At 60.9% G+C, this 115,343-nt stretch carries 90 protein-coding genes (2 of these 90 only partly in view); 49 read left to right on the forward strand and 41 right to left on the reverse strand.

Annotated features, from left to right (window positions below; translation table 11 throughout):
- The 5 genes from glgX to BJ917_RS02800 form a co-directional block, all read left to right on the forward strand.
- Nucleotides 1–74: the final stretch of a glycogen debranching protein GlgX gene (gene glgX, locus BJ917_RS02780; protein WP_096511169.1), read on the forward strand. Its footprint begins 2,083 nt before the window's first position; only the last 74 of its 2,157 coding nucleotides appear in the window; the start codon falls outside the window, past its left edge; the stop codon is at nt 72–74.
- A gap of 248 nt (nt 75–322) precedes the next feature.
- Nucleotides 323–1,081: a PIG-L deacetylase family protein gene (locus BJ917_RS02785; RefSeq protein ID WP_121101689.1), complete on the forward strand. Its 759-nt coding sequence runs from the start codon at nt 323–325 to the stop codon at nt 1,079–1,081.
- A gap of 237 nt (nt 1,082–1,318) precedes the next feature.
- On the forward strand, nt 1,319–2,119 hold the full coding sequence (locus BJ917_RS02790) for an endonuclease/exonuclease/phosphatase family protein (protein WP_096511165.1): 801 nt from the start codon (nt 1,319–1,321) through the stop codon (nt 2,117–2,119).
- A gap of 284 nt (nt 2,120–2,403) precedes the next feature.
- Nucleotides 2,404–4,965, forward strand: a complete 2,562-nt coding sequence (locus BJ917_RS02795) for an autotransporter outer membrane beta-barrel domain-containing protein (RefSeq protein WP_121101692.1) — start codon at nt 2,404–2,406, stop codon at nt 4,963–4,965.
- Nucleotides 4,966–5,279: 314 nt separating this feature from the next.
- Complete coding sequence (locus BJ917_RS02800; RefSeq protein ID WP_096511161.1) at nt 5,280–6,347, forward strand: autotransporter outer membrane beta-barrel domain-containing protein; 1,068 nt, start codon at nt 5,280–5,282, stop codon at nt 6,345–6,347.
- A gap of 122 nt (nt 6,348–6,469) precedes the next feature.
- On the opposite strand, the gene glgB is transcribed toward BJ917_RS02800, so the two are convergent.
- The 3 genes from glgB to BJ917_RS02815 form a co-directional block, all read right to left on the reverse strand.
- Nucleotides 6,470–8,704 carry a 1,4-alpha-glucan branching protein GlgB gene (gene glgB / locus BJ917_RS02805; RefSeq protein WP_121101695.1) on the reverse strand — a complete coding sequence of 745 codons (2,235 nt, stop codon included), beginning with the start codon at nt 8,702–8,704 and terminating at the stop codon, nt 6,470–6,472.
- Nucleotides 8,705–8,706: 2 nt separating this feature from the next.
- On the reverse strand, nt 8,707–12,048 hold the full coding sequence (treS, locus tag BJ917_RS02810) for a maltose alpha-D-glucosyltransferase (protein WP_096511157.1): 3,342 nt from the start codon (nt 12,046–12,048) through the stop codon (nt 8,707–8,709).
- Nucleotides 12,049–12,195: 147 nt separating this feature from the next.
- Entirely contained in the window at nt 12,196–14,190 is a 1,995-nt protein-coding gene (locus tag BJ917_RS02815; RefSeq protein WP_121101698.1) for an alpha-1,4-glucan--maltose-1-phosphate maltosyltransferase, read from the reverse strand.
- Between the two features lie 206 nt (nt 14,191–14,396).
- On the opposite strand from BJ917_RS02815, the gene BJ917_RS31955 reads away from it, so the two are divergent.
- On the forward strand, nt 14,397–14,561 hold the full coding sequence (locus tag BJ917_RS31955; RefSeq protein WP_172901600.1) for a hypothetical protein: 165 nt from the start codon (nt 14,397–14,399) through the stop codon (nt 14,559–14,561).
- A 151-nt stretch (nt 14,562–14,712) separates the two neighbouring features.
- Here BJ917_RS31955 and BJ917_RS02820 read toward each other — a convergent pair whose 3' ends face one another.
- Nucleotides 14,713–15,216, reverse strand: coding sequence for an MgtC/SapB family protein (locus tag BJ917_RS02820; protein WP_121101702.1), 504 nt, complete (start codon nt 15,214–15,216; stop codon nt 14,713–14,715).
- 119 nt (nt 15,217–15,335) lie between these two features.
- Between BJ917_RS02820 and BJ917_RS02825 the strand changes: the two genes are divergently transcribed.
- The 3 genes from BJ917_RS02825 to mapR all read left to right on the forward strand — a co-directional run bounded on the left by BJ917_RS02825 (nt 15,336) and on the right by mapR (nt 18,722).
- Entirely contained in the window at nt 15,336–15,569 is a 234-nt protein-coding gene (locus BJ917_RS02825) for a DUF3203 family protein (RefSeq protein WP_096511151.1), read from the forward strand.
- Between the two features lie 195 nt (nt 15,570–15,764).
- Nucleotides 15,765–17,180 carry a cytochrome c oxidase accessory protein CcoG gene (gene ccoG, locus BJ917_RS02830; protein ID WP_096511149.1) on the forward strand — a complete coding sequence of 472 codons (1,416 nt, stop codon included), beginning with the start codon at nt 15,765–15,767 and terminating at the stop codon, nt 17,178–17,180.
- Between the two features lie 132 nt (nt 17,181–17,312).
- Nucleotides 17,313–18,722 (forward strand): GntR family transcriptional regulator MpaR, encoded by a 1,410-nt coding sequence (mapR, locus tag BJ917_RS02835; protein ID WP_096511147.1) that lies wholly within the window; start codon nt 17,313–17,315, stop codon nt 18,720–18,722.
- A gap of 123 nt (nt 18,723–18,845) precedes the next feature.
- Here the strand turns inward: mapR and BJ917_RS02845 are convergent, their stop codons facing one another.
- The 8 genes from BJ917_RS02845 to BJ917_RS02880 all read right to left on the reverse strand — a co-directional run bounded on the left by BJ917_RS02845 (nt 18,846) and on the right by BJ917_RS02880 (nt 32,638).
- Complete coding sequence (locus BJ917_RS02845; RefSeq protein ID WP_096511145.1) at nt 18,846–19,592, reverse strand: SDR family oxidoreductase; 747 nt, start codon at nt 19,590–19,592, stop codon at nt 18,846–18,848.
- Nucleotides 19,593–19,814: 222 nt separating this feature from the next.
- The gene (locus BJ917_RS02850; protein WP_121101705.1) at nt 19,815–21,896 is read right to left on the reverse strand and encodes a bifunctional diguanylate cyclase/phosphodiesterase; all 2,082 of its coding nucleotides are present in this window, start codon (nt 21,894–21,896) and stop codon (nt 19,815–19,817) included.
- A 269-nt stretch (nt 21,897–22,165) separates the two neighbouring features.
- On the reverse strand, nt 22,166–23,656 hold the full coding sequence (locus BJ917_RS02855) for an efflux transporter outer membrane subunit (RefSeq protein ID WP_096511141.1): 1,491 nt from the start codon (nt 23,654–23,656) through the stop codon (nt 22,166–22,168).
- Nucleotides 23,653–26,760, reverse strand: coding sequence for an efflux RND transporter permease subunit (locus BJ917_RS02860; RefSeq protein ID WP_121101708.1), 3,108 nt, complete (start codon nt 26,758–26,760; stop codon nt 23,653–23,655). The genes BJ917_RS02855 and BJ917_RS02860 overlap by 4 nt, the downstream gene beginning before the upstream one ends.
- 136 nt (nt 26,761–26,896) lie before the next feature.
- Nucleotides 26,897–29,992 (reverse strand): MdtB/MuxB family multidrug efflux RND transporter permease subunit, encoded by a 3,096-nt coding sequence (locus tag BJ917_RS02865; protein WP_096511137.1) that lies wholly within the window; start codon nt 29,990–29,992, stop codon nt 26,897–26,899.
- Nucleotides 29,989–31,305, reverse strand: coding sequence for an MdtA/MuxA family multidrug efflux RND transporter periplasmic adaptor subunit (locus BJ917_RS02870; RefSeq protein ID WP_096511136.1), 1,317 nt, complete (start codon nt 31,303–31,305; stop codon nt 29,989–29,991). The genes BJ917_RS02865 and BJ917_RS02870 overlap by 4 nt, the downstream gene beginning before the upstream one ends.
- 178 nt (nt 31,306–31,483) lie before the next feature.
- Nucleotides 31,484–31,984 (reverse strand): thiol peroxidase, encoded by a 501-nt coding sequence (tpx, locus tag BJ917_RS02875; RefSeq protein ID WP_096511134.1) that lies wholly within the window; start codon nt 31,982–31,984, stop codon nt 31,484–31,486.
- A 210-nt stretch (nt 31,985–32,194) separates the two neighbouring features.
- Nucleotides 32,195–32,638, reverse strand: a complete 444-nt coding sequence (locus BJ917_RS02880; protein WP_121101711.1) for a polyketide cyclase — start codon at nt 32,636–32,638, stop codon at nt 32,195–32,197.
- 245 nt (nt 32,639–32,883) lie between these two features.
- Between BJ917_RS02880 and BJ917_RS02885 the strand changes: the two genes are divergently transcribed.
- From BJ917_RS02885 to BJ917_RS02945, 13 genes are all read left to right on the forward strand, one after another.
- A complete protein-coding gene (locus tag BJ917_RS02885) occupies nt 32,884–33,309 on the forward strand; it encodes a YciI family protein (protein ID WP_121101714.1) in 426 nt (141 codons plus the stop codon).
- Nucleotides 33,310–33,691: 382 nt separating this feature from the next.
- Nucleotides 33,692–34,483: a hypothetical protein gene (locus BJ917_RS02890; protein WP_121101717.1), complete on the forward strand. Its 792-nt coding sequence runs from the start codon at nt 33,692–33,694 to the stop codon at nt 34,481–34,483.
- A 10-nt stretch (nt 34,484–34,493) separates the two neighbouring features.
- On the forward strand, nt 34,494–35,897 hold the full coding sequence (locus BJ917_RS02895; RefSeq protein WP_096511126.1) for a DUF1254 domain-containing protein: 1,404 nt from the start codon (nt 34,494–34,496) through the stop codon (nt 35,895–35,897).
- Nucleotides 35,898–35,982: 85 nt separating this feature from the next.
- Entirely contained in the window at nt 35,983–36,963 is a 981-nt protein-coding gene (locus BJ917_RS02900) for a MoxR family ATPase (RefSeq protein WP_096511124.1), read from the forward strand.
- Nucleotides 36,960–37,895: a DUF58 domain-containing protein gene (locus tag BJ917_RS02905; RefSeq protein WP_121101720.1), complete on the forward strand. Its 936-nt coding sequence runs from the start codon at nt 36,960–36,962 to the stop codon at nt 37,893–37,895. The genes BJ917_RS02900 and BJ917_RS02905 overlap by 4 nt, the downstream gene beginning before the upstream one ends.
- Nucleotides 37,892–38,473, forward strand: a complete 582-nt coding sequence (locus BJ917_RS02910; RefSeq protein WP_121101723.1) for a DUF4381 domain-containing protein — start codon at nt 37,892–37,894, stop codon at nt 38,471–38,473. Before BJ917_RS02905 ends, BJ917_RS02910 begins: the two co-directional genes overlap by 4 nt.
- Complete coding sequence (locus tag BJ917_RS02915; RefSeq protein ID WP_096511119.1) at nt 38,460–39,452, forward strand: VWA domain-containing protein; 993 nt, start codon at nt 38,460–38,462, stop codon at nt 39,450–39,452. Before BJ917_RS02910 ends, BJ917_RS02915 begins: the two co-directional genes overlap by 14 nt.
- Nucleotide 39,453: 1 nt before the next feature.
- On the forward strand, nt 39,454–41,034 hold the full coding sequence (locus BJ917_RS02920; RefSeq protein ID WP_121101727.1) for a VWA domain-containing protein: 1,581 nt from the start codon (nt 39,454–39,456) through the stop codon (nt 41,032–41,034).
- A complete protein-coding gene (locus BJ917_RS02925; RefSeq protein WP_096511115.1) occupies nt 41,031–42,458 on the forward strand; it encodes a BatD family protein in 1,428 nt (475 codons plus the stop codon). The genes BJ917_RS02920 and BJ917_RS02925 overlap by 4 nt, the downstream gene beginning before the upstream one ends.
- Nucleotides 42,455–43,483 carry an HAD family phosphatase gene (locus tag BJ917_RS02930; protein ID WP_096511113.1) on the forward strand — a complete coding sequence of 343 codons (1,029 nt, stop codon included), beginning with the start codon at nt 42,455–42,457 and terminating at the stop codon, nt 43,481–43,483. The genes BJ917_RS02925 and BJ917_RS02930 overlap by 4 nt, the downstream gene beginning before the upstream one ends.
- Nucleotides 43,484–43,553: 70 nt before the next feature.
- Nucleotides 43,554–45,140, forward strand: coding sequence for an arylsulfatase (locus tag BJ917_RS02935; protein ID WP_096511111.1), 1,587 nt, complete (start codon nt 43,554–43,556; stop codon nt 45,138–45,140).
- Nucleotides 45,141–45,280: 140 nt separating this feature from the next.
- Nucleotides 45,281–47,794: a fused MFS/spermidine synthase gene (locus tag BJ917_RS02940; protein ID WP_121101730.1), complete on the forward strand. Its 2,514-nt coding sequence runs from the start codon at nt 45,281–45,283 to the stop codon at nt 47,792–47,794.
- Between the two features lie 210 nt (nt 47,795–48,004).
- Nucleotides 48,005–50,389, forward strand: a complete 2,385-nt coding sequence (locus BJ917_RS02945; protein ID WP_121101734.1) for a tetratricopeptide repeat protein — start codon at nt 48,005–48,007, stop codon at nt 50,387–50,389.
- A gap of 228 nt (nt 50,390–50,617) precedes the next feature.
- Here BJ917_RS02945 and BJ917_RS02950 read toward each other — a convergent pair whose 3' ends face one another.
- A complete protein-coding gene (locus tag BJ917_RS02950) occupies nt 50,618–51,097 on the reverse strand; it encodes a DUF934 domain-containing protein (protein WP_096511105.1) in 480 nt (159 codons plus the stop codon).
- Nucleotides 51,094–52,767, reverse strand: a complete 1,674-nt coding sequence (locus BJ917_RS02955; protein ID WP_096511103.1) for a nitrite/sulfite reductase — start codon at nt 52,765–52,767, stop codon at nt 51,094–51,096. Before BJ917_RS02955 ends, BJ917_RS02950 begins: the two co-directional genes overlap by 4 nt.
- Nucleotides 52,768–53,140: 373 nt before the next feature.
- Between BJ917_RS02955 and ccoN the strand changes: the two genes are divergently transcribed.
- Entirely contained in the window at nt 53,141–54,568 is a 1,428-nt protein-coding gene (gene ccoN / locus BJ917_RS02970) for a cytochrome-c oxidase, cbb3-type subunit I (RefSeq protein ID WP_121101742.1), read from the forward strand.
- On the forward strand, nt 54,568–54,789 hold the full coding sequence (locus BJ917_RS02975; RefSeq protein WP_121101745.1) for a cbb3-type cytochrome c oxidase subunit 3: 222 nt from the start codon (nt 54,568–54,570) through the stop codon (nt 54,787–54,789). The genes ccoN and BJ917_RS02975 overlap by 1 nt, the downstream gene beginning before the upstream one ends.
- Nucleotides 54,790–54,919: 130 nt before the next feature.
- Here the strand turns inward: BJ917_RS02975 and BJ917_RS02985 are convergent, their stop codons facing one another.
- From BJ917_RS02985 to BJ917_RS03000, 4 genes are all read right to left on the reverse strand, one after another.
- Nucleotides 54,920–55,414 (reverse strand): hypothetical protein, encoded by a 495-nt coding sequence (locus BJ917_RS02985; RefSeq protein ID WP_121101748.1) that lies wholly within the window; start codon nt 55,412–55,414, stop codon nt 54,920–54,922.
- A gap of 70 nt (nt 55,415–55,484) precedes the next feature.
- The gene (locus tag BJ917_RS02990; RefSeq protein ID WP_096511093.1) at nt 55,485–56,018 is read right to left on the reverse strand and encodes a GNAT family N-acetyltransferase; all 534 of its coding nucleotides are present in this window, start codon (nt 56,016–56,018) and stop codon (nt 55,485–55,487) included.
- Nucleotides 56,019–56,200: 182 nt separating this feature from the next.
- On the reverse strand, nt 56,201–57,181 hold the full coding sequence (locus BJ917_RS02995; RefSeq protein ID WP_121101751.1) for a LysR family transcriptional regulator: 981 nt from the start codon (nt 57,179–57,181) through the stop codon (nt 56,201–56,203).
- Nucleotides 57,182–57,254: 73 nt separating this feature from the next.
- On the reverse strand, nt 57,255–57,695 hold the full coding sequence (locus tag BJ917_RS03000; RefSeq protein ID WP_121101753.1) for a carboxymuconolactone decarboxylase family protein: 441 nt from the start codon (nt 57,693–57,695) through the stop codon (nt 57,255–57,257).
- A 205-nt stretch (nt 57,696–57,900) separates the two neighbouring features.
- On the opposite strand from BJ917_RS03000, the gene BJ917_RS03005 reads away from it, so the two are divergent.
- The 4 genes from BJ917_RS03005 to BJ917_RS03020 all read left to right on the forward strand — a co-directional run bounded on the left by BJ917_RS03005 (nt 57,901) and on the right by BJ917_RS03020 (nt 61,401).
- Nucleotides 57,901–59,334, forward strand: coding sequence for a PLP-dependent aminotransferase family protein (locus BJ917_RS03005; RefSeq protein ID WP_096511087.1), 1,434 nt, complete (start codon nt 57,901–57,903; stop codon nt 59,332–59,334).
- Nucleotides 59,335–59,458: 124 nt separating this feature from the next.
- Nucleotides 59,459–59,752, forward strand: a complete 294-nt coding sequence (locus BJ917_RS03010) for an antibiotic biosynthesis monooxygenase family protein (protein ID WP_096511085.1) — start codon at nt 59,459–59,461, stop codon at nt 59,750–59,752.
- A gap of 299 nt (nt 59,753–60,051) precedes the next feature.
- Nucleotides 60,052–60,462 (forward strand): cupin domain-containing protein, encoded by a 411-nt coding sequence (locus BJ917_RS03015; protein ID WP_121101756.1) that lies wholly within the window; start codon nt 60,052–60,054, stop codon nt 60,460–60,462.
- A gap of 228 nt (nt 60,463–60,690) precedes the next feature.
- Nucleotides 60,691–61,401: an ATPase gene (locus BJ917_RS03020; RefSeq protein ID WP_121101759.1), complete on the forward strand. Its 711-nt coding sequence runs from the start codon at nt 60,691–60,693 to the stop codon at nt 61,399–61,401.
- Nucleotides 61,402–61,572: 171 nt separating this feature from the next.
- Here BJ917_RS03020 and BJ917_RS03030 read toward each other — a convergent pair whose 3' ends face one another.
- Nucleotides 61,573–66,468, reverse strand: coding sequence for an NAD-glutamate dehydrogenase (locus tag BJ917_RS03030; protein WP_121101765.1), 4,896 nt, complete (start codon nt 66,466–66,468; stop codon nt 61,573–61,575).
- A 523-nt stretch (nt 66,469–66,991) separates the two neighbouring features.
- Here BJ917_RS03030 and BJ917_RS03035 point away from each other — a divergent pair.
- The 10 genes from BJ917_RS03035 to BJ917_RS03080 all read left to right on the forward strand — a co-directional run bounded on the left by BJ917_RS03035 (nt 66,992) and on the right by BJ917_RS03080 (nt 80,161).
- Nucleotides 66,992–67,345, forward strand: coding sequence for a hypothetical protein (locus BJ917_RS03035; RefSeq protein ID WP_121101768.1), 354 nt, complete (start codon nt 66,992–66,994; stop codon nt 67,343–67,345).
- Between the two features lie 289 nt (nt 67,346–67,634).
- On the forward strand, nt 67,635–68,594 hold the full coding sequence (locus tag BJ917_RS03040) for a MoxR family ATPase (protein WP_096511076.1): 960 nt from the start codon (nt 67,635–67,637) through the stop codon (nt 68,592–68,594).
- A gap of 5 nt (nt 68,595–68,599) precedes the next feature.
- On the forward strand, nt 68,600–69,544 hold the full coding sequence (locus BJ917_RS03045; protein ID WP_096511075.1) for a DUF58 domain-containing protein: 945 nt from the start codon (nt 68,600–68,602) through the stop codon (nt 69,542–69,544).
- Nucleotides 69,541–70,035, forward strand: coding sequence for a DUF4381 domain-containing protein (locus BJ917_RS03050; RefSeq protein WP_096511072.1), 495 nt, complete (start codon nt 69,541–69,543; stop codon nt 70,033–70,035). Before BJ917_RS03045 ends, BJ917_RS03050 begins: the two co-directional genes overlap by 4 nt.
- On the forward strand, nt 70,028–71,107 hold the full coding sequence (locus BJ917_RS03055; protein ID WP_121101771.1) for a VWA domain-containing protein: 1,080 nt from the start codon (nt 70,028–70,030) through the stop codon (nt 71,105–71,107). The genes BJ917_RS03050 and BJ917_RS03055 overlap by 8 nt, the downstream gene beginning before the upstream one ends.
- Nucleotides 71,104–72,843 (forward strand): tetratricopeptide repeat protein, encoded by a 1,740-nt coding sequence (locus BJ917_RS03060; RefSeq protein ID WP_121101774.1) that lies wholly within the window; start codon nt 71,104–71,106, stop codon nt 72,841–72,843. Before BJ917_RS03055 ends, BJ917_RS03060 begins: the two co-directional genes overlap by 4 nt.
- Nucleotides 72,840–74,480: a BatD family protein gene (locus BJ917_RS03065; protein WP_096511066.1), complete on the forward strand. Its 1,641-nt coding sequence runs from the start codon at nt 72,840–72,842 to the stop codon at nt 74,478–74,480. The genes BJ917_RS03060 and BJ917_RS03065 overlap by 4 nt, the downstream gene beginning before the upstream one ends.
- 205 nt (nt 74,481–74,685) lie before the next feature.
- The gene (locus BJ917_RS03070) at nt 74,686–75,930 is read left to right on the forward strand and encodes an exonuclease SbcCD subunit D C-terminal domain-containing protein (protein ID WP_121101777.1); all 1,245 of its coding nucleotides are present in this window, start codon (nt 74,686–74,688) and stop codon (nt 75,928–75,930) included.
- Nucleotides 75,927–79,568, forward strand: coding sequence for an AAA family ATPase (locus BJ917_RS03075; protein ID WP_121101780.1), 3,642 nt, complete (start codon nt 75,927–75,929; stop codon nt 79,566–79,568). The genes BJ917_RS03070 and BJ917_RS03075 overlap by 4 nt, the downstream gene beginning before the upstream one ends.
- Nucleotides 79,565–80,161 carry a glutathione S-transferase gene (locus tag BJ917_RS03080; protein ID WP_121101783.1) on the forward strand — a complete coding sequence of 199 codons (597 nt, stop codon included), beginning with the start codon at nt 79,565–79,567 and terminating at the stop codon, nt 80,159–80,161. The genes BJ917_RS03075 and BJ917_RS03080 overlap by 4 nt, the downstream gene beginning before the upstream one ends.
- A 119-nt stretch (nt 80,162–80,280) precedes the next feature.
- On the opposite strand, the gene BJ917_RS03085 is transcribed toward BJ917_RS03080, so the two are convergent.
- The 6 genes from BJ917_RS03085 to BJ917_RS03105 form a co-directional block, all read right to left on the reverse strand.
- Nucleotides 80,281–80,538: a hypothetical protein gene (locus tag BJ917_RS03085; protein WP_096511060.1), complete on the reverse strand. Its 258-nt coding sequence runs from the start codon at nt 80,536–80,538 to the stop codon at nt 80,281–80,283.
- On the reverse strand, nt 80,535–80,747 hold the full coding sequence (locus tag BJ917_RS03090) for a hypothetical protein (RefSeq protein WP_121101786.1): 213 nt from the start codon (nt 80,745–80,747) through the stop codon (nt 80,535–80,537). Before BJ917_RS03090 ends, BJ917_RS03085 begins: the two co-directional genes overlap by 4 nt.
- A gap of 115 nt (nt 80,748–80,862) precedes the next feature.
- Nucleotides 80,863–80,988 carry a hypothetical protein gene (locus BJ917_RS32170; RefSeq protein ID WP_256658491.1) on the reverse strand — a complete coding sequence of 42 codons (126 nt, stop codon included), beginning with the start codon at nt 80,986–80,988 and terminating at the stop codon, nt 80,863–80,865.
- 208 nt (nt 80,989–81,196) lie between these two features.
- Nucleotides 81,197–81,376 carry a hypothetical protein gene (locus BJ917_RS03095; protein WP_121101788.1) on the reverse strand — a complete coding sequence of 60 codons (180 nt, stop codon included), beginning with the start codon at nt 81,374–81,376 and terminating at the stop codon, nt 81,197–81,199.
- 155 nt (nt 81,377–81,531) lie between these two features.
- On the reverse strand, nt 81,532–82,701 hold the full coding sequence (locus BJ917_RS03100; protein ID WP_121101792.1) for a lactonase family protein: 1,170 nt from the start codon (nt 82,699–82,701) through the stop codon (nt 81,532–81,534).
- Complete coding sequence (locus BJ917_RS03105) at nt 82,694–83,032, reverse strand: DUF5629 family protein (protein WP_121101794.1); 339 nt, start codon at nt 83,030–83,032, stop codon at nt 82,694–82,696. The genes BJ917_RS03100 and BJ917_RS03105 overlap by 8 nt, the downstream gene beginning before the upstream one ends.
- 189 nt (nt 83,033–83,221) lie before the next feature.
- On the opposite strand from BJ917_RS03105, the gene BJ917_RS03110 reads away from it, so the two are divergent.
- Nucleotides 83,222–83,941, forward strand: coding sequence for a FadR/GntR family transcriptional regulator (locus BJ917_RS03110; protein WP_158602463.1), 720 nt, complete (start codon nt 83,222–83,224; stop codon nt 83,939–83,941).
- Between the two features lie 173 nt (nt 83,942–84,114).
- Here BJ917_RS03110 and BJ917_RS03115 read toward each other — a convergent pair whose 3' ends face one another.
- From BJ917_RS03115 to BJ917_RS03155, 8 genes are all read right to left on the reverse strand, one after another.
- Entirely contained in the window at nt 84,115–86,499 is a 2,385-nt protein-coding gene (locus BJ917_RS03115) for an RND family transporter (protein ID WP_121101800.1), read from the reverse strand.
- 28 nt (nt 86,500–86,527) lie between these two features.
- The gene (locus tag BJ917_RS03120; protein WP_096511050.1) at nt 86,528–87,580 is read right to left on the reverse strand and encodes a YCF48-related protein; all 1,053 of its coding nucleotides are present in this window, start codon (nt 87,578–87,580) and stop codon (nt 86,528–86,530) included.
- Nucleotides 87,581–89,071: 1,491 nt separating this feature from the next.
- On the reverse strand, nt 89,072–91,729 hold the full coding sequence (pepN, locus tag BJ917_RS03130) for an aminopeptidase N (protein ID WP_121101806.1): 2,658 nt from the start codon (nt 91,727–91,729) through the stop codon (nt 89,072–89,074).
- A 10-nt stretch (nt 91,730–91,739) separates the two neighbouring features.
- Nucleotides 91,740–92,570 (reverse strand): DUF2797 domain-containing protein, encoded by an 831-nt coding sequence (locus tag BJ917_RS03135; protein ID WP_121101809.1) that lies wholly within the window; start codon nt 92,568–92,570, stop codon nt 91,740–91,742.
- Nucleotides 92,567–92,827, reverse strand: coding sequence for a YeaC family protein (locus BJ917_RS03140; protein WP_019579318.1), 261 nt, complete (start codon nt 92,825–92,827; stop codon nt 92,567–92,569). The genes BJ917_RS03135 and BJ917_RS03140 overlap by 4 nt, the downstream gene beginning before the upstream one ends.
- A 34-nt stretch (nt 92,828–92,861) precedes the next feature.
- A complete protein-coding gene (locus BJ917_RS03145; protein WP_096511042.1) occupies nt 92,862–93,731 on the reverse strand; it encodes a rhomboid family intramembrane serine protease in 870 nt (289 codons plus the stop codon).
- Between the two features lie 13 nt (nt 93,732–93,744).
- A complete protein-coding gene (locus BJ917_RS03150) occupies nt 93,745–94,719 on the reverse strand; it encodes a metallophosphoesterase (protein WP_372237701.1) in 975 nt (324 codons plus the stop codon).
- Nucleotides 94,716–95,606 carry an NAD(+) kinase gene (locus BJ917_RS03155; RefSeq protein WP_011333623.1) on the reverse strand — a complete coding sequence of 297 codons (891 nt, stop codon included), beginning with the start codon at nt 95,604–95,606 and terminating at the stop codon, nt 94,716–94,718. The genes BJ917_RS03150 and BJ917_RS03155 overlap by 4 nt, the downstream gene beginning before the upstream one ends.
- 124 nt (nt 95,607–95,730) lie before the next feature.
- On the opposite strand from BJ917_RS03155, the gene BJ917_RS03160 reads away from it, so the two are divergent.
- Complete coding sequence (locus BJ917_RS03160) at nt 95,731–96,681, forward strand: DUF1853 family protein (protein ID WP_096511039.1); 951 nt, start codon at nt 95,731–95,733, stop codon at nt 96,679–96,681.
- 105 nt (nt 96,682–96,786) lie between these two features.
- Here BJ917_RS03160 and BJ917_RS03165 read toward each other — a convergent pair whose 3' ends face one another.
- On the reverse strand, nt 96,787–98,070 hold the full coding sequence (locus BJ917_RS03165; RefSeq protein ID WP_096511037.1) for an arsenic transporter: 1,284 nt from the start codon (nt 98,068–98,070) through the stop codon (nt 96,787–96,789).
- 68 nt (nt 98,071–98,138) lie between these two features.
- A complete protein-coding gene (locus BJ917_RS03170; RefSeq protein WP_121101812.1) occupies nt 98,139–99,242 on the reverse strand; it encodes a DUF2855 family protein in 1,104 nt (367 codons plus the stop codon).
- 55 nt (nt 99,243–99,297) lie between these two features.
- Between BJ917_RS03170 and BJ917_RS03175 the strand changes: the two genes are divergently transcribed.
- Nucleotides 99,298–99,954, forward strand: coding sequence for a TetR/AcrR family transcriptional regulator (locus BJ917_RS03175; RefSeq protein WP_121101815.1), 657 nt, complete (start codon nt 99,298–99,300; stop codon nt 99,952–99,954).
- Between the two features lie 114 nt (nt 99,955–100,068).
- Here BJ917_RS03175 and BJ917_RS03180 read toward each other — a convergent pair whose 3' ends face one another.
- Nucleotides 100,069–100,629 carry an NADPH-dependent FMN reductase gene (locus BJ917_RS03180; RefSeq protein WP_096511032.1) on the reverse strand — a complete coding sequence of 187 codons (561 nt, stop codon included), beginning with the start codon at nt 100,627–100,629 and terminating at the stop codon, nt 100,069–100,071.
- Nucleotides 100,630–100,811: 182 nt separating this feature from the next.
- Between BJ917_RS03180 and BJ917_RS03185 the strand changes: the two genes are divergently transcribed.
- Entirely contained in the window at nt 100,812–101,036 is a 225-nt protein-coding gene (locus BJ917_RS03185; RefSeq protein WP_096511030.1) for a hypothetical protein, read from the forward strand.
- A gap of 88 nt (nt 101,037–101,124) precedes the next feature.
- Complete coding sequence (locus BJ917_RS03190; RefSeq protein WP_121101818.1) at nt 101,125–102,018, forward strand: LysR substrate-binding domain-containing protein; 894 nt, start codon at nt 101,125–101,127, stop codon at nt 102,016–102,018.
- Here the strand turns inward: BJ917_RS03190 and BJ917_RS03195 are convergent.
- From BJ917_RS03195 to BJ917_RS03215, 5 genes are all read right to left on the reverse strand, one after another.
- Nucleotides 101,984–102,598: a GNAT family N-acetyltransferase gene (locus BJ917_RS03195; protein ID WP_096511026.1), complete on the reverse strand. Its 615-nt coding sequence runs from the start codon at nt 102,596–102,598 to the stop codon at nt 101,984–101,986. The genes BJ917_RS03190 and BJ917_RS03195 overlap by 35 nt on opposite strands.
- A gap of 14 nt (nt 102,599–102,612) precedes the next feature.
- A complete protein-coding gene (locus tag BJ917_RS03200; protein ID WP_121101821.1) occupies nt 102,613–104,868 on the reverse strand; it encodes an Orn/Lys/Arg decarboxylase N-terminal domain-containing protein in 2,256 nt (751 codons plus the stop codon).
- Between the two features lie 215 nt (nt 104,869–105,083).
- On the reverse strand, nt 105,084–105,842 hold the full coding sequence (gene dnaQ, locus BJ917_RS03205) for a DNA polymerase III subunit epsilon (protein ID WP_121101824.1): 759 nt from the start codon (nt 105,840–105,842) through the stop codon (nt 105,084–105,086).
- Between the two features lie 182 nt (nt 105,843–106,024).
- Nucleotides 106,025–106,477: a ribonuclease HI gene (gene rnhA / locus BJ917_RS03210; RefSeq protein ID WP_121101827.1), complete on the reverse strand. Its 453-nt coding sequence runs from the start codon at nt 106,475–106,477 to the stop codon at nt 106,025–106,027.
- Between the two features lie 95 nt (nt 106,478–106,572).
- Entirely contained in the window at nt 106,573–107,331 is a 759-nt protein-coding gene (locus tag BJ917_RS03215; protein ID WP_096511019.1) for a class I SAM-dependent methyltransferase, read from the reverse strand.
- A gap of 65 nt (nt 107,332–107,396) precedes the next feature.
- On the opposite strand from BJ917_RS03215, the gene gloB reads away from it, so the two are divergent.
- The 6 genes from gloB to BJ917_RS03245 all read left to right on the forward strand — a co-directional run.
- Nucleotides 107,397–108,164, forward strand: coding sequence for a hydroxyacylglutathione hydrolase (gloB, locus tag BJ917_RS03220; RefSeq protein ID WP_096511017.1), 768 nt, complete (start codon nt 107,397–107,399; stop codon nt 108,162–108,164).
- A gap of 99 nt (nt 108,165–108,263) precedes the next feature.
- Nucleotides 108,264–109,712: a LysM peptidoglycan-binding domain-containing protein gene (locus BJ917_RS03225; protein WP_096511015.1), complete on the forward strand. Its 1,449-nt coding sequence runs from the start codon at nt 108,264–108,266 to the stop codon at nt 109,710–109,712.
- 259 nt (nt 109,713–109,971) lie between these two features.
- Entirely contained in the window at nt 109,972–111,780 is a 1,809-nt protein-coding gene (locus BJ917_RS03230) for an extracellular solute-binding protein (protein ID WP_372237702.1), read from the forward strand.
- Nucleotides 111,777–113,618, forward strand: a complete 1,842-nt coding sequence (locus BJ917_RS03235; RefSeq protein ID WP_096511012.1) for an extracellular solute-binding protein — start codon at nt 111,777–111,779, stop codon at nt 113,616–113,618. Before BJ917_RS03230 ends, BJ917_RS03235 begins: the two co-directional genes overlap by 4 nt.
- A 4-nt stretch (nt 113,619–113,622) precedes the next feature.
- Nucleotides 113,623–114,696, forward strand: a complete 1,074-nt coding sequence (locus BJ917_RS03240; protein ID WP_096511011.1) for a microcin C ABC transporter permease YejB — start codon at nt 113,623–113,625, stop codon at nt 114,694–114,696.
- 1 nt (nt 114,697) lies between these two features.
- Nucleotides 114,698–115,343 carry the 5' portion of an ABC transporter permease gene (locus tag BJ917_RS03245; protein ID WP_096511009.1) on the forward strand. It continues 374 nt past the right edge of the window, so the window shows 646 of its 1,020 coding nt (coding positions 1–646); its start codon is at nt 114,698–114,700; its stop codon lies beyond the right edge, outside the window.

Here is a 115,343-nt window from a genome sequence, read left to right on the forward strand (position 1 = left end):
AGTTCGGCCACGAGTATTCGGTCACCGGTCGTTCGCTGCTGTTGTTCGAACTGCAACATGAGGAAGAAGAGTGAGCAGCGCCCCCCCTGTAGGAGCGAGCCTGCTCGCGAAAAACGCCTGGACACCACTGGCATTCAGACAACCCGCGTCATCGTTGACGCCCATCGCGAGCTAGCTCGCTCCTACAGAGGAGTACGAAAAAAAAATGTACCGCCTGGAACATCGAGGCGACGAATAGCATTACATGAGCAATACTCTGTGCGCGGCGATTCCAGGGTTCGGAACGCGGCACAATGCTATCAACGAGAACAAGGACGTAGCCATGAAACCGGTCTCTCTGCTCGAAAACAGCCTGCCGGCACAGATCTGGAACAGTGCCCCGCAATTGGACAACGTCCCGGTCATCAACACCCAATCCCTGGTCCGGCCTGGTGCGCGCGCCGTGGTAATTGCCCCGCATCCTGGCGATGAAGTGGTGACCTGCGGCGGCCTGCTGCAGTTGCTCAGCGCCATGGGCCATCCCTTGCAACTGATCTCAGTGACTGACGGCAGCGCCAGTCATCCGGGCTCGCAGCAGTGGTCGGAGAAACGCCTCAGCGTATTCCGCTCCCAGGAAAGCGTCGAAGCCTTGCGCCGGCTCGGGTTGCCGATGCACAGCCTGAAGTGGATTCGCGGCGGCTTCACCGACAATGCCCTGGCCGAACATGAGCAGCAAATGACCCGGTTCATAGCCCGTTATTTGCGGCCGGGCGACGTGGTGTTCAGTACCTGGTCCGAAGACGGCAACAGCGACCATGATGCCGTTGGCCGAGCCAGTGCCAATGCCGCGACCATTGCCGGCGCCGATTTTAACGAAGTGCCGGTCTGGGCCTGGCACTGGCCAACGCGTGATCGGGGCCTGATCCCGTGGCATCGTGCCCGCAAGGTACGCCTGGACACCTGGACGGTGGCGCGAAAAAGTCATGCGACCCATGCATACGCCAGCCAACTGGACGGTGAACCCGCCATCGGCATCGCCCCGCTGCTGCCACGGGTGCTGCTGGAGCGGATGCGGTTGCCTTATGAAATCATCTTCGTCTGAACTGCAGAAATTCAACTGTGGGAGATTTATTGGCTGAGGGCGACCCAGATCCACTGTGTGAGCGAGCCTGCTCGCGAAGGGACCCTCACATCCAACATCCATGTTTGACTGGCCCACCGCTTTCGCGAGCAGGCTCGCTCCTACAGGGAATCAGATATATCCGAGAAAATCCGGATGGAACCGCCCGCCCCCACATCAGTCGCATGCATAAGCCAGCCTTGATTCAGAGGAGTGAAAGTGACCAGTACATCCAAGCCGCAGACGATCGAGTCGGAGCCGCGGGACAAATCACCGGCCATTCATCGACTGCGAGTGCTGACCGTCAACACTCACAAGGGATTTACCGCCCTCAATCGTCGTTTCATCCTGCCGGAACTGCGTGAAGCCGTGCGCAGTACCTCAGCGGACCTGGTGTTTTTGCAGGAGGTGGTCGGCGAACACGATCGCCACTCTTCGCGTTACAACGATTGGCCATCGACCTCGCAATACGAGTTTTTGGCGGACAGCATGTGGAGCGATTTCGCCTATGGCCGCAATGCGGTCTACCCCGACGGTCATCATGGCAACGCGCTGCTGTCCAAATACCCGATCCGCGAGTACCGCAACCTCGACGTTTCGATCACCGGCCCCGAGCGTCGCGGTTTATTGCATTGCGTACTGGACGTGCCGGGCCATGCGGAGGTGCATGCGATTTGCGTGCACCTGAGCCTGCTGGAAAGCCATCGTCAACTCCAGTTGCAGTTGCTCTGTCAGCTGCTTGAGTCCCTGCCCGACGAGGCACCGGTGATCATCGCCGGCGACTTCAACGACTGGCAGCTGCAAGGCAACGCGGCCCTCGCCCGTCGCGATGATCTGCACGAAGCCTTCGAACGCCATCACGGCCGTCCGGCAAAAACCTACCCGGCGCGATTTCCGTTGCTACGCCTGGATCGCATTTATCTGCGCAATGCCAGCAGTCATGAGCCGACAATTCTCGGGACCCGACCCTGGACGCATTTGTCGGACCATTTACCCTTGGCCGTTGAAGTACATCTCTGAGCCCTTGGCCGGGCTTGTCGAAAACGGTTCATGCCCGGTTGATTAATCGTTTCACCTGTTACTTTTGACAGTAGATATGTAAAAAAACGACTGCTACGTTGCTCTCGTCCATGGACTGTATGTATGGACATGCGACTCATAGTGGCCGTCGTTGCCGAAGGATTTCGATTACGGGAGATTGCCTTCCCGATGCTGTCTCGCAACTCGCGCTGCCGAGGGTGATTGAAGCATTGCCATTTTTGACACGTGGCAACTCAGTCGCCGATCAACATGCGGAGACGAGCATGAAGTTTTCCAGCGATCTGCCCAAGTACCGTTACAGTGCCTGCATCCTTTTATTGCTGTTAGGCGTAGGCGGATCCCACCCCGCCCACGCAGCCTGTACGCTCACCCCCACCGCCGGTAACGATAATTTCGTCTGTGACAGCGCCAGCAATGGACCGCTGACTGACCTGGCGGGCAATAACACCTTGACCTTTCCCGCCAGCGGCACCGGTACGATCAATGGCAATGCCACGTTCGGCGCCGGCGCCGATACGGTGGTCATGAACTCCGGCCGCATCGTCGGCGCGCTCAATCAGGGGGATGGCACCAATATCCTCACCATCAACGCCGGGCAGATTACCGGGGCCGTTAACCAGGGCAGCGGCATCGATAACTTCACCATGAACGGCGGCTCTATCCAGTCCCTGGCCCAGGGCGACAGTCGCGATTTTTTCCTGATGACCGGTGGCACCATCGTCGGTGCCTTCGAGGACGGCGATACCGCAAAAATGACCGGGGGCACCATCGGCCGGGTTGACATGAAACTCGACAACAACCTGTTCGACATGTCCGGCGGCAATATCCTGGGCAATCTGGTGACGGGCTTCGGACGAGACACCATCATCGTCTCCGGGGGCAAGATTGGCGGCAACATCAGCGTCAGCGGTGGTAACGACAGCATCACGGTGACCGGTGGCGAGGTCGTCGGCGAGATCCGCACCAGCGCAGGCAATGACACCTTTGTCTGGGATGGCGGCGGCCTCCTCCATTCGGCAATCCTGATGGAAGACGGCAATGACAGCGCGACCGTGCGCAATCTCAGTGAAGGCACCCTCGCCCAGACCCCGAGCCTCAACGGTGGCAGCGGCAACGATGTGCTGACCTTCGATCACAGCACGACCACGGGTGCCGGTCGTTACGTCAATTGGGAAACGGTCAACCTGAACAACAGCTCACGGCTCGATCTCGCCGATAACTTCGTCCTGGGTGACAACGCCAGCGGCACCGGCGTTTTCAATATTGACGGCAGCAGCACCCTGACCTCGACGCAAGGCAGCATCACGCCCTTCACCGCCGGCCAGCGTGCCACGTTGAACAATGCCGGGATCATCGACCTGAGCAGCGGCAATACCCGCACAAGCGACACGTTGACGGTCCAGGGCAATTACACCGGCAGCGGCGGTCAGTTAAGGGTGCAAAGCGTGCTCGGCGATGACAGCTCGCCCAGTGACAAACTGGTGGTCAATAACGGGACTTTGACCGGTACCACTGCCATCTCGGTCACCAATCTGGGTGGCACGGGTGCGGCCACCTTGCAAAACGGTATTCAGGAGGTTCAGGCCCAAGGCACCGCAACCAGCGATGCCGGCGCCTTCTCGCTCAAGACCCCATTGTCGGCCGGCGCCTTCGAGTACCGCCTGTTCAAGGGCGGCGTCACCCCTGGCAGCGAAAACAGCTGGTACCTGCGTTCGTCCGTCGTGGCGCCGCCGCTGGTTCCGGTAACCGTGGCCAACGCCGACCCGGCCCTGCCGCCGGTGGTGGTGTTGGTGCCGCTGGTGGCGACACCCGTGGCCGCTCCCGGAAGCCCGCCATTGAGCACGCCCGCACCCGGTGCCGCGCCGATTGCGCTGTACCGTCAGGAGGTGCCTGCCTGGACGGTATTGCCCCCCGCCGCAGCGCAACTGACCCTGTCCGCCCTCGGTACTTTCCATGATCGCCAGGGCGATCAGCGCCTGTTGACGGAAACCGGCTCCTTCGGTGCCGGCTGGGGGCGGGTCTACGGCAAGAACGTCGACCAGACCTGGGCCGGCACCGTCACGCCACGGCTCGACGGCTCGATCAAGGGGTTTCAGGTGGGCAACGACCTGTACGGTTCACAGACTTCCGGAGGACAAACGCAACGCACAGGCTTCTTCGTCGGCCATAGTCGGCTGGACGGTGATGTCGATGGCTTCAATCAGGGCTATCAAGGCAAGCGCGCCGGTAAAGTCGAGCTCGAGGGTGACAGCGTTGGCCTGTATTGGACCCTTGCGGCCCCCGGTGGCTGGTATTTCGATACGGTAGCGATGTACACCTGGCTGCGCGGCGACAGCCATTCCGACCGTGGCCTCAAACTCGACAATAACGGTCACGGGCTGACCCTCTCAGTAGAGACCGGTTATCCCTTCGCGCTGGCGAACAATTGGGTGATCGAACCCCAGGCGCAAATCATCCGCCAGAAGATAAACCTCGACAGTCAGGACGACGGCATTTCCAGGGTGTCTTTCGATTCCGACCCCGCCTGGACCGGACGTCTGGGTGCACGTCTCAAAGGGCGCTATAACGTCGGGGGCCTGCCACTGGAGCCTTGGTTGCGCGCAAACCTTTGGCAGACGCTTACCGGCACCGACACAGTCACTTTTGCCGGTACTACCGATATCGACACCGAGCAGAAATCTTCGTGGGCCGATGTCGGTATCGGCGCCAACCTGTCCCTGGCCACCAGCGTCAGCGTGTACGCCAATGTCGATTACAGCCGCAATATAGACAGCAATCAGCAGCGTGGAGTGGCCGGCAATCTGGGAATAAGAGTGAGCTGGTAATACCGAGCAATCGCTCTAGCACGCACTTTTTTTGACGATTTTTCCAATAAACAAGAACTTAGGGATGCGCCGTAAATCAGTCACTTATAAGACCCGAAATACCCATACCACTTATCGGCCATTTTCTTGACGCAACGTCAGGGGTCTTCTTGACTTCACCGTACTACCCCCGGAAACACTATCAGGGGCAAGCCCCCCAAGACACCCGCGAACACGGGCGGCCCCCGGCTTGCCTCCATACATTCGGTCGCCCCTCGCTCGGGGTAGGAGAGACGCCAAGGCAAGTACGGCACGCGATGCAAGGTAGCCACGCCATGAAAACCTCATTCACCCAACAAGAGATCAAAATCACTTTTTGCACTGTCTCGAGCTCACTCCTGTTGTGCTCCTCCATGGAAGTGCAGGCCTCACCGGTCGAAGAAGATACAGCCCCCTGGTATCGCCAGGACATCCCGGTGCTCGCCCTGCCCGCAATCGCGACCACGTACCCCGGCCGTTTCGGCCCTGCGCCTGATATGCGAAGTAGCCAACTCACCACCGAAGACGCGACACCCTATGCCTGGGATCAGGTCTATGGGCAGGCCTCCCGCCAGGCGCAAACCGACGCCACGGACCAGGGCTTTACCAATCCCGGCTCAGGCGAAATCAAGGGTCCGGCGATCCTCACCCTGCAAAGCGGTAGCGGCCATACCCAGCAGGTCGGCCTGATTGGCGGCACCAACCAGATTCAGGGCAACAGCAATGGCCTGCTGACCAATCGCGGCATGTCTGACCCGAGCACCGACACCCTTAACCTGCAAGGCCAAAGCCTGGGCGCCTACTACAGCCTGACCGGGCCACAAGGCTGGCACGTCGACCTGACGGCCAGCGGTGGCCGCGTCAACGGTTTCAGCCGCAACGACCAGGGCCTCCGGCAAGCCACCGAAGGCAGCGCGATGACACTGTCGGTTGAAGGTGGCTTTCCGATTGGCATCAGCGAAAACTGGGTGGTTGAACCCCAGGCGCAATTGATCAACCAGCGAATTACCCTCGACACTCCCTATGCGGGCTCGGGCAACACTTCTTCCTCCGACCTGACCTCATGGAGCGGCCGTGTAGGTGCGAAATTGAAAGGCAGTTATGCCATCGACGGCCTGCCTGTCGAACCTTATGTTCGGACCAACTTGTGGCACACGGTGTACACCGGCAATACCGTGACGCTGGACCAGGTGGACAAGATCACCAGCAGTCGCAACTCTTCGACGGTCGAACTGGGTTTGGGTCTGGTCGCCAGAATGACACCGACCGTCAGCCTGTATGTCAGCGCCGACTACAGCAGCGATGTGCTCAACAGCGACTTCAACGGGTTGATTGGCAGCCTGGGGGTGCGGATGCGGTGGTGAAGGTCTGGACTCAAGATATGTGTTGTTTGCAATGACGCCATCGCGAGCAGGCTCGCTCCCACAAGGATTGCGCATATCCTGTGGGGCGAGCCTGCTCGCGATGGCGTCGATGCGGTTTCGGATCAGCCCTCGGGACTGAGCATCAACACCGCCAACGGCGGCAAGTTCAGTACCAGCGACAACGCCTGGCCATGGCTCGGCGCTTGCTCGGTAGACACCCCGCCACTGTTGCCGTAATTGGACCCGGCATAGATCGACGAATCGCTGTTGAACAGCTCGGTCCACTGCCCGGCGAACGGTACGCCAACGCGATACGCCTCACGAGGCACCGGAGTGAAGTTGGCCACCACCAGCACCGGCCGACCTTCCTTGCTCCAGCGTAGCCAGGCATAAACACTGTTCATGGCATCGTCGCCAATCAGCCACTGGAAGCCCTGGGGTACGTCATCCTGCTCGTGCAGCGCCGGCTCTTGGCGGTACAGGCGATTGAGGTCGCCCACCAGTTTCTGCACACCCTTGTGTTCCGGATATTGCAGCAGGTACCAATCGAGTTGCTGATCGTGGTTCCACTCGCGCCACTGGCCGAACTCGCAGCCCATGAACAACAGTTTCTTGCCCGGATGCGCCCACATGAAGCTCAGATAGGCCCGCAGGTTGGCGAATTTCTGCCAGCGGTCGCCGGGCATCTTGTCGATCAGCGAATGCTTGCCGTGCACCACTTCGTCATGGGAGATCGGCAGGATGAAACGCTCGGACCAGGCGTACACCAGGCCGAAACTCAGTTCGTTGTGGTGATGGGCGCGGTACACCGGGTCCTGCTGGATGTAATGCAGCGAATCGTGCATCCAGCCCATGTTCCATTTGTAGGCAAAGCCCAGACCGCCCTGTTGGGTACTTTGACTGACCCCCGGCCAGGCCGTGGACTCTTCGGCGATCACCAGCGCACCCGGCGCTTCCAGCGCGACCACGTCGTTCAGGTGACGCAGGAAGTCGATGGCCTCGAGGTTCTCCCGTCCGCCGTGGCGATTCGGCACCCATTCGCCGGCCTTGCGCGAATAATCGCGGTACAGCATCGACGCCACCGCATCGACCCGCAGGCCGTCGACGTGGAAGTGCTTGAGCCAATGCAGCGCCGAAGCCAGCATGTAACCATGCACCTCGGTGCGCCCCAAGTTGTAGATCAGCGTGTCCCAGTCCTGATGAAAGCCTTCCTGCGGATTGCCGTATTCGTACAGTGCGGTGCCGTCGAACTGGGCCAACCCGTGAACATCGGTCGGGAAATGCGCCGGTACCCAGTCGAGGATCACGCCGATTTGCGCCTGGTGGCAGGCGTTGACGAAGGCTGCGAACTCATCGCCGCTACCGTATCGGGCACTGGTGGCGAATTGCGAGAGCAATTGATAACCCCACGAACCACCGAACGGGTGCTCCATGATCGGCATCAGCTCGATGTGGGTGAACCCGAGGTCTTTGACATAGGGAATCAGTCGCTCGGCCAATTCCGGCCAGGTGTATTGGCGGGCGACTTCGCCAAGATCGTCCAGTTCGCATTGCCAGGAACCGGCGTGCAACTCGTAAATCGACAACGGCGCCGTAGGACGATGACGCTCGCCACGGGACTGCATCCAGTCCTGATCCTGCCAGTCGACTTGCAGCGGGGACGCTACTTTCGAGGCGGTGTCCGGCGGCAGGCTCGTGGCCAGCGCCATGGGGTCGGCTTTCAGCGGCAGAATGCCTTGTTTGCCGAGAATTTCGTATTTATAGGCCTCCCCCGCCTGCAGGCGCGGGACGAACACTTCCCAGACCCCGGTGGGGTGACGCAGGCGCATCGGGTGACGGCGGCCGTCCCAGTTGTTGAAGTCGCCGACCACCGACACGCGTCTGGCATTCGGCGCCCACACGGCAAACCTGACGCCCTCGACGCCCTCTACGGTCTTGAGCTGCGCACCGAGGCAACTGCTCAAGTCGCGGTGATTGCCTTCGGCGAACAAGTACAAATCCATTTCGCCGAGCAACGGGCCGAAGCTATAAGGGTCTTCCGAGATCTGCTCGCCACCGGCCCAGCGGGTTCGCAGCAGATAGGGTTGCGCCCGGTCGAAGTGCCCGACAAACAGTCCGGGGGTCTGGGTCGCTTCAAGGCTGCCCAGCTCCTCGCCTGAGTCCCTGGCCAGCACTTGCACGCTCAACGCGTCCGGCAGATACGCCCGGATGTACTGCCCGCCGGCACCATCGCCATGGGGGCCGAGAATTGCAAAGGGGTCGTGATGCTCGGCGCGTACCAGGGCATCGATATCCCGTGCCTTGGGCAACAGCGCTTCGTTGTGATGATGACCCTGTTCCTTGTTCGAGAAACTCATGACTACTCTCCACCAAGATCGGAAAAGGGTTTGAGCCCACTCAATAACCCGTACAAACCATGCAACGGCACGGTGAGCCAGGTGGGGCGATTCTCTGCCTCATAGGCCACTTCATACGCTGCCTTCTCCAGGCCGAACAACGCCAGCGCGGCGTCCTCGCCCTCAGGATCTTGCCATGCATGGCCAAGCGTAGCTGCCGATTGCCGATAAGCGACCACAAATGCATGTTTTGCTTCATTTAAATAGCGATCGGCAACGCGCTGGCGCGCGGCTTGCACGCCCTCGGTGTTGTCGACGTTGTGCACGTTGATCGCCATCGCTGCCGCATAGTCGAACGAGCGCAACACGCCGCTGACATCCTTGTACGGACTGTGCTTGCCCCGTCGCTCATGCAAGGGTCGCGCCGGCTCGCCTTCGAAGTCGATCAGATAGGCATCGCCCTTGATCACCAGCACCTGCCCCAGATGCAAATCGCCATGCACGCGTATGCGCAAACCGCCTGCCGTCTGTTTCGCCAATGCCTGCACATGGCTGAGGATGGCTTTTTTGTTGTCCAGTATTTTGCTGACCAGCTTTTTGTCCGCCGGGTTCAGTTCGGTTTGATGCTGTTTAAGCAGCTTCAACGCGTGCTCGATTTGCGCCGCCACATCCTTGGCCACCCCAAGCGCATCCTTTTGCGTGGTGACGTGCGGATCGAAGTCCGGATTGTCGCTCGGTGCCGCCAGCACCTGATGCATTTCCCCCAGGCGCTGGCCGAGCATGCCAGCGAAATCTTTCAATTCGCCCAGTGCGTTGTAATGCTGCTCCTGCTCCGACATGGCGTCCGCCAATTCATCGCGCAACGCCCGTTCCAGGTTGTTCTGCGTCCATTCCCAGGCATCGCCCTGATTGCTCAGGTAGCCTTGGGCGATCATCAGCAGGTTGTCTTCGCCGGCCGCATCGCGGCGAACCACCGAACCCAGCAGTGGTGAAATATGGCGGAAACCGGCGTTGGTGAGGTACGCGCTCATCTCCAGCTCAGGGTGAACGCCCGACGCAACCTTGCGGATCAGCTTCAGCACCAGGCTGTTACCGACCACCACCGAGCTATTGGATTGTTCGGCCGACAGATAACGCACCTCCGACTCCGCCGTCAGGCCCAGCCGGGCCAGCTCGGCGGTCGGTTCGAAACGGATCTCGCCGCCATCGGAAGGCAATACCGTGCTGTTGTGCATACCCTGCAACACCGCTCGGATAAAATTTTCCAGGCTGAAGGCATCGGTGATCAAACCGACCTGCGGCCCGCGACGCACCCTTGAAAGGGCAAGCTGTTGCGGCAGAGCGGTGCCGACCTGGTCTTCGGCAATGAAGCCGAACGGCAACTGGTAACGGCTGGTCTGGCCGGCGCTGGTGACTTCGATTTCACTCAACAACACCGGGTGTTGTGCATCACCGAAACGCACACCGTAGGCCAGGTTGACCTGTTCGATGGCCGCGTCCTTGCCGGCGAACCAGCGGCGGTTTTGCAGCCAGTTCGGCAAGATGTCCTGCTCCAGCGTGTGGCGTGACGGCACTTCGAGCAACTCTTCCATGCGTTTTTTCAGCACCAGCGTGGTGAAGTCCGGCAGGCTTTGCGCCGGCTCCACGTGCCAGCTCGGCATCTGGTTCTCGGCGGCAAGACCGAACCAATAGAACCCATAAGGCGCCAGGGTCAGCAGGAAACTCAACTGGCCGATGGGCGGGAAGGCGTTACCGCCGAGCATCTCCACCGGCACCATGCCGACATACGCCGCCAGGTCCAGCTCTACGGCTTGCGCACTGCGCGAGACGTTGGCCACGCACAGAATGATTTCGTGTTTGCCATCCGCTGCGGTGTACTCGCGGGTATACGCCAACACCCGGCGATTGGTCGGCGAGAGCATTTTCAAGGTGCCACGGCCAAACGCCTTGGATTGCTTGCGCACCGCGAGCATGCGCCGCGTCCAGTTGAGCAGCGAATGCGGGTCGCCGGCCTGGGTCTCGACGTTGACCGACAGGTAGCCGTATTGCGGGTCCATGATCGGCGGCAGCACCAGGCTGGCCGGATCGGCGCGGGAGAAGCCGCCGTTGCGGTCGATGGACCATTGCATCGGCGTACGCACGCCATCGCGGTCGCCGAGGTAAATGTTGTCGCCCATGCCGATTTCATCGCCGTAATACAGGGTCGGCGTGCCCGGCATCGACAGCAACAGGCTGTTGAGCAGTTCCACGCGACGTCGGTCGCGCTCCATCAACGGCGCCAGGCGCCGGCGAATCCCCAGGTTGATCCGCGCCCGACGGTCGGCTGCGTAGTAATTCCAAAGGTAATCGCGCTCCTTGTCGGTGACCATTTCCAGGGTCAGTTCATCGTGGTTGCGCAGGAAAATCGCCCACTGGCAATTGGCCGGGATCTCCGGGGTCTGACGTAAAATGTCGGTGATCGGAAAGCGATCTTCCTGGGCCAACGCCATGTACATGCGCGGCATCAGCGGGAAGTGGAACGCCATGTGGCACTCGTCGCCGTTGAGGCCCTTCTTGTCGGTATCACCGAAATACAATTGCGTGTCTTCCGGCCATTGATTGGCCTCGGCCAGCAGCATGCGGTCCGGGTAATTCGCATCGATCTCGGCGCGGATCTGCTTGAGGACGTCGTGGGTCTCCGGCAGGTTTTCGTTATTGGTGCCGTCGCGCTCGATCAGGTAGGGAATGGCGTCCAGGCGCAAGCCGTCGATACCCATGTCGAGCCAATAGCGCATCACCGACAGCACGGCCTTCATGACCTGCGGGTTATCGAAATTCAGGTCCGGCTGGTGCGAATAGAAGCGGTGCCAGAAGTACTGGCCGGCCACCGGGTCCCAGGTCCAGTTGGACTTTTCGGTGTCGAGGAAAATGATCCGGGTGCCGTCGTATTTTTGATCGTCATCCGACCACACGTAGAAATCCCGGGCCGCCGAGCCTTTCTTGGCCTTGCGCGCACGCTGGAACCAGGCGTGCTGGTCGGAGGTGTGGTTGATGACCAGCTCGGTGATTACCCGCAAACCACGCTTGTGCGCCTCGGCGATGAAGCGCTTGGCATCGGCCATGGTGCCGTAGTCGCTGTGAACGCCACGGTATTCGGCAATGTCGTAGCCGTCGTCGCGGCGTGGCGAGGGATAGAACGGCAGGAGCCAGATGGTGTTGACGCCGAGGTCGGCAATGTAATCGAGTTTGGCGATCAGGCCTGGAAAATCGCCGATACCGTCATTGTTGGAGTCGAAATAGGATTTGACGTGGACTTGATAAATGACCGCGTCCTTGTACCAGAGCGGGTCCTTGATGAAAGTGGCTGCCTTGGGTTTCTTCGCCATTTGAAACTCCTGCTCAATTCGAAAATGCCGCTGAACCGGTGCCCCCTGTGGGAGCGAGCCTGCTCGCGAAGAGGGAGTGTCAGTCACCGCTGATGTTGACTGTCCTGCCCCCTTCGCGAGCAGGCTCGCTCCCACAGGGTTTTGCGCTTATGGGGTAATGCGCCAAATCCCGAACGGCTGATACGCCGGGTCGATCCGCATGAATTGGTACTTGCCGTGCCAGGTCCAGCGATGGCCGTTCATCAGGTCCTCACCGTGGGTGCTGGCGTCATCGGGCAGACCCAATTCCCACAGCGGCAATTCGAAATTCGCTTCCTGCGGGTTATGCGGGTCCAGGCTGATCGCCACCAGAATGAAGTTGCTGCCATCGGTACTGCGCTTGCCGAAGTACAGGATGTTGTCATTCCAGGCGTTGTAGATTTTCAGCCCCAGGTGCGTGTGCAGGGCCGGGTTCTGCCGGCGGATGCGGTTGAGCTGGGCGATCTCGGCAATGATGTTGCCCGGCGTGGTGAAGTCCCGCGGGCGGATCTCGTACTTCTCCGAATTGAGGTACTCCTCCTTGCCCGGCACCGGTGCCGACTCGCACAGCTCGAAGCCCGAATACATGCCCCACAAGCCGGAGCCCATGGTCGCCAGCGCCGCGCGAATGAGAAAGCCGGGGCGACCGGACTCATGCAGGAAGGCCGGGTTGATGTCCGGCGTATTGACGAAGAAGTTGGGTCGGTAGCACTCGCGCCACGGCGATTCGTTGAGCTCGGCGAAATACGTCGCCAACTCGTGCTTGGTGTTGCGCCAGGTGAAGTAGGTGTAGCTCTGGGAGTAACCGACCTTGCCCAGCCGCGCCATCATCGCCGGCGTGGTGAAGGCCTCGGCGAGAAAGATCACGTCGGGGTACAGCGCCCGCACATCGGCGATCAGCCATTGCCAGAACGGCAGCGGTTTGGTGTGCGGGTTGTCGACGCGAAACAGCTTCACACCCTCCAGCACCCAACCAACGACGATGTCACGCAATTCGACCCACAGGCTGGGTATCGCCTCGACCGCATAGAAGTCGACATTGACGATGTCCTGGTATTTCTTCGGCGGGTTTTCCGCGTATTTGATCGTGCCGTCCGGACGCCAGTTGAACCAGCCCGGATGCTGCTGCAACCAGGGGTGGTCCTGGGAGCACTGAATGGCAAAATCGAGAGCAATTTCCAGGCCGTGATCCGCTGCCGCCGCCACCAGTCGACGAAAGTCTTCGCGGCTACCCAGCTCCGAATGAATCGCCTCGTGCCCGCCTTCGGCGCTGCCGATGGCATAGGGGCTGCCGGGATCGTCCGGCCCCGCCGTCAGGGAGTTGTTCGGGCCCTTGCGATAGCTGCGGCCAATGGGGTGGATCGGCGGAAAGTACAGGACGTCGAAGCCCATGTCCTGAATCATCGCCAGGCGCGAATGCACATCATTGAACGTGCCGTGCCGTGCAGGATCGTCGGTGATCGATCGCGGAAACAACTCATACCAGCTGGCGAACTGCGCGAGTTTACGCTCGACATCCACCGGGTATTCGGGACTCAGGCTCAGGTAAGCATGATGGTCGGCCTGGGCCATCAATTCGGCGCTGCGTTGGTGCAAAAACAGGGCGACCTGCTCGGTTTCCAGCAGGCTGGACAGTTCATGGTGCAGCGCGGCCAGTTGTTCGCTCAATGGCCCTTCCGCCCTTTCGGCGGCTTGTTGAACCTGAAGGCGACCTTCCTGCAGCTCCAGGCTGACGGGCACGCCGGCCAGGTGCTTCTTTTCCAGCTCGTATTGAAAGCTGGCGAACAGGTCGATCCAGGCTTCGAGGCAGAACACATAGCGGCCCTGCTGCTCGACGCGGAACGCACCTTGCCAGCCGTTATTGCCCAGATCGGCCATGACTTCGCTGTGCCAGACCTCCTCGCCCTCGGGACGCCAGCGCACGCGAACCGCGAGTTTGTCGTGACCGTCGGCAAACACCTTGCTGGTCACCACCACATCCTGGCCCACCACGGCCTTGACCGCGAACTGCCCGCCTTCAAGGGTCGGCATCGTGTTTTCGATCACGATGCGCGGCAGCAGCAACGCCTGCGACAGCGGAATGTGCGGGTTGTAGCTCAACTCAGTCGGTTTTTCAGCCGTCATCGAGCATCTCTCCTTCACGCCCCAAGGACGCTCTTGTGTCTGATAGTCATCCACATCGGTAGATCCCTCGCCGAATGAACTCACTTAGGTTCCGAGCGACACCCGCCGGCAAAAGTTCATCGCCAATTGACCGGAATCAAATCCTTTGCAAAGGGGTCAACCAAATTAAGCACGACTCACGCCATGTGCCACTGGAGACTTGAACAATGACCAATCCATTCCCGGCCGAAACACCCGACCCGAACATCGACAGCCCCGTAATCCCGCCGACCGACCCGCAACCGGTGCCCGAGCAGGACCCACCCGGCACCCAGCCACCACCAAGGGAAGAACCACCGACGACCATGCCGCCGGTCATCGTAAATCCCTGACCCAACATATTCCCTGTAGGAGCTGGCTTGCCAGTGAAAGACCCAAACTCCGCCCCTGTGGGAGCGAGCCTGCTCGCGATGGACGTCAACGATAACGCGCCCATTCTGAATGACCGCGTTACCCGAAGGTTTTTCGCTGGCAAGCCAGCTCCTACGAGGGGTCGTGGTCTTTTTCGAGTATTTTTACGATTTTTGGCATGACGCTGAAAATCGCCAACGCCAGAAACGCACTGAACACCGCCGTCGCCTCCCTGCCCAACCCGGCGGATACGCCGATGGCGGCGGTCATCCACAGGCCGGCGGCGGTGGTCAGGCCTTTGACGTGGCCTTCGTCGCCCTCGTGGTTTTTCAGAATGGTGCCGGCCCCCAGAAAACCGATCCCGGCGATCACGCCCTGCACCACCCGGCTCATGGCATCGGCCTGGGAACCGGACATTTGCGGTACCAGCACAAACAGCGCCGCGCCCAGCGCGACCAGCATGTGGGTACGAACCCCTGCGGCCTTGCCCTGGTGTTCGCGTTCGAAACCGAGAATGCCGCCCAGCACCGCCGCCATCAGCAGGCGCACGGTGATGCGGGTCAGTTGCGAGGCATCACCGATATCGGCGAACTCCGCTTGCAGGGTCTCCCAGACTTCATGCCACCAGGCGTTCATGGTGCTGTCCTTGTGAAGGGCCATGGAGGATGGACCCCGCCGACCATTAATCGGTTGCACAGAACGATAGCCAGTGCTGCTCCCCTAATGTTTAACCCGTCGCAAAAAAGGCTCACGTCATGCCCGTACGCATCGAGAACCAGACATGCTTCTTTATCACCGCAAATGGCGAGGAAATTCGCCTGTGCCCCGATGTGACCATCATCACTGACGAGACCAAGGCCATGTCAGCGGTGGACCTCAATGGCCAGCGCATCTACATCACCGAAGCAGAGGCCGACGCATTGACCGTAGCAGGCGCGGTGGACGGTCGCCGGCACTTGAAGGCCTCGAGCAGTGATTCGGTGATTTGACTGATCCGGATCAACAACGCCCGCAAGCGCCTGAGATAGGCATTTGCGTCCCGCCGGGACAGGTGCTTCAACTTGTCGCATGCCGGGCCGCAACAGCCATCTGATCCGGTTTTTATTGCAATACCTGAGTCTGTTATGCAATCAGATCGGCGCTCATAGTGCTCATGCCTGATGGAGGCTGATGAGCGAAAGACCATGAGCGAGAGAATCCCCGTCCGAACCGTAGAAACCTTTGAACCTTCACGCCCGAAGAAGATGAAGGTCAAAACCAGCGACAACCTGATCCACACCCGCAGCTTTACCGGCCTGTTTCGTACCCTGCGCATCAGCGGCGCCGGCTTCCTGTTCCTGTTGTTCTTCGGCACCGTGTGGTTGAACTGGGGCGGCCGCCAGGCGGTGCTCTGGGACCTCTCCGAAAGCAAATTCCACATCTTTGGCGCGACTTTCTGGCCACAGGATTTCATCCTGCTCTCGGCATTGCTGATCATCGCCGCGTTCGGTCTGTTCGCGATCACTGTGTTCGCGGGACGCGTGTGGTGCGGCTACACCTGCCCGCAGAGTTCCTGGACCTGGATCTTCATGTGGTGCGAGAAAATCACTGAGGGCGAACGCAATCAGCGCATCAAGTTGCAAGCCGCCCCCTGGGGCCTGAACAAGCTGATGCGCCGCTCGGCCAAGCACACCTTGTGGCTGGCGATCAGCCTGCTGACCGGCCTGACCTTCGTCGGTTACTTCACGCCGATCCGCCCGCTGGCCGAAGAACTGCTGACCTTGCAGATGAGTGGCATCAGTCTGTTCTGGGTGCTGTTTTTCACCGGTGCCACCTACATCAATGCCGGCTGGCTGCGCGAAGCGGTGTGCATGCACATGTGCCCCTATGCGCGGTTCCAGAGCGTGATGTTCGATAAAGACACCCTCACCATTTCCTACGATGTAGCGCGGGGCGAAAACCGTGGCCCGCGCAAGCGCGAAGTCAAACCAGCCGAAGCCGGACTGGGCGATTGCATCGACTGCCAGCTGTGCGTGCAGGTCTGCCCCACCGGTATCGACATCCGCGACGGCCTGCAGATGGAATGCATCGGTTGTGCGGCATGTATCGACGCCTGTGATTCGATCATGGACAAGATGGGCTACGAGCGCGGGCTGATCAGCTACACCTCGGAGCACCAGTTGCAGGGCGGCAAGACGCGCCTGTTGCGGCCACGCCTGATCGGCTACACCGCCGTGCTGCTAGTAATGATCGCCGCGCTGGTGGTTGCGCTGATGCAGCGGCCGATGGTGTCGCTGGACGTGAGCAAGGACCGTGGCCTGTTCCGCGAGAACAGCCAGGGGCAGATCGAAAACATCTACAGCTTGAAGGTCATCAACAAAACCCAGCAACGCCAGGACTACCGCCTGACCCTGGTCGACGGCGACGGCTTCCAGTTGCAAGGCAGGACCGAGTTGAGCCTGGCGCCGGGCGAGATTGTCGACGTGCCGGTGTCGGTGGCGATGACCACGGATCGGCCGGCCAGTAGCTCGCAGGGCATCAGTTTCAAGATCGTCGACAGCGATGAGCCGGGCGTTTTCAGCGTCGCGAAGAGCCGGTTTGTTGCGCCGATGAATCGTTGATCCCTTAGACTGCGGTGCTGCCATTCGCGAGCAGGCTCGCTCCCACAGGAAATGCGCTGCCCTTGTGGGAGCGAGCCTGCTCGCGAATGAAGGCAACTCGGTCTTCCAGAATGAAATCAATCCGGACCAAAGATGAAACGCTACGAAAAATTCGCCGACGACATCGCTGAACTGATCCGCTCCGGCGTCCTCGGCCCCGGCCAGCGCGTGCCGTCGGTGCGCTATGCCAGCCAGACCTACGGGGTCAGCCCGTCCACGGTGTTCCAGGCCTATTACCTGCTCGAACGCCGTGGCCTGATCCGCGCCCGCCCGCGCTCCGGTTACTTCGTCAACGCCCATGCACCACGGCCGTTTTCCGAGCCGGTGATCAGCAGCCAGGTCAATGAATCGACCGAGGTCGACGTCAGCGAACTGGTGTTCTCGGTTCTCGACTCGATCAAGGACCCGAACACCGTGCCCTTCGGCTCGGCGTTCCCCAGCCCTACCCTGTTTCCGCTGCAACGGCTGTCGCGCTCACTGGCCAGCGCCAGCCGCGAAATGGACCCGCGCATGGTGGTTACCGACATGTCGCCGGGCAACCCGCAACTGCGCCGGCAAATTGCCCTGCGCTACATGGTCGGCGGGCTCATGCTGCCAATGGAAGAACTGCTGATCACCAACGGCGCCCTGGAAGCGCTGAACCTGTGTTTGCAAGCCGTGACCCAACCCGGCGACCTGGTGGCCATCGAAGCCCCGGCGTTCTATGCCTGCCTGCAAATTCTGGAGCGGCTGAAGCTCAAGGCCGTGGAAATCCCGGTGCACCCGCGTGACGGCATCGACCTCGGTGTCCTGGCGCAAACCCTTGAACGCCATCCGATCAAGGCCTGCTGGTGCATGACCAGTTTCCAGAACCCCATGGGCGCGACCATGCCCGAGGCCAAGAAGCAGGAGCTTGTCGAGCTGTTGCGCCGTCATCAGGTGCCGCTGATCGAGGACGATGTCTACGCCGAACTCTATTACGGCCAACAGGCGCCGAAGCCGGCCAAGGCATTCGATACCGAAGGGCTGGTGATGCACTGCGGCTCTTTCGCCAAGAGCCTGGCCCCTGGCTACCGCGTCGGCTGGGTTGCCGCCGGGCGCTATGCGCAGAAAATCGAACGTTTGAAGCTTATGACGTCGCTGTGCGCGTCCATGCCGGCCCAGGCCGCCATCGCCGATTACTTGCAACACGGCGGCTATGATCGGCACCTGCGCAAGCTGCGCTATGCCCTGGAAGAACAGCAAAGTGCCATGCTGTCGGCCATCGCCCGATATTTCCCGGCGGACACCCGCGTCAGCCAACCGGCCGGCGGTTACTTCCTGTGGCTGGAGCTGCCGGCGCAGATGGATTCGTTGAAGTTGTTCCAGATGGCACTGGCGCAAGGCATCAGCATCGCACCCGGGCCGATTTTCTCACCGACCCGACGCTTCAGGAATTGCATCCGGTTGAATTACGGCAGCCCATGGGACGAAGCGGCGGAAAAGGCGATGGAGACGTTGGGGCGGATTGTGCGGTCGTTCTGAGGGTTCTTTGTCGCTTGATAGATCGCAATCGCGAGCAGGCTCGCTCCCACAGGGGCAAGCGGTCAACTGTGGGAGCGAGCCTGCTCGCGAATAGGCCAGATGCAGCCATGCAAACCTGGAGTCCTACCGCCCGCCCCCGAGATCAACAAAAGTCCCGGTCGCATAGGACGCCTTGTCCGATAACAACCACACAATCGCCTCGGCCACTTCATCCGGTCGCCCGCCACGGGCCATGGGGATTGCCGATTCCAGCTTGCTGACCCGATCCGGATCGCCGCTCAGCGCATGGAAGTCGGTGTAGATGTAACCCGGACGCACCGCATTGACGCGAATCCCCTCGCCCGCCACTTCCTTGGACAAGCCAATGGTGAAGGTGTCGAGCGCGCCCTTGGAGGCGGCGTAGTCGACATACTCATTGGGCGAACCCAGGCGCGCGGCGACCGAGGAAACGTTGACGATGCTGCCACCCTGCCCGCCGTGCTTGGGCGACATGCGCAGGATCGCGTGCTTGGCGCAGAGTACCGGCGCCAGCACGTTGGTCTTGAGGATTTTCAGAATGCGGAATTCGGACATTTCGTCGACCCGGGACTTGTGCCCCACGGTGCCGGCGTTATTCACCAGCGCCGTGACCCGGCCCAGTTCGGTGTCCACCCGGTTGAACAGCGCGATCACCTCGTCTTCGATGCTGACATCGGCGCGCACCGCAATGGCTTGCGCACCCAGGGCACGGACTTGCTCCAGCACCCGTTGCGCCGCCTCTTCATCAGACTGGTAGTTGATGCAGATCCGATAACCAAGTTCTGCGGCCAACAGGGCTGTGGCGGCACCGATGCCGCGACTGCCGCCGGTGATGACGATGACTTTTTCCATGCAGGCTTTCCCCGTTTCAAGCGTAAGCGGTCGGGGGGAAGAATAACCGGGCTTTTTGGTTTTTGCATGAAGCGGTGGTGACTTTGCCGACGCCTTCCCTGTAGGAGCGAGCTAGCTCGCGATGGACGTGAACGATAATGCGTAAAACCAGATGCCCAGCGGCGCCCTCGGGTTTTTCGCGAGCAAGCTCGCTCCTACAGCGATGAACGATAACGCGGTCTGTCAGGCCAGCGCCAACTGCTCCGAACGGTGAATTTCCACCATGAAACGGTCAGCCGGCAAGGGATGCCCGAGCAGGTAGCCCTGCAACGAGTTGCAACCGAGCTGGGTCAGGAAGTCCTGCTGGACATCGGTTTCCACACCTTCAGCGACGATCCGCAGGCCCAGCGCCTGGCCCAGGGCAACAATGGCGGAAACGATGGCGGCATCATCGCTGTCACGTTCCAGGTCACGCACGAAGCCACGGTCGATTTTCAGTTCGTTGGCCGGCAGGCGCTTGAGGTACATCAGGCTCGAATAGCCGGTACCGAAGTCATCGATGGACAGGTCGACGCCCATTTCCGACAGTTCCTGCAGGACCGTCATACTGGCATCGGCATCGCTCATGGCGGTGGTCTCGGTGATTTCCAGGGTCAGGCTGTTGGCCGGCAGCTTGTGCGTGGCCAGCGCCTTGGCGACGCTCTGCACCAGACCGACATGGCAGAACTGCAACGCCGAAAGGTTCACCGCGATCCGCCAGTCGGTGTAGCCCAACACGTACCATTCACGCATCTGCCGGCAGGCTTCGTTGAGCACCCAGTCACCGATCGGAATGATCAGCCCGGACTTCTCCGCCAGCTCAATGAACTTGTCCGGCAGCAGCATGCCCTGGGTCGGGTGTTCCCAGCGCAACAAGGCTTCGGCGCCGACGGGTTGACCGTTGTTGGCGTCGAACTTGGGCTGGTAATACAGACTGAACTGCTGTTGTTCAACGGCGTTGCGCAGGTCTTGCAGCAGTTGCAGCTGCTTGCGTGCGTTACCGTTCATCGAGGCATCGAAGAAGCTGTAGCCGTTCTTGCCCCCGCCCTTGGCGTGATACATCGCGGCGTCGGCGTTCATCAGCAGTTCATGGGCGGTCTGGCCGTTTCCAGGGTAGAGCGCAATGCCGACACTGGCGGAGATTTGCAAATCGTGTTCGGCGACGCGGAACGAACGCGCAATCAACCCGACCTGCCGCGCCGCCAGGTTCATCGCGTCATTCTGCTCGCTCAGTTGCACCAGCAGCACGAACTCATCGCCGCCGATACGCGCCAAGGTGTCCTGGCTGCGCAGTTCCTCGCGCAGACGCAGGCTGACTTCACGCAACAGCTGATCGCCCATGTGGTGCCCGAACGCATCATTGACCGGCTTGAAGCCATCCAGATCGATGAACATCAACGCAAAACAACCACCCTCGGCGTCCACTCTGGACATCGCCTGATCGATGCGGTCGGCCAGCAGCACGCGATTGGGCAGGCCGGTCAGCGTGTCGTGCAAGGCCAGTTGGGTCAATTCGCGGTTAGCCTCGGTCAGTGACAAGGCCAGGCTGGCGGTGCGGGCTTCGAGCCGCGCATCGAGGATCGAGGTCAGCAAGGCGATGCTCAGCACGGCCAGGGTGGTGATCAACACCAGGTTGTCCAGGCCGTTGCCGTTCAGACCGTTGCTGGCCGCGCCACAAAAACTGCCATCGGGAAAGCGTGCCGCCGCCATGCCGGTGTAGTGCATGCCGACGATGGCAATGCCCATGATCACCGCCGCACCGCCGCGGATCAGCCGTACATGGGGCGTGTGCTGACGCAGATGGAACGCGATCCATAGCGCCGCCCCGGACGCGCCGACCGCAATGAGCAACGAAGCGCTGAAGAGCGTGGGGTCGTAATCGATACCGGGTTGCATGCGCATGGCTGCCATGCCGGTGTAATGCATGGCGCTGATTCCCGCGCCCATGGCCAGTGCCCCGAACGCCAGCTGAAAGGCCGGCAATTGCGGCTGGCTGACCAGCCACAGGGCGAAGCCGCAGGACAGGATACCGATCAACAGCGACAGCAGCGTAAGGGAGACATCGTAGCCAAGGTCGATCGGCAGTTTGAACGCGAGCATGCCGATAAAATGCATCGACCATACGCCGACGCCCATGGCGAAAGCACCGCCCGCCGTCCATAGATGCACGGCACGCCCCTTGGCGGTGGCAATGCGCCCGGTCAGGTCGAGCGCAGTGTATGAAGCGAGTATCGCTACACACAGCGAGATAATTACCAGCGTGGGGGAATAACTACCGATGAGCATAAGACGTCTCGCCACCGCCCCCCGTACTGCTTCCTTTCTCGGTGGGGCAAATCGGGCGATTGTACTGATTCCGCCATTGAACGCACTGAAAAAGTAATCATTTAGCCATCAGGCCGATGAAACGCTTGTTTGATTGACCGTAGACGCTCTATCGCGGCACCTAACTCCTGTGGGAGCAAAGCTTGCTCGCGATGACGGACTGACATTCAACATTGATGCTGACTGTTATACCGCAATCGCGAGCAAGCTTTGCTCCTACGGGGTCGGGGTCAGTCGCTTTCGTGTTCGAGGTGCCCATCCCACCCGCCACCCAGCGCCGCAATCAACTGCACGCTGGCGATCAAACGGCTCTGCAACAGATCCAGCGCACTGCGCTCGTTGTTCAATGCCGCCGCTTGAACCACCACCACATCCAGATAGGCAATCACCCCGGCCTTGTACTGGTTCTGGGTCAGGCGCAACGATTCACGGGCCGCATCCAGCGCCTGTTGCCTCACGACGGCTTCGTTCTCCAGCACCTTGAGCTGCACCAGAAAGTTTTCCACTTCACGGAAACCGTCGAGCACGGTCTGGCGGTATTTGGCGACGGTTTCGTCATAGGCCGCTTCGCTGCGATCAACCTCCGCCGAGCGCTGCCCGCCGTCGAACACGGTCATGGCCAGTTGCGGGCCCACCGACCAGAAGCGGTTGGGCAAGCTGAACAGGTCCTTCGACGTACTGCTGCTGTAACCGCCGTTCAGACTCAGGGTCAGGTCCGGATAATAGGCGGCCTTGGCCACGCCGATGTTGGCATTGGCGGCGATCACCGAACGCTCCGCCGAGGCAATGTCCGGTCGCCGTTCCAGCAGTTGCGAAGGCAGGCTCAGCGGCACCTCCGGCAGGGGCGGAATTTCGTCGGTTTCAGCCAGCTTGAACTCGGCCGGCGCCAGACCGATCAGCACGGCGATGGCATTTTCGAACTGGGCCCGTTGCCAGATCAGATCGACCAGGTCCGCCTCAGTGCTCTTGAGCTGAGTCTGCGCCTGGGCCACGGCATCCTTGCCGGAAACGCCGGCGCGGTACTGGTTTTCGGTCATTTTCAGCGAACGCTGGTAGGCCTCGACAGTCGCTTCCAGCAACCGCTTCTGCTCATCGATGACCCGCAATTGCAGGTAGTTCTGCACCAGTTCCGACTGCTGGCTCAGACGTATCGCCGCCAGATCGGCGTAGCTGGCCTCGGCATTGGCCGTGTCGGCTTCGAGGCCACGGCGCAATTTGCCCCAGACATCAGCCTCCCAACTCACGCCGGCCTGCGCCGTGTAGGTGTTGCGGATGCCGCTCGAAGAACTGCTCAGGCTTGAACTGCTGCTGCCGGTGCCCTTGCCGGAACGGGTTTTCCCGGCGGTCAGGTCCACCGTCGGGAAAAACGCGCCCCGGGCACTTTTGACCAGGGCCTGGGCCTGGCGGTATTGCGCCTCGGTCTGGGCAACCGTCTGGTTAGCGCTATTGAGCTTTTCGATCAGGCCATTGAGTTGCCGGTCGCCATACAGCTCCCACCAGGCACCGCGGGCCAGGGAATCGCTCGGATTGGCCTGGCGCCAGCCGGCCGCTTCCTTGTACTGCGCCGGCTCCGCGGTTTGCGGACGCTGATAATCCGGGCCGATGGCGCAGGCACTGAGCATCGCCGCGCACAGCGACAGGCTCAGCAACCGCGAGCCTCGGGCCTTAATCAACGATGCGGCCAGCGGTGTAGCCAGGTTGAACAGCGAACGGTCAGTCATAGCGGAGTTTCCAGAGCAGCATCGGTACGCACCCCACGCCAGTGGTTGAAGCGATGGCGCAGTTTGTCGAGATAGAGGTAAACCACCGGGGTGGTGTAGAGGGTCAGCACCTGGCTGAAGATCAGCCCGCCAATGATGGTCAGGCCCAGCGGCTGGCGCATTTCCGCCCCTTCGGCGCGGCTCAGCAGCAGCGGCAAGGCACCGAGGATCGCCGCCAGGGTGGTCATCAGGATCGGCCGCAACCGTTGCAGGCAGGCGTTGCGGATAGACTCCAGCGGTGCCATGCCTTGCTGGCGCTCAAGCTGCAAGGCCAGGTCGATCATCAGGATGGCGTTCTTCTTCACCACGCCGATCAGCAGGAACAGCCCAAGCAACGAAATCAGGCTGAACTCGCCGCCCAGGGCATAAATCGACAGCAACGCGCCGACCCCCGCCGACGGCAAGGTCGAGAGAATGGTCAGCGGATGAATGTAGCTTTCATACAGCACACCGAGCACCAGATAGACCGCCACCAACGCCCCCAGAATCATCCATGGCTGGCTTTTCTGGGTCGCGGCGAAGGCATCGGCGGTGCCGGCCATTTTCACGATCACGTCTTCCGGCATCCCGAGTCTGGCAATCGCCCGCTCGATGGCCGCCGTGCCCTGCTCCACCGTGACGCCTTCGGCCATGTCGAAGGAGATACTTTCGGAGGCGAACTGGCCTTCGTGGCTGACCCGGTCGTCTTCCAGGCTGTTTTCGTAGTGAGCGATGGTCGACAGTGGAATCCGTGCACCGGCGGCAGTAATCACCTGAACCTGCTTGAGGGTGATCGGGTCCTGGGCGTATTTCGGATTGACCTCCATCACCACCTGATACTGGTTGAGGCTGTCGTAAATGGTCGAAATCTGCCGCTGGCTGTACGCATTGTTCAGCACCGCCGTGACCATGCTCATGTCCACCCCCAGGCGCTTGGCCTGGTCACGATCGACAATCAACGTGACTTGTTGGGCGCCGCGGCCTTCACGGGCATCAATGGCCGTCAACTCCGGCAAGGCCTTCAGTGCAGCGACGACTTTCGGATACCACTCTCGCAGCTCGCCAAGATCGGCGCTTTGCAGGATGTAGGAATACTGCGACGTGGTCTGTTCGCGACCACCACCGAATTGCAGGTCCTGATCCGCCATCAGCATCAGCTGCGCGCCCGCGACCTTGGGCATTTCCTTGCGCAGGCGTTCGATGACCTTTTGCGCGGAAATATTGCGTTCCTTGATCGGCTTGAGACGCACCAGCATGAAAGCGTTATTGGTGCCGTTGGTGCCACCGATGAAGCCGGCAACGCTTTCCACGGCGTCATCCTTGAGCACGGCACGGCGAAAGGTTTCCATTTTCGGTTGCATCACGCTGAACGACAGGCCGTCGTCGCCGCGCACGAAGCCGATCAGTTGCCCGGTATCCTGCTGAGGTAAAAATGTCTTAGGAACAACGACATACAGCGCAATGTTGACGCCGACAGTCACGATCAGGCTCAGCAAGGTCAGTCGTCGATGGCGCAGCACCCAGTCGAGGCTGGTCGCATATTTTCCGACCATCCACTCGTTGGCGCGCCGGCTCCAGCGTTGCAGGCGATTTTCCTGGCCTGGCGTATGCGGCTTGAGCCAGCGGGCGCAGAGCATCGGGGTCAGTGTCAGCGAGACCACCAGCGACACCACGATGGCCGCCGCCAGGGTGATGGAAAACTCGCGGAACAGGCTCTCGATGATCCCGCCCATAAACAGGATCGACAGGAACACCGCCACCAGCGACACGTTCATCGACAGCAAGGTGAAACCCACCTCCTGGGCACCGAGATAGGCCGCCTTCATCGGCTTGATACCTTCGTCGATGTGCCGCGAGATGTTCTCCAGCACCACGATGGCGTCATCCACCACCAGCCCGGTGGCGAGGATCAACGCCATCAGCGACAGGTTGTTCAGCGAAAAACCGTAGAGGTACATCACCGCAAAGGTGCCCACCAGCGACACTGGCACCGCCAGGGTCGGGATCAACGAGGCGCGGAAATTACCGAGGAACAGGAACACCACCAGGATCACCAGGGCTACGGCGATCAACAAGGTCATTTCCGCTTCGTGCAACGTCGCTTTGATCACCGGCGAACGGTCCATGGCCAGGTTCAGTTTGACGCTGGCCGGCAGCACCGCCTGCAACGCCGGCAACTGCGCCTTGATCTCGTTGACCGTCTCGATGATGTTGGCGCCCGCCTGCCGGTTGATCACCAGCAGCACCGCCGAATCGTCGTTGAAAAAGCCGCTGTTGTAACGGTCCTCGACGCCATCGCTGACCTTGGCCACGTCCTTCAGGCGCAGGGCTGCGCCATCCGCGTAGTGGATGATCAGCGACTCGTAATCCTTGGCCTTTTCCAGTTGATCGTTGGCTTGCACCTGCCACAGCCGCTGGCCATCTTCCACCGAACCCTTGGGCCGGCGCACGTTGGCATTGGCAATGGTATTGCGTACATCGTCCAGCGCCACGCCGTACTGGTTGAGCGCCTGGGGTTCGAGCTCGATGCGCACCGCCGGCAATGAGCTACCGCCGATCTGCACTTCACCCACGCCCTGCACTTGCGACAGGCTCTGGGACAGGATGGTCGAGGCCAGGTCATAGAGCTGGCCTTTTTCCAGCACATCCGAGGTCAGCGACAGCACCATGATCGGCGCCTGGGACGGGTTGACCTTCTTGTAGGTCGGCATGCTGCGCATCCCGCTGGGCAGCAGGTTGCGCGAGGCATTGATCGCCGCCTGCACTTCCCGCGCCGCGCCATTGATGTCGCGGTCCAGGTCGAACTGCAGAATCACCCGGGTCGAGCCCTGGCTGGAGCGACTGCTCATGGTGTTGACCCCGGCGATGGCGCCGAATGAACGCTCCAGCGGTGTCGCCACCGTGGAGGCCATCACTTCGGGACTCGCTCCGGGCAGACTGGCCTGGACCACGATCACCGGGAAGTCCATTTGCGGCAGCGGCGACACCGGCAGCAGGCCGAAGCTCACGCCACCGAGCAGCATGATCGCCAGGCTCAGTAGCATGGTTGCCACCGGTCGTTTGATGAAAGGACCGGAAAGGTTCATCGCCCCTCCCTCCCTGCACCAATCCCTTTAGGAGCGAGCCTGCTCGCGATGAGGCCTGCACATCCGACATGGATGGAGGCTGATCCACCGCAATCGCGAGCAGGCTCGCTCCCACAGTGTCTACGGTTCAACACTTTCACACCGCCACCTCTTCGGCTTTGGACTTGCCGAAACGGCGACCGAGACGGTCGAAGTACAGGTAAATCACCGGGGTGGTGAACAACGTCAGGATCTGGCTGACCAGCAAGCCGCCGACCATCACCAGACCCAGCGGCTGGCGCAGTTCCGCCCCGGAACCAGTGGCGAGCATCAGCGGCACCGCACCAAACAACGCGGCCAGGGTGGTCATCAGGATCGGCCGGAAGCGCAGCAAAGCGGCCTGATAAATCGCCGTTTGCGGGTCCATGCCCTGATTGCGCTCAGCGTCGAGGGCGAAGTCGATCATCATGATCGCGTTCTTCTTCACGATGCCGATCAGCAGGATGATGCCGATGATGGCAATCATCCCCAGGTCATTGCCGCTGAGAATCAGTGCCAGCAAGGCGCCGACCGCCGCCGAGGGCAAGGTGGATAGAATGGTGATCGGGTGAATGTAGCTCTCGTACAGCACGCCCAGCACGATGTACATGGTCACCACCGCCGCCAGAATCAGCAGCAAGGTGCTCGACAGCGAGGCCTGGAAGGCCTGCGCCGCCCCCTGGAACTGGGTCTGCACGCCAATCGGCATGCCGATGTCCTTCTGCACCTGTTCGATGATCTGCACCGCATGCCCCAGCGCCACGCCGGGCGCCAGGTTGAACGACATCATCACCGCCGGGAACTGGCCGATATGGGTGATCGCCAGTTGCGCCTGGCGTTCTTCGATATGCGCCAGGCTGGACAGGCGCACCTGACCGCCATCGGTGGTCTTGACGTGTATCTGGTCCAGCGCCTGCGGGCCGATCTTCTCGCCGGACTGTGATTGCAGCACCACGCGGTACTGGCTGGCCTGGGTGTAGATGGTGGAGATCTGCCGCTGGCCAAAGGCGTCATACAGCGCATCGGTAATGTTCGACACCGACACCCCGACCCGGGATGCAGCATCGCGGTCGATCACCAGATAGACCTGCAAGCCCTTGTCCTGCAAGTCGCTGGCAACGTCGGTCAGTTCCGGGCGGTCCGCCAGGGCTTCGACCAGACGCCCGCTCCACAGGCTCAACAGCTCCGAATCCGGCGACGACATGCTGAACTGGTACTGCGTGCGGCTGACCCGGTCCTCGATGGTCAGGTCCTGCACCGGCTGCATGAACAGGCGGATGCCCACCAGCTTGTCCAGTTCCGGTTGCAGGCGGGCAATCACTTGCGTTGCGCTCAGGTCGCGGTCGTGGTGCGACTTGAGGTTGATCAGCAATCGACCGCTGTTGAGGGTCGAGTTGTCGCCATCCACGCCAATGTAGGAGGACAGGCTTTCGACGGCGGGGTCGGCCAGAATCACCTTGGCGAGTTCTTGCTGGCGCTCGCTCATGGCGGCGAAGGAAATCGACTGCGGGGCCTCGGAAATGCCCTGGATAACGCCGGTGTCCTGCACCGGGAAGAAGCCCTTGGGCACCACCATGTACAGGAATACCGTCAGCGCCAAAGTGCCAATGGCCACCATCAAGGTCAGCGGCTGGTGCTTGAGTACCCACTGCAACTTGCGCCCGTAGGCGGCGATCATCCAGTCAATGGCCGCGCCGCTGGCGCGGTAGAAACGTCCCTGTTCGCCTTCCTTCGGTTCGCGCTTGAGCAGCCGCGCGCACATCATCGGCGTCAGGGTCAGGGACACCACCAGGGAAATCAGGATCGCCACTGCCAGGGTGATGGCAAATTCGCGGAACAACCGCCCGACCACATCCGCCATGAACAGCAGCGGGATCAGCACCGCAATCAATGACAACGTCAGTGAGATCAGGGTGAACCCGATCTGCTTGGCGCCTTTGAGCGCTGCGTTCAGCGGGCTGTCGCCCTCTTCAATAAACCGGGAAATGTTCTCCAGCATCACGATGGCATCGTCCACCACGAAACCGGTGGCGATGGTCAGGGCCATCAGGGTCAGGTTGTTGACCGAGAAACCGGCGAGGTACATCACGCCGAAGGTACCGATCAGCGACAACGGCACGGCCACCGACGGAATGATCGTGGCACTGGCCCGACGCAGGAACAGGAACGTCACCATCACCACCAGGGCGATGGCGATCAGCAATTCATGCTGCACGTCCTTGACCGAGGCGCGGATGGTCTGGGTGCGGTCAGTCAGTACGACGACGTCGAGACCGGCCGGCAGGTTGTCGGTGATACTCGGCAGCAAGGCCTTGATCCGGTCCACCACTTCGATGACGTTGGCACCCGGTTGACGCTGGATGTTCAGCAGCACCGCCTGGTTTTCATTGGCCCAGGCCGCCAGTCGCTCGTTTTCGGCGCCATCGACGATCTCGGCCACGTCCTTGAGCCGCAGCGGTGCGCCATTGGCGTAGGCCAGGATCAGGTTGGCGTAGTCCGCGGGTGAAGTCAGTTGATCGTTTGCGTCGAGCATCGACACCCGGGTCGGGCCATCGAAGTTGCCCTTGGGCTGGTTGACGTTGGAAGCACCGATCAGGGTGCGCACGTCCGACAGGTTCAGGCCGTTGGCCGCCAGAGCCTCAGGGTTGACCTTGATCCGCACCGCCTGACGCTGGCCGCCGGCAATGCTGACCATGCCGACGCCGCTGATCTGGGCGATTTTCTGCGCCATGCGCGTATCGACCAGATCGTTGAGCTTGGGCAGCAACATGGTCTTGGAAGTAATGGCCAGCGTCAGCACCGGCGTATCGGCCGGGTTGACCTTGTTGTACACCGGTGGCGCCGGCAGGTCCTTGGGCAACAGGTTGGTCGCGGCGTTGATCGCGGCCTGCACCTGCTGCTCGGCAACATCCATGTTGATGTCGAGGCTGAAACGCAGGGTCAGCACCGAGGCGCCGCCGGAACTGGTCGAAGCCATCTGGGTCAGGCCGGGCATCTGCCCGAACTGCCGCTCGAGCGGCGCGGTCACGGCGCTGGTCATCACATCCGGGCTGGCGCCGGGATAGAGGGTCATGACCCGAATGGTCGGGTAATCGACCTGAGGCAATGCCGACACCGGCAGCAATCGATAGGCGATGACGCCGGCCAGAATAATGGCCAGCATGCTCAGGGTGGTCGCTACCGGGCGAAGGATGAACAGCCGCGAGAGATTCATGCGCCGCCCTTTTTCGCCTTGTCGGCAGGCGCCGGCTCAGTGGAATTGGCCGCCGATTTGCCTTGCAGATGCCCGGCGGGGTTTGTCGGCACGTCCTGAGGGTTGTTGACCACCTCCACGTCGCTACCGTCCTTCAGGCGGTCAGTGCCTTCCAGCACCACGCGATCACCGGCAGCAAGGCCTTCAGTGACCACCGTGTTGGTACCATCGCTGGCGCCGATTTTCAGCTGGCGAATCTTGACCTTCTTGTCGCCGTCCAGGGCATAGACGAACGTGCCGTTGGTTCCGAACTGGATCGCGGCGGACGGTGCGAGGACCACGTCCTTGAGGGTGTCGGCCAGCAGGCGCACGTTGACGAACTGGTTGGGGAACAGCGACTGGTCACGGTTGTCGTAACGTGCCTTGAACTTCAGGGTGCCGGTGGTGACGTCGATCTGGTTGTCCAGGCTCTGCAGTACGCCGGTGGCTTGCAGCTTGGTGTCACCGCGGTCCCAGGCCTCGGCAGGCAATCTGGCACCACTGCGATAACGCGCGAGCACCGTGTCGAGGCTGCTTTCCGGCAAGGTGAAGGCCACGCTGATCGGCTGGGTCTGGGTGATGATCGCCAGCGCCGTGGTGTCGTTGGCCGCGACCAGGTTGCCGACGTCGAGCTGGCGCAGGCCAACGCGTCCGGCGATTGGCGCACGGATCTTGGTGAATTCGAGATTGAGCTTGGCGTCATTTACCGCCGCCTGATTGGTCTTGACCGTGCCCTGGAATTGGCCGACCAGCGCGATGGCGGTGTCCAGGGTCTGTTTGGCGATGCTGTCTTCCTTGTAGAGCCCGGTATATCGCTCCACATCCACCTGGGCGTTTTTCAACTGCGCCTGATTCTGCAGCAAGGTGCCTTCGGCCTGGAGCAAGGCGTTCTGGTAAGGGCGCGGGTCGATTTCAGCCAGCAGGTCGCCCGCCTTGACCATCTGCCCTTCTTCGAAATAGATCTTCACCAGCTCACCGCCGACACGGCTGCGCACATTGATGGTATTCAACGCTGTGACCGTGCCCAATGCCTTGTAATACAGCGGGAAATCACCCTTGACCGCCGGCGCTACCCGTACCGGAACCGGCCCCGTTGCACCGCCGAACCCCGGACGCATCGCGCCTGACCTGCCAGTGTGCCCGGCCACGGCTTTCGGCTGCGCGCCTTCTTTCGGCGCAGCACCACCGGGCCAGAACTTCCAGCACAGGGCAGCGATGACCAACAGGACAAGCAGGCCAAACAGCCAGCGACGGGGACTACGGGAAGCGGAGGATTGCATTGAGTGATCAACCATTGGGCGCGAGGGCTTCTTTTACATAAGACAGAACGATAAGCACTGGCGGGGTTTAAGCAAAGCGCCTTTACCGGCAATTTACCTTTGGCTTACGTAACAGGAGATTTATCCAAGATACTGAAACACAAATGAAAACGGCCTGGACAGGGCCAGGCCGTTAACAATTGTAAAACTTTACTTATTTCAAGACAGCGAGTGCTGCTTCGTAGTTCGGTTCCTGACCGATTTCACTGACCAGTTCGCTGTGCAGCACCTTGTCGTTCTCGTCCAGAACGACCACGGCACGGGCGGTCAGGCCTTTGAGCGGGCCGTCGGCGATGGCCACGCCGTAGTTCTGGATGAACTCGGCACCGCGCAGGGTCGACAGGTTCTGGACGTTTTCCAGGCCTTCGGCACCGCAGAAGCGAGCCTGGGCGAACGGCAGGTCAGCGGAGATGCACAGCACCACGGTGTTGGCGACATCATTGGCCTGGGCGTTGAACTTGCGCACCGAAGTGGCGCAGGTCGGGGTGTCGATGCTTGGGAAGATGTTCAGCACTTTGCGCTTGCCGGCGAAGTCCTTCAGGGTAACGTCGGACAGATTGCCGGCAACCAGGGAAAAGGCTGGCGCCTTGGAACCGGCTTGAGGCAACTGGCCGTTGACTTGAACCGGGTTGCCTTTAAGAGTCACTTGAGCCATGAACGGAGTCCTTCTGAACGTTGTTGTGGAGAATCTTGAAGAGGCCGAAGTTAACCACGAAATTGATCGGCGACCTACTGCGAATACAAAACTTGCAAGCCCCCCGATCCCCTGTGAGAGCGAGCCTGCTCGCGAAAGCGGTGTGCCAGGCAAGTCATCGGTGAATGTCGAACCGCATTCGCGAGCAGGCTCGCTCCCACAAGGTCTGGTTCAAGCCAACAACCGCAACATATTGCGATGCCGCGCCGCGAAAATCCGTCGCATATAGCCGTTCACCAGCACCGCCTCGCTCAATGCACCGCCAATCGCCGAATACGTCACCCGATCGGTATACAGCGTACCCCCCTCTCCCACCGCCACCCGGTGTTCATGACGAAAGGCACGCATCGGCCCCTTGAGCATTTCATCCACGAAATGACCATCGCCGACCTCGCGGATCACCACCGTCCAATTCGAAGGAATGAAGTTGAACATCCAGTGCCGAAAGCGGAACTGCCGCCCTGCTTCGATGCGCAGATCATTCAGGTCGACCTCGCTCAGCGGTGTGATGCGTTCGGGGAAGATCTTCGGGAAGTTCACGCCTTCCAGGCAGAAGTCGAGGACTTCCCTGGGCGTGCGATGGGGGATAAGCGTGGTGAGTTCCAGAACGGGCATGAATGATGGCATTCCATTGGCCAGGGGCTCACAGACTACCACCCGATGCAGGAGCTGGCTTGTCGGGCCACCGCATCGCAGCGAAGACGGTGTGTCAGTCGGACCGCGTTGCTGCGTTCGCCAGCCAGCCGGCTCCTACAGAAAGCATCACGTAATTTGTTACGACTTTCTGTAACAGCATTGTCGATTCAGCTGTTGATCATTCGACTATAAGTGAGTCATTCAAATCCAATGGAGAAAACACCATGCGCTTCATGATCATCATCAAAGCCAGCCAGGACTCCGAAGCCGGCATCATGCCCAGCACCGATCTGCTGACCGCCATGGGCAACTACAACGAAGAACTGGCCAAGGCCGGCATCCTCCTCGCCGGCGAAGGCCTGCAACCCAGCAGCAAAGGCGCCCGTGTGCGCTTCTCCGGCGACAAACGCACGGTGATCGACGGCCCCTTCGCCGAAACCAAGGAACTGATCGCCGGTTATTGGTTGTGGCAGGTGAAGTCGAAGGAAGAAGCCATCGAATGGGTCAAGCGCTGCCCGAACCCGATGCCGGGCACTGAGGCGGAGATCGAGATTCGCCAGGTGTTCGAGATGGAGGATTTTGGCGCGGAGCTCACACCGGAATTGCGGGAGCAGGAAGAGCGGGCGTTTGGGCAGGGTAAAAAGTGTTGAGTATTTCCCGATATCGACAACCACACCCTGCTGAAACTCGCCTACGGGTGGATAAGCTTGATCCGCCTTAGTCACCGAAGTTTCTTCAGGAATACCGCGCCATCGTTGTTCGCGGGCAAGCCTCGCTCCTACAGGTGATCAGCATCTGTAGGAGCGAGGCTTGCCCGCGAATGCGTCTTTAAACACACCCGCTCAGCCTGCTGTGTACGCATTAACCTTCTAGTACTCAAAAATAAAGAATCAATCCCCTCGGCTGGCTAACCCGGATTTAGCTGCTAGCTTCAAGAGACGTGTCCTACAGCCTTGATAGCAAAGAGATTACGTCTTAACGGCCGCCAAGTGCCGAGTTGTCCAAAATGAGCCACCAGGGAATCGGGGAATCATGTTGAACAAAATGGGGATGCACGCCTGTCTTCTGGCGACTTCATTCGCACCATTCATCAGTGCCTGTGCGGACAACGCCGAGACCGCCAACAAGAGCAACAACCCGCTGAATCTCGATCCGGGGATGAACCTGCAGGATTACTACACCCCGAAGTATCAAGACTCCAATATCCATTCCAATGACCTGTTTGTGCGCGGCACGCTGCCGATTGCGCCCAATGACTTCATCGGTGTGCCGCAGTTGCTGCGCGCCACCGCGCCGATCAGCACGCGTCCCGATCCGGACGGCGGCTACAGCACCGGTGAAGGTGATCTGAACCTGTTCGATATTTTCCTGCTCAAGACCGACGGCGTGCAGTTGGGCATCGGCCCACAGATCACTGTGCCGTTTGCCGACAAGGACGAACTCGGCACGGGCAAGTGGCAGGCCGGATTCGCCGCCGTGGCCATAGACGCCTCGCCTCGCGGCCTGCTGGGCGCATTGGTGCAATACCAGCGTTCGTTCGCCGGCGACAGCGACCGCGAACAGGTTGAAACCGCCACGTTGCAACCTTTCATCATTCAAAACCTGGAACACGGCTGGTACGTGCGATCAACCGGCACCTGGACCTATGACCTGAAAAACGACACCCACTACATCCCACTCGGTTTGGGTGGCGGCAAAGTCTGGAAAGACGGGCCTAATATCCTCAATGCCTTTATCGAACCGCAATGGACTGTCGACCACAAAGGCAAAGGCTTGCCGAGATTCACGCTGTTCGCTGGCCTCAACGTCACCTTTGGAAAATAAGGACACCGCCATGCACATCGCAGTTCGCACAGCTGGCTTCGGCCTGATGACGATGTTTGTCAGTTGCGGCGTAGGGGCCGACTTCACCGCCACCCCGGAAGAAGCCCGGAGCATCGCCAAGGAGGCCTACCTTTACGGCTTTCCGGTGGTGGAGATGTACAAAACCCTCTACGCACAGGCCGTGGACAAGAAAGGCCCGAACTTCAAGGCGCCGCTCAACCAGATCGGCAACACCGCCAAGGCCTTCACCGCCAGGGATACGGCGTTCGTCACGCCCAACGCGGACACGCCTTACTCATTCGTCTGGATGGACCTGCGTGCCGAGCCACTGGTCCTCACATTGCCGCCCATCGAGGAGCACCGTTATTACTCGGTGCAATTGATCGACGCCTACACGCAGAACTTCGCTTACCTGGGGACCCGCAGCACCGGCAACAATGGCGGTCATTTCATGATCGCAGGCCCCCACTGGCAAGGTCAGCAACCCCAGAACATCGACCGGCTGCTGCGCAGTGAAACCGACATCGCCTATGCGCTTTACCGCACACAACTGTTCGATGACAAGGACCTGGCCAAGGTCAAGCAGATCCAGAAAGGCTACAAGGCTGAAACCCTAAGCCACTTCGACAAGCACAAGGCGCCACCGGCCGCCGCGAAAATCGACTGGCCCAAACCCGAGCCGAACATGAGCGACACCCCGGACCTGTTCCGCTACCTGAATTTCATGTTGGCATTCGCACCGGCCCAGGACGTGGAAAAGGATCTGCTCGCCCGTTTCAAGACCATCGGCATCGAAGCGGGTAAACCGTTCAATCTCGTCAAGTTGAGCGCCGATCAGCGCAAGGCCCTCGAAGACGGCATCAGCGACGCCAAGGCGCAATTCGCCGATTTCAAGAAAACCAGGATCGATACCCACGAAGTCACCAGCGGCGACTTCTTCGGCACCCGCGATCACCTCAAGGGCAATTACCTGTACCGCTACGCCGGCGCCAACCTGGGCATCTTCGGCAACTCCGCCGAGGAGGCGAATTACATCAGTTACTTCGTCGACAAGGATGAACAGCCGCTCGACGCCTCAAAACATGACTACACCCTGCATTTCGACAAAGACGCCCTGCCCCCGGCCGAGGCGTTCTGGTCGCTGACCATGTACAACGCCAGGAACAAACTGCTGGTAGCCAACCCGCTCAACCGCTACCTGATCAACTCGCCCATGCTGCCAGACCTCAAGCTCGACGCCGACGGCGGCCTGACCCTCTATCTGCAGAGCAAGGCCCCGGCCAAGGATTTGCAAAGCAACTGGTTGCCGGCACCCAACGGGCCGTTCTACAGCGTGCTGCGCCTGTACCTGCCTAAACCGGAAGTCGCCAGCGGTCAATGGAACATGCCGCTTTTGACCCCTGCAGCCCCGTAAAACCAACAGACGGATTCAGCCATGGCCAGGTCCGAGAGCAACGGTTTCAGCGCCGCCCGACATTGGCGTTTTACCTGGAGACAGCATGACCGCACTCAATGACCTCAACGCCCTGCAAGCCAGCATCGCCGAAGCCGTGCTCGGCCAGGATCAGGTGATTCGGCAAATCCTCCTCGGCCTGTTGGCCAACGGGCACTTGCTGCTGGAGAGTCTGCCGGGGCTGGCCAAGACCCGCACCGTGAAGGCGCTGGCCAAACATCTGGACGCGAAGATGAGCCGCATCCAGTTCACGCCGGACCTGTTGCCGTCCGACATCACTGGCGCCGAGGTGCTGCATCAGGTCGATGGCAAACACGAGATCCGGTTCCAGCCGGGTCCCTTGTTCGGCAACCTGATCCTGGCCGACGAAATCAACCGTGCCCCGGCCAAGGTCCAGGCGGCATTGCTCGAAGCCATGGAAGAACGCCAGATCACCGTGGCCGGCAACAGCCATGCGCTGCCGGAGCTGTTCATCGTGGTCGCCACCCAGAACCCCATCGAGCAGGAAGGCACCTACCCGCTGCCGGAAGCGCAAATGGACCGTTTTCTGATGAAAGTGCTGCTCGATTACCCAAGCGCCGAAAACGAAAGCCAGGTACTGCGACTGTTGCGTGAAGAAGAACAGGCACTCGGTGCCAAGGCTGCTGCGGTACAGGGCTTTGCACTGGTCCAGGATGTGATCTTCGCTGCGCGCCGGGAAGTCAGCGCGGTGCACGTGTCCGCAGCCATCGACCGCTACCTGATCGATCTGATCAACGCCACGCGGCACCCGGCCGATTACGACGCCGACCTCGCTCGCTGGATCGCCATCGGCGCCAGCCCGCGCGGCGGTATCGGCCTGGACCGCTGCGCCCGCGCCGATGCGTGGTTGCAGGGTCAGGATTTCGTCTCGCCGGACAACGTGCGCGCCGTGGTGCACCCGGTGCTGCGCCATCGCCTGCAATTGAGCTACGACGCGGTGGCCGACGGCGTGAGCGCCGATCAGGTGCTCGACCGTTTGCTCGATAAAGTGGCGATTCCTGCATGAATGCCGATGGCCTGGTCTATGTCTCTCTGGCGCAGCTAATGGCCCTGGCGTTCAAGACTCATGACCTGAGTTTTGTCGCCCGTCAGCCCCAGGGCAGCATCCTCGCCGGCAACCATGCCTCACGCCTGCGTGGCCGCGGCTTGAACTTCGATGAGTTGCGCCGCTATCAACCCGGCGACGATTTGCGTCACCTCGATTGGCGCGCGTCGCTGCGCACCGGCAAACCGGTGGTGCGCACCTTCACCGAAGAGCGCGACCGCCCGGCATTGATCCTGGTGGACCAGCGCATGAGCATGTTCTTCGGCTCGCAACGCAGCTTCAAATCCGCCCTCGCCGCCGAACTGGGTGCCCTGGCGGCGTGGATGGTGTTCAACGCCGGGGATCGGGTCGGCGGGCTGGTGTTCAACGACCAGCGCATCGACAGCATCGCACCGCTACGCAGCCGCAAGCGGATCGAAGCGCTGTGCAGCCGCATCGTCCAGCAGAACCAGGCACTGAACGCCGCCAACCCGGATGCCGAAGGTCAGGACCAGCTCGACAAGGTATTGCAGCAATGCCTGGCCCTGGCGGGACACGATCACTTGATCTGTATCGTCAGCGACTTTGCCGGTGCCGGCGAGCGCACCTTGCAGCTGATGCGGCAACTGGCGGCGCACAACGATGTGATCGCCATGCAGGTCTACGATCCTCTAGCGCTGAACCTGCCGAAAAATGGCCGCTTGCTGATCACCCAGGGCCAATTGCAGGTGGAACTGGCGGTGGAGCGTCGGCACGTTCACCAGCCGTTGGGCGACTTTCTCAGTGGTCGGCTCAAGGACGTTGCCACGCTACTGCGGCGCAGCCAGGTGCCGCTGATGATGTTCAGCACCGCCACCGACGCGCACGAACAGTTGCGTGCCGAATTGGGCAAGATGGCTGGGGCGCGGCGATGAATCCCAACATTCCGGGCATCGAGCAACTCAAGGAAATCGCACTGCCCGCACCGGTCAGTTATGCGCCGCAGACCTGGGGTTGGTGGGTGTTGCTGAGTCTGCTGGTATCGACCGCACTCATCACCGCCGCCCGGCGATATTGGCAATGGCGCCGTGATCGTTACCGGCGTGAGGCGTTGGTGCGGTTGGCGCAGTTGCAGCTGCGCAGTGATGACTTGAGTGCGCTGCGCGAACTTCCGGAACTGCTAAAGCGCACCGCCCTCTCCATGCCCAACACCGTACCTGTGGGAGCAAGGCTTGCCCGCGATGCAGACGGTGCGGTCCTTCAGGTAAACCGCGTTATCGTTCATCGCGGGCAAGCCTTGCTCCCACAGGGTCCTGCTGCGCTCGGGAAAGAGGATTGGCAAACTTTCCTGCAGCAACACTGCAAGCAACCCTTACCCACCGATTTCAGCCAACAGCTCGCCCAACTCGCCTACGCCCCGGACGCCACCCTTCAGGCCCTTCCCCCCGAACAACGCCAACAGCTGTTCGACACCTGCAAACACTGGATAGAGCACCATCATGTGGCAGCTTGATTACCCCTGGTTGTTACTGCTGCTGCCGTTGCCGTGGTTCGGCTATCGCTACCTGCCCGACTACCGCGAGGCACGCAGCGCGGTGCGGGTGCCGTTTTTTGCGGCCATGAGTCGCGCGGTCGGCCAGGCGCCGAGTCAGGCCGGCGCACGCAACAACCGTTGGCAGTTGCTGCTGAATCTGTTGGTGTGGCTGCTGTTGCTGCTGGCAGCGGCCCGGCCGGTGTACCTGGAAAAGCCCATCGAGCGCCAGCAACCGGTGCGCGACCTGATGCTGGCCATCGACCTCTCCCAATCCATGCAAACCACCGATTTCACCGACACCAATGGCCGGAAAATCAATCGTCTGGCCGCCGTGAAGGCCGTGGTGCATGGCTTTATCGACAAACGCAAAGAGGACCGCCTCGGCTTGATCGTGTTCGGCAGTGGCGCGTATCCGCAGGCGCCGCTGACCCTCGATCACGCCAGCCTGTCACTGTTGCTGGACGATACCGGTATCGGCATGGCCGGCCCCAACACCGCCATCGGCGATGCCATCGGCTTGAGCCTCAAACTGCTGGAACAGGCCCGCGAGCAGGAAAAAGTCCTGATCCTGCTCACCGATGGCAATGACACCAGCAGCGCCATCACCCCGGATCATGCAGCGGCCATGGCGGCCGCCAAGGGCGTGGTGATTCACACCATCGGCATTGGCGACCCCCATGCCGCCGGTGAAGCCAGGGTCAACCTGACGAGCCTGCAGCAGATTGCCGAAACGACCGGTGGCAGATTCTTCCGCGCCGAAGACCGCACAGCGCTGGATCAGGTCTATAGCACCCTCGACACACTCACCCCACATCAGGTGAAAACCCTCAGCCATCAACCGAAAAAGGATCTGTTCTGGTGGCCATTGGGGGCGGCGATTGCGCTGCTCGCGCTCTATCACCTGGGTGCGTTGCTGCGTCCACGTCTGTCCATGGCCCGCCAGCGGCAGGAGGCCTGAGATGGATATCAATTTCGGCGACTTCCACTTCCTGCGTCCGCCGTGGCTGTTGCTGCTGCCCTTCGCGGTGTTACTGCCACTGCTCTGGCGCCACAGCCGCGACCTGCAACGTCGCCTGCGCAGCAATATTGCCGGGCACTTATTGCCACACCTGCTGATGACCCCACGGGACAGGTACTGGCTACGCCCGGTGCACCTGGTCTGCACATTGCTGGTACTCGGCGCGCTGGCCGCCGCCGGGCCGACCTGGGAGCAGGACCGACCGGACTTTCTGGAAAACCGTGCGCCGCTGATCATCGCCATTGACCTGTCGCCGTCCATGGACGCCACCGATGTGCAACCGACGCGCCTGGAGGCGGCCAAGCACAAGCTGCATGACTTGATCCAGCGTCGCGCCGGCGCGCGCACCGCCCTGATCGCCTACGCCGGCAGCGCACATCTGGTGCTTCCGGCCACCGATGACCCGGCATTGCTCGACACCTTTATCCAGGCCCTGAGCACCGACCTGATCGGCAAATCGGGGAAAAATGTCGGCGCGGTCATCGATCAGGCCAAACGCCTGCTGACCGCCGAAAAATCCCCAGGCACGCTGCTGCTAATGACCGACGGCGCCGACACCTCGGCACTGGACGGCCTCGATAAACAACTGGACGACAGCGCCCTGCAAGTGCTGATCCTCGCCGTCGGCAACGAGGACGGCGCGATCATCCACGATGCCAATGGTCAGCCGCGCACCGATAGCAACGGTCGTCCGGCGCTGGGCAGTTTCGATCAGGCCGCGCTCAGGAAGCTTGGATCAGCGTTGGATGCACCGCTGGGCAGCCTGACGCCCGATAACGACGATCTGGCGTGGGTCGAGTTGCACGTCCAGGCGCATTTTCAGAGCGCCAGCGACGAACAGCGCGAACTCCACTGGAAGGACGCCGGTTACTGGCTGTGCTGGCCATTGTTGCTGATCGCCTTTTTCAGCGTCCGCAAGGGTTGGAGCCTGAACTGGATGGCCGGATGGCTCTTGGCGTTGGGCCTTGGACTGCAACCGGCACCCGCACACGCCAACCCGTTGACCGATGCCTTTTTCACCCGCGACCAGCAAGGGCGCTGGGCCTTCGAACATGAGCACTTTCCCCAGGCCGCGGCACACTTCATCGACCCTTACTGGAAAGGCATCGCCGCCTACAATGCCGCCGATTTCGATCTGGCACTGGCCAGCTTCGCGCGCCTGCAAACGCCCCAGGCGTATTTCTATCTGGGCAACATCTACGTGCGGCGCTTCAAGTTCGACGAAGCCATCGCCGCCTACACCCAGGCGTTGAAGTTGCAGCCGCAATTCCCCGAAGCCATCGCCAACCTCGCCTTGGCCATCGCCTTGCAGAAAGACACCGAAAGCGCCGAACAGAACGCCCCCGAAACCAAACCAGACGACATCAAAATGGACAAGGCACCGGGCAAGGGCCAGAGCAAACCGGTGCAGACCCAACAGGCCGCATCGGATGAACAGTGGTTGCAGAACCTCAGCACCTCGCCGGCGAAGTTCCTGAAGCAGAAATTCAGTTTGCAGGATCAGGTGGGGGCCAACCCATGATCAGTCTGATAGACCGAGTTGCGGCTATCGCGAGCAGGCTCACTCCTACAATGTGTTTGCATGCACCACAAATCCCCTGTAGGAGCGAGCCTGCTCGCGATGGCGCCAGATCAATCGCCACAAAACTCGGCACCTTGCTCCTTTGCCTGATCTCCACCGGCACCCTCGCCGCCGAACCCGAACTGCGCGTCCAGGCAACCCTGCAACCCACCACCCCACCCATGGTCGGCAGCCTGGTCGAATTGCAACTCGATGTCCTCACCGACAGCTGGTTCACCGATGCCCCCACCCTGCCCGACCTGAAACTGCCGGGTGCGCTGGTCATGCCACCGGACGGCCATGCCGAACACCTGAACCAGACGCTCGACGGCAAGTCCTTCAACGGCATGCGCTACAGCTACCGGATCACACCGAATGCGGCCCAGGGTTTCGATATCCCCGCCCTGACCGTGCGCGCCACACCCGGTCAAGCCAGTGCTGAACTGAGCGCGCAGAGCCCGCCGCTGCACTTTGTCGCGACACAACCGCCGGGCTTCAACCCCAGTGAGCCGGTACTGGTCGCCCAGGGGCTGCGCTTCACCCAGAACATCATCCAACCGGCCGCGCCATTGCAGGTCGGTGACAGCCTGACCCGGCAGTTGACCCTGCAAGCCGACGGTGCCCTGGCCATGTCGTTGCCGACACCGACGCTGGACGACGTCGATGGCCTCAGTCGCTACCCGAAAAACCCGCAGGTCAGCACCCTGGACGACGGTCGCGGTCACTTCACCGGCGGCCAACGGATCGACAGCGTGACGTACCGGATCGACCGCGAAGGCCATCACCGCCTGCCCCCCATCGCGTTGAAATGGTGGGACGCCAGCCGCCAACAATCCCGAACTGCTGAAGTCCCCGCCGTGGACTTTGACGCGGTGGCCAATGACGCCTATCGACCCGTGTTTTCGATCGCCGAAGACTTGAAGAAACTCAGTCGGCAAAACCACCTGCACTTCTCGGGATTGACCTTTGGCCTGCTGGCACTGCTTGTGGGCGTGGCGTTGCTGGTGTGGTTGGCGCGTCCGTTCATTCATCGCGCGTACCTCGGCTGGCAGGCCCGGCGCCGCGCCCGTCACGCTGCCTGGCTTGAATCCGCCGACTACGCCTGGCGACAGATCCCGCCGCAGCTCGACGGCAAGCCGCCGCAGTTGAGTGCCCTTTACCTGTGGACGCGCCGCCGTCGCAAAGGCCTGAAATTGACCGCATTCGGCCCGCGGCTCCAAGCGCTGTTACGCGCCTGTTACGGCCGCGAGCCGATCAAAGATCAGGCGTTGCTCCAATTCAGGCAATCCTTGGCTACGCTACAGAGTCGGACCGAACACAACAAAGAATCAGTCGCTGCCGCACTGCGACCACTGAACCCCGTTTACGAGAAGGACTTTCCATGACGAGTTCGATATCGATCCGCCAGCATCACGGCTTCAAGTTCTTGCTGACCCTGGCCTTGAGCCTGCCATTACTGGTCCAGGCAGCCGAGCCACTGCCCTCCTGGAACGACGGCCCGTCGAAAAAGAACATCATCGAATTCGTCCAGGCCGTGACCGATCAGGGCGGAAAGGATTTCGTCAAACCCGAGGACCGTATCGCCGTGTTCGACAACGACGGCACGCTGTGGAGCGAGCAGCCGATGTACTTCGAGTTGCTGTTTGCGCTGGAGGAAGTCAAGCGCAACGCGCCACAACATCCTGAATGGAGCACCACCCAACCGTTCAAGGCCGTGCTGGAAAACGATCACGAGGCCCTGGCGGCGACCGGCATGGAGGGCCTGCTGAAAATCGTCGGCGCCACCCACACAGGGATGACCACCGACGCCTTCGATGACTACGCCAAGACCTGGCTAAGCCAGGCCCGTCATCCGAAAACCGGCAGGCCGTACACCGAAATGATCTTCCAGCCGATGCTGGAGATGCTCGACTACCTGCGCAGGCTGGACTTCAAGACCTACATCGTCTCCGGTGGCGACACCGGGTTCATGCGTGCCTTTGCCGAAAAGGTCTACGGCATCCCACCGGAACAGGTCATCGGCACGACATTCGTCACGGCCTTTTCGTACCAGGACGGCAAGGCATCGATCCTGCGCACACCGAAACTGGCCCACAACGACGATGGGCCAGGCAAACCGGAAAGCATCGACGCCGTAATTGGCCGCCGACCGATCCTGGCCTTCGGCAACTCCGACGGCGACCTGCAAATGCTGCAGTGGACCGCCGCCGGGACGGGCAAACGCTTCATGGGCCTGGTGCATCACACCGACGCCAAACGCGAATGGGCGTACGACCGCCAATCGAAGATCGGTCACCTGGACAAAGCGTTGGACGAAGCCAATGCCCGTGGCTGGACCGTGGTGGACATGGCCGCCGACTGGCGCCGGATCTACCCCTTCGATGCCGCCACTACCGAGCAAGTGCAATAAAAAAGACGTAACGCAGGATCGCAATGAACGTTTGTCGCACCGAGCGACGCAAGCACAAGGAGCAAGTCAGATGACTCGCATACGCAAATGGTTACCGAAGTTGGCCCTGGTGGCGACGTCGGTCATGGCGATCTCGGCGACTGCCGGGGCCGCCGATAAACCCAACATCCTCGTTATCTTCGGCGACGACATCGGCCAGACCAACATCAGTGCTTATTCCATGGGCGTGGTCGGCTACAAGACGCCGAACATCGACCGCATCGCCAAGGAAGGCATGATGTTCACCGATTATTACGCGGAGAACAGTTGCACCGCCGGACGCTCTTCGTTTATCACCGGGCAAACACCGCTGCGTACCGGCCTGTCGAAAGTCGGTGCACCAGGCGCTACCGTGGGCCTGCAAAAACGCGACATCACCATTGCTCAGGCGCTCAAGTCACAGGGCTACGCCACCGGCCAGTTCGGCAAGAACCACCTCGGCGACCGCGATGAATACCTGCCGACCGCTCACGGTTTTGACGAATTTTTCGGCAACCTGTACCACCTCAACGCCGAAGAGGAACCCGAGCGCCCCTACTGGCCCAAGGATGACCCCGCGTTCCTCAAGTCGTATGCCCCGCGAGGCGTAATCCACAGCTTCGCCGACGGCAAGATCGAAGACACCGGTGCGTTGACCACCAAGCGCATGGAAACCATCGATGACGAAACCACCGCTGCGGCGCAGGCGTTCATCGAGAAGCAGGCCAAGGCGGATAAACCGTTCTTCGTCTGGATGAACACCACGCGCATGCACCTGTTCACCCACGTGCGCGACTCGATGAAGGGTCAGAGCGGCATGCCCGGCAACGAGTACGCCGACGGCATGCTGGAACATGACGGTGACGTCGGCAAACTGCTGAAAACCCTCGATGACCTGAAAATCACCGACAACACCATCGTCGTCTACACCACCGATAACGGCCCGAACCAATTCTCCTGGCCGGACGCGGCGACCACGCCGTTCCGCAACGAGAAAAACTCCAACTGGGAAGGCGCCTATCGGGTGCCGGCCATCGTGCGCTGGCCGGGCAAGATCAAGGCTGGCGAAGTCTCCAACGAGATGTTCTCGGGCCTGGACTGGTTCCCGACCCTGCTCGCGGCGGCGGGTGATGCCGATGTGAAAGACAAACTGCTCAAAGGCTGGGCACCGACTTCCGGCGGCAACAACTTCAAGGTGCACCTGGACGGCTACAACCAGTTGCCCTACCTGACCGGCCAGCAGCCTAAAGGCGAACGCAAGGAGTTCTACTACTTCAACGACGACGGCGTGTTGGTGTCGATGCGCTTCGATAACTGGAAAGCGGTGTTCTGCGAACAGCGCGCGCCGGGCGGCTTCAAGGTCTGGAGCGAACCCTTCGTTTGCCTGCGGGTACCGAAGATCTTCAACCTGCGGATGGACCCGTATGAACGCGCCGACGTGGTTTCCGACCAGTATTACGACTGGCAGACCAAAAACGTCTATCTGGCGGCCCAGGCTACCGGCAAGGCAGCGGTGTTCCTCCAGACCTTCATCCAGTACCCGCCAAGCCAGAAACCGGCCAGTTTCAGTGTTGACCAGGTGCGTGCGGCGGTAGACGCAAAAATCGCTGAAGAAATGAAGAAACAACCTGCACAGTAAGACCGCTCGACCGCCGCTCGCCCTCATCGGCGAGCGGCCCTGATTTTCACTGGAGATCATGGCGCCCCCAATCGCGGGCAAGCCCGCGATGAGGCCCGAGCGATCGCAGGTATTCTTGAATTGGAACAAGGCAATCCGCAATGTCCTCACGTGTCGCCAGCAAGTCGTCGGCCATACCCGCCCCTCATGTCGCCTCCCCGGCGCTGTTGATCCCCGCCCTGCTGCTGTTCGTTTCCGGCGCCGCGGCGCTGGTGTATCAGGTGCTGTGGATCAAGCAGCTGTCACTGGTGGTGGGCGTCGAGGTGTATGCCATCACCACCGGGATCAGCGCTTTTTTTGCCGGCCTGGCCTTGGGCGGCCTGCTCTTCGGGCGCTGGGCCGACCGTTTGCAGCAACCGGTCCTGTTGTATGCCGGGCTGGAAGTGCTGGTGGCGGTGCTCGGTGTCGGCGCGACCTTCGCCATGAGCCTGGCGGCCCAGCCGTTTGCCTGGCTCGAACAACAGATCGGGCTACTGGCCTGGGTGTTGCCGTTCGCCCTGGTCGGCCTGCCGGCGATGTTGATGGGCGGCACCCTGCCGGTGCTGGTGCGCTCGCTGGCCAGCGATCCACTCAAGCTGGGCAAGGCTGGCGGCCATCTCTATGCGGCAAACACTGCCGGCGCCATCGCGGGCACCTTGCTCGCCGCGTTCGTGCTGATTGCCACCCTGGGCGTACGCGGCAGTGCCTTGGCCGCGGCGATGCTCAACCTTCTGGCCGCCGCCGGTGCCTTGTGGTATCAGCGCCTGCGTCCGCTGCCCGGCAACACGCCGGTCAGGCACCACGCCGACAAGGCACCGGATCGCCTGGCGCTGTGGCTGTACTCGATTGCCGGCGGCGTGGCCCTGGGTTACGAAGTGGTCTGGTCGCAGTCGATCGTGCAGTTCATGAGCACCCGCACCTATGCCTTCGCCGTGGTGTTGGCGACGTACCTCACCGGGTTGTTTCTCGGCAGCGCCCTGCTCGCCCGCCGGGTCGATCGCCTGCGCGATCCCTGGGGCGTGTTCGGATTGTTGATTGCCGGTGCCGGGCTGATTGCGCTGCTGGAAATCGCCTTGCTCGGACGCTGGCTGGTTATCGCGCAAAGCGTGGTCGAAGCCTGGGTGCTGTCGCTGGGTGCCAATGAGCTGGCGGGCATGAGCGCACGCTTTGCGGTGGCGGCCGTGAGCATTGTCTTCGTGCCGACCGTATTGCTGGGCGCGGCATTTCCCGTGGCCCTGCGCTTGAGCGTCGGCCGCGAGCATGTGGGACGTCATGTCGGTGAGGTGGTGGCGTTCAATACCCTGGGCGGGATCATCGGCGTGATGCTCTGCGGGTTTGTACTGATCCCCCTGCTGGGGCTGGTGCGCACGCTGGGACTGTTGGCGATCATCGCTGCCGGGATTGGCTACTTCGCGGTGCGCAAGGGGCATGGGGTCAAGAAAGGCCGGCGTCAGGGCGTGATCGCCGTCGGCCTGCTGTCGGTAGCCTTGGCGCTGCTGACCCCGGTGAACAAACTGGCCAGCCTGCTGCCCGGCGCGCGCAACGCCACCCTGGCCTTTTACGAAGAAGGACGCGGCGGCACCGTCGCCGTGGTCAGCCAGGGCAAAGGGCAAAAAGCCTTCCAGCGTTTGTACATTCAGGGCGTTTCGAACACCGGCGATGCCATGCCGTCCCTGCGCTACATGCGCATTCAGGCGCTGTTGCCGTTGCTGATCCACAACGCCGAGCCGCGCTCGGCGCTGGTGATCGGGTTTGGCACCGGCATCACCGCCGGTGCCCTGACGCGCTATCCGGGGTTGGAACACCGCGTCGTCGCCGAACTGCTGCCGTCTGTGGTCAAGGCGGCCCCCTTGTTCAAGGGCAACTTCAATGCCGCCGCCGACCCGAGTGTCGATGTGCGCCTGCGCGACGGTCGCCAGGAACTGCTGCGCAATCCGCAGCGCTACGACCTGATCACCCTCGAACCACCACCGCCCTCCGCCGCCGGCGTGGTCAACCTGTATTCCCGGGACTTCTACCAATTGGCCGCCAGTCGCTTGCAGAAACAGGGCCTGGTCGCCCAGTGGCTGCCGTTGCCGACGCAGAACATCGACGACTCGCGCTCACTGGTGCGCAGTTTCCTCGATGTCTTTCCCTACGCCACCCTGTGGACCAGTGAGTTCCACGAGATGCTGCTGGTGGGCTCGCTGGAACCGATCGAGCTGGATGCAGCGAAAATCAGCCAACGTTTCCAGCAGGCCAGCGTACGCGGCACCTTGCAGGACGTGGGCATCGGTTCGGCCGCTGCGTTGCTCGCAACCTGGGTGACCGATCGCGCCGGCCTTGAACGCTTCGCCGCTGACGCGCCACCGGTGACCGACGATCAACCGCGCATCGAATACGCACCGTGGGTGCGCGCCAAGGAGATCACCCGAGTGCTGCCGGTGCTGCTGGACCTGCACACAGCCCCGCCGCTGGTGAATGCCGACGCGGGATTCAATGAGCGCATGAACGCGCACCGGCAACGCCTGATGCAGTTTTATCGGGCGAGCCTGCATGCCTATGACGGCGATCGCGATGCCTGGGGTCGGGATATTCGCGAGGTGATGGCTGGGGATGGGGGGAATCCGTATTACCGGTGGTTTGTCGGGGAGTGATGTAGCGCCTGCCAGACCGCTTTCGCGAGCAGGCTCGCTCCCACAGTGGATGGTGTGTACGGCACGGAACCAATGTGGGAGCGAGCCTGCTCGCGAAGAGGCCATCAGCCTCAAAGCAATGTCATTTGACAGACGCCGGTCATCCGGCAAAGCTGCATCGAGCCTCAACGCGCGCCTGACGGCACACGCACCTGGACCACGGAAGTCGTAATGCCGAACCATAAAAATAAAGCAGTCGCTGCAAACCCCGAATCGCAACCAACCCTGATTAACCGTTATCTGTTTCCCGTCACTATCGGCGTCCTGCTCCTGGCTGTCGCGGGCATCGGCTGGTTTCTGTTCGCCAGCAAACCGGCGCCCGTGACCTATACACCGGTCAGCACGCCTGTCGCTCAACCCGCCAAACCGCAATCGGTGGCCGCACTGCCGGCGGTGGCGCCGGCAACCATGGTCGACGAACAGCAATGCCAGGGCTGCCACAGCGCCCAGGTCAAGGACTGGCAAGGCTCCCATCACCAATTGGCGATGCAGGAGGCGAACGCCGAAACGATGCTCGGCGATTTCAACAACGTCAGCTTCAAGGCGGAAAACGAAACCACCCGGTTCTCGCGCAAGGACGACGGATTCTGGGTCAATACTCCCGGTATCGACGGCAAGAATGCCGACTTCAAGGTGGCCTACACCTTCGGCATCGCGCCCTTGCAGCAATACCTGATAGCCGTCGGCGACGGTCGCTTGCAAGCCCTGGGCGTGGCCTGGGATACCGAGAAACACCGCTGGTTTCATCTCTATCCGGGCCAGGGCGTGACCTTCAAGGACCCGTTGCACTGGAGTAAACCAAGCCAAAACGCCAACTTCATGTGCGTCGAGTGCCACACCACCGGCTTCAAGCGCAATTTCGACGCGGCAAAAAACACCTTCGACAGCCAGTGGAACAGCCTCGGCGTCGGCTGTCAGGCCTGCCATGGCCCGGCCTCCAATCACCTGGAATGGACGGCGAAAAAAACCGACCTGATCCACGCCGGGTTCGACGTCGATCTCAAGGACAAGAACGCCACGGTCGAAATCGAAACCTGCGCCCGCTGCCACGCCCGCCGCGCGCCACTGGGTGATGGTTACACCGTCGGCAAGCGCCTGATGGACGATTACCTGCCGAGCACCCTGACCCGCGAGTTGTACGCCCTGGACGGCAAGATCAAGGATGAGGTGTTCGAACACGGCTCCTTCGCCCAGAGCAAAATGTTCGACAAGGGCGTGCGTTGCAGCAATTGCCACAACCCCCACAGCACCCAACTCAAGGCACCGGGCAACGGCGTCTGCCTGCAATGCCACAACACCGCGGGCAAGACGTCGGTGGAAGGCGTCGATGGCAAGGGACTGCAAGCGAAAAACTACGATTCCATCGAACACACCCGTCACGCCATGGGCCAGCCGGGTTCGCAGTGCGTGGATTGCCACATGCCCGGCAAGTTCTACATGGGTAACGATTTCAGGCATGACCACAGTTTCAGCATCCCCAATCCGGAACGCGCGCAAAGACTTGGCACGCCGGACGCCTGCCTGACCTGCCACCAGGGCAAGGCCGGCGACGCTGCCGGTAAAAAAGTCACCGAGCAGTTCAAGTTATGGAACACCGTCAACGCAAACACCCAGCAAGCACCACGCTACGACGAAAGCCTGTGGCTGATTCGCAACGGTCAGCCCGGCGCAGCGCAAGCCTTGTTCGAGCAGTTGCAACGCAGCAACCTGCCGGCGATTCAACGGGCGACCCTGCTCACCGAGCTACCGGCGTACCCCAGTGAACAGGCGCTGAAGCTCGCCACCAAGGATTTGAGCCACCCGGCACCGCAGGTGCGTGAAAGTGCGGTGCATGCAGTCAGCGCGTTCCTGCCGCCACCGGAACGTGCGTCACTGCTCACACCGTTGCTGAGCGATCCGGTGAAAGCGGTACGCATTGCGGTGGCGCGAGACCTGCTCGGCGTGGCGCGCGACGGTCTGGGCAATGCTCAGGACAGCTGGAACAAGGCCATCGCCGAATACGAGGCGGTCCAGAAGAGCCTGGCCGAACGCGCCGAAGCCAACCTCAACCTGGCCATGCTGTACCAGGCCGACGGTCGCAGCGGCGAGGTCGAAAGCCTGCTGCGTACCTCGCTCCAGCGTGATCCGGATTTCCATCCGGCACGGGTGACGCTGGTGCAATGGCTGGAAGCCAATGGACGCAGCCAGGAAGCCCAGGCGCTCCTTGCGCAAAGCTTGAAGGAATACCCGGACGCCGCCCTGTTGCAACACACCCAGGGCTTGTCGCTGGTGCGGGCGGGCAAATCGCAGCAGGCCATGCCGTTCCTGCGCAAAGCCGCGCAACTGGAACCGCAGACCGCGCAATATGGCTACGTGCTGGCGGTGGCGCTGCATGACAGCGGCAAGGTGGAGGCGGCGTGCGAGGAGCTGGAACGGTTGTTGAAGGTGCAGCCGACCAATCGCAATGCGCGCCTGGCGTTGATCCAGTACTACCTGGATAACGGGCAGGAGCCCAAGGCGCAAGTGCTGTTGCAGGGCTGGAAGAAGATGAACATGGGTGATCCGGCGTTGAAATGATCGTGGGCTGATCCAATGACCCCATCGCGGCGGTGCGGCGGTCCGACAAGCCTTGCTCCCACAGGGTTGTGGCCTGCGCAAATGTTGCGGCCACCCGAAATCCGTGGGAGCAAGGCTTGTCGGACCGCCGCACCGCCGCGATGGTCGTCAACAATAACGCGTGCTTCTTGGGTAACTGCGGTGCTCTGTAGTCCATCGCGAGCAGGCTCGCTCCCACAGGGACCGCATTCACCGTCGTCGAAACAACGGCCGCGGCTCGATCACCGATCGCCCGTACAACACGCTCATCCCCGCCAACCCCTTCAACGCATCCTCGGCAGATTTGTCTTCGCGCACGGCGAAACTGTCGAAACCGCACTGCCGCATGTGGCTGAGCTGATCGCGCAGCACATCGCCAATCGCACGCAACTCACCGCTCCAGCCCAGTCGGGTGCGCAGCAGATACGCCTGACTGTAGGCGCGCCCGTCGCGGAAGCTCGGAAAGTCCAGGGCAATCAACGGCAACTGGGCAAACCACGGCTTCAGGCTTTCCACTTCATCGTCCGGCCCCAGCCACACGCCATTTTGTTCCGGGTTATCCAGCCAGCGTGCCAGCGGCAGAATGACCTCACCCGCAGGTACTTCGGTTTCAGCGTCCCTGACCAGGGTCCATGGATCATCCGCGACAATCCGCGCCACGCCCTCCTCCAGCCGCAACAGGTTGTTCATGCCGACACCTCCGGCACTTTCGGATAAACCGACTCCTTGAACGGCTCCAGGCCAATCCTCGCCAGGGTGTCGACGAACAGTTCCTCGCTCTCGCGGTACCGCACGAACGTCTCGATGATGCGCTCGATGACACCGGGCACCTCGACGGCGCTGAAGGACGGGCCGATGACCTTGCCCAGCGCGCTGTTCTTGCCCTGGGCGCCACCGAGAGTGATCTGGTACCACTCGCTGCCGTTCTTATCGACACCCAGGATGCCGATGTTGCCGATGTGGTGGTGACCGCAGGCGTTCATGCAACCCGAGATGTTAAGGCTGATGTCACCCAGGTCGTGCAGGTAGTCGAGGTCCTCGAAGCGCGCCTGAATAGCCTGGGCAATGGGGATCGACTTGGCGTTGGCCAGCGCACAGAAGTCGCCACCGGGGCAGGCGATGATGTCGGTCAGCAAACCGACATTGGCGCTGCCCAGGTTGTGTTCGCAGGCCAGGCGCCACAGCGCGAACAGGTCGGCCTTGGGCACGTCGGGCAGGACGATGTTTTGTTCATGGGCGATGCGGATTTCGCCGAAGCCAAAACGTTCTGACCATTGGGCCACCGCCTCCATCTGCGTGTCCGTGACATCGCCCGGTGGCGCGGCGAGGCCGGGTTTGGTCGACAGCACCACACTGGCGTAACCCGGTACTTTGTGCGGCTGCACGTTACGCATCACCCAGCGCGCGAACGCCGGATCGTCGGCCAGATGCGTGCCGAAATCGAGGCTGGTGCCTGCCAGTTCACGATAATCCGGTGCAACGAAGGCACCGGCCACACGCTCGAACTCATCGAAGGTCAGTTGCGCCGGGCCGTCCTTGAGGTACTGCCACTCCTCCTCCACTTCCCGGGCAAAAGCGTCGATGCCCAGGGCCTTGACCAGAATCTTGATCCGCGCCTTGTACTTGTTGTCCCGCCGGCCATGACGGTTGTACACGCGCAACACCGCCTCGACGTAGGAGAGCAGGTGCTGCCACGGCAAGCCTTCGCGGATCTGCAAACCGAGGATCGGTGTGCGTCCCAACCCACCGCCGACCATCACCCGCAACAACATTTGCCCGTCGCTGCCAGGGTAAAGATAGAGGCCGATGTCATGCATCATGATCGCCGCGCGGTCTTGCTCGGCCGAGCAGATGGCGATCTTGAACTTGCGCGGCAGAAACAGGAACTCCGGGTTGATGGTCGACCACTGCCGCAGAATTTCCGCCAGCGGTCGCGGGTCGATCATCTCGTCGGCCGCGACCCCGGCGAAGGCTTCGGTGGTGATGTTGCGCACGCAGTTGCCGGAGGTCTGGATCGCATGCATTTCCACCTCGGCCAGGCGTTCGAGGATGTCTGGCACCTCGGCCAGTTCGATCCAGTTGAACTGCATGTTCTGCCGGGTGGTGAAGTGGCCGTAACCGCGATCGTAGTCCCGGGCGATGCTCGCCAGTGTGCGCATCTGCCGGGCACTGAGCGTGCCATAGGGAATAGCCACCCGCAGCATGTAGGCGTGTTTTTGCATGTACAGGCCGTTCTGCAGGCGCAAAGGCAGGAACTCTTCCTCACTCAGCTCACCGGCCATGAAGCGCTCTACCTGATCGCGAAACTGCGCAACCCGCTCAAACACCAGCGCCCGGTCATAGTCGTCGTACTGATACATCTGGCTACCTCATCAGGATTGATCGGGCTCTATTACTGATACCTGGCGCGATCCTTGTGGGAGCGAGCCTGCTCGCGAAGGCGGAGTGCCAGGCGACATTGATGTTGAATGTGCTGCCCTCTTCGCGAGCAGGCTCGCTCCCACAGGGTTTGTGCCAAGAGTCGGGATCTGTGGCCCGTTTCGGTGTCGACTATGAGCGTTCGGCGCAGGACGTTACAGATTCACTTAATGTCTAAAAAACCGTATCAGAACGCGGTGGATCGCCGCAGGCATACCCAATATCTGATCCGCACAAATGAACTTTTCCTGAGCCTGTTTTGTTTTCAACGGTGTTTTTACAGTGCATGGCATTGCAACCGTGGAAGCATTGAGCATGAGCACAACAACGATCGGACAGGCTTATAACTACAAGGTGGTGCGGCAATTCGTCGTGGCGACCGTAATCTGGGGCGTCGTGGGGATGGCAATGGGCGTGTGGATCGCCTCGCAGCTGGTGTGGCCCGAGATGAACCTCGACCTGCCGTGGACCAGTTTCGGCCGCTTGCGTCCGCTGCACACCAGCCTGGTGATTTTCGGCTTCGCCGGCAGCGCGCAATTTGCCGCCAGCTATTACGCGGTGCAGCGTACCTGCCAGGTGCGGCTGTTCTCGGACAAACTCGCCGCGTTCACCTTCTGGGGCTGGCAGTCGGTGATTGTAGTGATGCTGATCAGCTTGCCGCTGGGCTACACCACCACCAAGGAATACGCCGAGATCGAATTCTCCGGCGCAGTGTGGATGACCGTGGTCTGGGTGGCCTACGCCATCGTCTTCTTCACCACCGTGGTGCAGCGCAAGACCAAACACATCTACGTCGGCAACTGGTTCTTCGGCGCGTTCATCGTCGTCATCGCCATGCTGCACGTGGTCAACCACCTGTCGATTCCGGTGGGCTGGTTCAAGTCCTATCCGGTGTATTCCGGCGCCACCGACGCCATGGTGCAGTGGTGGTACGGGCACAACGCCGTGGGCTTTTTCCTGACCACCGGTTTCCTCGGCATGATGTACTACTTCGTGCCGAAGCAGGTGGGGCGGCCGGTGTACTCCTACCGTTTATCCATTGTGCATTTCTGGGCGCTGATCACCCTGTACATCTGGGCCGGCCCCCACCACCTGCACTACACCGCCCTGCCGGACTGGGCGCAGTCGCTGGGCATGGCCATGTCGCTGATCCTGCTGGCGCCGAGCTGGGGCGGCATGATCAACGGCATGATGACCCTGTCGGGCGCCTGGCATAAATTGCGCACCGACCCGATCCTGCGCTTCCTCGTACTGTCATTGGCGTTCTACGGCATGTCGACCTTCGAAGGGCCGATGATGGCGATCAAGACGGTCAACGCCCTCTCCCACTACACCGACTGGACCATCGGCCACGTGCATGCCGGGGCTCTGGGCTGGGTAGCGATGATCACCTTTGGCGCGACCTATCACATGGTGCCGAAAGTCTTCGGCCGTGAGCAGATGCACAGCACGCCGCTGATCAACCTGCACTTCTGGCTGGCGACCATCGGCACGGTGCTGTACATCGCCTCAATGTGGGTCAACGGCATCACCCAAGGCCTGATGTGGCGGGCGATCAACGACGACGGCACGCTGACCTATTCTTTCGTCGAAGCCTTGCAGGCCAGCCATCCGGGGTTCGTGGTGCGCTTTGCCGGCGGCGTTTTGTTCCTCACCGGCATGCTGGTGATGGCTTACAACGTGTGGCGCACGGTGCGGGTATCGGACGTCAGAATGGCGGAGCTTGAGGCGCAGATAGCCTGATGATCGAGATCGCGCTGAATGTGTTGGGTGTCGTGGGTCTTTGGCTGGCGGTGGAGTATTGCCTGAAGCATCAGACTGCGCAGAGTCTTGATGAGGCGAGTTTGATTCCGTTTGCCGATGATCCGGAGGTGGCGCGGCGGGTGGAGGCAGCGACGGGGAAAACCGTGAAGGCCGTTGCGCCCCAAGAGTTGAAGCCGGGTTGGGGAAACCTCGAAATCTGATACGCCACCTATCCACTGTGGGAGCGAGCCTGCTCGCGAAGACGGAGTGTCAGTCGACATCAATTTTGACTGATACATCGTTTTCGCGAGCAGGCTCGCTCCCACAGGAGATGTGTGTTGTTCAGAGAGCTCAACTGCGTTCGCGGGGGATCAGGCTCTGCAATTGCTGCGCGAGGAAGTTCGCATCGAACGCAAAGACATCCGGGTCTTTCAAACCATTGGTCTTGCGCCACTGCCAATCAGTGGAGGGTGGCAGGCATACCAGCGAAACGCTGCCATAACGCGCAGCCGTAAAACCCATCACCGCCAGGGAAATCTGGCCAGCCACGCCCATCACATCCGGCACGAACTCCACCGGTTTGCCGGCAATCAGGATGGACAACTTTTCGGTCTTGAATGTCGATGTCTCGACAGGAACGCTCGGCCCGAACGCGACGTACGGCTCGCGGCTCACCTCCAGCAGATTCGGTGCCTTGACCGGTTCCAGCCATTGCTGGATCTGATCGAACAGTTCACCGATACGCGTCGCCCACACCGCTGATTGCGACTCGAACAATTGCTTCTTGTGCGCTTCGCTTTCTGCGTAGTGGCGAAGCATCTCGCCCAGTTGCTGTACGTCGTCCATTGCGGTGTTCCTTAGATTGAAACGGTGCTGCGGACATTCAGCATGGCAGAAGCGCGCCGGTCGCGTACGATTAAACGCCGGGAGGTATTTGGCCGGGCATGCGACGCAGGCGCGCCATGCTCAGGACGTCGACCCATTGACCGTCACGCACCGCATAGTCGCGTAACAGTCCTTCGGTTTCGAAACCGAATTTGCGGTACAGGCCGATGGCGGCTTCGTTGTCGGCATAAACAGTCAATTCGATGCGATGCAGGTTCATCCAGTTGTCGGCGATGTCGAGCACAGTCGCCAGCAGTTTCGAACCCACGCCCTTACCCTGCCACGCCAACGCCACGCCAATGCCGAAGCTGGCGGCATGGCTGCGCCGGATCCGCGAGAACTGCTCCAGGCTGATGTGACCGATGACGATCCCCTGATGCAGCGCCACCAGTTGCACCATCCGCTCGTTGTCCGGCTCCAGGCGCTTGCGCCAGCGTTCGCTGGAAGGAAAAGGCAATTGCGTGGTTTGGCGGGCAACGGCGGGTTCACGGTAAAGCGCGGTGAGGCTTTCGATGTGGGATTCGTTGAGGCGTTCGAGGGTGATAACCGAATCGGTGGCGGGCATGGGTGATTCATCCTTGAGGCAGGCCGTTCACTCTACAACACCGCTCTCCAGCCTGGCGAGATACCTGTGGGAGCTGGCTTGCCAGCGATGGCGGCATGCCAGGCGATACTGATGGCGCATGAGGCACCGCTATCGCGGGCAAGCCCGCTCCCACAGGGTTTCGGGTGTTTACGAGAAAATGTTCAGCCCTCGAACCACTCCCGGCGTTCGTTGAAGGTGTTTTGGACCAACTCCACCAGCCTCTGCACCTGCGCCTCGCCCGCGGAGTCGGCATTCACCGCCATCCAAACCTGGCGTTGCATCGATTGGCCGAACAATTCCGGCAAGCCGATCAAGCCGCGATCGAAGCGGCTCATGTACCCGGGCAACAAGCCGATGCACGCGCTGCAGCGGACCATCTCCAGCATCAGTTCATAGGAATGCAGTTGCACGACCCCGGCCAGGCGCTGGTCCACCAGTTGGTTCCATGGCCGGAAATTTTCAACCTGCCGGTCATGCTGCCATTGCACCAGCAGAAAATCGGCCAGGTCATCGAGACTGTCGGGGCGCGAGGCGACCCGTGAATAGCGCTTGGCGATGTGCGGCAGGTAGTCCAGCAGAGCCAGACGCCGAGGTTCGCTGATGGCAAAACTCGGGCCAGGCAAAGGTGTATCGGCGCTGGCCAGCCACACCACCACATCGGCGCTGACCGCTTGCAGGGACAATTCGCTGTCCAGGGAAATGATGTCCAGGCGCACGCTGGCGTTACGTCGCAGCAATGCCACCAGATCGCGACCAAGAATGTCGTGCAGGATCGACTCGGCGACGGCCAGGCGCACCAGTGGTTGCTGGATCACCGGCAGGTCACGTTCGTGGGCCAGCGCGATCAGCTGTGACTGCAATTGCAGCCCGTCACGACTCAGGACAACGCCATTGTCCGAAGGGCTGAACAAAGAGCACTGGAGTTGTGCCTCCAGCTGCGCCAATTGCTTGCGTAAAACGGTGGCCTTCAGATTGAGGCGGCGGGCGGCCTGCATGAAGCAGCCGCAACGGGCACTGACGCTGAAACTCTGCGCCAGGACCGGATCGATCTCCCCCGCGCGGATGCGCCAGGAAGGGGCTTTATCGAGGGGGGTGCGGTACTCGGCAATTCGCCGATGACCGGTGGCTTCCATGAATGACATCGATGACTCCCTGTCGATCTATCTCCGGGAGCTCCATCCTGCGCATCATTCATGAAACGGGTGTGACAGTCGGTCAGGAACTGGGGCTTTGCCGAAAGCTCACAGCCAAACGATTCCAGCTATTGATGGTGGTCACCGCGATGGTCAGGTCCACCAGTTCACCTTCGCTGAACTGCCCCCGCGCCTGTTCGTAGACGTCGTCGGGCACAGGGTTTTGCGAGAGCAACGTCACCGCCTCGGTCCAGGCCAGGGCTGCGCGTTCCCGCGGGTTGAAGAAGTTGCTGTCGCGCCAGACCACGATGGAATACAGGCGTCGGTCGGTCTCGCCGAGCCGCCGGGCATCCACCGAGTGCATGTCCGTACAGAACGCACAACCGTTGAGCTGCGACGCGCGGATCTTGATCAGGTGCAACAACGCCGGTTCGATGCTCAAACTGCTGGCCAGGGCCTCCATGGCGATCATCGCTTTCATCGCTTTGGGTGAAGCGCTGTAGTAATCCAGGCGGGGGTTCATGGAGCGACCTCGGGCAGCGATGATGTGCTCTAACGGTAGAGGCTGATGCGTTTATGTTACAGATCCAATTCTGCGGATTTTCCATGGACCACCCGGCACCAGACCAATTGACGGTTTTTGCGCCACGCAACTTCTGCATGACAGCCGGATGAGGGTAATCTGGCGCGACGCACACGCGCCTCAACTGCTCCGGAGCTCGGCCGGTATGGAACTACATGTTGTCATCAATGGACGCAAGGATCTGGCGGGCCAGTTGTACAACCAACTGCGCAGCGCCATCGAATCGGGTCGTCTGGCCGCGGGAACGCAGCTCCCGCCCAGCCGCTTGCTGGCCGAGCAACTGGGCATTTCGCGCAAGACCATTTCCGATACCTACGCCCAACTGACCTACGAAAATTTCCTCACCGGGGTGATCGGCAAAGGCACGTACGTCAACGCCCGAACCTCTAAAATCGAGCGCAAGCAGAGCCATTGCGACCTGGCCGGTTTCGAAGTGATCGAATCCTGGCGCAACCTGCCGGTGTTTCTGCGTCACCCGACACTGGAAGGCTCGCTGCGCTATGACTTTATCGGCGGCGCCACCAGCAAGGGCCAGTTTCCCCAGGACGATTGGCGACGCTGTACGTCCCACGCCTTGCGCCAGATCGCCGCGTCGAAGGGTTTTTACAGTCTGGCCGAAGGTTTGCCGGCGCTGCGCAATGCCATTGCGCGGCACATCGCATTTTCCCGCGGGGTCAATTGCCAGGATGAAGATGTGGTGGTGTGCAACGGCGCCCAGCAAGCCCTGGACCTGATCTCCCGCGTGCTCACACGGCCCGGCAGCATCGTGGCCATGGAAGACCCCGGCTATCCGCCGGCCCGCCTGTTGTTCGGCACCCACGGTGCCACGGTGATCGGCGTTCCGGTGGATGCCGAGGGCATCCAGGTGGACAAGATCCCCCTTGGCACACGACTGATTTACGTCACCCCTTCGCACCAGTTTCCCCTGGGCATGCCCATGAGCCAGGAACGGCGGGTGGCGTTGCTGGCCAAGGCCCATGAACTGGGGGCAATCATCATCGAGGACGACTATGACAGCGAATTCCGCTATGAAGGGCGACCGACGGACTCGCTGCAAAGCATGGATGAGCGCGGGATCGTCGCCTACGTCGGGACCTTTTCGAAAACCCTGTTGCCGGAGCTGCGCCTGGGTTATGCGATCCTGCCGCCAGCGATCCTCGAAGCGGTGGTGCGCGCCAAACAGCTCACCGATCTGCACACCTCCACCCTGCCCCAATGGGCGCTGGCCAAGTTCATCGCTGAAGGCTGCCTGCTCAAGCACATTCGCCGCTGCCATACGATTTATGCGGGCAGACGTGACCGGATCCTGGCGCGCATGGCCGGCGATCTCTTTCCATGGCTTGATGCAGTGCCGACCAGGGCCGGTTTCCACATGGTGGTGTTGTGCAAAGTACCGATCGACGTGCCACTGGTGATCGAACTGGCGAAAAAAGTTGAAGTCGGGCTCTATGCCATCGACAGCTTTTACTACCAGCAAGCGCCCCAGGCCGGGTTTTTCCTCGGTTTTGGCGCCATCGAGACCCTGGACATCGACATTGCCCTGGATCGTCTGAGGGACATTTTGCAACAAGTCGCCTGACGGATTGGACTGCGGCTTTATCCGGCGATTGGCTATTGGTGGTCTGGGGGTACGGGCCTATCCTGCATAAGCGTTATCCCTCAATGAGCAGGATTCGTCCGGCCTGATTCAGGAGTGTGAGCCAATGTCCTACAAAGTGATCAATACCGTAAAGGTGCAGGCCGTCGCCGGCCGCTCGGATGAACTGGGTAAGCAATTGCAAAAGATTGTCGATACCCTGCGCGAACTACCGGGCTGTGACTCCTATATGGTCGACCGCTGCCCTGAGGACAGTAACCGCTGGACCGTCAGCGCCCACTGGCAATCGGAAGCGGCGATGCAATCGCATTTCAACAGCCCTCAAGTGCAAGGCTTCATCGACCTGATCGATTGCCAACTGGCCAATGCCGTCGACTTCAACAGCTTTCCCATCCGCTGAACCCCTTGTAGGAGCTGGCTTGCCAGCGAAAACGGCGTGTCTGGCACACTGCGCCGCCTGGTTCGCCAGCAAGCCGGCTCCTACAGAACCCGATCCAATCCATTGTTCATTGTGGGAGCTGGCTTGCCAGCGAAAGCGGCGTGTCTGGCACACCGCGCCGCCTGGTTCGCCAGCAAACCGGCTCCTACAGGCAACGTGATTGATTGGTCCCCTGTCCTTCCCGAATATTGGCTGTTTGATTGCCCCCCGTAGCGCACTAGATTGGTTCCTGACCACTCATCCACCGCAGGTAATGAACCATGAACGTTTTGCGCTTCTGTGCCGCTCCCCTTGTTGCCCTGGCCCTGGCCGCTTCCACCTCGGCATTTGCCCATGACCCATCGGAAAAGGTCACGATATTGCAGGATCAAATGCTGAAAAACGTACCGGGCAAAAAGGCCTTGATGATCGAAGTCGACTACAAGCCCGGCCAATCGTCCATTGCCCACAAGCATGACGGTACTGCCATGGCTTACGTTCTCGAGGGGTCCATTACGTCCCAGGTAAAAGGTGAGAAAGAAGTGACCTACAAGGCGGGTGAGTTCTGGTATGAGCCGGCCGGCTCCGAGCATTTGGTGTCGAAAAACGCCAGCACCACCCAGCCTGCCAAGTTGCTGGTGTTCATGGTCTTGTCGCCGGACGAGAAAGTGTTGATCCCTTTGAAAAACTGATCGCTGAACGTATAGCCATAACTAAAAAGGCCCGAATCATCGTTTCGGGCCTTTTTATTTCTTCGGGTAATTAACGAGACGCCTTTACTGCAAACAAAACTATTGGCCACTTGAGAATGGCAGATATTGACTGTTTTATTGCACTGCTCACGGTTTAGTCTGAATGTACTGCCGGCTGGCACCGGCCCATCAACTTTCCGACTGATGTTGTTTCACCGGAGAAACACCATGAAACTTGCGCTAGTCAGTACGTTTACGATAACGGCCTTATTAACCGGTTGCTCAATCCCCACCGCACCTTCCGCGGTTTCTTCGCTGGACGGTATCTTCAGTCAACCGGTAGGTCGCAGCAGTGCAACCCGCGTTCCCAACGGGGCCAATGTTGCCCTGGGCGTGGTGTACAGCCGCAATACCCAGGCCAATCGCGCCTATCTACAAGACTACCAGGCCAATGCCGGCACCGGTTTCGGCCAGAGCCTGCTGGTTCAGTCGATTCACGACGCCTACGTAGCCACCTCCAATCCGGACCTGGCCGTGGATGGGGTCAAAGCCTCACTGCAGCGCCAGTTCGGCTCGGTCACGGTGTATCCGGACATGCAAAGCCTCAAGGCCGCCAGACCAGACGTCGTTGCGGTGATCGATAGCCGCAGTCAACTCATCACTTCGCGCAGTTCTGATATCGAGGCGAATGTCAGCGCTGATTTCTACGACAGCAACTTCAACTACATCGGTACTGCACGTGGGCATGATGCAAAAGCACTCAGCCCGGTGTGGGCGGACTATAAACGCAGTGAAGAGATAGTTGCCGATATAAACGAGCAACAGAATGTGCAAGTAAGGGCGCTGCAAAAGTTTGACCAGTCGCTCAGTAATTTATTGACCAGTCCGACAAGTAACGTATCGATGTTTGATAATAAACCGGGCATGAAGTTGTATTGATATCAACGGCCCCATCGCGAGCAGGCTCGCTCCCACATTAGATCTTTGTTCGACGCAAAACCAATGTGGGAGCGAGCCTGCTCGCGATGGGGCCAGAACAGACACCATAAAAACATCAGGCAAAAAAAACCCCGCATTTCTCAATGCGGGGCTTTTTCATTCAACGCCTGATCAGGCAGCCGGTTCCAGCTCTTCGCTGGTCGTCGCTGCTGCGGCAGGCACTACCGCCTGACCGCTCAACGCCACGTCCAGCAACTCACGGTTGGCCACCGCGTACATGGCGTAGTCCGTGCCACTGGCGGCACGGATTTCCACCAGCATGGCGCGCCAGCGCTCGATCGTGCTTTCGTGCTGTGCCATCCACTGCGCCAGACGTGTTTCCACATCCTGGGTGCCGCCGCCCTGTTGCAGGACGGAGATGGTGATCGCACGTTGCTGCCAGTCGACGTCATCGCGGAACGCTTCACGGGCCAGGGCCTGCCAGTTGTTTTCAACCGGCAGAGCGCTGATCTGTTGCAGGTACCAGGTGATGTCCAGCGCGCTGCCCACGGCGAAGTAGGCCTTGGCCACGTCCGCAGGGTCCTGGCCGGTCACGTCGGAGGCCTCGATGATCGGCAGCAGCGTGTACAGGTGCGTGGTGCCTGCAACCATGCGCGCCAGCAACTCAGGTACGCCAGCCGCGACGTAGGCCTGATAACGGGTCTGCCAGGTCTCGCGGATCTCGCCACTGAGCAGCTCGTCGAGCTTGAGGCCCAACGCCGCCAGGTGCGGGCCGAAGTGCGCGACGTCACGGGCAGCGTTCTGCTCGTTGCGACGGGCACGCAGGAACCAGCGCGTGGCGCGACGGCCCAGACGCATCAGCTCGTCCATCAGCTCCAGCTGCACGTCGGCGGAAACCTTGTAGTCCAGGTTTTCAATCTGACGGAACCAGTGCGGGAGATGGAAGATGTCACGCACGATCACGTAGGCGCCGGCCACGTTCGCCGGGCTCATGCCCGTCGACTCTTTGAGTCGCTGAACGAAGGTGATGCCCATATGGTTGACCAGATCGTTGGCGATCTGGGTGCTGACGATTTCGCGCTTCAGACGGTGACGACGCATGGCGGCCGAGAACTTGCTCACCAGGGTCGGCGGGAAAGCGGTTTCCATGTCGCGGGTCAGGTAGTCGTCGTCCGGCACCAGGGAGCCCAGCAACTGCTCCTTGAGGTCGATCTTGCTGTAGGAGATCAGCACCGACAGCTCGGGACGGGTCAGGCCATGGCCTTCAGCGACGCGCTCGTTGATCGCGTCTTCGGCCGGCAGGAACTCGATGGCGCGATCCAGCTTGCCGCGACCTTCCAGATCGTTCATCAGGCGCTTGTATTCAGCGATTCGTGGCAGGGCACGACGCGCCGCCAGGGACAAGGCCTGAGTCTGCTTGTAGTTGTTGCCCAGCACCAGGTTGCCGACTTCGTCGGTCATGCTCGCCAGCAACTCGTTACGCTGCTTGGGGGTCATGTCACCGGCCTGAACCACTTCGTTCAGCAGGATCTTGATGTTCACTTCGTGGTCGGAGCAGTCTACGCCACCGGCGTTGTCGATGAAGTCGGTGTTGGAACCGCCACCATTGAGACCGAATTCCACACGACCCAGTTGGGTCATGCCCAGGTTACCGCCCTCGCCCACGACTTTGCAGCGCAGTTCGTTGCCATTCACGCGCAGTGCATCGTTAGCCTTGTCGCCAACATCGGCGTGGCTTTCGCTGCTGGCCTTGACGTAAGTACCGATACCGCCGTTCCACAACAGATCCACCGGTGCCTTGAGCAAGGCATTGAGCAGTTCGGTCGGCGTCAGTTTGTCGGCCTTGATGTCGAAACGCTCTTGCATCTGCGGGGAAATCGCAATGCTCTTCGCGCTACGGGAGAAGATCCCGCCACCTTCGGACATGATGCTGGTGTCGTAATCCGACCACGCCGAACGTGGCAGGTCGAACATGCGCTGACGCTCGACGAAGCTGCTCGCCGGATCCGGATTCGGGTCGATGAAGATGTGCATATGGTTGAAGGCGGCGACCAGTTGCAGCTTGTCGGACATCAGCAAGCCGTTACCGAACACGTCGCCGGCCATGTCGCCGACGCCCACCACAGTGATGCTGTCTTCCTGGACATTGATGCCGCGCTCGCGGAAGTGGCGTTGTACGCCGACCCACGCGCCCTTGGCGGTGATGCCCATTTTCTTGTGGTCGTAACCGGCCGAACCACCGGATGCGAACGCGTCACCCAGCCAGAAACCGTAGTCGATGGCGATACCGTTGGCGATGTCGGAGAAGGTCGCTGTGCCCTTGTCCGCGGCAACCACCAGGTACGGGTCATCGTCGTCATGCCGCACGACGTTGGCCGGCGGCACCAGGGCGCCGTCTTTCAGGTTGTCGGTGATGTCCAGCAGACCCGAAATGAAGATGCGGTAGCAGGCGATGCCCTCGGCCGCGATCTCGTCCCGGCTGCCGCCCAACGGCAGGCGACGTGGCAGGAAACCACCCTTCGCACCCACCGGCACGATCACCGAGTTCTTCACTTGCTGGGCTTTTACCAGGCCCAGGACTTCGGTACGGAAGTCTTCTTCACGGTCGGACCAGCGCAGGCCGCCACGAGCGACGTTGCCGAAGCGCAGGTGCACGCCTTCGACGCGCGGCGAGTAAACGAAGATTTCGAACTTCGGAACAGGCTTCGGCAGTTCAGGGATCAAGTGCGGGTTGAACTTGAAGCTGAAGTACGACTTGTTATGGCCGTTGGCGTCGGTCTGGTAGAAGTTGGTCCGCAGGGTGGCCTTGATCAGGTCCAGGTAGCGACGCAGGATACGGTCTTCGTTGAGCACCTGGACGTCGTCCAGAGCGGCAAGAATCGCGTGTTCCAGACGCTGCTCGAGGTCGTCGCTGCTTAATTTTCGCGCCAGGTAGAAACGGGTCTTGAACAACCGGGTCAACTCGCGAGCGATGTCGGTGTGGTTGTTCAGGGTGCTGGCGATGTAGCCCAGGTCGAAGCCCAGACGGATCTGCTTCAGGTAACGGGCGTAGGCACGCAACAACGCCACGTCGCGCCATGGCAGGCCGGCGGTCAGTACCAGGCGGTTGAACGCATCGTTTTCGGCATCTCCACGCACGATGTGGACGAACGCGTCCTGCAAGGTGTCGTTGAGTTGCTGGATGTCCAGGTCCAGGCCTTCAGCGGCCGTGAACGCGAAATCGTGAATCCAGAACTCGCGGCCGTTGTTGTGACGCAGGCGATACGGGAACTCACCCAGCACACGCAGGCCGAGGTTTTCCAGGATCGGCAGGACGTCGGACAGTGCCAGCGGGGTATCGGCGTGGTACAGCTTGCAATGCAGCTCACGCTGGCCGGAGACCTGGCCCAGTGGCTGATAGAAGCTCATCACCAGTGGGTTTTTGGCACTCAGGTTCAGCAGGTGCTGCATGTCGACCACGGCCGAATGCGCTGCAAAACGCTCGCGGTAACCGGCCGGGAAGCCTTTCGGGAAGTCGGCCAGCACATTGGTGCCCTGGGCTTCGCCGAAGGTTTCGACCGTCAGTGCCGAGTAATCGTCCTGCCAGCTGCGGCAGGCCTGGATCACTTCGTTTTCCAGCTGCAGCGGGTCGATGTCGAGGCGGTTTTTCGGGTCGACGCGCAGGATCAGCTGCACGCGGGCCAGCACGGACTCGGAGAAGAAGGTCCAGAACTCGCAATCCGAGGCTTTCAGGCGATCCATCAGCACTTGCTGGATCTTCTGGCGTACTTCGGTGGAATAGATGTCACGCGGCACGTAGGCCAGGCAGTAGCAGAAGCGGCCGTACGGGTCTTTGCGCAGGAACACGCGAATCTTGTTGCGCTCCTGGATCTGCACGATCGACATCACGGTGCTGAACAACTCGTCCACCGGCGTCTGGAACAGGTCGTCGCGCGGCAGTACTTCGAGTACCTGCGCCAGTTCCTTGCCCAGGTGAGCCTTGGCCTGGAAGCCGGAACGGTGTTCGATCTCGGCAACCTTGCGGCGGATGTACGGAATGGCGCGCACGCTCTCGCCGTACACCGACGAGGTGTACAGGCCCATGAAACGGCATTCCTTGATGATCTTGCCGTCGGCGTCGATTTCACGGATCGAGACATAATCCGGGTAAGCCGGACGGTGCACGCGACTCGGGTGCGCGGCTTTGGCGAACGTCAGCAGCTTCGGCTCGCGCAGGTAGTTCACGGCGTAGTCTTCGATGCGCAGGTCATCGTAGGTCATGCCGGCACGCAACAGCCTGGTCAGGCCCAGGAACGAGTTCTGGTCGTAGACGATGTGGCCGCCATCGGGCTCATCGCTAACCGTAAACTCTTCATAGCCGAGGAAAGTGAAGTGGTTGCCCACCAGCCATTCCAGGAAGCTCTTGATTTCGCTCTTTTCATCGGCATCGACGGCAAACCGGCTGTTGTCCAGATTGGTCAGGATTTCCTGGACCTTGGTTTTCATCGGTTCGAAATCACCAACCGCCACACGCACTTCAGCGAGCACTTGCTCCAGCTCTTTGGTCAGCACGTTCAGTTCGGCGGGATTGGCGCAACGGTCGATTTCCAGGTACATCAGCGACTCGTGCAGAACGTCGTCGCCCTGGGTGCCTTTAGGCAGGATTTCCAGCAACTCGCCCTTGCTGCCGCGGCGTACGCTAAGCACGGTGGTTTGCAGGGTGTGGATGCTGTAGCCGCGACGGTTCAGCTCGGTACGCACCGAATCCACCAGGAATGGCAGGTCGTGGTGCAGCACTTCGACCGCGGTGTGGGTCGACTGCCAGCCGTGACGTTCGTAATCGGGGTTGTAGACGCGCACCTGCGGTTGCGCATGATCGAAGCGCTCAAGCAGGCGCCACGCAGAAAGGGTACAGCCAGCGAGATCGGACAACCGGCGCTGGGTCAGTTCGTCCAGGGAAATGATGCCGAAGAATTGTTCAGCGAACAGCGCCACTTGTGGCAGTGCCTGTTCACTGATGTGCTGCGCCAGTGCCGCTTGCAGTTGGTGCTGGAAGTCGGCTTTGCTGGCTGCGGTGAAGAACGCCATCTGTGGTACTCCGCTTGGGCTTGTTATTGATGGAAGCGTCGCGTGCAAAACCCCTGTCAGGGGCTACCCGTCACCCTGTTCCTGATTCTCGGGCAGAGGAAACAGGGTGACAGGTGGGTGAAGCTGGACGAGACACTCGGGTCACATTCACCTTCCATGAATGGGCATCTGCAAAAACGACTGGGCTGCGGGCAGCGCAATGCCTTTACAGGTGCTCATCCGTTGCGCAGCTTAACGAGTGCGGCAAGGCCCGTGCTTGCGATGCTGCGACATATTCGGTCAACGGTATGCAGCTTGACGGCGGCGCATCGAACAACACTAGCACTCACAGGGGAAAATGGCGGTTTTCCGTCCGGTTGCGGTACTTCCGTACCAGAAATGACAAATAACACACTCTAATGAGTGCGTGGCTCGACCTGTGGGAGCTGGCTTGCCAGCTCCTACAGGCAAGCAGAAATTCACCGGGGCTGGCAGAATTGCCTTTTGTTCGTCTTCATTACGCTCGTCGAGCCAGGAATTACCCATGCAAATGACCACCGCCCTCTTGATCGTCAACCCGTGCGACGACGAGGAAGACAACATGGCCATGCTCTGCTGCCACAGCGACAAGGGCGAAATGTTCCTGATGACCCGTTACCCGGACGAGGACGAGCTGGAAATCACCCTGGACGGCGAGCCTTCGACCCTCGATGGCGTGAAAGTCACTCTCAGCCCTACCCTGCTGAAGATCGAAATCGCGGCGGCGGATGCCGATGTGTTGAATGGGGATGATGTGCTGCAGATCACCTTCAACCCGGACATGGTGGACCTGGCTGAAGTTGAGTTGACCCTGAAAAACATCCTTGACGGTACCGGCACCTACATCAGCCAGATTTGAGGGTGTCTGAACTGGCCCTATCGCTGGCACGCCAGCTCCCACAGGCATTGGCGGCGTGTATGCAATCTGTGCAACACAGCGGCCACTGTGGGGGCTGGCTTGCCAGCGATGAGGCCCTGACAGCCACCTCAAGGCTGCTGCTCTGCTAAATCCAACTGATACCCCAATCATTTCCCGCACTTTGCACAAAATGCCGTTAGTCGCCGCCCCCCGCGATGGATTAAAGTAACGCCCCCAGCCCTGGCGTTATACGAACGTCTTCGGTCACCCTTTCCAGGAACAGTCATCGATGGAACATCGTGAAGCGCTGCTCGCGCTGCGAACCTTTCTTTCAACGCAGATTCTCGGCCAGGAAAAGCTCATCGAGCGCTTGCTCATCGCCCTGCTCGCCGACGGCCATATGCTGGTCGAGGGCGCTCCTGGTTTGGCCAAGACCAAGGCCATCAAAGAACTTGCCGAAGGCATCGAAGCCCAGTTCCATCGCATTCAGTTCACCCCCGACCTGTTGCCTGCCGACATCACCGGCACGGAAATCTATCGCCCGGAAACCGGCAGCTTCGTGTTCCAGCAAGGTCCGATCTTCCATAACCTGGTGCTGGCGGACGAAATCAACCGCGCCCCGGCCAAGGTTCAGTCGGCGCTGCTCGAAGCCATGGGCGAGCGTCAGGTCAGTGTCGGGCGCAGCACTTATGAGCTGTCGCCGCTGTTTCTGGTGATGGCCACGCAAAACCCCATCGAGCAGGAAGGCACCTATCCGCTGCCAGAAGCCCAGCTCGACCGTTTTCTGATGCACGTGAAAATCGGCTTCCCGGACGCCGCTGTCGAACGTCGCATCCTGCAACAGGCCCGTGGTGAAGCCCTGAACGGCGAAACAAAACCCGAGCGCCGGGTCAGCCAGCAGGCGATTTTTGCCGCACGCAAGGAAATCCTCGGCCTGTACATGGCCGATGCCGTGGAGGAATACCTGGTGCAACTGGTCATGGCTACGCGCAATCCGGGCAAATTCGACCCGGAGATGGCCGAGTGGATCGCCTACGGCGCCAGTCCTCGCGGCTCCATCGCCCTGGACCGTTGCGCGCGCGCCCATGCCTGGCTCGCCGGACGCGATTTCGTCAGCCCGGAAGACATTCAGGCGGTGCTGTTCGACGTGTTGCGCCACCGCATCATTCTGTCCTTTGAAGCCGAAGCCGCCGGTATCGACCAGGACCGGGTGGTGCAGCGGATTCTCGACGTCGTAGCCGTCGCTTGACCCCCATGAACGCCCTCCTGCCGCCCCAACCGGGTATCCGTATCACGCTCGCCGAGCTGATCGAGATGCGCCATCGCGTGCGCGAAGTGCAGCTGTTCTCCACGCCGAGCCAGCGCAGCCCGCTGATCGGCCTGCACCACTCCAAGCTGCGCGGTCGTGGCGTCGACTTCGATCAGGTGCGGGTCTATCAGGCCGGCGACGACGTGCGCAGCATCGACTGGCGGGTTACCGCCCGAACCCAGGAGCCTCACACCAAACTGTTCCACGAAGAGCGCGAGCGACCGATTTTCATCATGGTCGAGCAAAGCCGTCGGCTGTTTTTCGGTTCGGGGCTGATGTTCAAATCGGTGCTTGCCGCCCAGGCCGCGAGCCTGATCGGCTGGGCCGCGCTGGGGCATAATGACCGGGTCGGCGGACTGGTGTTCGGTGACAACGAACACTACGAAATCAAGCCACGGCGCAGTAAACAAAGTCTGCTGCAGTTTCTCAACCGACTGGTGCGCGTCAATCAGTCGTTGCACACTGAAAGCGAGCCGGACCGCGACGCCTTCGGCATTGCCCTGCGTCGCGCCCGTGAAGTGTTGCGTCCGGGTAGCCTGGCGATCGTGATCTGTGACGAACGCGCCTTGTCCGAGAGCGCCGAGCAACAGTTGAGCCTGCTGTCACGCCATTGCGACCTGTTGCTGCTGCCGCTGTCCGATCCGCTGGATCACGCCCTGCCCGCCGCCGGCTTGCTTCGTTTTGCCGAGCGCGGTGCGCAACTGGAGCTCGATACGCTGAATTTCGACCTGCGCCAGACCTACCGCGCCCAGGCCGAAACGCGCATCGCCCGCTGGGAATTGCTCGCGCAAAAACTGCGGGTGTTGTTGATGCCATTGAGCACCCAGAGCGAAATGGTCGAGCAATTGCGCGAGTACCTGAACCCTCAGAAGCCGGGGAAAGGTCGATGAGCAGTCTGGATCAACTGCAACCCCTGATTTCTCCGCCTCCGATCGACTTCTGGCCGCCGGCACCGGGCTGGTGGCTACTGCTGTTGCTGCTGCCCGCCATCGGTTTCGGCTTGTGGAAGCTGCGGCGTTTCATTCCGCAAAAGCGCCGTATCGTGCGCGCCGAGCAGCCGCTGGACCCGGTGCGCCTCGCCGCCCTGTCGGAGCTGGCACTGATGCCCAAGCCCTACGACGGGGCCCCCGCAGGCGCCTGGCTGCAGCAACTCAACGGCCTGCTCAAGCGCCTGTGTCGCAACCATTACCCGTACAGCCAGAGCCATACCCTCAACGGGCGCAAATGGCTGGCCTTCCTCGACAACCGTTGCCCGGCTGCCGGGCTGACCCGCTGGATGGTGCTGGTCGAAGGCGCCTATAAACCCGAATGCAAACTCGACGACAAGGCCATCGCCGGCCTGACCCAGGCTGTCGACACCTGGATTCGCAAACATGTTTGAGTTCGCCTGGCCCTGGCTCTTCGCCCTGCTGCCGCTGCCGTGGCTGATGCGCATCGTGCTGCCGGTGGCCGACAGTGGCGAGCCGGCGCTCAAGGTGAGCTTCCTCAGTGACCTCGAAGGCCTGGCCCGGCGCCGTGCCCGCGCCAACCTGCCGGCCTGGCGCCAACAGGCGCCGTTCCTGCTGCTGTGGTTGATGCTGCTGACCGCCGCCGCGCGCCCGCAATGGCTCGGCGACCCCCTGCCGATTGCCGCCAGTGGCCGCGACCTGCTCGTGGCGGTGGACGTTTCAGGCTCCATGGATTTCCCCGACATGCAATGGCAGGACGAAGACGTCAGCCGCCTTGCACTGGTCCAGCATCTGCTCGGCGACTTCCTCGAGAGCCGCGACGGTGATCGGGTCGGCCTGATCCTGTTCGGCAGCCAGGCCTACCTGCAAGCGCCGCTGACCTTCGACCGGCATACCGTGCGCGTCTGGCTCGACGAAGCGCGCATAGGCATCGCCGGCAAGAACACCGCCATCGGCGACGCCATTGGTCTGGGCCTCAAGCGCCTGCGGCAACGGCCGGCCCAGAGCCGCGTGCTGATTCTGGTGACGGACGGCGCCAACAATGGCGGTGAAATCGACCCGCTCACTGCCGCGCGCCTGGCCGCCAGGGAAGGCGTGAAAATCTACCCGATCGGCATCGGTGCGGACCCGGAGGAAAGCGGCACCCTGGGCTTCCTCGGGATCAATCCGAGCCTGGACCTTGATGAGCCATCCCTGAAAGCGATCGCCGAGGCGACCGGAGGTCGGTATTTCCGGGCTCGCGATGGCAAGGAGCTGCAAACGATCAAGGACACCCTCGACCAACTGGAACCCGTGACCCAGCAACCGACCCAGGCCCGTCCGGCCCAGGCGTTGTATCACTGGCCACTGACGATGGCGTTGATCATGAGCATGCTGCTGGTGGTCCGCGAGCTCTGGCCGGATAACCCGTTGCATCGCCTGTTTACCAAGGACCTGTTTTTGCAAACCCAACTGCCTGACTGGCGTCAGCGTCTCAATCGCCTGCGCCTGCGGAGGCGCCGATGAGCGCGCTCTGGCCCTATTGGTTCCGCCCCTGGTGGCTGCTGTTGCTGCCGTTGCTGGGCTGGCTGCTGTGGCAACTCTGGCATCGGCAGAAGCGTGCCGGGCGCTGGCAGATGATCCTGCCGCCGGCCTTTCATGCCGCGCTGCTCAGCGGTGGCAATGGCCGCGACAGCAAACTGCCGTGGGTGGCCTTGGGCGTGGCGTGGCTTATGACCGTACTCGCATTGCTGGGGCCGAGCTGGGAGCGTGTCGAGCAGCTCAGCCAGAAACCCGCCGATCCGCTAGTGGTGATCCTTGAGCTGACCCCGCAAATGCTCGCTACCGACGTCCAGCCCAACCGCCTGGAACAGGCCCGGCGCAAGCTCCTCGACCTGCTGCAAAACCGCAGCGACGCGCAGACCGCCATCGTGGTCTACGCCGGCAGCGCGCACACGCTGGTACCACTGTCGGACGACCTGTCCACCAGCCGCAATCTGCTGGACGCCCTCAAACCGTCATTGATGCCCGAAGCCGGCCATCGCGCCGACCTCGCGGTGACCAAGGCCCTGGCCCTGCTGGAGCAAGGCGCCCTGGGCGATGGCCGGATCCTGTTGATCGGCTCTTCCCTGACGGAACAGGAACGCCTGGGGATTCGTCGTGCCCTGAGCGGCAAATCCACCCAGTTCCTGATGCTTGGCATCGGCACCGCCGAAGGCTCGCCGATCACCCAGGAGGACGGCAGTTTCCTCAAGGACGAACAGGGGGCGATCCTGGTACCGCACCTGGACGAGCCCGGCCTGAAAGCCTTCGCCAATGATCTGGACGGGCGCTATCGCCACGCGCGCCTGGGCGATTCCGACCTGCGCGCACTTGGCCTGCTCGATGGGCCGCGTAACCTGCGCGACAATGGCCAGACCCTGCGCCTGGATGCCTGGGCCGATCAGGGGTATTGGTTGCTCCTGCCCTTGTTGCTGCTGGCGGCCTGTGCCGGTCGTCGCGGCTGGTTGTTCTGCCTGCCGCTACTGCTGGCGCTGCCACAATCGAGCTACGCCTTCGAGTTCCAGGACCTGTGGCTGCGCCCTGACCAGCAGGGCGTGCACCTGCTCAAGCAGCAACGCCCGGCCGAGGCCGCACAGCGCTTCGAAGATCATCAGTGGCAAGGCGTGGCCCTCTATGAGGCCGGCGATTACAGCGGTGCCGCCCAGCGGTTCGCCGAAGGCAACGATGCCCACGCCCACTACAATCGAGGCAATGCCTTGGCCAAAAGTGGTGAACTGGAGGCGGCGCTGGATGCGTATGAACAGGCACTTGAACGTCAACCGGACTTGCGCCCGGCCCTGACCAACAAGGCATTGGTCGAAAGCCTGCTCAAGCAGAAAGCCAACCCGCCCGCCGCCGAGCCGGACAATACCGCCAACGAGGAACCCCAGGCACCGCCGCAAGAACCACCACCCGGCGCTGCCGCCCAGGCGCAGAGCACGGGCGAGCCGAAGAACGCTGACCAACAGACCGGCTCCGATGCCGAACAATCGCCCACGAGGCCGCCGAAGGCCGGCACCAACGAAGTGCCAGGCAGCGAGTTGGGGGACGAACAACACACCACGCCGCCCATGCGCCCGGCCAGCGACAGTATCGAAGGAGAACAGCAGCAGGCGCTGGAGCAATGGCTGCGGCAGATCCCGGATGACCCGGGGGAGTTGCTCAGACGCAAATTCTGGTACGAACAGCAACAACATCAGGATCAGGGAAAAACTCGATGACCCGCTTCACCGTTTTCATGTTCACCTTTGTGTTGTGGACCGCCCAGGCCCAGGCAGCCGAGCTGGTCGCCAGTGTCGATCGCACGCGCCTGAACTCCGGAGAGACAATCGAGCTGACCCTGGAATCCAACGACGTGACGCAGTTCGGCAAGCCGGACCTGACACCGCTGGAGCCATTGTTCGAAGTGCGTGGCACCCGCCAGGTCAACCAGTTGAACACCCTCGGCGGCGACAACCGCGCCACGACCCGCTGGATCGTCACCCTTTTGCCGCTGCAAAACGGCAGCGTGGTGATCCCGTCATTGAAGCTGGGCGAGATCCAGAGCCAGCCGATTACCGTGCAAGTGATCCAGAGCGAAACCCAGGAGACCTCGAACAAACTGGCCCCGGTGTTCATTGACGCCAGCCTCGATCAAACCAGCGTCTACGTGCAGGCCCAGGCAATCCTGACCCTGCGCATCTACCATTCGGTGTCGCTGTACGACGACAGCAGCCTGCCGCCGTTGCAGATTCCCGATGCGCGCATCGAACAGCTGGGTGAATCGCGCACTTACGAAAAAGACATCAACGGCATACGCCACGGCGTGATTGAAATGCGCTACGCGATTTACCCTCAGCACAGCGGTGAATTGATCATTCCCGGGCAGATCTTCAATGCCGCGCTGGTGGAAGCGCGGCCCACGCAAGATTCGTCAGCGCAGGCACCCAAGTCCGGCAAATTGATGCGCGTCAGTTCCAGCGAAATCCTGCTGACGGTCAAGGCCAAACCCATCACCTACCCCGCCGACCTGCCGTGGCTGCCGGCGCGCAGCCTGACACTCAGCGAGACCTGGAATCCGGAGCCGGAGCATGTACAGGTGGGCGATTCGCTGACCCGCAGCCTGACGGTCAAGGCCGAGGGCCTGGCCAGCACGCAACTGCCGCCGTTGCCCGGTACCGAGGTCAGCGGCCTGCGCCGGTATCCGGATCAACCGGTGCTGGGTAACCAGCACAGCGAGCGCGGTCTGGTCGGCAGTCGCGAAGACCGCGAAGCCCTGGTGCCCGCCCGAAGCGGCTCTATCGAGTTGCCGTCGGTCGAAGTGGTCTGGTGGAACACCTTCGAAGACCACCTGGAACACAGCAGCCTGCCGGCCCGGACCCTGCAAGTGGCAGCCAACCCGAGCCTGATGGTCGACACGCCGGCCGGTACTTCCCAGCTCAATGCCACTGCCGACGGCGAAACCCTGTGGCGCTGGAAACTCAGCACCCTGATCCTGGCCTGCACCACCCTCTTGGGCTTCGGCCTGTGGTGGCGCGCGCGCTGGCAACCGGCGATCCTGCGCGCCGCGCAAACCGGCCCGAGCCCGCGCACCGTGCTCGACGACCTCAAGCGCGCCTGCCAGGCCAACGACTCCCACGCCACCCGCCAGGCCCTCGATGCCTGGGCCCGGCAGCAACCGGAAACCCTGGCCGACATGGCCGCCCGCTTCGTCCCGCTGTCCGACGCCCTGGACGGCCTGAACGGCGCGCTGTACAGCGAAACCGGCCAGCACTGGCAAGGTGAAGAACTGTGGCGCGCGATTCGCGCGATCCCGACGGCCGAACGGGTGCAGGACCCGGTGGGCGACAGTGGATTGCCGCCGCTTTATCCCAAATAGCCCGATACCCCAGGGTAAATATTGAATCGCTCGCCGTGGGAGCAAGGCTTGCCCGCGATAGCGATCTCACGGGCACCATCGCGGGCAAGCCTTGCTCCCACAGTTAATCGTGTACATCCGCAAGCGCGTTTGCCAGTAAACTCTCTCCCCTTTCGCCGCTGTCATTTTCCTTGCGGCCATCATCTTTCAAATAGCGGAGTTCGCCTTGCGTCTGTTCCACACTTCCGACTGGCACCTGGGGCAGAACCTGCACGGCCAGGACCGCGATTTCGAGCATGGCTGTTTTCTCGACTGGCTGCTGCGCCAGCTCAAACTCGATCAGCCCGATGTGCTGCTGATCGCCGGCGATATCTTCGACACCGTCAACCCGCCGGTCAAAGCCCAGGAACGCCTGTACGACTTCATCGTCAGTGCCCACGAGCAACAACCGAAGCTGACCATCGTGATGATCGCCGGAAACCACGATTCCGGTTCGCGGATCGAATTGCCTGCGCCACTGATGCGCCGTCTGCGCACGCACGCCCTCGGTCGTGTGTTGTGGCTGGACGACGGGCAACTCGACGCCGAGCGCCTGCTTTTACCGCTACCGGACGCCAAGGGGAAAACCGTCGCCTGGTGTCTGGCGCTGCCGTTCCTGCGCCCAGCCGAAGTGACCGGCGCTCACCTGGGCGACAACTACCTGCGCGGCATTGGCCAGGTACACGAATGGCTGATCGAGGCCGCCAACGCCAAGCGCAAGAAAGGCCAGGCACTGATCGCCATCAGCCACGCCCACATGGCCGGTGGCTCGGTGTCGGAAGACTCCGAACGCAGCCTGATCATCGGCAACGCCGAAGCCCTGCCCGCCAGCCTGTTCGGCCCCAGCATCAGCTACGTCGCCCTCGGTCACTTGCACAAGCCGCAGAAGGTCAACGGTGAAGAGCGGATTCGCTACAGCGGTTCGCCAATTCCGTTGTCGTTCTCCGAAATCGGCTACAAGCACCAGATTCTCCACATCACCCTTGATGGCGAAACCCTGGTCAGCGTCGAACCCAAACTGATTCCCCGCGCAGTCGATCTGCAACGCCTCGGCCCGGCCCCCCTGGCGGATATTCTGCTGCAACTGGCGGAGCTGCCGAACATCGACCTGCTGGCCGACTACCAGCGCCAACCCTGGCTGGAGGTGCGGGTGCGCCTCGACGAGCCGCAACCGGACTTGCGTCATCAAGTGGAAACCGCCTTGCAGGGCAAGGCCGTGCGCCTGGTGCGCATCGCCGCCGAATACGCCGGCAACGGCAGCCGTGATGGTGCTGATGACGGTGCCGCGCTGATCGAACTGGACCAACTCACCCCACAGGAACTGTTCAGCCGCGCCTGGATGGACAACTACGGCAGCGAAGTCGATGAGCAAACCCTCAAGGACTTTGCCGAGTTGCTGCAAGACGTGCAGATGGAGAGCGAACAGCCATGAAAATCCTCGCCATCCGCCTGAAAAACCTCGCCTCCCTGGCCGGTCCCTTTGATATCGACTTCACCGCCGAACCCCTGGCCAGCGCCGGTCTGTTCGCCATTACCGGACCGACCGGCGCCGGTAAAAGCACCCTGCTCGACGCCTTGTGCCTCGCACTGTACGGCACGGTGCCGCGGCTCAACAGTGTTCAGCCATCGGCCAAGGCACCGGACATCGACGGTGACATCGGCACCGGGGATCCACGTACGCTGTTGCGTCGCGGCACGGGTGAAGGCTACGCGGAAGTCGATTTCGTCGGCATTGACGGCCGTCGCTATCGTGCCCGCTGGGAAGCCAACCGCGCACGGGACAAAGCGGGCGGCAGGCTGCAAGCCAGTCGTCAAAGCTTGCGCGACATCGACCAGGATCAACTGCTCGCCAGTCAAAAGCTCGAATTCAAAAGCAGGATCGAGTCGGTACTGGGCCTGAACTTCGAACAGTTCACCCGCGCCGTGCTGCTGGCACAAAGCGAGTTCAGCGCCTTCCTCAAGGCCGACGATAACGACCGCAGCGAACTGCTGGAAAAACTCACCGACACCGCGCTCTACACCCGGCTTGGCCGTCGCGCCTTCGACAAGACCAAGGAAGCCCGCGAAGCCCACAAACTGCTGCAGGATCAGGCCAACGGGGTCACGCCACTGGCGCCCGAAGCCCGGGCGGAGCTGGATGAGCGCTTCAATGCCGCACAGCAACAACTTAAATTGCAGCAGGCGCAGCTCAAGCAGCTCGAGTTGCAGCACACCTGGCTCAAGGATTTGCGTCAGCTGCAGGACGCGCAACAAAGCGCCACCGAACAGCTGCAATCAGCGCAAATCCATTGGCAAAACCTGGCCGGCGAACGCCTGAAGCTGACCCGCCTGGAGCAACTGGCGCCGCAACGGCACCAGTTCGCCCGCAAGGCCGAAATCGATGCCCTGCTGACCCCGCTGGCGGCGCACATTGCCGGGCAAACGCAGCAGCAGGGCGAACTCGCCGAGCGCCAGACGGGGCTGGAGCAACAACTTGCCGCCGCCAGGATCGCCTTGAACGAAGCGCTCCAGCAGCAAACCGACGGCGCGCCGCTGTTGCGTCAGGCCTTCGAAGAACAGAGCACCCTCGCCCGCCTGGCCAAGGACACTGCTTCAAGCGCTGAAGCGAAACACAACGCCGAACAGGCCTGTGCCCAGGGCCAGAGCGCCATTCAAACCTTGCTCGACCGGCAGGCCCAGGTCGCCGAACACTTGCAACGCATGGCCATCGATCTGGAGCAAAGCACCCACCTGGCACCGTTGAGCGATGCCTGGAAGGCCTACCGTGATCGCCTGCAACAGTTGGTGTTGATCGGCAATCGACTGAATCAGGGGCAGGCCGAACTGGCCAGCCTCGAACAGAACGCCACCCGTACCGCCGCTGCGTTCACTGCGCAGACACAGCAGCTGGAAGTGTTGTACAAGGAGGCCGGCGCCGAACCGGATGCCGTTGCAGAGCAGATTGGCATTCTCGGCAGCCTGTTGCAGGACAACCGCAAACAACTGCGCGCCATCGAAGACCTGAGCCGGTTGTGGGCCAGCCAGCAGGATCTGGACAAACGCAGTGCCGAGCTGCAACAACGCCAGCACACCGCACAGCAGGAACGCGATCGCCTGACCCAGGACGGGGTGAAAGCCAAGGCTGAACTGAGCGTCGCCGAACAGACCCTCAACGTCACCCGCGAACTGCTGGAGCGTCAGCGCCTGGCGCGCAGCGCGAGCGTCGAGGAACTGCGCATGCAGTTGCAGGACGATCAGCCGTGCCCGGTCTGTGGCAGCCACGAGCATCCGTATCATCAACCCGAAGCATTGCTGCAAAGCCTCGGCCGCTTTGATGAAAGCGAACAGGCCAACGCCCAGAAAGCCGTCGACCTGCTCAAGGAAAAGCTCACCGACCTGCGTGCCGAGGTCGGCGGCCTGATCGCCCAGCAAAAGGAATTGCTGCAACAGCAGGAGTTACTGGCGACGCAGCAACAAGCCCTGGCGCCAAGCCTCGCGGCGCATCCGTTGGCCGCCCCGCTGCTGGATCAGGACGAGGACAAGCGCGACGCCTGGCTCACCCAACAAAACAACCAGTTGAATCAAAGCATCGCCCAGGATGAACAACGGCAAACGGCCCTGCTCACCCTGCAACAGGATGCCGCGCGCCTGACTCAGCAATTGCGCCACGCCGAAACCGCGCACCAACAAGCGGCCCAACACCTGGACAGTCAACAGCGCGAACTCGGCAACGACCGTCAGCGCCTTGACGAAGAACTGGCCGCGTTCGCCAGCCTGCTGCCGGACGAAACCCTGCAAGCACTGCGCAGCGAGCCGGCCGCGACCTTCATGCAGCTCGATCGGCAGATCACCGAGCGGCTGGCGCAGCTCGATCAACAGAAGGAAGAGCTGGCCGAACAGCAACAGCGCCAGCAATTCCTGGAGAAGGAACAGGATCGGCAGCAGACCCGCCTCCAGCAATTGCACGCCGCCGAACAGCGGTTCCAGGCGTTGGCCGAACAGCAACAGGCCAGTCAGCACACCCTCGAACAATTGCTCGGTGAGCACGGCAGCGCCGAACATTGGCAGCAGCAACTGGAGCACGCCGTGGAAACGGCACGCGGCGCCGAAACCACGACGACCCAGAACCTTCAAAGCGTACTCACGCAGCAGGTGCGAATCGCCGCCGAACTCAAGGCACAGCAGGAACGCTTGCAGGCACTGGAAAGCGAAGACACGGAACTGGCCGGTAAAATCGCCGACTGGCGCGCCCGCCATCCGGAGCTGGACGATGGCGGTCTTGAAGACCTGCTGCGGGTCGATGACGCCCATGTCAGTGAGCTGCGCCAGCGCTTGCAGCTCAGCGAAAAAGAGATCGAACAGGCCAAGGTCCTGGTGCAGGAACGTGACAAGCGTTTGATGGACCATCAGGGGCAGCACAACGGCAACCTTGATGCCGAACAACTCGACATCGCCCTCACCGAGTTGCAACACCAGTGCGGCGTCAGCGAGCAGCGCTGCGCCGAACTGCGCGCCGAACAGGTCGAGGACCAGCGCCGACAGAACGCCAATCAGGCCCTGGCGCGGCAAATTGCCGAGGCTTACGCCGAGTTTCAACGTTGGGCACGCCTGAACGCGTTGATCGGCTCGGCCACCGGCGACACCTTCCGCAAGATCGCCCAGGCCTACAACCTCGATTTGCTGGTGCACCACGCCAACGTGCAGTTGCGCCAACTGGTGCGGCGCTATCGCCTCAAGCGTGGCGGCAGCATGCTCGGGTTGCTGGTGATGGACACCGAGATGGGTGACGAACTGCGTTCGGTGCATTCATTGTCCGGTGGCGAGACTTTCCTGGTGTCGCTGGCCCTGGCCCTGGGTCTGGCATCGATGGCGTCGAGCACGCTGAAAATCGAATCACTGTTCATTGACGAGGGCTTCGGCAGCCTCGATCCGCAATCCCTGCAACTGGCCATGGATGCCCTCGATGGCTTGCAGGCTCAGGGGCGCAAGGTCGCGGTGATTTCCCACGTGCAGGAAATGCATGAGCGGATTCCAGTGCAGATTCAGGTCCGCCGCCAGGGCAACGGCCTGAGCACCCTGGAGGTGAAATGACCACGCTGTATTCTTTCCGCCGTTGCCCGTACGCCATGCGGGCGCGCATGGCCCTGCGTTACGCGGGGGTTGCCGTAGACATCGTTGAAGTCAGCCTCAAGGCCAAACCTGCCGAAATGCTCGCGCTGTCGAGCAAAGGCACGGTGCCGGTGCTGAGTGCCGAAGGCCGGGTTATCGATGAAAGCCTGGACATCATGCGCTGGGCGTTGTCGCAGAACGACCCGCAGGACTGGCTGCTCAAGGATGATCCGCAGGGGCCGCTTGCCATCGCGGCGCTGATCGAAGAGAACGATCAGGCATTCAAGGTGCATCTGAACCGCTACAAGTACGCTGAACGCTATCCCGAGCAGCCGATGACGTTCTACCGCGCCGAGGGCGAGGTGTTCTTGCGCAAGCTTGACGAGTTGCTGGCGGGGCGCGACTACCTGCTGGCCGATCATCCAAGCCTGGCTGACGTGGCGTTGATGCCGTTCATACGGCAATTTGCCCATGTTGACCGCGAGTGGTTTGCGCAGACGCCTTATCGACGGTTGCAGGACTGGTTGCAGCGGTTTCTGGCGTCGGAGCTGTTTACATCGATCATGAAGAAATAACCGGTATCCGGGTTACTGAAACCTGTGGGAGCAAGGCTTGCCCGCGATGCTTTTAGCGCTCTTGAGGACCCCATCGCGGGCAAGCCTTGCTCCCACAGGGACAGTGATGTGTTAACGATTTACGCCAATACTTCACACATGCCAATCACCGAGCAATCGACGTGGAACGGCCCGAAAAAGGCGCTTTCCGGCTTGAGCGGCGGATTGCCGGCCAGCATCCCCATGGCCTTGGCTGTCTCGATATTGTGCGCGATGTTGTGGTTGGCCTCGATGGCCCGCGCCACCCCGCCTATGGAACCTTGCCCAATCCCCAGCAAGGAGAATCCATTGGTGATGACTGCCAGGAAGGCGATGACCAAAAATTTGCAACGGTTCATGCTCCGCCCACTCCTGCCAGATCAGCCTGATCAGCCATCGCCTGTTGGGCGCGGTGTTCAAACTGGATGCCAGGGTGTCCGACTTGAATCGGCGCTTCGAAGGTGTGTTGCGATTGTGGCGAAAGACTGACAACCAGCACCATGACCAGGTAAAGACCGATAGCCACATAGGCGCCGTGTTTGGCAGAAGTGATGATTGCGCTGGCCATGATGAACTCCGTGGACATGTTTCAGAGTCCACAGAATCGATGAAAAAAGCATCGATAACCAACAAGGCGTGTCTATAGCGACTATCAACTACGTTGATCATTAAGCCAGACTATTTCAGTCTTCAATAAAACTCATCAAGCGCTCGCGGGCAGCGTCGGGCTCCCCGGAAACGGGCTCGGCGGCGGATAAAATCGGGGTGGAATAGAGGAACAAAAGCACCACTGCAAGACGCATCGCCATGTGATCGATCCTTTTCTTGAGAAGGAGTCAAAAAATCAGCGTCAAAGTTAAACGCATGGCTATGTGATATCAAGCAATAGATTGATGGCGATGTGATGCTGTCGTAAATGCGTTATGCAGGAGCGACATCACTTCGGTGCTCTGCGAGGCATCGGCGCTCGCTCGGCAAGTGACTTCGCTCCTGCATAAAGGTGGCAGGGAGGCAATTTCAGTGCTGGGCTTTGTGGTCCAGCGCGGCGTAGAAGTTGGCGCTCTGTTGCAGGTATTTCTGGGTGTAGCTCTGGGTGTGGGCTTTTTTGTCGCTGATTTCAACGTTGGCGCTGGCAGGCAGGGCAACGGTGGCGGTGATGGCGGAAGCGGCGATTACGGAGAAGAGATTGAAGTTCATGGTGTAGTCCTCGAAGTCAGTTGGCTTGCTTGCCCGGTTGGGCCGTGAAGCAAACTTAACCCTTGAGGAACGAGGCCTTGAAATGCTTTGTAGCATTACCAAATATCAGCCTCATTGATAGAAAGCTACAGGCCCCATGAACCGGGGCCTGCGGCCTATTGTCGCACGATGAACTTGAGATCGCTCGGGGCGTCCATCGGCAGTTTTTGCACGGTTTTGCCCAGCAGACCGGTCTTGGCATCACGCTCGATGACCACAATCCGGTTGCTTTTCTGGTTGGCGATCAACACGAACTTACCACTGGGATCGAGGCTGAATTCACGAGGATGGTCACCTTCCACCGAACGGCGTTGCAGTTCCTTGAGATGCCCGGTGGCAGGGTCAATGGCGAACACCAACAGCTGGTTGGCGGTGCCCCGGTTGCTGACGTAGAGGAACTTGCCATCCTTTGAAGCATGCAACGCGGCGGCGGCCTTGTCCGAAACCGGCTGGCCGGAAGCCAGATCGACCATTTGCGTCTGCTCAAGCGTGCCGTCCCGGTAATCGAACACGGCCACCTGGGCGCTCATCTCCATGGTCAGCCAGGCGTGCTTGCCATCGGCACTGAACAACAGATGACGCGGACCGCTGCCCGGCGGTAGCTGGACGAATGCCGGTGAGGCCGGGGTCAACGGCAGGTCGGGATTGGCCCTGGGGTCGAAGCGATAGACGAACACCTTGTCCGCCCCCAGATCATTGGAAAACACGTACTTGCCATCCGGCGACGGGATCGTCGAATGCACATGCGCTGACATCTGCCGCTCGGGATTGACCCGACTGGCCGGGTGACTGCTCATCTGCACCACCGGTTTCAGCGAGCCATCGGCAGCCACCGGCAACACCGCCAGGGTCCCGCCCGGATCTTCGGCCACCGAGTAATTGCTGACAAACAGATGACTGGCATCCGCGCTGAGGCTCGAATGTGTCGGCTCATTGCCCAGGCTCTGCACTTGATTGATCAGCGTCAGCTCATGAGTCCCGGGGTCGATCGCAAAACTGCTGACCCTTCCTACCGGATCGGCCTGGCCCGGGCCATTTTCGTTGACCACGAACAGGCGTCGCTGATCCCTGGACAGGGTCAGCCACGAGGGGTTTTCGCTTTTGATCACTTGCAACGGTTGGGCATTGATCTGCCCGGTCGCACTGTCGAAGTTCAGCCGATAAATCCCCTGGCTTTGCCCGGCGGTGTAGGAACCCACCAGCAATGGATAGTCGTCGGCGCAGGCGGCCTGAACGCCCATCGCGCCGATGCTGCCGGCGATCAACAGGGGCCAGAGGTTACGCATCCTCTTGTTCGTCGTCTTCGTTATCACCGCTGATGACGTCGCCGAGGCACACCAGACGGTGCTCGCCGCCATCGTCCTTGATCAGCCAGCTCTGCAGGGTTTGATCGAAGGTCGCGGCCTGAATCTGCGCCGGGGTGAATTCCCAGTGCAGCGCGTTTCTACCATCCATGCATTCGATATGCAGGTTGTCGTCCCCATCGAGGGCGAATTCGAAGGCATGCAGCCCGTCGATTTCCACCATTCCGCAGTGTTCGAGGGCATTGAGCAAGGTATCGGTTGCAGCGGTCATGGCGATCAGTCTTTGAATGGGAAAAACGCAATGATAGCTCATGCCCTTACAGATAGTTCCTGTGGGAGCGGGCTTGCTCGCGAAAGCGGTAGATCAGTCAACAATTATGCCGACTGGCACTCCGCATTCGCGAGCAAGCCCGCTCCCACATTTGAACGGCGCCCGCCTCAAGTTTGCGCCGTGCCTGTTATCATGCGAGGCATTCCCTCGCACAGGATCGCCGCGCTCCCCATGGATTACCGCAAACCCTCCGTCCGCAAAAGCATGCATTCGCGCATCGTCCAGGAACTGGGCATGCAGATCGTTTCCGGACGCTTCTTGCCCGACGACAAACTGCCCGCCGAAGCCCTGTTGTGCGAGGAGTATGCCGTCAGCCGGCCAGTGTTGCGCGAAGCCACGCGGGTGTTGGTCGCCAAGGGCCTGGTGTATTCCCGCCCGCGGGTCGGCACCGTGGTCAAGCCGCGCCGGGAATGGCACATGCTTGACCCGGACGTGCTGCATTGGCTGATACAGAGCAGCCCGCAGAATGAGTTCTTCAACCTGCTGACCAGCGTGCGCAGCATCATCGAACCGGGCGCGGCCGCCCTCGCCGCGCAGTTCGCAACCGACGACGACATCGCCTCCATCGGCGAAGCCTACCAACGCATGGAAACCGCGCCCACGCCGGAAGCCTTTCTGCAACCGGACCTGGATTTCCACAGCCGCATCGCCGACGCGACCCACAACGATCTGTTGGCCAATCTGTGCAATATGCTTTCGGTGGCTATTGCCGAGTCGTTGAAGCATTCGAATCAGCGGCCGAATCTGCAAGAACGGGCATTGCCTCGGCACAAGGCGATTTTGACCGCCATCGAGAACCGTGATGCGCTGGGTGCGCGAAATGCGACGCTGGTGCAGCTCGACGATGCTCGCGATGCGTTGAATCTGGTGCTGGGCACCGCTCCTTCCTGACCACCACAAATCCCTTGTAGGAGCTGGCTCGCCAGCGAATGCGGTCATGAGTCTTGCATCGCCGATGCGGACCTCTTCGCTGGCAAGCCAGCTCCTACAAGGGATAGTGTGGAATTTTAGATATAAAAAAGCCGCAACCCTGAGGTTGCGGCTTTTTTGTTTCCAATCGCGGATCAGTGAGCAAACAGCGAATTGCCCTTCTGCCCCGCCAGTTTTTCCGGCTTGATCAGGAACCGCGCCAGTGCCGGCAGCAGCCACAGCGCGCCGAACATGTTCCACAGCAGCATGAAGGTCAGCATCAGCCCCATGTCGGCCTGGAACTTGATGGCCGAGAAAATCCAGGTGCACACGCCAATGGCCAGGCACAGACCGGTGAACAATACGGCCTTACCGGTGGACTTCAGCGTCTGGTAGTACGCTTCTTGCAGCGGCAGGCCGGCACGCAGGAAGCTTTCCAGGCGGCTGTAGATGTAGATGCCGTAGTCCACGCCGATCCCCACGCCCAATGCCACCACCGGCAGGGTCGCGACCTTCACGCCGATGCCCATGAAGGCCATCAGGGCGTTACCCAGTACCGAGGTCAGAACCAGCGGCAGCACAATGCACAAGGTCGCCGCCCAAGAGCGGAAGGTGATCATGCACATCACCGCCACACAGATGTACACCAGGATCAGGATGGTCAGCTCGGACTTCTTGATCACCTCGTTGGTGGCCGCCTCGATCCCGGCGTTACCGGCGGCGAGGATGAATTCCAGGCCTTCCTTGTTGTTTTCCTTGGCGAACTCTTGCACCGCATGCACTGCGCGATCCAGGGTTTCGGCCTTGTGATCGTTGAGGAACACCAGCACCGGCGCCAGGGAGCAACTGTTGTTGTACAGGCCATCGGCCCGGGCAATCGAGTTGTTCAGCACGTCCGGGTTACGCGACAGGGTTTCCCATTTCAGGTTGCCCTCGTTCATGCCCTTGATCATTTGCTTGGATACGGTCACCAGGGAAATCGCCGACTGCACGCCCTCGGTGTTCTGCATCTTCCACATCAGTTCGTCGATCGGCGCCATGGCTTCGTAGCGCGAGCAACCTTCGGACTTGGTCTTGACCATCACCACCAATACATCGGAACTGGTCGAGTAGTTACTGATGATGAAATTGTTGTCCTTGTTGTAGCGCGAGTCCGGACGCAGTTCCGGTGCGCCCTGGTCGAGGTCGCCGATTTTCAGGTTCTGGCTGTACCAGAGGCCGCCGCCAAAGGCGATCAAGGCCAGCAGGACCGAAACCGGGGCGACTTTCGCACTGGCAAAGTTCGCCAGCAGGCGCCAGAACGGATGTTCGCGGGTCGCGTCTTTCTTGCTGCGGTCCACGGCGCGCTTGCTGATGCCGACATAGGAAATCGCCACCGGCAGCAGGATCAGGTTGGTGAACACGATCACCGCCACGCCGATGGACGCGCCGATGGCCAGCTCGCGGATCACGCCGATATCGATGATCAGCAGCGTGATGAAACCCACGGCATCGGCGAGGATCGCGATCATCCCCGGCAGGAACAGTTGACGGAAGGTCCGGCGCGCCGCCGTCAGGGCGTTGTCCGCGTCACTGGATTGCAACGCGATACCGTTGATCTTCTGCACGCCGTGGGAAATACCGATGGCGAAGATCAGGAACGGCACCAGCATCGAGTACGGATCAAGGCCGAAGCCGAAGAAATGCATCAGGCCCAATTGCCACACCACCGCCACCAGCGTCGTGCTCAACACCGCCACGGTGCTGCGCATGCAGTTGGTGAACCAGTACAGCAGGATCAGGGTGATGACGAAGGCGATACCGAAGAACATCACCACCATCACCAGGCCATCGATCAGGTCACCGACCTTCTTGGCGAAACCGACGATGTGGATCTTGACGTTGGGGTTCTGCAGTTCGAACTTGTTGCGGATCTTGTCTTCAAGCTCGTGGGAGAACTTGCGATAGTCCAGCGCCAGCAACTTGCCCTGGTCCTGAGGGTCCGGATAGGACTCCAACAACGGGATGTCGACGATGCTCGACTTGAAGTCGTTGGCCACCAACCGTCCGACCTGCCCGGACTTGAGGACGTTGTTGCGCAGCAGGTCAAGGCTTTGTTGCGAGCCGTTATAGCTCTGCGGGATCACTTCACCGCCGGCGAAGCCCTCCTCCGTCACCTCGGTCCAGCGCACGCTCGGACTCCACAGCGACTTGAGGCCGGAACGGTCGACACCGGAAATGTAGAACACCTCGTCGTGAATCTGGCGCAGGGTCTCCATGTACTCCTTGGAGAAGATGTCGCCGTCGGTGGCCTCCACGGAAATCCGTACGGTATTGCCCAGGTTCGCCAGATCGTTGCGGTGCTCCATCATCTTCTGAATGAAGGGATGCTCCAACGGGATCATTTTTTCGAAACTGGTGGACGGCCGGATCAACGTCGCCTGCCAGAACAGGAAGATGCTGACCAGCAGGCAGATCGTGATCACTGCCGGGCGGTTGTTGAAAATCAGGCGCTCAAGAAACGTCGCCTTGTCCTGATGATGAGTACTCAAGGAAGTCATAGCCCCGCCTTCTTATTATTAACCCGGCTCATTTGCCCAACTCGGCGCCGTTTGGCGATGTGGCGCGAACGCCGCCCTGTCCAGCCAGAATCAGATTGCCATTTCCGGCTGCGGTCACCGACGAGAGCGAGATACGATCCCGACGGTTGAAGACGCTGAAGGTCTCACCGTTATCGCTGCTGCTGATCACCGACCCGCCGTTGCCGACAATCACGATGGAGCCATCGTCAAGCAGTGTGCCGCCGGACAGACCGAATTCCAGGTCACCGCGTTCAGCCTTGAGCTCGACTTGCTCCCAGGTGCTGCCGAAATCCGTGGAGCGGTAAAGATTGCCGCGCAGGCCATAGGCCAACAGCGTATTGGCTTGCGCGGTGCCGATCACACCGAACAGCGAGCCTTGGTACGGGCCTTCGAGTTTCTCCCAGGTCTGGCCCCAATCGGCGGAGCGGAACATGCTGCCCTGCTCACCGACGATGAACAGCCCGGCGTCCTTGACTGCAGTGATTGCATTGAGGTGGTACTGGTCTTCGTTGTCCAGGCGATCGCTGACGTCTTCCCAGTGCTTGCCACCGTCGGTGGTGGCCATCAACGAACCATAAGCGCCCACGGCAAAGCCGCTGCTGGCGTCCTGGAACCAGACGTCGAGCAGCGGTGATTCGCGTTTCAGATCTTCGAATTGCTTGGTCCAGGTGATACCGCCGTCCTCGCTGGCGAGGATCTGTGCGTCATGACCGACGGCCCAGCCGTGCTTGTCATCGACAAAGAACACCGAGGTCAACAGTTGCCGGGTCGGCACCTTGGCCTGGGTCCAGGTCGCGCCCTGGTCATCGGAATACAGAATGTGCCCACGATCCCCGACCGCCACCAGGCGCTTGCCGGCGTGCACGACATCGAGGACCAGGCTTTTGCTGGCCTTGGCCGATTCAACGGAATAAACAACGTCGGATGCCGGCGCGTCAGCTGCCAGCACAGGCGCCGACCACGCGGCAGAGCCCAACAGCGAGAGCGCTGTAGCCAGCAACGCGAATTTGCGTAATGCCGGCGGGCGGCAGATACCCACACCCATGACAGGCTCACTCATAAACCTTCCCCCATTATTATTGTTAGGTCATTAAACCTTTCTGGGCGCCGCAAGGGTGCATACCGGGATCACCTGTTTCAGAGCACAGTCCTGAAACCCGCAATCCAGAGCCCCTTCGGAAGCTGGCTTATCCTATAGAGGTTTTTGAAGGGCTGACAATCGACGGTGCGTTATGTTTTGTTAACCGTGGGGGGATGTGGTTTTTCTGAATGGTTGGGTATTTGTTGGGGTGATGTGGGTTTGGTGGTTTGGTGGTTGGGTGGTTGGGTGGTTGGGTGGTTGGGTGGTTTGGTGGTTTGGTGGTTTGGTGTGTATATCCGTTTCTTCGGTAACGGCTACTTATGGTTTCGCCCTTACGGCGAGTCACTTTCGAAGAGCGCGAAAGTAACCAAAGCGCTCTTGCCCCACCACTCGGTGCCTCGCTCAGACTCGGCATGCCCCTGTGGGAGCGAGCCTGCTCGCGAAGGACGTCAACGATGACGCGTACTGTCTGGATGAATACGGTGTCCAGAGTTTTTCGCGAGCAGGCTCGCTCCCACAAGGGATTGGGTACATCCGCAAGAGACACGTCGGCTGCCAGGCCGTCATCGCTGCGATGCGGAGCCCCGACAAACCAGCTCCCACAGGGGATTGGACGCACCCGCCAAAACAGCTCGAGTGTCAGCTCGCCTCGACGGCTGTTGATTTTGATTCACCCGCCCCTTCGGGAGGCTGAGGGGAGGTGTTCATCCGGGGAGTGGCGCGCAGCGCCGTTCGACGCAGTCGAACACGCTGCATATAGGTGCAGCGAAGCCAACCGGAGGGCAGTGTCCCCGGATGGATGCCGGAGCGAAGGAACCCCGAGCCTTGGCGAGGGGCCGGACGCCGGGGCGAGCCTTTTTGGGTACTTTTTTGGCGTTTGAAAAAAGTGCCTCGCCGTAAGGGCGAAACCGCCAGTGGCCTTTACCGCAGGAATGGATATGTACTCGGTCAACAAAAGAAGGGTCGGCTAGCAGGCCGCCTTCGCTGCGATGCGGCGCCCCGACAACCCAGCTCCCACAGGGGATTGGACGCACCCGCCAAAACAGGTCGAGTGTCAGCTCGCCTCGACGGCTGTTGATTTTGATTCACCCGCCCCTTCGGGAGGCTGAGTGGAGGTGTTCATCCGGGGAGTGGCGCGCAGCGCCGTTCGACGCAGTCGAACACGCTGCATGCAGGTGCAGCGAAGCCAACCGGAGGGCAGTGTCCCCGGATGGATGCCGGAGCGAAGGAACCCCGAGCCTTGGCGAGGGGCCGGACGCCGGGGCGAGCCTTTTTGGGTACTTTTTTGGCGTTTGAAAAAAGTGCCTCGCCGTAAGGGCGAAACCGCCAGTGGCCGTTACCGCAGGAATGGATATGTACTCGGTCAACAAAAGAAGGGTCGGCTAGCAGGCCGCCTTCGCTGCGATGCGGCGACCCGACAAGCCAGCTCCCACAGGGTCCGGGTGAACACCTGCGGGAGCGGCAAAGAGATCAAGCCAGGCTTTTGCTGACCACCTCAAACACATCACTGGACAGTTGCCCCGAAGCCCGAATCCGCTCCAGCTCGCCTTTCATCAACGCCTGACGCGTAGCGTCATACTTGCGCCAGCGGGTCAGCGGCGCCAATTGCCGGGAAGCGATCTGTGGATTGAACCCGTTCAACTCGATCACCAGATCCGCCAGGAAGCGATACCCCGAACCATCCGCCGCATGGAAGTTGATCAGGTTCTGCCCGGCAAACGCACCGATCAACGCCCGTACCTTGTTCGGGTTCTTGAGGTTGAACGCAGGATGTTGCATCAACGCCTTGACCCGCTCCAGCCCGCCCGGCAATACGCTGCCGGCCTGGACGCTGAACCACTGATCCATGACCAGCGGGTTGTCGCTGAAGTGCGCGGCGAAACCGGACAGTGCCTTGGCTTTCTGTTCCTCGAACGGCGAATTGACCAACACCGCCAGCGCGGTCAAGCGCTCGGTCATGTTGTCGCACGCGTCGAACTGTTCCAGCGTCGCGGCCAACACTTGCGGCTTGCCGCTGAGCATCAGGTACGACAACGCAATGTTCTGCAACGCACGACGGGCGAAATGCTCGGCCTCGGCCACATACGGAGTTTGCTTCGACAGGTCGCGGTTAGCCTGATAGCGCAGCCACAGACCTTCGAACAATGCGTCAGCCAATTGCTTGCGGGCGAACTCGCGGGCGGTGTGAATGGCTTCGACATCCGCCACTTCACTGATCTCGGTCAGGTACGCTTCGCTCGGCAACGAAAGCATTTCGGCGACCATCGCCTGATCCAGCGACTCATCGGACAGCACAGTGCGCAAGGCCGCCACCAGACGCTGATCGAGAACCAGCGCTTCGCCTTTCTGTTGCTGGGCGATCAGTTCCTGCAACACCTGCACCGACAATTGCTGGCCGGCGTCCCAGCGATTGAAACCGTCGCTGTCGTGCTGCATCAGGAACATCAGTTGGTCGCGGTTGTACGGGAAGCTGAGCTTCACCGGCGCGGAGAAGCCACGCAGCAAGGATGGCAGCGGCTGCTCGGCGATGTCGACGAAGGTGAACGTTTGCTCGGCCTCGGTCACGGAAATGACCCGCGAAGTGCCTTGCGCGGCTGCTTCACCGGCAAGACGCAGAGGCATTTCAACACCCTTGCTGTCCAGCAGACCGAGGGCGACCGGAATCACGAACGGCAGCTTTTCAACCTTGTCCGGGGTTTGCGGGCAGCTCTGGCGGAACGTCAGGCTGTAGGTCTTCGCCGCCGCGTCGTAGGACTCGCTGACGGCGAGACGCGGCGTACCGGCCTGGCTGTACCAGCGCTTGAACTGGGTCAGGTCGACACCGTTGGCGTCTTCCATGGCCTTGATGAAGTCATCGCAGGTCACGGCCTGGCCGTCATGGCGTTCGAAGTACAGGTCGCTGCCTTTGCGGAAGCCTTCGGCGCCCAGCAAGGTGTGGATCATGCCGACCACTTCGGAGCCCTTTTCGTACACGGTCAGGGTGTAGAAGTTGGAAATTTCGATGAAGCTGTCCGGGCGCACCGCGTGGGCCATGGGACCGGCATCTTCGGCGAACTGGTGGGTGCGCAGGTAAGCCACGTCCTGGATGCGCTTGACCGTGGCCGAGTTCATGTCGGCGGAGAAATGCGAATCGCGGAATACGGTAAAGCCTTCCTTGAGCGACAACTGGAACCAGTCGCGGCAGGTCACGCGGTTGCCCGACCAGTTGTGGAAGTACTCGTGGGCCACGATCGCCTCGACCCGCTGGTGTGCGGCGTCGGTGGCGGTTTCGGCCTTGGCCAGCACGGCGCTGGAGTTGAAGATGTTGAGACCCTTGTTCTCCATCGCGCCCATGTTGAAGTCGTTCACGGCAACGATCATGAAGATGTCCAGGTCGTATTCGCGACCATAGACCTCTTCGTCCCAGCGCATGGATTTCTTCAGGCTGTTCATGGCGTGCTGGCACTTGTCGATGTTTTCCGGTTCGACGTAGATGCGCAGCGCCACGACGCGATCGGTCATGGTGGTGAAGGTGTCTTCGACGCACCACAGATCACCGGCCACCAACGCGAACAGGTACGCCGGTTTCTTGAACGGGTCTTCCCAGGTTGCCCAGTGCCGGCCATCTTCGCCAGGTCCTGAGGCGATCGGGTTGCCGTTGGACAGCAGCACCGGGTAGCTGTGCTGCTCGGCGACCACGGTGGTGGTGAAGGTGCTCATCACGTCCGGGCGGTCGAGGTAATAGGTGATCTTGCGGAAGCCTTCGGCTTCGCACTGGGTGCAGAACATGGTGCCGGACTTGTACAGGCCTTCCAGCGCGGTGTTGGTTTCCGGGTGGATGCGTACGCTGGTGTCGACCGTGAAGGCTGTGCTGGTCGGGTGCAACGTCAGGTGATTCTCGGTCAACTGGTAGTCGGCAGCCGTCAGTTCGCGGTCGGCCAGGGTCACCGACAACAAGTCGAGTTGCTGACCGTCCAGCACCAGCGGCGGCAGTCCCGGGCCCCGCTCGGGATTGCGGCGCATCACCAGTTGCGCATGGACCAGGCTATGGTCCTCGTACAACTCGAAGGTCAGGTGTGTTTCGTCGATCAGGTACTCGGGCGCCTGATAGTCCTTGAGGTAGATCATCTTCGGTTGTTCGGTGCGCATGCTGGAGTCCTTACTGATGCACGGCGAGCTGGTAGGCCGTGTATTTACGAATGTTGATCACGCCGGTATCGAAGATCAGGTACTGACCCTTGACCCCCATCAGCGTGCCTTCGGCAATGGGCTGCTTGTCCAGGTTGAAGCTGACGATCTTGGCCGGGTACTGCTCGACCGGGTAGCGGATCTCCAGCGGTTCGACATCGCTGACTGGTTGAATCGCCTGCAGGCCAAATCGCTCCTGCAACGCGAGCAGACCTTCGGCGCAACTGTCGAACAGTTGATCGCGAACCCCGGCCAGATCCACCGACACCGCGTCGCCCTTGAGCAATGCGCGCCAGTTGGTCTTGTCGGCCACCTGGCTGCGAAACAGGTCCTCGACGAAGCCGGATTGCTGGCGAGTCGCGACACGCATGATCGGCAACGCCTGACTGGCGCCCTGATCGATCCAGCGGGTCGGCAACTGGGTGGCGCGAGTGATCCCGACCTTTACCCCCGATGAATTCGACAGGTAGACGATGTGATCGGTCATGCAGAACTTCTCGCCCCACTCCGGCTCCCGGCAGGTGCCGGCGTCGAAATGGCAGCGTTCCGGGCTCATGATGCAGACATCGCACTGAGCCAGCTTGGTCATGCACGGGTAGCAATAACCCTGACTGAAACTGGTTTTGGTCTTGCGTCCGCAATGGATGCAGTGGATCGCACCCAGGTATTCCAGGCGCACCGTGGTGCCGATCAACGGATTGACCGGTACCTCGACGTCGCCCAGACGAAAGGCGTACTGCACGTTCGGCCCGTCCAGGCGCGCCGACATTTTACTGATTGCACCGCGGCCAATCTCGATCAATGGATGGCATCCGACTTGAACAGGATATTCGGCACTTCGATCGACTTCGACGCACATTCCTGCGGGCCCATGTAGCCAGTTCGCTCTTCCTCGGGCAGGTTCTGGATTTCCCAGGCGATCATCGCTTGCAGCGACAGTTCGCGTTGCTCGGCGGTGAGCTTGCCACCGTCGGACCATTTACCGATTTCCACCGCCAGTTTCAGGCTCTGGTAGATGTCCGGGGTGATGTTCTTGATCATTTCGTTAAAAGAGGACATTGGGTCTCCGCGTTCTCTATTTACATAAACTGTTTCAGACGGCCAGTTTACGGCGGTTGTACAAACCACCCAACAAACCGGTCAAGCATCCGACGAGCAGCCCGCTGACATGGGCCGCGTTGGCAATTTCACCGAAGCCGATCATCGAGACCAGCCCGGACAGGCACAGCAGCAGCCAGACCAGCATCATCACCAGCACCCCGCGGGGCAGGCGATAAGCGGCGTTCGGCGACAGCAGCTGGAAGATCCAGCAATGCCCGAGCAGGCCGTACAGCACCCCGGACAAGCCGCCAAACAGGCTCGGGCCACTGAAAAGGTATTGGGTGTAGTTGGAGACCAGGCTGAACAGCAAGGTCAGGCCGACCAGGTTGATGCTGCCCTGGCGCGATTCGATGCGCCGCCCCAGCTCCCAGTACCACATGCCGTTCATGGCCAGGTGCAGGATGCCGAAGTGGATCAGCATCGGCGAGACCAGTCGCCACCATTGCCCCGCCGCCAGGCTGTCAGCCAATGGCGTGAAGTGGATGTACTCGCCGACTACGCGAAAATCGAGGAAGGTGAACCAGCGCATGGTGTTGAAGTTGTCGCCCAACATCGTCAGCGCGCCCACCAGCAGGCTCAGCAGCAACACCAGCGCGGTGGCCTTGGCGTAGCGGACCTGCTCGACGAAACCCGGACGGCGAACAGTTTGCGCCACCGGAATGTCCAGTTGCTGATCAGGATCGCCCGCCGGAAAACGCTCATACAAGGCGCGCACGTCCTCGCTGATGTTGTCCGGCACCCACAACACCTGCTCGCCTGCCTCTTCACTGACCCGATGCGGTACCTGCATGCGTTGCAGCAATTTGACGAAGCCGCTCAGGTCCACCGCCAGCGGCAGCCGTAATACCGCTACAGCACTCATTGCAACATCCCTCTCATTGCAAAACCTCTGGCCGCTCGACATTGACCCAGACGAATTTATGCGGATCGAGCCGCGTTTCCTGATCCAGGCGATAGGCCACCAGTTTGCCGTAGAGCACGGCACTGTAATCAAGGCAGGCCAGGTTCGGACGAATCGGCGCCGGTTTGCCGCTGCGCCAGTAGTGGCCAACGAACAGCAACGGTTCGTCGATGCCATAACGTAACAGGCTGTTCTTTTCACTGGACGACAGGGGTGTTTGCGCGACCGGATCAGGTAGCGCGTCGGGCTGGAACACGATGTCGCCATAGGTCTGCGGGTCGTCTTCCCAGAATTTGGTACGGAAGAACGAACGGATCAGGCCATCGCCACTGGTCATGGTCAGCCCATGGGGCAGGCGCATGTCGGTGCCGCGCAACAGACGGTCGAACACGGTGCAGGCGAAACTGCCCGGCATGGCTGACGCCTGGAGAAAGTGCTCGTCGACGCAGCCATCGGCAAACAGAGCCCTTAATGGTTCGATCAGGCCAGCGTCCCAACAGGCATGCACCACGCGGAAACGTCCGGCATCGACGAACAGCGGTAATTCATAGAACCACTGCTGGAAGTCATGCCAATCCGCGGGATGGTGTTCGAACTGGGTGAGGGTTTCCTGCAGCAACCGGGCATGGCGCGGAGTATGTTCGCGTACATATTGCTTGCCGCTGCCGGGCAAGGCCGGCGTGACCCAGCCCAGCGCATTGAACTCATGATTGCCCATGATGCACAGTGCCTGACCGGCCTCGACCATGTCGTGGACGATGTGCAGCGCCTCGCGAATCCGCGGGCCGCGGTCGATGATGTCGCCGACGAACACCGCCATGCGCGAGGCATGGCGCCAGACGCCGCCTTGTTTGTGATAACCGAGCCGGTCGAGCAAGTGCTCAAGGGTCAGAGCGCAACCGTGCACGTCACCGATCAGGTCGTAGCTACGCGCGGGATCGAGCATCAGTCGCCTCCACCACCCAACTTGCTGCCCCAGCCGAGCTTGGTCCGGCAGACTTCGTAGTAGTTGTGGTCGAGCGGATGGATCAGCCGCAGCTTCTGGGCTTTCTTGCTGACGGTGATGGTGTCGCCGGGCGCACAGGTAAAGTGGTTCTGCCCGTCACACGAGACTTGCGGGTAAATCTGCATATCCTTGGACACGACGATTTTCAGCTCACTGTTGCCGTCGACCACAATCGGTCTACCTGACAAGGTATGGGGGTACATCGGCACAATTACAATGGCGTCGAGCTTGGGGTGCATGATCGGGCCACCCGCCGACAGCGCATAGGCGGTCGATCCGGTGGGCGTGGCGACGATCAGGCCGTCGGCCTTCTGGCTGCAGACGAACTGACCGTCAATGTACAGCTCGAACTCGATCATCCGCGTGGATTTGCCGGGGTGCAGCACCACGTCGTTCAACGCATCGCCCTGGCCGATGGCCTCGGCATGGCGGCGGACTTCGGCCTGCAGCAGGAAGCGGTTTTCCACCAGATAGTGGCCGTCGAGCACCTCGGCGACCTTGATTTCCAGCTCATCGGGACGGATATCGGTGAGGAAACCCAGGCTGCCACGGTTGATGCCGAGCACCGGGATATTGTGCTTGGCCAGCGCCCGGGCGGCACCGAGCAGGCTGCCGTCACCGCCGACCACAATCACCATGTCACACACTTCGCCGAGCATCTTGCGCGACGAGGTTTGCAGGCCGTGGCCCGGCAGGACTTCAGCGATGGTGTCTTCGAGGATCACGTGCAGGTGACGATCGAGCAGAAACCGTTTCAGTCGGCGGACGGTATCCAGCACCTGCGAACTGCCCAGGCGACCGATGATGCCGATATTACGAAATTGCTCCATGGGGCTCCTATTGGGACGCGGGGGGCCTGCAACGGCGAAAAACACGATTATGGGCGAAAGCCGGGAATAGACAAAATCCTTTCAGCGACAAGGATGTACTCCTGTTTGAGGCTATGCTCGCAAGATGATCCTATTTCCAGATTTGCTGCAGTTACCCCACCAGTTGCGCCACCCCGAAGTGCGCGACCTGGCATGGGTCATCCTCGCGCCACCGATGCTCGCCGACACGCCGTGGCCGCAACGCCATCCGCTGGCCGGGAGCGACTGGGTGCAGGCACCGGATCGTCTGGAGCACTGGCTGCGACGGCTGGACCAGGACAGCTACGGACTGCTGCACTGGCTGTCCCAGGCCCGCACCCGGCGCCTGGGCCTGTATTACGAGCGCTTGTGGCAATTTGCCGTCGAACACGCGCCCGGTATCGAGTTGATCGCCGCCAACATGCCGATTCGCCGTGAAGGCCATACCCTGGGCGAACTGGACTTGCTGCTGCGTGATCGCGACGGCGTTCATCACCTGGAACTGGCCATCAAGCTTTACCTCGGTCCGCAGAACGGTAATGGACAGGAAACGGCGCAATGGCTCGGTCCCGGTTGCCATGATCGGCTGGACCGCAAACTGGCGCACCTCAGCCAGCACCAACTGCCGATTTCCGCGCGCCCCGAGAGCCGCGAAGTCCTGGCGGCGCTGGATATCCACCAATTCAGCGCGCATTTGTGGCTGGGCGGCTATTTGCTCTATCCATGGCCGGGGCAAGCGGCGCCCCCGGGCGGTGCGCATCCGCAGCACTTGCGCGGCCGCTGGTTGCATCAAAAGGATTGGGCTGAATTTGTCGGGCAGAGTCCGCCCGGTCGCTGGCAACCCCTGCCCCGCCATGCGTGGCTGGCACCGGCGCACTACCCTGGCGAACAGACCTGGAGCCGCGGGCAGTTGCATGCCTGGCTGAGTGAGTTGTCCCCCGTGGCACCGGCGCAATTGCTGGTGCGGTTGACGGAAAATGCCAATGGCGATTGGGAAGAAGCCGAGCGGGTGTTCCTGGTGGCGGATCTTTGGCCGAATGTGCCGGGGCAAGGTTGAGTTTTTGTGGTGACTGGTCTGGCCTCATCGCGGGCAAGCCTTGCTCCCACAGGGATCGGCGTAACCTGTGGGAGCAAGGCTTGCCCGCGATGAGGTCAACTCGGTCTACAGCGATAAACGCACAGCCAAAGCCGCCAACGTCACCAACAACACCGGCACCGTCAACACAATCCCGACTTTGAAGTAATACCCCCAGCCGATCCGGATACTTTTGCGCTCCAGCACATGCAGCCACAGCAGCGTCGCCAGGCTGCCAATCGGGGTGATTTTCGGCCCCAGGTCGCTGCCGATGACGTTGGCGTAGATCATGGCTTCCTTCACGACACCCGTCGCCTGACTGGCATCGATGGACAACAAACCGATCAGCACCGTCGGCAGATTGTTCATGATCGACGACAACAGCGCTGTCAGCACCCCGGTGCCCATCGCCGCGCCCCACACTCCATACCCGGCGAAACCGTCGAGCCATCCCGCCAGATACCCGGTGAGCCCGGCGTTACGCAGGCCGTAGACCACAAGGTACATGCCCAGCGAGAAGATCACGATCTGCCAAGGGGCTTCTTTCATCACTTTGCGCGTGGAAATCCTGTGGCCGCGAGCAGCGACGGCCAACAACAGGGCGGCACACACCGCCGAGATTGCACTGATTGGAATACCCAGCGGCTCCAGCGCGAAACAACCGAGCAACAGAATCACCAACACCGCCCAACCGGCGTAAAACGTGGCTTTGTCGTGGATGGCGGACGCCGGATGCTCCAGTTGCTCGGGGTCATAGTCGGCGGGAATGTCGCGACGGAAAAACCACATCAGCATCGCCAGGGTCGCGGCAACGCTCACCAGGTTGACCGGGACCATCACCGCCGCATAGCGGTTGAAACCGATGCCGAAGAAGTCCGCGGAAACAATATTCACCAGGTTCGACACCACCAGCGGCAGGCTCGCGGTGTCGGCGATGAAACCGGCCCCCATGACGAACGCCAGGGTCGCCGCCGGGGAGAAACGCAACGCCAGGAGCATCGAGATCACGATGGGCGTGAGAATCAGCGCCGCCCCGTCGTTGGCGAACAACGCCGAAACCAGTGCCCCGAGCAGCACCATGTAAGCGAACAGCTTGCGCCCGCTGCCCCGGCCCCAACGGGCCACATGCAACGCTGCCCAGGCAAACAGCCCGGCCTCGTCCAGCAACAGGCTGATGATAATCAGCGCGACGAAGGTGCCGGTGGCATTCCAGATGATCTGCCACACCAGCGGAATGTCAGCCAGGTGCACCACACCGCAAATCAACGCCAGCACCGCGCCGAATACCGCACTCCAACCAACGCCGAGGCCTTTGGGCTGCCAGATCACCAGCGTGATGGTCAACAGGAAAATCAGTGAAGCTACAAGCATCCAGGGCGGCCTTCAGGCAATTGAATCGAATTAATGGCTGGCCGCCCCTTGGCCTCGGCATCGACCGGTCATAACCGAATCACATGCCCCTCCAATGGCGCGATCTGGCCGTGAAACAGACGGGAAATAACGGCTTGCGCCGCTTCAAAGCCCCGGCTTTCTATCACTTCGAGCAAGGGTTTTTCAACCGCCGCCACCTTCCGGAAAAAATCCAGCAAACCTTCGCCGATGTGTTGGCTGACCCCTTCCGGTCCCCAATCGGCATTGCGTTTGCGAATCTGGATCGGCGCGAAAAAAAACACCGGCTCCGGCCCCTCGATCGCCGTCAGCCGGGCTTCATGGGTACTTTGTGCAGATCCTGCGAAACAGCTGTAGATCAACTGCCCGGCAAAATGCTGGTGCACCCGATCACGCAGATCCAGGTCGCCGGAAAAATCCACGTAGAGTGTCGGACGGTCGTTGGCCAAATTGGCCAGCTCATCGTAGGACACCGTGCGTTCGTAACAATCCAGGTTTTCGACAAAGGCTTTGTTGCCGGCCGAGGTCAGGGCCACCCTTTCCAGAGCGGGATGATTGTCCAGGCAAACAGCGGTGCCATAGGCGGTTTTGCTCGAAGCGCTGGAGAACACCAGGCGCGTCGCACCGAAGAACTGCTTGTCCTGCAGGAAATCGGCGAGCATCGATGAGGTCAGGAACAATGGCTTGAGCAAAATCTGCAGGTTTTCGGTGTCGGGGCTGTAGTAGGTGTCCCAACTGCAACGGGTGTACTGGTTGTAGGCCGACGTCAGGCCGATTCGATGCTCGGCACCGTCATAGAAGCCCCGTTCGGTGACGCGTTCGGGGCGCATCCACAGATGGCTGGCAATCGGAAAATACCCGTAGAAACGCTCGCCGACCTTGATGCCCGGCACATCCGAGGCCACCACATCGGCAAACCCCCAGGCAGGAATGTGGCCCCAATCCGCCAGCCCGGTAGGAAAGAATCCCCAATAGTTCATCGAATTGCCATAAGCGGCGTAGGTAATGTTATTGGTCGTCAGGGCGCAACGATCAATCTTCACGATCACCTCTCCAGCCGCCGGAACCAGGCTGCGCTGTTGCTGCTCCACGCGACTTTGGTCAAGGGCGTTTTTACGGGTAATCAGCCGTGTTACCGTGCTCGAACTTTGCATTTTTCAGTCTCCTGCTGCGACAGTGTGGCGGGTAGCAACAGAGTAGCGACAGCCGATGAAGAGCGGGTTCGGAAACAGCAAGGGCCAACCTCCCACCCTCAATCCCCGGGCAAAACCGTTGAAACGGCCGAGTCAGGCCCGGGCGATTTTCACCGTCGAAGCGATTTACCAGGCGCTTGTTCGGATTTGGCAACGAGACGGCTGGCCGGGACTGACCACGCGGGAGGTGGCACTGGAAGCAGGCGTTGCAATCGGCACGCTGTACGACTACTTCCCGAGCAAGGAAGCCTTGCTTTCCGGTTACATCCGACATCGTCTGGATTCTTTGTTACAGGACATCGATAAGGGTGTCGTACAAGCCAACGATCTGGATTGGCCGACCCGTATCAAACGTCTCGTGCGCCTGACCTGCGCCCCCGACGATGCCCGCCAGCCGCTGTTCAACCACGCGGTTTCGCTCATCGAACACCTGATCGCCGAGCCCAAGCATCATCGAAGAGTATTCAGCGAGCTGACGCAGAAATGGCGCGAAGCCTTTGCCGCTTGTAGCGACCTGCCTGTGCAACCGTCCCCCGCCACCATCGATGCCTGGGTGATCATGGCGTGGGGTGGCCGACGTTATTGCGTGACTGCACAGCCGGAGGCGGCGCAAACCACCGCCTGGCTGGCAGAAATGGAAACGATGATCTGTAGCCGCCTTCTGAACCCATAACCCTGTAGGAGCGAAGCTTGCTCGCGAAGGCGTCGTGTCGGTCAATGTTGATTTGCCTGACACTCCGTCTTCGCGAGCAATCGAGCGTCGACCGGCTGCTCCTACAGGGGTTTGTCACACTTTCTTGTGCTGCTCTACCCATTTCCCGTAGGAATCGATGAATTTTTGCAGAAACGGCCTGACCGACTCAGACGGATTGCCCGCCTCGTCAAACGCCGAACCGGCGCCGCCCAGGTAAGATTCCGGTTGCTGCATCATCGGTACATCAAGAAACACCATGGACTGGCGCAAATGATGGTTCGCACCAAACCCGCCTATCGCACCCGGCGAAGCACTGAATACCGCCCCCGGCTTACCGCTCCAGACACTTTTGCCGTACGGACGCGAGCCCACGTCGATGGCGTTCTTCATCGGGGCCGGCACCGAGCGGTTGTATTCCGGGGTGACGAACAGCACCGCGTCGGATGAGCTCACTTGTTGTCGGAAAGTCCTGTAGGCTGCCGGCGGTGAATCAGCATCAATGTCTTCGTTGTAGAGCGGCAGATCGCCGATTTCGACAATGTTCAGCTTGAGGTTGGCCGGCGCCAGTTCCGCCAGCGCAAGCGCAACCTTGCGGTTGATCGAGGCTTTGCGCAGGCTGCCGACCACTACGGCGACGTTATAGACATTGCTCATGGAAGATTCTCGATAGTCCGTGGGAGGAGCCTGTAGTTATAGATGATCAGGCGACGGATCAACCAGTGAACACAGGTATATCCGCGTCCTGATTATTTTTTTTACGTAGGAAAACTTACCGTGCTCGGTGGCGGTCTACAAAGCCGCAAATCAAGCGTTTTATCTCCAGAGGTTCTAAGCAGATGGCAGCAGTACTCGTCGGTCAGTTCCATGCAAGAGACGCGGAAGGCCGCATTTATTCCGTACATGAGTTCCAGGATTCCACCCCGTCGGCTGACGGCACGTGTGTCACCACGTACAAACTGGCGATTGGCGACCGCGTGAACAAGCTCGACGACAATGAATTTCAGTTGGTGCAAACCGGCGTAATGCTGACCCGCGAACCGGAATCGATCGTCGCTTCATAACCCGGCGTTATGAGCAGAAGTCATATGCGCGGACTTGGGTTAGGATTCAGTCACTGACTCCTTCACCTGCTGAACATGGACTTCACGCATGCGTTTACGCCATATCGAAGTGATCCAGGCGCTCCTGCAGACCGGTCACCTGGGCACCGCCGCCGAATGGCTGCAGTTGCCGGTGACCGAAGTCGAACGCATTTTGCGCGAAGCCGAGGATCAGTTGGGTTTCATGCTGTTCTCCAGCGTGCGCGGGCGCTTGCAGGCCACCCGCGAAGCGCGGGAGTTGCAGGTGGAAATTGCCCATGTCTACGACGCGCTCGAACCGGTGCAGCGCCTGGCCAACAGTCTTCGACAATACCAGGCTGCGCCACTGCGCATCATTTGCACACCGCCTCTGGCCCAGCAACTGTTGCCGCAAAGCATTGCGGCCCTGCGCCGGCGTTTGCCCGACGTCCCCTGCACCCTCCTGAGCCATCCCACCCGTGACATCGTCAGAAGCCTGTTGCTGCGCGAAAGCGACCTGGGTCTGAGCCTGCATGATCCGGATCGCGCCGAGATTCATTGCCAGGTGATCGCCCAAGGCAAGCTGCAACTGCTGGCCCCCCATGGCTGGTTGCAACCGAAACAGAAGTACATTTCGCTACAGGATCTGGCCGGCCAGGCGATGGTCGGCCTTGACGGTCATGATCCACTGAGCCCGGCCCTGGAGCACAAACTGCACGCCCTGCGCCCGGTGCCGGTGATTCAGACCCGGGTCCAGACGCATCAGATGATGCGCAGCATGGTCGAAGCCGGGGAAGGCCTGGCCATCGTCGATCCCTTCACGGCCCTCGGCGCCAAATCCGCCGGACTCGACGCCTGCCCACTGGCACCCGCGGTACCGGTCAGCGTCTACGCCCTGACCCTGAAGAACGGCGAGCCCTCGCCCGCCGTCCAGACCCTGTTGGGTATCGTCACGGAACAAGCCGTGGCGATGCTGGGGAGCTGATCGGATTTTCCAGCGGGTTGTCGAACACGCGATACCAGAACAACGCCACCTCGGCAGTATTGGGGTCGATGCCCCGGTAACGCAGGTGATCGATACCACCAATCACGTAGCCGCAACGCTCATACAAGCGGCACGCGCCGAGGTTATTGTTCTGGGTTTCCAGCATGATGCCCGGCAGCTTCTTCTTGCGACTCCAGAAATTCGCCACATCCAGCAACGCCTTGGCCACGCCGTGGCGGCGCGCCGGGGCATGCACCGCCAGCTCATCGATATGGGCGAAACCGTTCCAGTTGGTGCTGATCACCAGGTGCCCCACCGGCTCGTCATCCAGGAAGGCCATGAATATTGCGCTGTCGGCGGCGTCGCGGAAACTGCTGAACTCTTCAGGATCGATGCCATAGCATTTACGGTACGGCGTGATGGGCGTCAACCGCCACTGTTCCACCGGCCGGCCTATTTCGGGCACACCGTAGGCAGCCACTTCAAAACTGAAATCACTGCCCCAGATGTAGGCGGCAAAGCCTTCATCGGCGACGCGCACCGACAACCCCGGGTGATTTGGATTAATGACAGGTTGCATACTCGGATAGGTCCTCATTCCTTGATGCAATCGACGGTGTAGTGCCGTCCATTGCCCTCATCTTCGTGTTGCAAGCCGTGCACATCGGCGACGAACCCCGGAAAACTGCTGTCGAACGTGCGAGCAAACACCAGGTAGTCGATGATCGACCGGGTCGCCTCGGTAAAGCGTTCGCCGGGCATGATCAGCGGAATCCCCGGCGGGTACGGCACCAGCATCACGGCAGCGATACGCCCATCCAGGGCGTCGATCGACACCGCCTCGACTTCGCCACGCACCAATTGATCATAGGCGTCTGCCGGTTTCATGGCGATCTCCGGCAGCACGGTGTACATGCGCTTGAGATGTTTGGCCGTGGCGTTGCTGCGATAACAAGCGTGCAACTGATCGCACAGATCACGCAGGCCCATGCCCTGATAGCGTGCTTGGTTCTCCTGCGCCACGCAGGGGAGGCACGTCGACAGGCTGACGTTCGCATCGTAACTGCGCTTGAACTCCAGCAGTTCGGTGAGCAGCGTGCTCCATTTGCCCTTGGTGATGCCCATGGAGAACAGCACCAGGAACGAATACAAGCCCGTTTTTTCCACCACCAGGCCACGCTCCCAGAGGAACTTGCTGACAACCGCCGCGGGAATTCCGCGCTCGCTGAGGGCGCCGCCTGCGGTCAGGCCCGGCATCACCAGGGTGACCTTGATCGGATCGAGCAGTACGTAATCGTCGGCCACGTCGTCAAAGCCGTGCCAGTCATTTTCCGGTTGCAACAGCCAGTCTTCGGTCACAACCCGGTCGATACCTTCCACCGATGGCGGCTGCCAGATGGAAAACCACCAGTCATCGGCTGCGATGTGCTGGCGCAGATTGGCCAGCGCCCGACGAAAACTCAGGGCTTCGTCGAACATTTCCTGTAACAGCGAACGCCCGGCCCCGCCTTCCATCATCGCCGAAGCGACGTCCAGCGAGGCGATGATGCCGTACTGCGGCGACGTGGAGATGTGCATCATGAACGCTTCGTTGAAGCGATCACGGTCCAGCTGCCGCGCGCCACCGTCCTGCACGTGAATCATCGATGCCTGACTGAAGGCGGCCAGCAGCTTGTGGGTGGAATGGGTGGTAAACACCAGCGGACTGTCGTCACTGCGGGAGGTGCCCATGCCGTAGCGCCCGGCGAAAAACTCATGGAACGCCGCGTAGGCGTACCAGGCCTCATCGAAGTGCAGCACCTCGACGCTGGTGCCCAGTTGCTGCTTGATCAGTTCAGCGTTGTAGCAGAGGCCGTCATACGTCGAATTGGTGACCACCGCCAGTTTGACCTTGGGCGCGCGGCCCCTGGTCAGCGGGCTGGCGTCGATCTTGGCCCGAATCGATTCCGGGCTGAACTCGCTCAGCGGAATCGGGCCGATGATTCCCAGCTCATTGCGCTCAGGGCACAGATACAGCGGGATGGCGCCGGTCATGATGATCGAGTGCAGCACCGACTTGTGGCAGTTGCGGTCCACCAGCACCAGGTCATCGCGAGCGACCATGGAGTGCCAGACAATCTTGTTGGCGGTCGAGGTGCCATTGATCACGAAAAAGGTGTGATCGGCGCCGAAGTTGCGCGCTGCGCGAGCCTCGGCCTCGGCCAGCGGTCCGGTATGATCCAGCAGCGAACCGAGTTCCGGCACCGAGACCGACAAATCCGAACGCAGGGTGTTTTCACCGAAGAACTGGTGAAACGCCTGCCCCACAGGACTTTTGTGATACGCCACGCCCCCGCCATGACCGGGGGTGTGCCACGAATAGTTGGAATCGGCGGTGTGTTGTACCAGCGCCTTGAAGAACGGCGGCAGCAACCCGTCCAGGTACTTGCGCGCAGCCCGCGCCACCTGCCTTGCGAGAAAGGGTACGGTGTCTTCGAACAGGTAGAGAATCCCGCGCAACTGATTGAGCTCGGCCATGGCGTCGGCGGGCGCGTTTTCCAGGGTCACTTGTTCGCCCAGGGCGAAGATCGGCAAATCAGGTGCACGCACTCGCGCCAACCCGATCAGCTCGGCCATATTCTGTAATAAATGGGAATGGGCGCTGGCGTCTTCCGCCGCGATCAACATGCACGAAAGACCGTGATGTGTTGAAGCGACCAGGCGCCCTTCGGTGTAGTTCACCGCGCAGACGATGCTGAAACCTTCCTGCTCCAGCTCCTGGGCGATACCCCGCACCCGATCACCGGCGACGGTATCGGCCTTGATGTCGCGATGGACGATCAGGACCGGGAATTTCAGATCTTTATACATGTGGCTCAGTGTCCCGAGGCGGCAGACCAGAGCCTGCCAATCACCTCAGGGTAGAGGGTTGAAGCGGATGTGGCGAGCGCAACGCCCCAAAGCGGGTCAGTTGTCGCACCCATTTGTGGCCACTGACCGCTCTCTGTAGGAGCAAGGCTTGCCCGCGATGGCGATTTCACAGACGCCATCGCGAGCAAGCCATGCTCCCACAAATGCGTGGTACATCAGGCCTGCGCTTCAGCCTCGGCCAATTGCAACCACAGCGCCGGCCCACCCGCGGATTTGCTGATGATTTCCAGGCGCGCCGCGTGCCGGGCCAGATCGTCTTCACTGGCGCGAATGATGCGGGTTGGCGTGCGGTCGGCCGGCAGCCGACGAATTTCAGTGGCCGAATTGTCCGCGCCTTCACCGGAACCATTGCCATCGGACGCATTGCCGGCCAGGGACAGGCTGGTCTGGCCGCCGGTCATGGTCAGGTAAACGTCGGCGAGGATCTCCGAGTCGAGCAAGGCGCCGTGCAGTTCACGGCCTGAGTTGTCGACGCCATAGCGCTTGCACAGGGCGTCGAGGCTGTTGCGCTGCCCCGGGTGACGCTCCCGGGCCATCATCAGGGTGTCGAGAATCGAACAGTGTTGCGTGATGTCCGCACGATCGTGCTGGCCCATCAGGGCGAATTCGTTGTTGATGAAGCCAACGTCGAACGCCGCGTTGTGGATGATCAGCTGCGCGCCCTTGATGAACTCGAAGAACTCTTCGGCCACCTCGGCGAAACGCGGCTTGCCCACCAGGAATTCGTTGGTGATACCGTGGACGCCGATGGCGCCTTCGTCACTTTCGCGGTCCGGTTGCAGGTAAACGTGAAAATGCCGGCCCGTCAGGCGCCGACCGATCAACTCGACACAACCGATTTCGATAATCCGGTGGCCGTCGGTCACCGGCATGCCGGTGGTTTCGGTATCGAGTACAACGGATCTGGTGGCCATCAGTGCTCAGCTCTCAACGGGTCATTCTTGCAAAAGCGGCGATGTTAACACGCTCGCCAGGTCTTTCAGATAGACCGTGTTGCGCCCATTCGCGAGCAGGCTCGCTCCCACAGGGGAACGCATTTCAAATGTGGGAGCGAGCCTGCTCGCGAAGGCGGCGACGCGGTCGTTCAGCGCTCAGGTCAGGCCTGCTTGAACCCGCGCACTTCATCCACGCCGCGGTTGGCCAGTTGGTCGGCCCGTTCGTTGCCGTGGTGGCCGATGTGCCCGCGTACCCATTTCCAGGTGACGTTGTGACGGTTGACCTGTTCGTCGAGCATCTTCCACAGGTCGGCGTTTTTCACCGGTTCTTTCGCCGCGGTTTTCCAGCCACGTTTTTTCCAGTTGGCCATCCACTCGTTGATGCCTTTCATCACGTACTGGGAGTCGGTCACCAGCAGCACGTCGCAGGGGCGCTTGAGCTCTTCCAGGCCACGTATAGCGCCCATCAGCTCCATGCGGTTGTTGGTGGTGTTGGCTTCGCCGCCCCAGAGTTCCTTTTCAACGCCCTTGCACACCAGCAACGCGCCCCAGCCTCCTGGGCCAGGATTGCCTTTGCAGGCGCCATCGGTGAACAGTTCTACGCTATCGTTCATGCCAATCTATCCAGAAAATGCGGTGGCTCGCCGATCGTTGATCGACGACGCCCGAGACCGGGAAAAAATCCCGGCCGGAAATATTAAAGTGGGTATTACGGTTCGATGCGGCGACGGTTGACCTTGGCCATCGGCAAGGGAATCAATTTGCCCATTGGTTCGCGGCGTTCCTGACGGACCGGCCGCAAGCCCACCACGATCTTGCGCGCGACCAATAAATAGAAGCCGCCACCGGACAATTGCCAGTCACCGGCCTTGCGCTCCCAACCGGCCAGACGAGTCTGCCAGGCGGGTGAAGCAAGCGGCGGACGATAGCACCCGAAGCGGCGTTTCTCCAGCGCGAAACCCAGCAGATTCAGCCAGTCGGCCACCCGCGATGGAGAAATGCAGCGGGCCTTGCGCAACGCATCCTGAGCAAACACATGACGCAACCCCCAACTGCTCCAGGGGTTGATCCCGATGATCACCAGATGCCCGCCGGGCCGCACACTGCTCGCGGCTTCGCGCAGCAAGCCGTGGGGCGACAGGCAGAAATCCAGGCCGTGCTGCAACACCACCACATCGGCGGCATGCTCGCTCAGCGGCCAGGCCTGTTCCTCGCAGACGATCTCGACCCCCGGCAGCGGTGCCCCCAGGCGCACATTGCGCTGCACCTGCGGCGCCGAGGGCGGGGTCTGGGCCGAAGGACCGTAATGCACCAGATAGCCGCCGAAAAAGCGCCCCAGCTCTTCTTCGAGCATGCGCCGTTCTTCATCCAGCAAGAATTGCCCGAGAGGTCCGGACAACCACTCACGGGCCGCGCTGATCAATGCCAGCCAGTCAGGATCGGCCTGAGCGAACGCTTTATCGGTCATTGCATTCTCCAACGCGCCAGGAAGTTCTAAGATGCGCCATTGTTTTCCGCTTGGCGAATCCGACGATGATACAGATCAGTGCCCTGCCCGCCTTTACCGACAACTACATCTGGTTGTTACAAGACCCCAGCACCCGGCGCTGCGCGGTGGTCGACCCGGGTGATGCCGCGCCCGTACAGGCCTGGCTCACGGCAAATCCGGGCTGGGTTCTGAGCGATATTCTGATCACTCACCATCACCATGACCACGTCGGCGGCGTCGAACAGTTGAAGAAAGCGACGGACGCGAACGTCTACGGTCCTGCCAGCGAGAGCATCCCGGGGCGAGACATCGCGCTCAAGGATAACGATCGCATCCATGTGCTGGGCCATGACTTCGAAATCATCGCCGTGCCCGGTCATACCCTGGGACATATTGCCTATTATCGCCCCGGCCTGCTGTTCTGTGGCGATACCCTGTTCGCGGCCGGTTGCGGGCGCCTGTTCGAAGGCACGCCCCAACAAATGTACAGCTCGCTGTCGCGCCTCGCGGCGCTTCCCGAAGATACCCAGGTGTACTGCACCCATGAGTACACCCTGAGCAACCTGCGCTTCGCCGCCGCCGTGGAACCGGGCAACCCGGACACCCTCGAACGCCTGGCCACCGTCACCCGGCAACGGGAAGCCGGAATCATCACGCTGCCGTCCACGGTGGGCCTGGAAAAACGCACAAATCCGTTTTTGCGTGCGACTGAAACATCCGTTAAAGAAAAAGCGGACGAACGGACCGGCACCGATAACTCTGCGCCCGATATGGTTTTTGCGACGCTGAGGGCGTGGAAAGACAAGTTCTAAACAGCTTGCACGATGGTACGAAAACCATGAATGGTTGACCGTTAGGGGTGCGCTTTCTAGAATCGCCCGACATTTTTGCCCGGAACTTACTTCCAGCCAATGTCGTCCTCTATTCGTAAAGCCATCAATTCGGATGCTTTGACCCGCCTGGCGCAAGCCATAGCGGTGGCTGTGTCCGCGACATTGGCGGGCTGTTCCAGCCATGCGCCGCAGACCGATGCGGCGCACACTCCGAATATTGCCGCGCGCGCCAAGCAGAAGCCGGTCTGGCTCAGCGAAAAGCCGAGCCCGCAGATTCCGCAGGATGTCTGGGAGCGCATGCGCCAGGGCTTCCAGCTGCAGGACGGTCTGGGTGTCAACCCGCGCATCGAGCAACAGCGCCTGTGGTTCGCCAGCAATCCGTCCTTCCTCGAAAACGCCGGCGAACGCGGCAGCCTCTACATTCATTACATCGTCGAACGCCTTGAAGAACGTAATATGCCGCTGGAGCTGGCGCTGCTGCCGGTGATTGAAAGCGCCTACAACCCGATGGCCTATTCCCGGGCCGATGCGGTTGGCTTGTGGCAGTTCATCCCGTCCACCGGGCGTTACTTCAACCTGCGTCAGACCCGTTTCTATGATGGCCGTCGCGACATCACCGCTTCGACCACTGCCGCAATGGACTACCTGACCCGCCTGCACGACATGTTCAACGGCGACTGGCTGTTGGCCCTGGCGGCTTACAACGCCGGTGAAGGTACGGTCAGCCGGGCCATTGAGCGTAATGAAAGGCTGGGCTTGCCGACCGATTACTGGAACCTGCCCCTGCCAGCCGAAACCCAGGCCTATGTGCCGAAGTTGCTGGCGCTCTCGCAAGTGGTACTGGCGCCGGAAGCCTATGGCGTCAACCTCAACCCGATCGCCAACGAACCGTATTTCAAGGTCGTCGAAATCAACCAGCGCATGGACCTGTCCAAGGTGGCTGCGGTGGCCAACATCGACGAGGATGAACTGTTCCAGCTCAACCCGGCCTTCAAGCAGCGCACCACCATCGACGGTCCCCAGCATTTATTGGTGCCAACGTCCAAGGCGCAGCTGCTGACCACCAGCCTGCAAACCATGCGTCCGGAAGAGCTGATCAGCAAGAAGTCGCTCAAGCCGGTCTTCGACGGCGCCGACGACACCCGGGTGGCGAGTGTCAAACGCAATTATCGGGTCAAGCGCGGCGACAGCCTGGGGTCCATCGCCAAGGCCAACAACGTCGACGTCAAGGACTTGCAACGCTGGAACAAGCTGAGTGGCAAGAACCTCAAGCCAGGCCAGACCCTGGTCATGCAGGACACCAGCAAACATAGCGCAGGGCGCATCAATACCGTGGTCGCGGCCAACGCCAAAACCAAGGGCGAGTCGAAAAAGCCGCAATCCCAATACAAGGTTCAGCAAGGTGACTCGTTGTACATCGTAGCCAAGCGTTTCAACGTTGAAATGCAGCACCTCAAGCGCTGGAACCCGCGGGTTGGCCAGGCGCTGAAACCTGGGCAGATGCTGACGGTATCGAATCCGCACTAAAAAGAGCCCCTGATTTTCAGGGGCTTTTTTTATCCGGGAGACTTGCCTGCTCCTTGTAGGAGCTGGCTTGCCAGCGAAGCACTCACGAGCGACGCGGTTAACCCATCAACACGCGTATTCGTTAACGACCATCGCTGGCATGCCAGCTCCTACAAATTCCCCGTCTTTTTCCTGTCCATACAAGCTGTTACTGTACGGACCACAAAGCCCAAGCCGCCCGGATCGGATTCATTACTTGAAGCGTGCCCTCCTCTCGCTCCTGATCAGCCTGGCCTTGAGCTCCACCGCAAGTGCGACGATCAGCGAAAGCCATGGTTATGCGCAGTTCGGCACGCTCAAGTACCCGGCCAGATTTACCCACTTCGACTGGGTCAACCCGCAAGCGCCCAAGGGCGGTACGTTGCGGGTGATGGCGTTTGGCACGTTCGATACGCTCAATCCCTACACCTTCAAGGGCACCAGCCCGGTTACCACGCCGAACTTCCTGCAATACGGTATCAACGAGCTCAATGAGCCGCTGATGGTCGGCACCGGTCAGTACGCGCCGTCCGGGGATGAGCCGACCTCCAGTTATGGCTTGATCGCCCAATCGGTGGAATACAGCGAGGACCGTAGCTGGGTGGTGTTCAACCTGCGTCCCGAAGCACGCTTCCACGATGGCACCCCGATCACCGCCTACGACGTGGCGTTCTCCTATCGCTTGCTGCTCAAGGAAGGCCATCCGCAGTACCGCACCAACTTGCAGGAGGTGCTGCGGGTCGACATCCTCAATCCGCAGCGCATACGTTTCGTGTTCAAGCGTGCAGGCAATCCATTGCTGATCCTGCGCCTGGGCGAGTTGCCGGTGCTGCCGCAGCATTACTGGAAAGGTCGTGATTTCAAGGCGACCACCTTCGAGCCGCCGCTGGGCAGCGGGCCGTACCGCATTACTTCGGTCACGCCAGGGCGGCAGATCGTGTTCGAACGGGTCAAGGATTACTGGGGCAAAGACCTGCCGGTCAATCGCGGCAAGTACAATTTCGACCGCATGGAAGTCGAGTTCTACCGCGACAGCGATGTGGCGTTCGAAGCCTTCAAGGCCGGCGAGTTCGACATCTATATCGAGCATCAGGCGAAGAACTGGGACAACGGCTACAACTTCCCGGCGATACGCCGTGGCGACGTGATCAAGGCGCAGATCCAGCATCAAATCCCGACCCAGACCCAGGGGCTGTTCATGAACAGCCGACGCGCCACGTTTTCCGACACCAAAGTCCGTGAAGCGCTGGGATTGATGTTCGACTTCGAGTGGACCAACCGAACGCTGTTCAGCGGGGCCTACAAGCGCGCGCTGAGTTACTACCCCAACAGTGAATTCTCGGCCACCGGTTTGCCGGTCGGTCATGAATGGCTGTTGCTCAAGCCCTGGCACGAGCAGTTGCCCGCCAGATTATTCACGCAGCCGTTCAGCCTGCCACAAACCCAGGGCCGCGGCATTCCCCGGGACACCCTGCGCAAGGCCCTGGGCCTGCTGGCCGAAGCCGGCTGGAAACTCAACGGCCAGCGCCTGCAGAACGGCGCCGGGCAACCGTTGCGCGTGGAAATCCTGCTGGTCAACCCGAACCTGGAACGCATCCTCCAGCCCTACGTCGAGAACCTCGCCAGCATCGGCATCGACGCACGACTGCGCACAGTGGATCGCGCCCAGTACAAACAGCGCCTCGACCAGTTCGATTTCGACATGATCTTGATGACGCTGAATCAAACCCTCAGCCCCGGCCTGGAACAGTGGCAGTATTTCCACTCCAGCCAGGCTGCGGTCAAAGGCAGCAAGAACTACGCCGGTATCGCCAGTCCGGTAGTCGATCAACTGCTCGACCAATTGCTGGCGGCCAAGACCCGCGATGACCAAGTCGCCGCCGGCAAGGCCCTCGACCGGGTGCTGTTATGGCAGCATTACATCATTCCCAACTGGTACCTCAATTATCACCGCCTGGCCTACCGTAACCGGTTCGCCTTCGTCACCACGCCGCCCTACACCCTGGGCCTGAGTGCATGGTGGTTGAAATCTTCGGAGAAAGATCGATGAAACCCGCAAGCGCCCTGCTCCTGCAGGTCAGCGCCCTGTTATTTGCCGGGCTGGCCTGTGCCGCCCCGCAACATGCCCTGACCCTGTACAACGAGCCGCCGAAGTACCCGGCCGACTTCAAGCACTTCGATTACGTCAACCCGGACGCGCCCAAGGGCGGCACCTTCCGCCAGGCCGGTTTCGGTGGCTTCGACAGCCTCAACCCGTTCATCAGCAAGGGCGTATCGGCCAATGATATCGAGCTGATCTACGACACCCTGGCCAGACAGAGCCTGGATGAGCCCTTCACCGAATATGGCCTGATCGCCGGCAAGATCGAAAAATCCCCGAACAATGATTGGGTACGCTTCTACCTGCGGCCCGAAGCCCGCTTCCATGACGGCCACCCGGTGCGGGCCGAAGACGTGGTGTTCAGCTTCCAGACCCTGATCAAGGATGGCGCGCCGATGTACCGCGGCTACTACAACGATGTCGAAGACGTCGTCGCCGAAGACCCGCTCACGGTGCTGTTCAAGTTCAAGCACAGCAACAATCGCGAACTGCCGCTGATCCTTGGCCAGTTGCCGGTGTTGCCCAAACACTGGTGGGCCACCCGGGATTTCAATAAAGGCAATCTGGAAGTTCCGCTGGGCAGCGGTCCGTACAAGGTCACGCAGGTGAAGGCCGGGCGCTCGGTGCGCTATGAGCGGGTCAAGGACTACTGGGGCAAGGACTTGCCGGTCAACCGTGGTTTCTACAATTTCGATGTGATGACTACCGACTACTACCGCGACAACACCGTGGCACTGGAAGGCCTCAAGGCCGGGCAGTTCGATTACTGGCTGGAGATGACGGCGAAGAACTGGGCCAACGCCTACAACATCCCGGCGGTGACCGAAGGGCGCTTGATCAAGGAACAGATTCCCAACGGCAACCCCACCGGCATGCAAGGCTTCGTGTTCAACCTGCGCCGCCCGGTGTTCCAGGACGTGCGCGTGCGCCAGGCCCTGACCCTGCTGCTGGACTTCGAATGGACCAACAAGCAGCTGTTCAACGGCGCCTACGCGCGCACCCGCAGTTACTTCGAGAATTCGGAAATGGCCGCCACCGGGCTGCCGGACGCGGATCAACTGGCGATCCTCGACCCCTTCCGCGGCAAGATTCCCGAGCAGGTGTTCAGCGAAGCGTTCCAGAACCCGGTCACCGATGGCAGCGGCATGATCCGCACCCAGCAACGCAAGGCCTATCAATTACTGCAAGAGGCTGGCTGGCGTATCGTCGATGACAAGATGGTCGACACGACCGGCAAACCGGTGAGCATCGAATTTTTGCTGGCGCAGACCGAGTTCGAACGGGTGCTGCTACCGTTCAAGCGTAACCTGAGCGACCTGGGCATTGAGCTGGTGATCCGCCGGGTCGACGTCTCGCAGTACGTCAACCGTGTGCGCTCGCGGGACTTCGACATGGTGGTCGGCAGCTTCCCGCAGTCCAACTCGCCGGGCAACGAACAGCGTGAGTTCTGGATGACCGCGGCCGCCGACAAGCCCGGCAGCCGTAATACCATGGGTCTCAAGGACCCGGTGGTCGACCAGTTGGTCGAGCAGCTGATCAATGCCGACTCGCGCAATAGTCTGGTGGCCCACGCCCGCGCACTGGACCGGGTGCTGCAATGGGGCTACTACGTGATTCCCAACTGGCACATCAAGACCTGGCGCGTGGCCTACTGGAACCACATCGGCCACCCGAAGGTCTCCCCCAAATATGACATCGGCACGGCCACCTGGTGGGTCAAACCCGATGCCAAGCCGGCCATAGAGGTCGAAACCAAATTGCAAGCCGACCCTGCGGGCACGGAGTAATCAGATGCTGGCGTATATTTTTCGGCGACTGCTGCTGATCGTTCCGACCCTGTTCGGCATCTTGCTGATCAACTTCGTGATCATCCAGGCCGCCCCGGGCGGGCCGGTGGAACAGATGATCGCCAAGCTCGAAGGCTTCGAAGGCGCCACCAGCCGCATCGCCGGCGGCGGTGCCGAAGTGTCGGTGGCCGGTTCCGCCTATCGCGGCGCCCAGGGTCTGGACCCGGCGCTGATCAAGGAAATCGAGCACATGTACGGCTTCGACAAATCGGCGCCGGAACGCTTGTGGATCATGGTCAAGAACTACGCCACCCTGGATTTCGGCGACAGCTTCTTCCGCGATGCCAAGGTCATCGACCTGATCAAGGAAAAGATGCCGGTGTCGATCTCCCTCGGGCTGTGGAGCACCCTGATCATGTACCTGGTGTCGATCCCGCTGGGGATCGCCAAGGCCACGCGCCACGGCAGCCACTTCGACGTCTGGACCAGTTCGGCGATCATCGTCGGCTACGCGATCCCGGCGTTCCTGTTCGCCATCCTGCTGATCGTGGTGTTTGCCGGCGGCAGCTACCTGGACTGGTTTCCGCTGCGCGGGCTGACCTCGAACAACTTCGACGAGCTGAGCATGGGTGGCAAGGTACTCGATTATTTCTGGCACCTGGCGCTGCCGGTAACCGCGCTGGTGATCGGTAACTTCGCCACCATGACTTTGCTGACCAAAAACAGCTTCCTCGATGAAATCAACAAGCAGTACGTGGTCACCGCCAAGGCCAAGGGCCTGACCAATCACCGCGTACTGTACGGCCACGTGTTCCGCAACGCCATGCTGCTGGTGATCGCCGGCTTCCCGTCGGCCTTCATCGGGATCTTCTTCACCGGCTCGTTGCTGGTGGAAGTGATCTTCTCCCTCGACGGCCTGGGCCTGATGAGTTTCGAAGCCGCGATCAACCGCGATTACCCGGTGGTCTTCGGCACATTGTTCATCTTCACCCTGTTGGGTTTGGTGGTGAAACTGATCGGTGACCTCACCTACACCTTTGTCGATCCGCGCATCGACTTCGAAAGCCGGGAGCATTGAGATGAACCTGTCCCCTCTCAATCGTCGCCGCTTCGAACTGTTCAAGGCCAACAAGCGTGGCTGGTGGTCGTTGTGGCTGTTCCTGGTCCTGTTCGGCGCCAGCCTTGGCGCCGAGTTGATCGCCAACGACAAACCGCTAGTGGTGCACTACGACAACGGCTGGTATTTCCCGGCACTCAAGCGCTATCCGGAAACCACCTTCGGCGGCGAGTTCCCGCTGGAGGCCAATTACAAGAGCCCTTATATCCGCGAACTGCTCAAGGCCAAGGATGCCTGGGTGCTGTGGGCGCCGATTCCGTTCAGCTATCAGAGCATCAACTACGACCTGAAAGTCCCCGCCCCCGCGCCGCCGTCGGCGGACAATCTGCTGGGCACCGATGACCAGGGGCGCGACGTACTGGCCCGGGTGATCTACGGCTTCCGCATTTCGGTGCTGTTCGCCCTGACACTGACCCTTCTCAGCTCGATCGTCGGGGTGATCGCCGGCGCGTTGCAGGGGTTCTACGGCGGCTGGGTGGATCTTGCCGGGCAGCGGTTCCTGGAGATCTGGTCCGGTTTGCCGGTGCTGTACCTGCTGATCATCCTCGCCAGCTTCGTTCAGCCGAACTTCTGGTGGCTGCTGGGGATCATGCTGCTGTTTTCCTGGA

This window comes from Pseudomonas sp. WPR_5_2, assembly GCF_003634475.1.
In the GTDB taxonomy this organism is placed as follows: domain Bacteria; phylum Pseudomonadota; class Gammaproteobacteria; order Pseudomonadales; family Pseudomonadaceae; genus Aquipseudomonas; species Aquipseudomonas izuensis.

Bases quoted from the DNA above. Each gene is read 5' to 3' on its own strand.
- BJ917_RS03035 (WP_121101768.1), top strand. From the start codon at position 66,992: ATGCAAATGACCACCGCCCTCTTGATCGTCAACCCGTGCGACGACGAG.
- BJ917_RS02850 (WP_121101705.1), bottom strand. From the start codon at position 21,896: ATGCTCATCGGTAGTTATTCCCCCACGCTGGTAATTATCTCGCTGTGT.
- BJ917_RS02940 (WP_121101730.1), top strand. From the start codon at position 45,281: ATGTCCTCACGTGTCGCCAGCAAGTCGTCGGCCATACCCGCCCCTCAT.
- BJ917_RS02925 (WP_096511115.1), top strand. From the start codon at position 41,031: ATGATCAGTCTGATAGACCGAGTTGCGGCTATCGCGAGCAGGCTCACT.
- BJ917_RS02800 (WP_096511161.1), top strand. From the start codon at position 5,280: ATGAAAACCTCATTCACCCAACAAGAGATCAAAATCACTTTTTGCACT.
- tpx (WP_096511134.1), bottom strand. From the start codon at position 31,984: ATGGCTCAAGTGACTCTTAAAGGCAACCCGGTTCAAGTCAACGGCCAG.
- BJ917_RS03225 (WP_096511015.1), top strand. From the start codon at position 108,264: ATGTCGTCCTCTATTCGTAAAGCCATCAATTCGGATGCTTTGACCCGC.
- gloB (WP_096511017.1), top strand. From the start codon at position 107,397: ATGATACAGATCAGTGCCCTGCCCGCCTTTACCGACAACTACATCTGG.
- BJ917_RS02795 (WP_121101692.1), top strand. From the start codon at position 2,404: ATGAAGTTTTCCAGCGATCTGCCCAAGTACCGTTACAGTGCCTGCATC.
- BJ917_RS03015 (WP_121101756.1), top strand. From the start codon at position 60,052: ATGAACGTTTTGCGCTTCTGTGCCGCTCCCCTTGTTGCCCTGGCCCTG.
- BJ917_RS03190 (WP_121101818.1), top strand. From the start codon at position 101,125: ATGCGTTTACGCCATATCGAAGTGATCCAGGCGCTCCTGCAGACCGGT.
- BJ917_RS03050 (WP_096511072.1), top strand. From the start codon at position 69,541: ATGAGCAGTCTGGATCAACTGCAACCCCTGATTTCTCCGCCTCCGATC.
- BJ917_RS02995 (WP_121101751.1), bottom strand. From the start codon at position 57,181: ATGTCATTCATGGAAGCCACCGGTCATCGGCGAATTGCCGAGTACCGC.
- rnhA (WP_121101827.1), bottom strand. From the start codon at position 106,477: ATGAACGATAGCGTAGAACTGTTCACCGATGGCGCCTGCAAAGGCAAT.
- BJ917_RS02900 (WP_096511124.1), top strand. From the start codon at position 35,983: ATGACCGCACTCAATGACCTCAACGCCCTGCAAGCCAGCATCGCCGAA.
- BJ917_RS03235 (WP_096511012.1), top strand. From the start codon at position 111,777: ATGAAACCCGCAAGCGCCCTGCTCCTGCAGGTCAGCGCCCTGTTATTT.
- BJ917_RS03140 (WP_019579318.1), bottom strand. From the start codon at position 92,827: ATGTCCTCTTTTAACGAAATGATCAAGAACATCACCCCGGACATCTAC.
- BJ917_RS03185 (WP_096511030.1), top strand. From the start codon at position 100,812: ATGGCAGCAGTACTCGTCGGTCAGTTCCATGCAAGAGACGCGGAAGGC.
- BJ917_RS03080 (WP_121101783.1), top strand. From the start codon at position 79,565: ATGACCACGCTGTATTCTTTCCGCCGTTGCCCGTACGCCATGCGGGCG.
- BJ917_RS02825 (WP_096511151.1), top strand. From the start codon at position 15,336: ATGCCCGTACGCATCGAGAACCAGACATGCTTCTTTATCACCGCAAAT.
- BJ917_RS03165 (WP_096511037.1), bottom strand. From the start codon at position 98,070: ATGCTTGTAGCTTCACTGATTTTCCTGTTGACCATCACGCTGGTGATC.
- pepN (WP_121101806.1), bottom strand. From the start codon at position 91,729: ATGCGCACCGAACAACCGAAGATGATCTACCTCAAGGACTATCAGGCG.
- BJ917_RS03095 (WP_121101788.1), bottom strand. From the start codon at position 81,376: ATGAACTTCAATCTCTTCTCCGTAATCGCCGCTTCCGCCATCACCGCC.
- BJ917_RS03065 (WP_096511066.1), top strand. From the start codon at position 72,840: ATGACCCGCTTCACCGTTTTCATGTTCACCTTTGTGTTGTGGACCGCC.
- BJ917_RS03040 (WP_096511076.1), top strand. From the start codon at position 67,635: ATGGAACATCGTGAAGCGCTGCTCGCGCTGCGAACCTTTCTTTCAACG.
- BJ917_RS03000 (WP_121101753.1), bottom strand. From the start codon at position 57,695: ATGAACCCCCGCCTGGATTACTACAGCGCTTCACCCAAAGCGATGAAA.
- BJ917_RS02950 (WP_096511105.1), bottom strand. From the start codon at position 51,097: ATGAACAACCTGTTGCGGCTGGAGGAGGGCGTGGCGCGGATTGTCGCG.
- BJ917_RS02860 (WP_121101708.1), bottom strand. From the start codon at position 26,760: ATGAACCTTTCCGGTCCTTTCATCAAACGACCGGTGGCAACCATGCTA.
- BJ917_RS03215 (WP_096511019.1), bottom strand. From the start codon at position 107,331: ATGACCGATAAAGCGTTCGCTCAGGCCGATCCTGACTGGCTGGCATTG.
- BJ917_RS03240 (WP_096511011.1), top strand. From the start codon at position 113,623: ATGCTGGCGTATATTTTTCGGCGACTGCTGCTGATCGTTCCGACCCTG.
- BJ917_RS02885 (WP_121101714.1), top strand. From the start codon at position 32,884: ATGCGCTTCATGATCATCATCAAAGCCAGCCAGGACTCCGAAGCCGGC.
- BJ917_RS03195 (WP_096511026.1), bottom strand. From the start codon at position 102,598: ATGCAACCTGTCATTAATCCAAATCACCCGGGGTTGTCGGTGCGCGTC.
- BJ917_RS03020 (WP_121101759.1), top strand. From the start codon at position 60,691: ATGAAACTTGCGCTAGTCAGTACGTTTACGATAACGGCCTTATTAACC.
- BJ917_RS02890 (WP_121101717.1), top strand. From the start codon at position 33,692: ATGTTGAACAAAATGGGGATGCACGCCTGTCTTCTGGCGACTTCATTC.
- mapR (WP_096511147.1), top strand. From the start codon at position 17,313: ATGAAACGCTACGAAAAATTCGCCGACGACATCGCTGAACTGATCCGC.
- BJ917_RS02865 (WP_096511137.1), bottom strand. From the start codon at position 29,992: ATGAATCTCTCGCGGCTGTTCATCCTTCGCCCGGTAGCGACCACCCTG.
- BJ917_RS02990 (WP_096511093.1), bottom strand. From the start codon at position 56,018: ATGCCCGCCACCGATTCGGTTATCACCCTCGAACGCCTCAACGAATCC.
- BJ917_RS03180 (WP_096511032.1), bottom strand. From the start codon at position 100,629: ATGAGCAATGTCTATAACGTCGCCGTAGTGGTCGGCAGCCTGCGCAAA.
- treS (WP_096511157.1), bottom strand. From the start codon at position 12,048: ATGGCGAAGAAACCCAAGGCAGCCACTTTCATCAAGGACCCGCTCTGG.
- BJ917_RS03030 (WP_121101765.1), bottom strand. From the start codon at position 66,468: ATGGCGTTCTTCACCGCAGCCAGCAAAGCCGACTTCCAGCACCAACTG.
- BJ917_RS03200 (WP_121101821.1), bottom strand. From the start codon at position 104,868: ATGTATAAAGATCTGAAATTCCCGGTCCTGATCGTCCATCGCGACATC.
- BJ917_RS02785 (WP_121101689.1), top strand. From the start codon at position 323: ATGAAACCGGTCTCTCTGCTCGAAAACAGCCTGCCGGCACAGATCTGG.
- BJ917_RS02820 (WP_121101702.1), bottom strand. From the start codon at position 15,216: ATGAACGCCTGGTGGCATGAAGTCTGGGAGACCCTGCAAGCGGAGTTC.
- BJ917_RS02935 (WP_096511111.1), top strand. From the start codon at position 43,554: ATGACTCGCATACGCAAATGGTTACCGAAGTTGGCCCTGGTGGCGACG.
- BJ917_RS02895 (WP_096511126.1), top strand. From the start codon at position 34,494: ATGCACATCGCAGTTCGCACAGCTGGCTTCGGCCTGATGACGATGTTT.
- BJ917_RS03145 (WP_096511042.1), bottom strand. From the start codon at position 93,731: ATGAGTGCTGTAGCGGTATTACGGCTGCCGCTGGCGGTGGACCTGAGC.
- glgB (WP_121101695.1), bottom strand. From the start codon at position 8,704: ATGAGTTTCTCGAACAAGGAACAGGGTCATCATCACAACGAAGCGCTG.
- BJ917_RS03175 (WP_121101815.1), top strand. From the start codon at position 99,298: ATGAAGAGCGGGTTCGGAAACAGCAAGGGCCAACCTCCCACCCTCAAT.
- BJ917_RS02915 (WP_096511119.1), top strand. From the start codon at position 38,460: ATGTGGCAGCTTGATTACCCCTGGTTGTTACTGCTGCTGCCGTTGCCG.
- BJ917_RS02930 (WP_096511113.1), top strand. From the start codon at position 42,455: ATGACGAGTTCGATATCGATCCGCCAGCATCACGGCTTCAAGTTCTTG.
- BJ917_RS02815 (WP_121101698.1), bottom strand. From the start codon at position 14,190: ATGACGGCTGAAAAACCGACTGAGTTGAGCTACAACCCGCACATTCCG.
- BJ917_RS02975 (WP_121101745.1), top strand. From the start codon at position 54,568: ATGATCGAGATCGCGCTGAATGTGTTGGGTGTCGTGGGTCTTTGGCTG.
- BJ917_RS03090 (WP_121101786.1), bottom strand. From the start codon at position 80,747: ATGGCCAGCGCAATCATCACTTCTGCCAAACACGGCGCCTATGTGGCT.
- BJ917_RS02920 (WP_121101727.1), top strand. From the start codon at position 39,454: ATGGATATCAATTTCGGCGACTTCCACTTCCTGCGTCCGCCGTGGCTG.
- BJ917_RS02945 (WP_121101734.1), top strand. From the start codon at position 48,005: ATGCCGAACCATAAAAATAAAGCAGTCGCTGCAAACCCCGAATCGCAA.
- BJ917_RS03085 (WP_096511060.1), bottom strand. From the start codon at position 80,538: ATGAACCGTTGCAAATTTTTGGTCATCGCCTTCCTGGCAGTCATCACC.
- BJ917_RS03105 (WP_121101794.1), bottom strand. From the start codon at position 83,032: ATGAGCTATCATTGCGTTTTTCCCATTCAAAGACTGATCGCCATGACC.
- ccoG (WP_096511149.1), top strand. From the start codon at position 15,765: ATGAGCGAGAGAATCCCCGTCCGAACCGTAGAAACCTTTGAACCTTCA.
- BJ917_RS31955 (WP_172901600.1), top strand. From the start codon at position 14,397: ATGACCAATCCATTCCCGGCCGAAACACCCGACCCGAACATCGACAGC.
- BJ917_RS03155 (WP_011333623.1), bottom strand. From the start codon at position 95,606: ATGGAGCAATTTCGTAATATCGGCATCATCGGTCGCCTGGGCAGTTCG.
- BJ917_RS03010 (WP_096511085.1), top strand. From the start codon at position 59,459: ATGTCCTACAAAGTGATCAATACCGTAAAGGTGCAGGCCGTCGCCGGC.
- BJ917_RS02880 (WP_121101711.1), bottom strand. From the start codon at position 32,638: ATGCCCGTTCTGGAACTCACCACGCTTATCCCCCATCGCACGCCCAGG.
- BJ917_RS02985 (WP_121101748.1), bottom strand. From the start codon at position 55,414: ATGGACGACGTACAGCAACTGGGCGAGATGCTTCGCCACTACGCAGAA.
- dnaQ (WP_121101824.1), bottom strand. From the start codon at position 105,842: ATGGCCACCAGATCCGTTGTACTCGATACCGAAACCACCGGCATGCCG.
- BJ917_RS03160 (WP_096511039.1), top strand. From the start codon at position 95,731: ATGATCCTATTTCCAGATTTGCTGCAGTTACCCCACCAGTTGCGCCAC.
- BJ917_RS03100 (WP_121101792.1), bottom strand. From the start codon at position 82,701: ATGCGTAACCTCTGGCCCCTGTTGATCGCCGGCAGCATCGGCGCGATG.
- BJ917_RS02955 (WP_096511103.1), bottom strand. From the start codon at position 52,767: ATGTATCAGTACGACGACTATGACCGGGCGCTGGTGTTTGAGCGGGTT.
- BJ917_RS03120 (WP_096511050.1), bottom strand. From the start codon at position 87,580: ATGAGTGAGCCTGTCATGGGTGTGGGTATCTGCCGCCCGCCGGCATTA.
- BJ917_RS03170 (WP_121101812.1), bottom strand. From the start codon at position 99,242: ATGCAAAGTTCGAGCACGGTAACACGGCTGATTACCCGTAAAAACGCC.
- BJ917_RS32170 (WP_256658491.1), bottom strand. From the start codon at position 80,988: ATGGCGATGCGTCTTGCAGTGGTGCTTTTGTTCCTCTATTCCACCCCG.
- BJ917_RS03055 (WP_121101771.1), top strand. From the start codon at position 70,028: ATGTTTGAGTTCGCCTGGCCCTGGCTCTTCGCCCTGCTGCCGCTGCCG.
- BJ917_RS03110 (WP_158602463.1), top strand. From the start codon at position 83,222: ATGGATTACCGCAAACCCTCCGTCCGCAAAAGCATGCATTCGCGCATC.
- BJ917_RS02870 (WP_096511136.1), bottom strand. From the start codon at position 31,305: ATGGTTGATCACTCAATGCAATCCTCCGCTTCCCGTAGTCCCCGTCGC.
- BJ917_RS03075 (WP_121101780.1), top strand. From the start codon at position 75,927: ATGAAAATCCTCGCCATCCGCCTGAAAAACCTCGCCTCCCTGGCCGGT.
- ccoN (WP_121101742.1), top strand. From the start codon at position 53,141: ATGAGCACAACAACGATCGGACAGGCTTATAACTACAAGGTGGTGCGG.
- BJ917_RS03115 (WP_121101800.1), bottom strand. From the start codon at position 86,499: ATGACTTCCTTGAGTACTCATCATCAGGACAAGGCGACGTTTCTTGAG.
- BJ917_RS03060 (WP_121101774.1), top strand. From the start codon at position 71,104: ATGAGCGCGCTCTGGCCCTATTGGTTCCGCCCCTGGTGGCTGCTGTTG.
- BJ917_RS03005 (WP_096511087.1), top strand. From the start codon at position 57,901: ATGGAACTACATGTTGTCATCAATGGACGCAAGGATCTGGCGGGCCAG.
- BJ917_RS02910 (WP_121101723.1), top strand. From the start codon at position 37,892: ATGAATCCCAACATTCCGGGCATCGAGCAACTCAAGGAAATCGCACTG.
- BJ917_RS02845 (WP_096511145.1), bottom strand. From the start codon at position 19,592: ATGGAAAAAGTCATCGTCATCACCGGCGGCAGTCGCGGCATCGGTGCC.
- BJ917_RS02905 (WP_121101720.1), top strand. From the start codon at position 36,960: ATGAATGCCGATGGCCTGGTCTATGTCTCTCTGGCGCAGCTAATGGCC.
- BJ917_RS02855 (WP_096511141.1), bottom strand. From the start codon at position 23,656: ATGACTGACCGTTCGCTGTTCAACCTGGCTACACCGCTGGCCGCATCG.
- BJ917_RS03045 (WP_096511075.1), top strand. From the start codon at position 68,600: ATGAACGCCCTCCTGCCGCCCCAACCGGGTATCCGTATCACGCTCGCC.